A 107,166-nucleotide genomic window follows, 5' to 3' on the forward strand; every position below is an offset into this window, starting at 1 on the left:
CGAGGATCTCGGTGGCGTTGATGACCCACGCGTCGGTGCGTTCCTTGCCGTTCTGGTCCAGGGCCGGCTGCCAGTACTGTTTGTCGTTGATCCACCCGACCATGTGGGCTTTCAGCACCGGGACCGGGTAGGACACCGTGAACTGCACGCCCAGCGCTGCGAGGTGGTGCAGGAATTTTCGGGACGCCCCGGCACTGTCGGTCCGCACCAGCACTTTCTCCCCAATGAGCTCTCCGTGCTGGTCGTAGAAGTTCTCGGGGAGCTGTTCGATGGCCTGGGTGAAGACCTTGATGTGGTCCTCGGCGCTGTTGGCCCCGGCATTGCCCGGACGCATCACCGCGGTCAGGATCTCCCCGGTCCCGGTGCCCGCGCCGTAATCGACGCTGGCAATGAAAGGGGCGAAACCATACCCGCCCTTGTACGTGCCGACAGCCTGTTCCTTGTCACTGTGGGAGGTCACGAGGGTGGCGTCAAGATCGATGATGAGCGGATCCAAGGCGGTGGCCTTCAGTGCCGGGTTCCGGTCTCCGGATGCCTCCCATGCCCGTGAACGCAGCTCCCGTGTCAACGTGGCGAAGCCGTAGCCGAAGACGTCCGGGCGGGTCACTGTCCGCTCAAAGAACCGCGAGACCGTCGCGTTCGAGGCAACGTTTCCGAAGACACCGGCGCCGGTCCGCAGGATGTCCAGATCCGAGACGTGTTCCCCGCCGCCGGCGAGCATGACCGCCAAGGACCCCAGGATCGGGCCGGGCCGGTGCCGGGCCCCGGAGGGGACAAACTGTCCCAGGCGGTCCTCGCACAAGCCCCGGAACCCGAGCGCGTCAACAAACGACGTCACCACGTTCAGCCCTGCATGGGAGACCAGCGACTGGCCCGTCGTGGCGACAGGAAGGGACGGGAAAACTCCGGTAATCTTGGACATCAGAAAGGTGCTTCTTTCAGCCGGTGGAACAGTGCGTCAACAACACTATTTTCCCAGCTCAGAAGCACCTTTCGTTGCTTTAACACACCCGACCGGCCCCACCCTCATGAAAACCCCGGGCTAGGGGTGCCGACGTCTGGCCTCATGGACTGGAGGACTTTGGAGGCGGTGCGGGCTCTCTATAAAGCGGTCGACATAGTTCCTCCTGGCGGTTGGGGGAATGGCACCTACGTGAAACTTAGCGAGTTCGCTTCTTTGCCGCAGACAGCGGAAACTCCCGTGATGAGAACCATTGCACCCGTGGGTTCGCTGATGGAACCAGGTGCTTCATTTGCGGAGCTGAGTCTTGGCAGCAGCTTTGTGAGCGTGCGCGCAAGCGTTAGCGAAGCTGACCAAATTAGCGTAAATGGCAAGGCCTCGGTCCAAGTTGCAGGCGGTGCTGCTGAGGACGCCACAGTATCTTTCGTGGGACCCTTCCAGCCCAAAGCGACGGATGCTGGGCGACCGCCTGGCAAAGACATCCGGATCCAGATGTCTGAGGACACCCGGCTCTTACCAGGGCAGTTCGCATCCGTCCTCTTTGGCTCCGCAACGCAACCCTCGCCGGCAGTGCCCACATTGGCTATTCGGTCTGACTCAGTTGGAGAGTACGTTCTCCGTAAGGCGAAGGACGGACAGAGCGACCGAGTCGCGGTGCTTGTAGTGCGAAATGCCAATGGTTGGACCGCCATTGAGTCCGATGACCTGAAGACGGGAGACGAGGTGCTCGTCTCCCCATGACGATCACAACCCCCCAGCTATCCCTCCATCAAATCAGGCGAAGATACGGCGACCAAAGGCAATGGTTCGCGGTGCGAGAAGCTACGTTGGACATTCACAGCGGGGAGTTCCTTGCCATTGTTGGTCCTTCGGGATCGGGAAAGTCGACCCTTCTGAACGTTTTGGGCCTGCTCGATGGGGCGTGGGAGGGCGACTTCAAGATCAATGGGATGGATGTTGCCAAGCTCAGGCGTGCCGAGCGTGATCAGCTTCGATCGCAAATGTTTGGCTTCGTCTTTCAGTCCTCTTATGCAAATCCCTATGAAACAGCGGCGAGGAACGCTGCTCTCGGATTGGCAGTTCAGGGCGAAAGTCTGAAGCGCCAAAATGCTCGAGTGGGTCGTGCCTTGGAAACCGTCGGACTCTCTGAAAAATCTGAGTCGCTGGCGCGCAACCTATCCGGAGGTGAGCGTCAACGCCTGGCTTTAGCCAGGGCCTTAGTGACTGGGCCCAAGGTCATCCTGGCGGACGAGCCGACTGGAAATCTAGACAGTGCCGCGGCAACAAGAGTCATGAGTTTGCTAAAGCAACAGAACGAGCTAGGAACGACGATCATCGTCATTACCCACGACGCCGCAGTCGCCAGCTATGCCGACCGAGTAGTGGAAGTTAGGGACGGCATAGTCCTTGATCGTTCAGCGACCAGCCCTAACCGACTGGAGGACGCCACAGTTCAGACTGGTGGGCAGTCCCCGACGCCGTCACGCAGAGGACCACGTGCGCTAGTCAGCTCAGTACGACGATGGCCTGAACGATTCGTCAGGGCGGTCAACAACGTCTCATCGCGGCCCCTTCGGTCGGCAACTCTTGTGGCCGCGTTCACCATCGCGATCGCTGGTTTGATCACAGCGTCCGGAATTGGTGCGAGTGCCTCACAACAGATATCGGACAGACTAGCGGCCGCTGCACTTGACGAGGTCAGAGTCGAGGTCCCGCGCGGTCTAGAGCAAAACGAAAGGGACGCTCGCGCCGCCACAATCAAGGCGCTGCCAGGAGTTGTGAATGTCGGCGAGTTCGCTCCGCTCGATGCGTCAATTGCTCGAACCGCGAGGCTGGCACAATTCCTGAGCTTGGACGGTGTCGCGTTTCCCGGCACCACTGTTGCCGCTGATAAGGCATCGCTGACGATACTCGAAACGGTGACAAACCCCGCCGGCGCGCTGGATCTGTTTGGCAGAACTGACTCCGGGAAGGTCGCACTCGTCGGAGAAGGCGTTGCCGAGCGGCTTGGCATTGATCCGGGGAAAGCCGGTGCGGAGATTTGGGTTTCGGGAACTCCCTATTCGGTGATTGGCACAGTATCTGCTGCGGCGAGAGCCCCAAACCTTGTTACGAGTGTAGTAATTCCGGTTGGCGTCCTCGCCGACCCGCCGTCTCAGCTCGTTGTAAGGACCGAGACAGGTCTGTCGGCCAGCGTTGCTGAAGCAATTCCCCTGGCACTATCTCCTGCAGCGCCCGGCGAAGTTGCTGTTTCTACGACAGGGGATCTCCGCAACCTGCGTCTGGGAGTGTCCCAGGACCTTGATGGCTTGCTGTCATCCATCTCCCTAGCGCTCCTAGGCCTGGCCGTGTTGAGTGCGTCCTCGGCTATGTTCCTTTCGGTGCAAACCAGAATCCAGGAACTGGCGTTGAGCCGCGCAGTCGGGCTCAGCCAAGCAGGCGTAGCTGCTGTCTTCATCTGGGAAGGTGTCATCGTTGGCTTTGCCGGAGCTCTTGCAGGACTCTCGCTGGGGCTAGCGGTCTCGGTCAGTGTTGCGGCCGCCCAAGGATGGACTGCTGTCGTCCCTTGGTCTGCACTTGCAACGGCGCCGCTCATAGGCGTAGTCAGCGGAGCTGTTTCAGCGCTTCTTCCAGCTCTTAGAGCTGCACGTATCGACCCCGCGGAAGCGATCCGCTGAGCGGATCATGAGTGCCCCGCGCGTGGAAGCAGCCACACGACCAGCTATGTGACTTGACACCGTCCAGTGAAGCGCGATGTTCCACTCACGCACATGATGCGATGTCGTCGAGACGGATGTTTTCTCATGTCATCCACCGAGGCTGCGGGGACCATCTCCCGGACAGCCGGCGCCAAGCGTCCCCGGTCGCCGAACAGCAATGATCCTTAGCGCTACTTTTCCGCGGAATGGTCCTCGACCCCCGCTTTGGGGGGCTTAGGGCACCCGGTGCAGCCACTCCGGCGTGCCGAACTTGGCATCGACCCGGTGGTGCGCGGCGGCGAGCTCGGCCTCGGTGAGCTCCGAGGGTGTCGCGGCGTAGCGTTCAGCGAAGACCTCCATCATTGCTGCGACGATCGCGGTGCGGGCCAGGCCGGTCTGGCGCCGGAGCGGGTCCACCCGCTTCTTGGCGCTGCGGGTGCCCTTGTCGGAGAGCTTCTCCTTGCCGATCCGCAGGACTTCGACCATCTTGTCCGCGTCGATGTCATAACTCATCGTCACGTGGTGCAGCATGCCCCCGTTGGCGAGCCGTTTCTGCGCGGCGCCGCCGATCTTGCCGTGCTCGGTGGCGATGTCATTGAGCGGCACGTAGAAGGCGCTGATCCCCATCTTCTCCAGGGCTGCCATCACCCACGCGTCCAGGAAGCCGTAGGAGTCGGCGAAGCTGATGCCGTCCACGAGGGTCTGCGGCAGGTACAGCGAGTAGGTGATGCAGTTGCCGGCCTCCATGAACATCGCTCCGCCGCCGCTGATCCGGCGGACCACGCTGATGCCGTGGCGTTCGACGCCGGCGGGGTCCAGTTCGTTGCGGACGGACTGGAAGCTGCCGATCACCACGGAGGGTTCCTCCCAGTCCCAGAAGCGCAGGGTCGGGTTGCGGCGCCCGGCGCCGACCTCTTCGGCCAGGACCTCGTCCAGTGCGACATTGATGCGGGTGGGCAGCACCGACGGCGCGATGATGTTCCAGTGGTGATCCGCCCAGCCGGTGGCCTTCGCGAGGGCGCGGCGGACGGTGACGGCGACAGCGTCGGCGGAAAAGCCGAACAGCACGGCCCCGGCCGGCAGGGCCGCTGCCACCGCAGCGGAGATGTCAGCCGCCCCGGCATCCGCCGGGAGGCCGGTGAGCGCACGGTTGATCTCCGCCAGTGCCTCGTCCGGCTCCAGGAAGAAGTCCCCGCTGAGCGAGACGTTGGCGAGGGCACCGTCGACGACGTCGAAATCGGCCACGACGAGTTTGCCGCCGGGAACCTTGTACTCCCCGTGGCGGCGGGCACCGCCGTCAGTATTGCTGGAACTACTGATGGAGCCACTGCTGGACCCGGGAACGGGGGAAAGGGTTGTCATGCCGTTAATCCTGCCACGCGCGCCCGGGACAGACGCAAAGAGCCCGCACCGTCACCGGCGCGGGCTCTTCCAGAAGACCTGGGGGAGAAGAAGTTACTTCTTGCCGCCGAAGCCCTTGAAGCGAGCGTTGAAGCGCTCGACGCGGCCTGCAGAGTCCATGATGCGCTGCTTGCCCGTGTAGAACGGGTGGGACTCGGAGGAGATTTCGACGTCGATAACCGGGTAGGTGTTTCCGTCTTCCCACTCGATGGTCTTCTTGGAAGACACGGTGGACTTGGTCAGGAATTTGACGCCGGAAGCCAGGTCGTTGAAAACAACAGCTTCGTACTTCGGGTGGGTATTAGTCTTCATAATTGGACCTTTGTTCGCACAACTGGATTTTGCCAGTTGCCAGGTATGAGTGGGATGGCCGGCGGAATGCACCGGACGGCCAGCTATCAATGATAGCGGAAAGTCAGCGCCTTCGCCGCCTGACCAGCGGCGCTGTTCAGTGAAGCGGGTCAGTGATGCGGCCGCAACTCCCAGAAGGCGACGGCGGACGCAGCGGCGACGTTGAGCGAGTCAACGCCAGCGCGCATGGGGATCTTCACGGCGAGGTCGACGGCAGCGAGGGTGTCCGCGCTCATCCCGGCGCCCTCGGTGCCCAACACCAGCGCCAGTTTCTCCGGCCGGCACGCGGCCAGCGCATCGAGGTCAACGGCGTCGTCCGTGAGCTCCATGGCGGCCACGGTGAAGCCTTGGCCGCGGAGCACCTGAAGGTCCCCCGGCCAGTCCTCCAGCCGGGCCCAGGGCACCTGGAACACCGTCCCCATGCTCACCCGGACGCTGCGGCGGTACAGCGGATCCCCGCAGCGCGGCGAGACCAGAACGGCGTCGACGCCCAGGGCCGCGGCGGAGCGGAAGATCGCTCCAACGTTGGTGTGGTCCACGATGTCCTCCAGCACGGCCACCCGGCGGGCCCCGGCGAGAAGCTCGGGCAGGGGCACTGGTTGCGGGCGCTGCATGGCCGCCATCGCGCCGCGGTGCAGGTGGAAGCCGGTGATCTCCTCAAGGAGGGCCGCGGAACCGATGTACACGGGGACGTCCGGGTACTGCGCAAAGATGTCCGAGAGGTCCTCGACCCATTTCTCGGCGAGGAAGAAGGACCGTGGTGTGTGCCCCGCCCCGAGGGCCCGGCGGAGCACCCGGGAGGACTCGGCGATGTACATGCCTTCGGCCGGTTCCCGGAGCTTGCGCAGGTGCACGTCCGTCAGCTGCGTGTAGTCGGAGACCCGGGGGTCAGCGGCGGATTCAAGGCGGTGGAAGGTCACAGGCGGGTCGTTTCAGCGGGAGCTTGTACGGTCACGGGACCGGGTCACTTGAACAGGTTGGCGATCATGAACCCCAGCGCGATCAGGCCCAGGACGAAGATGACACCGCGCAGGACCACCGGGGACAGCCGGCGGCCGACCTTGGAGCCGATCACGCCGCCGATCAGTGAGCTCACGGCGATCAGGCCGACGACGGTCCAGTCGATCCGGTCGAAGGCGAACAGCAGGTAGGAGGCCGCCGCCACCACGTTGACGGCCAGGACCAGGATGTTCTTCATGGCATTGGCGTTCTGAATGGTCCCGGTCATGAAGATGCCCAGGATCCCGACCAGCAGGATCCCCTGCGCCGCCACGAAGTAGCCGCCATACACACCCGCGAGGTACACGAGGACCACGAGGAGGACCCCGTGGCGGCGGTCCCGGATGGCGTGTTCGGGGTTTTGTTCGCGGTTCCGGACCCACTGCTGCAGCCGGGGCTGGTAGGCCACCATCAGCAGCGCTAGCACGATCAGGGCGGGGGCGGCGTAATAGAAGACCTTCTCGGGCAGGTGCAGCAGCAGGTAGGCGCCGGAGATGCCGCCCAGCACTGAGGCGGGCAGCAGCCTGAGCAGCTGCTTGCCGCGTCCCGCCAGTTCCTTGCGGTAGCCCCAGGCTCCGGCGGCGTTCCCGGCCACCAGGCCCGTCGCGTTGCTGATGGACGCCGTGATCGGCGCGTAGCCGAGGGCGATCAGCACCGGGAAGGTCACCAGGGTGCCGGAACCGACCACACTGTTGATGGTGCCGGCCCAGAGCCCGGCGAAGAAAATGAGAACACTATTGAGGAACTCCACGCGCGGTCAGCGGCCCGGTCAGCGGCGCGCGGTGGCCGTGTAGCGGCCGGCTGAGACGCTGACGTCCAGCGGCAGCCCGAACGTCTCGCTCAGGTTCCCGGCCGTGAGGACGCCTTCGATCGGGCCCTGGGCAACCACGCCGCCGCCGCGCAGCAGCATGGCGTGGGTGAAGCCCGGCGGGACCTCTTCGAGGTGGTGCGTGACCAGGACGATGGCCGGAGAGGCCTCGTCGCGGGCGAGTTCACTGAGCCGGTGCACGAGATCCTCGCGGCCGGCCAGGTCGAGTCCGGCAGCAGGTTCGTCGAGGAGCAGGAGCTCGGGATCCGTCATCAGGGCCCGGGCGATCTGGACGCGCTTGCGCTCCCCCTCGGAGAGCGAAGCGAAGGGCCGGTTGAGCAGCGGCCCCATGCCCCACTCGTTCAGCAGGGCGAAGGCGCGGCGTTCGTCGTCCTTCTCATAGCCCTCGCGCCACCGCCCGGTAACACCGTAGGCGGCCGTCACGACGACGTTGAGGACCTTTTCATGCTCCGGGATCTGGTTGGCCAGCGCGGCCGAGGACAGGCCGATCCGCGGCCGGAGTTCAAAGACGTCAACGGCGCCAAGGATTTCCTCCAGGATGCCGGCCATGCCGGACGTGGGATGGATCCGCGCGGCCGCGAGCTGAAGCAGAGTGGTCTTGCCGGCGCCGTTGGGGCCCAGAATCACCCAGCGCTCGCCTTCCTTGACCTGCCAGTCGACCTTGTCCAGCAGGGTCTTTGCCCCACGCACAACGCTGACGGCGGCCATTTCAAGAACATCACTCATAGGAGTAGACACTAGGACAAAACAGCGGACGACTGATAACCGGTGCCCAGGGCCGGTGCCGGGCACCGGCTGCCCCGGGCCGGCTCCCAGGGGGCCGCGGCGTCACTGGTGCGCAACGGATTCGGGCCGGCATCGGCGTGATCGCTAGGATTGCAGCCATGAACCTGTTTGTGACCGCCGTGAGCTACGCCCCGAAACTGACCCATTCCGAGGTGCAGCGGCTCCGTTCGCTGCTCGCAACGGCGGGAGTGACGCTGGACGCCGAAACCCGCACCGGAGACGACCGCTTCGAGGTCTACGCGGCGGACGGGAGCATTGACCTGGCCCCCGGCCCGGACCACGGGGTGACGGCGCTGGCGGAACTGCGCCGGGCAGCGGCAGAACACGGCCCCGCCGGAGTGGACACGGCGATCGTCCCCGCCGCCCTCCGGGGTGCGCAGCGGAAGTTCCTCATCATGGATGTGGATTCCACGCTGATCCAGCAGGAAGTGATCGAACTCCTCGCCGCCTACGCCGGCAAACGCGAGGAAGTCACGGCGGTCACCGAGGCCGCCATGCGCGGCGAACTCGACTTCGCGCAAAGCCTGCATGCGAGGGTGGCGGTGCTCGCCGGGCTGCCGGCCGACGTCGTTGATGCCGTCCGTGCCGAGGTGAAACTGAGCCTCGGCGCGGCGGAGCTCGTGGCCGCCTTCCACGCCGCGGGCCATGTGGTGGCGGTGGTCTCCGGTGGCTTCAACCAGATCCTGCAGCCGATCGCGGAGGGCCTTGGACTGGATTACTGGGTTGCCAACGAACTTGAAATCGTCGACGGCGCGTTGACCGGAAAGGTCATCGGTGAGGTGATCGACCGGGCGGCGAAGGAAAAGTACCTGCGTGCCTGGGCCGCCAGGGAAGGCATCCCCATGGAGCACACGGTTGCCGTGGGCGACGGCGCCAACGACCTGGACATGCTGGGCGCGGCGGGGATCGGCGTGGCGTTCAACGCCAAACCGGCTGTCCGCGCGGTCGCGGATGCCGCCGTGAACATGCCCTATCTCGACGCCGTGCGGCACATCGCCGGCGTCTGAGGCCGGACCGGCCGCCGGGAAAAGCAGCAGAAGAAGAAGAAGGCCGGGGCAGTCGCCCCGGCCTTCTTCACTGCGCTGTTACTGCCTTGCTAGCACCGCGTTCCGCGGCTGGCGCGGCTGGCACGTCCGGCGCGGAAGCCTGTCAGTTGCTGCTCTTGTCGAAGTAGTCGGATCCACCGACGTACTCGGTGTGGCCGGACTCGACGTCGGCGGTGACCATCCTGGCGACCTCGGCGGCGAACTCCGTGACCGAATACAGCTTCCCGGCCTCGGCGCGGCGGGCCTCGATGGCGCCGGGGTTGGAGCGGTCCAGCAGGGTGGCGGTGACGGTGCCCTCGATCATGTCGCCGGAGACGACAACGAGGGAGATGCCCTTCTCGGCCAGGTTCGGAATGAGTTCGCGCAGTGCGTCCTCGCCGGCACGCTTGCTGCGTGCCACGGCCTCGTAGTTCTCCATGGTGGGCACGGTGTTGATGAAGTGCGCCTGGTGGCTCGTTACGAAGACCACCCGTGACCCCTCGGGCATCAGCGGCACGGCAGCATTGAGCATGTTCACCTGCGCGTTCCGGTTGAGCTTGAACGCGTAGCCCTCCTCCATGCCGGATTCCATCCCGCCGGAAGCGTTGAGGACCAGGACATTAAGCGAGCCGAAGTTCTCCATCGCGGCGCTGGCCAGGGCCTGGACGCCTTCCTGGGTGGTGAGGTCGGCGCCGACGGCGGCGGCACGGCCGCCGGCCGCCTCGATCTCCGCGACAACCTTGTTGGCGCGGGGCGCCTTCTGGCGGTAGTTCACGACGACGGCGGCACCCTCGGCGGCGAGGATCTTGGCGACTTCAGCGCCGATGCCCCGCGACGAACCGGTCACGATTGCGGTCTTGTTCTCCAGCAGTCCCATACGAGCTCCTTTGTTCCAAACGTCCAAAAACGGTGGGTCTGCAGTCCATCATGCCAGCGGTGCAGGCCTTTTCCGTTGTCCGGGTTCCACAAAGAAGCTGCAGCGGACTAGTTCCGGCCCGGCCCGCGGGCGTGTCTCCTTATCGGCGTCGCCACGCTTGGAAGCTCGCTGAGCAAGGCGGGAGGGCGTCACCTCGCTGCGCACGATGGCGCTGACGATCTGATAGCCCTCAAGTTCCTCCAGGGTTGTCTCGATGCGTCGGCTGCCGCCAGATCGGCATCGGCGACCGACGCGCTGCTGACCGATGCCGCGAGAGCAGCTTCATCATTTTGTGCCACACTGGGCGACCCCAGAGCTTTCTTGAGGCGCTCGTTGACCTGGTCGTTCAGGAACTGCTTCATCGCCTTGGTCACCAATGTGGTGAATGGTTCCCGCACCATTTGTGTACGCCCCGGAGTACACTCGGGCCGTCAGAAACTTGATCCACTACATAGTTGGATCGAACGTCCGGCGTTTTTACGACTCATCGTTGATGGCAACTCCATCTTCACCACAATCACCGAAAACACAGCCCTCAAAGTGGCATCCCTGATGCTCCGGTGCTGCACACGGCATCGCCAGGCCGAAAACCCTGAGGCGCAGTTCAGAGGCGGAAGACCCTGCTCCTCCGGACACCGGCGCAACCGCGCTACCCCGTCGTGGCCCCCCCGGACCGGCCGGGTCTTACTGCGCTGCGTTGTCGAACGTCTCCTGCCACTGGGCGTGCTCGCGGCCGGCATCCAGCCGGCGGCTGGCAGTCCATCTGGGCAGGTAGTCGGGCGCAGTCAGCTCGCGGACGGGCTCCGGTATCTTGGGCTCAGGCCGGGTCTGGACAGATCTGAGCTCAGGCCGGGTCTGGTCAGGTCTGGCCACAGGCCGGGTCTGGTCAGGTCTGGCCACAGGCCGGGTCCGGACCGGCTTTCGGTCGTGGCCCGGACTCGGCCTCGCCACCGCAAAGGCCGCGATCCCCCACCTGATGCAGCCCACAAGCGCCCAAAGCACGAGCCCGGCCAGGATGACTTGCCAAAGAGCGACCACTACCCCGATGGCGAGCAGCACGACGATCCACATGGCGACACAGTTACATACTCGACGTGCCCCGAGATAGGGTCTTTTTCCCCTAGCGCCCGCTCTGGCCTTAGGTCAGCATGACCATGCTGACAGCAGAATATTCCACCGGCATGTGTTGATCCGGTGGCTTCTGGTTACTATCCGAATTTGTCCCAGACCTGGCTCCACAGGAGCGCCAGTGTCGGGCCGGCGACCGCCAGAAGTACCGCGACTAAAACGGCCGAAATCAGTGTGATGACCACCCACATCTTCACGTTGCCCCCTTCTCCCGTGCCGTTTAGCACCTAACGGCCCATGCACAGCCCGTGCCTCGCATCCTCGTCCATCGTGCTGTGGTTTTCCTTGGGCGCATGGCCCAGACTTGCGACAAAGTGCGAGGATCTGTTCTGCCTCGCTGTCGGGCGGTCCCGGGGCGGGCTGAGCACGACGATCCACCGAGCCTGCGAATGGAAAGGCAGGCCCCTGGCGTTCCCCATCGGACCTTGCCAGGGCTCGGACTCACGGATGGTCCCGCGCGTCCTTGACGCCATCAACGTCCCCCGCCCCGGCACTGTACGGGCAAGGACCCGCCCCGACACGGTACGGGCACGGACCCGCTCCGGCACGGTACGGGCACGGACCCGCCCCGACGCCGTGATGGGTGACAAGGCCTGCTCCTCCCTTGCCCACCGTTCACTCCTGCGGGCCCGATAAATCAAGGCAGTCATTCCCGAACCCAGGGACCAGATCGCCACCCGATACGACAAGCTCGCCATCACCTGCCGCTCCGGGGCAGCCCTCCACGCAGTCCTGATCCGGCTCGCCACTAAGGGGACACGCGCTGGTTCCGGCCAGGCCCGCGGGCGTACGATCGCGGTTATGGAACGTCCGCGCGGTGGCTGCCATAAGGCTGGACACGGGGCTGCAGATCAAGGGACCCGGTGCCGCGGGGCGTGAGTGGGGACTCCACCCCGGAGCAGGTTTTCAGCGGCTCCCCCCGGGGCCTGGATCTGTTCCATGCCGTGGAAGGGTTGCTGGCCGCGCCAGCCCCGCCGGCGGGCCGCGCCACGAAAAGCCAAGTGGCCTTCCGGGAGAAGCGCGGTTTCGCGTACCTCTGGTGGCCGGGGCGCTACGTTGATTCCGTGGTGCCCGCCGTGCTCTCGATCTCGCTCCCGCGGCGCATCGATTCCGCCAGGTTCAAGGAGATCGTCAGCCCCGCACCCGGGGTGTGGATGCATCACCTGGAGTTGCACAACGAGGAGGAGCTCGACGCCGAGGCAGCCGGCTGGCTGCACGGGGCCCGTGCGTCGGCGGGCTGAGGCCGGCGCAGGGCGGGTGGAGGCAGAACGGGGCGGGCAGACCGGGATGGTCCGCCCGCCCGCCCGGCCGCGTCGCCTGTTACATGTGGTCGATCCTGATCTTCTTGGACGTCGATTCCGGCGCGGCCACGGGGGCAGGAGCCCGCACCTCAAGCACGCCGTCCTTGTAGGTGGCGGTGACGTCCTCTTCCTTGGCACCCGGCGGCAGCGCCACACTGCGCGAGAAGGAGCCATAGCGGAACTCCGAGCGGTAGCCGTCCTTGCTCTTGTGCTCGATTTTCTCCTCACGCTCCGCCTTGATGTGCAGCATGCCCTCGCTCACGGAGACGTCGACGTCCCTGTCGGGATCAATCCCCGGAACCTCAGCCCGCACCACCAGGGTGGTGCCGTCCACAAACTGTTCGACCTTGATGGACGGTGTCATGGTCATGTCACCGTCGAGGAAACGCTTGATCGGCTCCAGCACGTCCGACGGGACCCACTTGTTCACTTCAGCCACGATTGTCCTCCTGATTTTTTGCCCCTGCCGTGGTGTGGTCAGGGGCGGTAGCCCCATTACACACCCCGGCAGCGCCCGGCGCTACAGGCTGAAAGCCCTACTGCGGCTGACCCGGCGCGTGCCGCCGGGCGGACAGCACCGGCGGCCCCCGCCGTCGTCGTACGCTTCCGGAACCTGCCCTAGTGGCCCATGCCCAGGCCGCCGTCGACCGGGATGACGGCGCCGGAGATGTAGGCGGCCTCGTCGCTGGCGATCCAGCGGACCACGTTGGCGACCTCGGAGGCCTCGGCGAACCGGCCGGCGGGAACCTTGGAGAGGTAGTCCTTCTGCGTTGCCTCGGCCAGTTCCGCCGTCATGTCCGTGTTGATGAAACCGGGTGCCACGACGTTCGCGGTGATGCCGCGGGCGCCCAACTCGCGGGTCAGCGAGCGGGCGATGCCGACGAGGCCGGCCTTGGAAGCCGAGTAGTTGATCTGGCCGGGCGCGCCGTAGAGGCCCGAGACGGAGGAAATCAGGACCACACGGCCCTTGCGTGCCCGGATCATGCCCCTGGAGGCGCGCTTGATCACGCGGAAGGCGCCGGTGAGGTTGGTGTCGATGACCGAGGTGAAATCGTCCTCGCTCATGCGCATCAGGAGGGTGTCCTTGGTGATGCCGGCGTTGGCCACCAGCACCTCGACGGGGCCATGGGCGGCTTCCACTTCGGTGAACGCGGCGTCCACCGAGGCCTCGTCCGTGACGTCGGCCCTGACGCCGAGGATCCCGGCCGGGAGAGAGGATTCGCTGCGGTAGGTGACGGCCACCTTGTCGCCGTTGGCGTGGAAGGCTTCGGCGATGGCGAGGCCGATTCCGCGGTTGCCGCCGGTGATCAGGACGCTGCGGCCGGTGGTTGCTGTTTCAGACATGGTGGGGCTCCGGAATTCTGCGGCGGGACGGCGCCGCGCTGGGGGCGGGATTTTCCTGCCTTCGATCTTAGCGCCCGGTGCCGCCCGCGTTTGGGCGGCTCCCCCGTTGGTGAGAGAATTGCAGTAAGCCTTGGGAGCGTGATCTGTCAGCCGTGACACTCAAAGACCGACCCGGTGCCCCTGTGCCCGGAAACCCGGACGAACCGTCCGGTTATTCCGAGGTACACAGCATCACAGACGCCGCCGCTGCGCACTCGGAAGAGATGCGCCAGCGGATGATCAAGTACGCAGTGGCGATGGGCATCCGCATGGTGTGCCTGATCCTGATTTTTGTGGTGGACGGCTGGCTGAGGATCCTCCCGATCATCGGGGCTGTATTCCTGCCCTGGTTTGCCGTCATTATCGCCAACGGAAGCGACACGGCGGAAGTCCACTCTGACTCGCTGCTGGACAACGCTCCGCTGGACCAGCTCGAGGCGCCGGCCGCCGCCCCGGCCGGCCAGGGGGACACGGTGCCGGACGATCCGTCGATGACGCTGCTGCAGGGCGAACTCGTCGATGATGATGACTCCCCGAAGGATGGACACGGGACGCCGGGTGTCCCCGGCGTTCCCGGCGGGCACGCCGATGATGGCGGCGGCAGCGAACGGGCCGCGTCATGAACCTTTTTGACCTCACCGGGAACGGCGGGGCTGCCGGTCCGGCGGAAGCCGTCTGCGCCCGCAAAGCGTGCCGGAGCGGCGCCGAATGGCAGCTGCTCTGGAACAACCCGAAGATCCACACCCCCGAGCGGCGCAAGATCTGGCTGGCCTGCGGAGAGCACCGGGCCTGGCTCGAGGACTATCTGCAGACCCGCGGGCTCTGGAAGGACACCGTGGCACTGAACCCGGCAGGCAGGGCAAGCTGAATGTACCGTTTTCTCTTCTCCAGCAAGTGGCTGGGGTATCTGTTGCTGGCCGCGATTTTTGCGGCGGCATGCGTCGGACTGGGCCGCTGGCAGATGGACCGCCGCGCCGAGACGCTCGCCGAGATCGACCGGGTCACCTCGAACTATTCCGCCACGCCCGTCCCGTTCGCGGAGGTCAAGGACCAGTTCAGCGCGCTGGCGGCGGAACGCGAGTGGACCCAGGTGGAGCTGAAGGGCAGTTACGACGTCGCCGGTCAGCGCATCGTCCGCAACCGCCCGCTCAACGGCCAGCCCGGCTACGAAGTCGTTGTCCCCTTTAGGGTGGATTCCGGCGAGACTGTCGTGATTGACCGCGGCTGGCTGCCGATCGGCAACAACAATCCGGGCAGCCCCGACGCGGTTCCAGCACCCCCGCAGGGGACCGTGACCGTCGTCGCCCGGCTCAAACCTGCCGAGCCCGCGCTCCAGCGCGGCGCCCCGGACGGGCAGCTGGCCTCGATCGATCTCGCCGCCTACTCCGCGGAGCTGGGCTACCCCCTGCTGACGGGCGCGTATGGCCAGCTGGCGTCGGAGAGCCCGGCGGCGGCGGACATGCCCTTCCCGTTCCCCAAGCCCTCCACCGAAGAGGGCACCCACCTGTCCTACTCGCTGCAGTGGTTCGCCTTCGGCGTGCTGATGTTCATCGGCTTCGGGTACGCGGCCCGTCAGCAGGCTCGCAATGCCGCCATTGATGCGGAGGACGCCGCATCCCAGTCGGCAGACACCGACGGCGTCCTGATGCACTCCAGCGGCCCGGTGGCCCGCCGCAGCCCTGTCGCCCGCAGGCGGAAGAACGCGACCGCGGAGCAAGAGGAAGACGCCATCCTGGACGCCCAGGGGTTCTGAGCAGTGGCCGTCCTGTTCCCGGAGCCCGTGGCCCGGGTGAAGCACGCGCTGAACGTGCTGGGCGCCGAGAATACCGTCACGGTGTTCAAGTCGACAGTCCCGACGGCGGCCGCGGCGGCTGCGGCGCTGGGCTGCGAGGTCGCGGCCATCACCAACAGCCTCGTGTTCGACCTTGAGGGCGCCCCGCTGCTGATCCTGGCCAGCGGCGCCGCCAGGGTCGATGTCCGGAAGGTCGCCGCGCAGCTGGGCACGGGACGAATCCGGCGGGCCTCCCCCGGATTCGTCCTGGACCACACCGGCCAGGAAGTGGGCGGCGTCGCCCCGGTCGGGCATCCGGAGAAAATCAGGACGCTGCTGGACGAGTCCCTTGCGGCCCACCCCGTGCTCTGGGCCGGCGCGGGGGACCATCACTCGATGTTCTCCATCACCTACGAACAGCTGCGCAGGATCACCGAAGCTAAAGAGATGCCCGTCCGCTGAGCAAGGATCCCGGAGCAGGCTACGCCAGCGTGATCAGGTCCAGGTAGTCTTCGTTCCAGTGGTCCTCGATGCCGTCGGGCAGCAGCACAACGCGCTCCGGATTCAGCGCCTCCACGGCACCTTCATCGTGGCTCACCAGCACCACGGCGCCGGTGTAGTTGCTGAGGGCGCCGAGGATTTCGGCGCGGCTGGCCGGGTCCAGGTTGTTGGTGGGCTCATCGAGGAGCAGCACGTTCGCACTGGAGGCGACGATGGTGGCCAGGGCCAGGCGGGTCTTCTCGCCGCCGGACAGCACACCGGCAGGCTTGTCGACGTCGTCGCCGGAGAACAGGAACGAGCCCAGGATGTTGCGTACTTCCGCGTCATTCATGTCGGGGGCGGAGGAGCGCATGTTCTGCAGCACGGTCCGGTCAACGTCGAGCGTCTCGTGCTCCTGGGCGTAGTAGCCCACCTTCAGGCCGTGGCCCGCAACGACTTTTCCGGTGTCCGGCTTGTCGACGCCGGCGAGCATGCGCAGCAGGGTGGTCTTGCCGGCGCCGTTGAGGCCCAGGATGACCACTTTGGAGCCGCGGTCGATCGCGAGGTCGACGTCGGTGAAGATTTCCAGCGAGCCGAAGGACTTGCTAAGGCCGTCCGCGGTGAGCGGGGTCTTGCCGCACGGCGACGGATCCGGGAAGCGCAGGGCTGCCACGCGGTCGGTCGCGCGCACGGCTTCGAGGCCGCCCAGCAGGCGCTCGGCACGCTTGGCCATGTTCTGCGCGGCGACGGCCTTGGTGGCCTTGGCGCGCATCTTGTTGGCCTGGTCGAAGAGGACCTGGGCCTTCTTCTCCGCGTTGGCGCGCTCCCGCTTGCGGGCGCGCTCGTCGGTTTCGCGCTGCTGGAGGTAGCGCTTCCAGTCCATGTTGTAGAAGTCGATCTGCGCGCGGTTGGGATCCAGCAGGAAGACCTTGTTCACGGTGGCCTCGAGCAGTTCCGTGTCGTGGCTGATCACGATCAGGCCGCCCTGGTGGTTCTTCAGGAACTCGCGCAGCCAGGTGATGGAGTCGGCGTCGAGGTGGTTCGTGGGCTCATCGAGGAGCATCGTTTCGGCGTCCGAATACAGGATGCGGGCGAGCTCCACACGGCGGCGCTGGCCGCCGGAAAGGGTCTTGAGCGGCTGGTTCAGCAGCCGGTCCGGGAGGGCGAGGTTGGAACAGATCGCGGCGGCCTCGGCCTCGGCAGCGTAGCCGCCGGCAGCCAGGAACTCGGATTCGAGCCGGTCGTAACGGTTCATTGCCTTGCGCTGGACCTCGGCGTCGTCGCTGGCCATGTCCTCGTGGCACTGCCGGAGTTTGCCGACGGCGACGTCCAGGCCGCGGGCGGACAGGATCCGGTCGCGGGCCAGCTGCTCCATGTCCGGGGTCCGGGGATCCTGCGGCAGGTAGCCGATCTCACCGCTGCGCGTGACCTTTCCGCCAGCGGGCTGGCCTTCGCCCGCGAGCACCCGGGTCAGCGTGGTCTTGCCTGCACCGTTACGGCCCACAAGGCCGATCTTGTCTCCCTTGTCGATCCGGAAGCTCACCTGGTCCATAAGGAGGCGGGCGCCGGCGCGCAGTTCGAGATCCTGGACGGTAATCAATGCAGCTAAGGCCTTTCACAACAGGGAACGCCGCGGCACAACGGTGGAATCTGGAGGGGGCCGGGGCAGTGTGGCCGAGAGAACGGCCTCTCTCAGTCTACCGGCCCAGCCTCCGCCCGTTGACAAGTGCCCCGCCGGTAGCCGGAAACCCCGGACGGCGGCGGTGGCGGCCGTGCACTCCCGGGCACCACCGGCCGCCATTGGTGCGGCCCTCCAGCTACCGGGCCCCCGGTTAGTGGAGCACCTACAAAAAACCCGGCCCGGCATGGTCGTAAAGTCAAAATCAGTAGCAGAACCGATTCACTCGCGATAGGAACTCCCCGTGACGCAGACCCAAGGCACCACAGCCGCCACCCCCGCCCGGCAGCGGAACCGCTGGAACGCCACCGACCTCGGACTGATCGCAGTCTTCGCCGCGCTCGTGGCCGTCTCCGCCCTGATCGCCGCCATTCCGGTGGCCGGGATGGGCGTTCCCGTCACGGTGCAGACGCTCGCGGTGATGCTCACCGGCCTTGCCCTGGGCCCCGGCAGGGCGTTCGCCGCCGTCGGGCTCTACGTTCTGCTCGGTCTCGCCGGGCTGCCGATCTTCAGCGGCGGGCGCAGCGGGCTCGGGGTCCTGGCCGGCCCCTCGGCGGGCTACCTCATCGGCTTTGTCTGTGCCGCGACGGCGGCGGGCTGGCTGACCGTCGTCGTGCTGCGCCGCACGGCGGGCCGTCCCGGCAGGCTGCGCGCGGTCCTGCTTTTCGCGGCCGCGATGGTCAGCAGCATCATCTTCGTCCACGGCCTCGGCATCCTCGGCATGATGGCCAACGCGAAGCTGGACTTCCCGGAGGCGTTCCTCGCGGACCTGGTCTTCTACCCGGGAGATGTGGTCAAGAACGTGCTGGCCGTGACCATTGCCCTGGCCCTGCACAAGGCATTTCCGGATCTGCTGATCCGCCGGAGCCGGAGCGGCGGAACGGTTGCCCCGGCCGGCACGCCCGCTCCCCCCGCCACAGCGGGTCACCGGCCGTGAGCATCATCGCGCTGGACCGGGTTGCGGTGCGGGTGGCGGTTGACGGCCGCCCCGCGCCGAAAACCCTGCTGGCGGAGCTGACCCTTCGGCTCACCGAGCAGCGGATCGGCATCATCGGCGCCAACGGCTCCGGCAAGTCCACCCTGCTGCGGCTCCTCAACGGACTCGTGGCGCCAAGCAGCGGCACCGTGACGGTGGACACGTGGGACACGGTCCGCTCAGCACGGGAGGTTCGCCGGCGCGTCGGCTTCGTCTTCACCGACCCGCTGTCCCAGCTGGTCATGCCGACCGGGAGGGAGGACGTGGAGCTCTCACTCCGCCGCTCAGTCCGGAACGCCCGCGAACGCAGCCGTCAAGCGGAAGCAACCCTGGACCGCTTCGGGCTGCTGCCGCTGGCCGACCAGAGCATCTACGAACTCTCCGGCGGGGAGCGCCAGCTGCTGGCCCTCGCGGCGGTCCTCGCTGTGGACCCGGAGGTGCTGGTCCTGGACGAGCCGTCCACCCTGCTGGACCTGCGCAACCGGGAGCTGCTGCGCCGGACCCTGGCCGGACTGAGCCAGCAGGTCATCCTTTCCACCCACGATCTTGAGCTCGCGCTGGACCTCGACCGGGTCCTCGTCGTCGACGCCGGCGCGGTGGTGTTCGACGGCGGGGCGGCCGGCGCCGTCGCGCACTACCGTGCGCTGTGCGCGGCGGCACTCCCGGCTTACGGCGCGGTAGCGGACGCGGCACGCCCGGGGCGCCCGCCCCTGGCGCAGCGGCATCCGGAAAATCCGCACCTGGAAAATCCGCACCTGGCGAATCCGCCCCTGGCGCAGCGGCATCCGGGGCAGCTGTGAGCGGCCACGGGTTCCTGCTGGCCAACTATGTGCCGGGCAGCTCCCTGCTGCACCGTGCGCCGCTGTGGCTGAAGTTCCTGCTGGTCGTCGGCTGCGGCATGGCGTCCTTTCTGATTGTGGACTGGGCCGTTGCGGCCGCCGCCCTGGCCGTGATGTGCGCACTGTTCCTGCTCAGCGGGGCGGGTGTGGCGCGGCTGTTCCGTGCGGTCCGGCCCGTGCTGCCGGTCCTGGCGGCGATCGGGCTGTTCCAGTGGTGGCAGCTCGGCGGCCCGGCCGCGGCGCGGATTGTGCTCAACGTACTGGTCTGTATTGTGGCGGCGTCCATCCTCACGGCCACCACCCCGGTGCAGCGGCTGCTGGACGGCGTGGCTTCCCTGGCGAAGCCGTTCCAGCGCTTCGGCGCGGATCCCGAGCGCTTCGCCCTGACCATCGCCATCATGCTGCGCAGCATTCCGTTCATCGCCGGGGCCTTCAGCGACGTCCGCGATTCCGCGCGGGCCCGCGGGCTGGAGCGCAACCCCCGGGCCCTGATTCTCCCGGTCTTCATCACCACCGTGGCTTTCGCCCGGCAGACCGGCGATGCCCTCGCCGCCCGCGGCCTGGGTGAGGCCGAGACGCCGGGGCATGCACCGCCGGCCACCCCCGCCACGGGACATGCCCTCCCCTGACCCCGTCGGACCACTGGACATGCGCTCCCCTGCACGCGGCCACTGGACATAGGCCCACGATGTCCGCTGGCCGGGCCGAAAAATGGGCATGTCCCCCGGTGGCGTGATGCGGGTCCGAGCTCCAAAGCCGCGGGACCACTGGACATGCGCCCCCCTGAGCGCGGCCACTGGACATAGGCCCACGATGTCCGCTGGCCGGGCCCAAAAATGGGCATGTCCCCCGGTGGCGTGATGCGGGTCCGAGCTCCAAAGCCCCGGGACAACGGACATGCGCTCCCCTGAACGCGGCCACTGGACATAGGCCCACGATGTCCGCTGGCCGGGCCGAAAAATGGGCATGTCCCCCGGTGGCACGTGAACCAGCTAGGGCAAGGTCCGGTACTCCAGCAGCGCGGCGGTCCCCATGCCTCCGGCGATGCTGATCAGGGCCAGCGCCAGTTGCCCCTCGGCGGGGCTGCGGCGTACCTGGGCCAGCAGCCGCGTGACGAGCACGGCGCCGGACGCCCCGTACGCGTGTCCCAGGGCCAGGGTGCCGCCGCCGGCGTTGGCGCGTTCCGGGCGGATGCCGAGCTGGTCCAGGCACGCGATGGTCTGGGCTGCGAACGCCTCGTTGAACTCGATCAGACCCAGCTCCGCGGCCGTGACGCCGCTGCCGTCCAGCAGGTGTTCGGCCGCCCGGGCCGCTCCGATGCCCAGCAGTTGCGGGTCCACGCCCGCCGTGTGTGTGCCCCGCACGAGGAAGCAGCCGCTGGCGCCCAACCGGCGGGCGCGTTCCACCGAGGTGATCACGACGGCGGCCGCACCGTCCGCGTCGAAGCAGGAGTTCCCGGCGGTGACGGTGCCGCCGGCGGCGAACACCGGAGGGAACCGAGCCAGCACGGATGCGGTCAACCCGCGGCGCGGCCCGTCGTCGGCACTCACCGTGCGCGGGCCGTCCGGTCCGGGCACACCGGCCAGCGGGACGATCTCAGTGTCGAAGAAGCCCTCCGCGGCGGACGCCAGGGCACGCTGGTGGCTGCGCAGCGCCAGCGCGTCCTGCCGTTCCCGGCTGACCTCGAAACAGGCGGCCACATTTTCGGCCGCCACGCCCATGTCAGGATCGCCATGGCCCAGGGGTGCGAACTGCGCCCGCGCAAAGAATTCCGGAGCCCCGCCGGCGTCCCGGCGGGCCCGGAGCGGTGCCGTGCTGATGCTCTCCACTCCGCCGGCCAGGTACACGCCGCCCCCGCCGGCCGCCACGAGGCGGGAGGCCAGGGCAATCGCGTCGAGCCCGGACCCGCACTGCCGGTCCACCGTGAGCCCGGGGACGCTGACCGGCAGGCCTGCCTCGAGGGCCGCGAGCCGGGCCACGTTCCCGCCCCCGCCGACGGCGTTGCCGATCACCACATCAGCCACCGAGGCCGGGGCCACACCGGTGTCGCTGAGCAGGCGGCGGAGCACAGGGGCCAGCAGTTCGTGGGCGTGCAGGGTCTTCAGGGCTCCGTTGGCGCGGCAGATCGGAGTGCGCCGGGCGGCGATGATGACCGGCTGACGGTCGTCGGGAAGAATCCGCGAAGGGCTCTCAGCCAAGACGCTGGATCCGGGGGTCGCTGCGGGCAATCCAGTCGAGCAGCAGCTCCCGGCTGAGCTTGCCGCGGTCCGTCAGGGGAAGTTCGGCCAGGGCGAAGTATTCCAGCGGCCGCTTGGTCCGCGACAGTACGTCCTCGACGCCTGTCTTCAGCTGGGTGGCAGTCACCCCGCCGTGCGAAGGAACAACGCCGGCGATGACCTTCTGGCCGCGCAGCCCGTCCGCGAGGCCCGCGGCCACGGCAGCGGCCACGCCGGGAACCGAGGCCAGTGCCAGTTCGACCTCATGCGGGTAGACGTTGGTGCCGGCGGTGATGATCAGGTCCGAGCGGCGGCCCAGCATGTGCAGGATCCCGCCTTCGAGGTAGCCCTGGTCCCCCACCGTGTGCCAGCCGTCGAAGCTCTGCAGGGCCAGGCCGTCGTCGCCCCAGAGGTAGCCGTCGCTGACCATGCCGCTGCGGACGCAGATGTTGCCGTCAGTGCCGTCCGGCAGCTGGAGTCCGCCGGCGTCGAGAATGCGGATCTCGACGCCGGGAAACGGCGTGCCGATCCCGGTTCCGCGCTGTTCGGGCTGCTGCCCGGGCGGGAGTCCGGCGCCGGAGACGAAGCTGAGCTCCGAGGCGCCGTAGTACTCGAAGATGGTCGCGTTGGGTGCCCAGCGGCGGGCTGCTTCCAGGGTCCGCGCGTCCAGTTTTGACCCGGCGCAGATGATGCTCCGGATGCCTGAGGCGTCGACACCGCCGCTCAGTCCCCGTTCGCTGAGGATCCGGAGCATCGTGGGGACAAGGACCAGCCGGGTGATTCCGTCATGGCTGACGGCGGCATGGGCGTCGCCGACGTCGAACCGGGCAAGGGTGTGGAACTCCGAGCCGGCGTGCAGGCATTCGGCCAGGGCATAGAGGTTCAGGCTGGCCGCGAGGGGCCCGGGGGCCAGGGTCTTGTCGTCCGCGTGCAGGCCGAAGAATTCAACCGACGCGTCGAAGGACAGCTGCCAGGACCGGCGCGAGCGGCTGAAGGCCTTGGGGACAGACGTGGTACCGGAGGTCAGTCCAATCAGGAACGGCGTGTCCGGGAGCCCGTCAACAAGGTCCGCCCAGGGAGCCACATCCGACCCGGTCACGACTGTCGCGCGGATCCGGTCCCTGATGCTGTCGTGCAGCTGCTGCGGCCAGGCAGGGTCCAGCACGGCGCATTGCCGCTCCCCCGCAACGGCGGCCGCGAACGCTGCGGCAAAGTGCAGCGAGTTCCCCCCGGACAGCACGGTCACGGCGGACGTGCCCGGCACCAGGCCGGCGGCCGCGTCCCGCAGCTCTTCCCAGCTCAGGCGCTGCCCGGCGACGACGACGGCGGTCCCGTCGGGGCGGTCACCGGCCCAGCGCTGGAGTCTGTCGAGAAAAGGCATCAGGCCAACTTTACCGGGCCGGGGAAGCCCGAAAGCAGGCACACGATATTGTGACAGCATGAGTTTCAATGACAACGTCCAACTGGACCCCTCGCAGGTCCAGGACCGGCGCGGCATGGGCCGCGGCGGAAAAGTCGGGATCGGCCTCGGCGGCGGCATCATCCTGCTGATCGCCTCCCTGCTCGGCATCAATCCGGGACTGCTGGAGGGCCTCGCCGGCAGCACGCAGGATTCCGGTTCGCAGAGCCAGAGCACCGCCCCTGCCTGCGCCACCGGCGCCGACGCCGACGCCCGGCTCGACTGCCGCATCACCGGCACGGTCAACAGCCTGAACGCCTTCTGGCCCGCCTACCTGGCCCAATACGACCGGCAATACCCGCAGCCCGGCACGGTGATCTTCGAACGGGCCACCAACACCGGCTGCGGCGCCGCGACCTCGGCCGTGGGGCCGTTCTACTGCCCCGCCGACTCGACCGCGTACTTCGACCCGGGCTTCTTCCAGGAACTCGTGGACCGCTTCGGTTCCTCCGGCGGGCCGCTGGCGCAGGAGTATGTGGTGGCCCACGAATTCGGCCACCACATCCAGAACGTGCTCGGGAACCTGGACCAGGCCCAGCAGGACCCGCAGGGACCGGAATCCGGTGCCGTACGCGTGGAGCTGCAGGCTGACTGCTACGCCGGCCTGTGGGTCCGCCACGCCACGACCCAGGAGGACCCCCGGACCGGGCTGCCGTTCCTGGATCCGCTGACGGAACAGGACCTGCGCGATGCCCTCTCCGCCGCCTCGGCCGTCGGGGACGACCGGATCCAGCAGGCCGCAACCGGGACAGTGTCCCCGGAGGCCTGGACCCACGGCTCCAGCGCGCAGCGCCAAAAGTGGTTCTACCAGGGATACCGGACCGGCGACATCAACCAGTGCGACACCTTCGGCGCCGCCGCCCTCTGACCCCATCCGCTGCTCCGCACCTGCCGTTATGGGCTGCCGAGAGTGCGGTTGCGGCGCAATCAACGAACGACGACGGCGGGCCCACCTCCAAGAGGTGGGCCCGCCGTCGTTTTTGCCTCAGGGAGGGGGTGCGGATCAGATGTTGAAGCCGAGCGCACGCATCTGGTCGCGGCCGTCCTCGGTGATCCGTTCCGGACCCCACGGCGGCATCCATACCCAGTTGAGGCGCCATTCGTCGACGATCCCTTCCAGGGACTTCCCGACCTGCTCCTCGATTACATCGGTAAGCGGGCAGGCGGCCGTGGTGAGCGTCATGTCGATCAGCAGGGCGCCGTCGTCGTCCGAGTACTTCAGGCCGTACAGCAGCCCCAGGTCAACGATGTTCACGCCCAGTTCGGGGTCGATCACATCCATGAGGGCTTCTTCGACATCCTCGAGGCTCGTACGGGCCACATTGAGTTCGGTCATTGCCAAGTCCTAACTAGGCCTGTGCTGCAGCGGACGCGGCAGCAATGGTGGCTGCCCCGGCGCCGGTGGCGTAGCGGTCGTAGCCTTCTTCTTCCAGGCGGTCGGCGAGCTCCGGGCCGCCCTCTTCCACAACCTGGCCGTCAACGAACACATGCACGAAGTCGGGCTTGATGTAGCGCAGGATCCGGGTGTAGTGCGTGATGAGCAGGGTGCCCATGTTGCCTTCGGAGTGGGCGCGGTTGACGCCCTCGGAGACAACCTTGAGCGCGTCGACATCCAGGCCCGAGTCGGTCTCGTCCAGGATGGCGAACTTCGGCTTGAACAGCTCCAGCTGAAGGATCTCGACGCGCTTCTTCTCGCCGCCTGAGAAGCCCTCGTTGACGTTGCGCTGGGTGAAGTCGGCGTCGATGCGCAGCTGGGCCATGGCCGCCTTGACGTCCTTGGTCCAGGTCCGCAGCTTCGGTGCTTCGCCGTCGATGGCCGTCTTGGCGGTCCGCAGGAAGTTCGTCATGCTGACGCCGGGAACCTCGACGGGGTACTGCATGGCCAGGAACAGGCCGGCGCGGGCGCGCTCGTCCACGCTCATCGCCAGGACGTCCTCGCCGTCCAGCGTGATGGTGCCGGAGGTGACGTTGTAGCGCGGGTGTCCGGCGATGGTGGACGCCAGGGTGGACTTGCCGGAACCGTTCGGGCCCATGATGGCGTGGGTTTCGCCGGTCCGGATTCTCAGGCTGACGCCCTTCAGGATTTCCTTCGTGCCCTGCTCGGTGTCAATGCTGACGTGCAGGTCCTTGATCTCAAGAGTAGACATGTGCCTTGTTCTCCTTTGCACCATGCCCTCCGGCACGGTGCGGTTTCTTGTCGATAGGTTCTGTTGTGCGGGTTGCCGGCTGCGGGCAGCTAGCTGAAGTTCGGGGCCTCGGCGCCGTTCAGGACGTTGGTGAAGTCCACGTAGACCTCGTCGTCCAGGACGGTCACAGCAAAGACGGGCACAGGATCATAGGCCGGCAGCTGGAGCGGTTCGCCGCTGCGCAGGTCGAACTGGGAGCCGTGGCCCCAGCACTCGATCTTGCAGCCTTCCACCTCACCTTCGGAGAGGGAGATGTCCGCGTGCGAGCAGGTGTCACCGATGGCGTGGATCTCGCCCATCGAGTCCTTCACGATCGCGACAGGGTAGTCGTCGACCAGGATCCGCAGCGCCTGCTTGAGGTGGATCTCACTGGCGTTGCAAACGAGTTCGCCTCTTGGCTGTTCAGTCATGAAAAGTTTCCGTGTTCTCCAGTGCTGCGTTCTCCAGTGCTTCGCACTAGTTGTCCGTTGCCGCGAGTTCGCGCTCGACGGCGTCCGTGAGGCGCTCCTCGATGGCGGGAACCTTGATCTGCTGGATGATCTCGTTCAGGAAGCCGCGGACCACCAGACGGCGGGCCACCTCTTCCGGAATGCCGCGGGCCATCAGGTAGAACAGGTGCTGGTCGTCGAACCGTCCGGTGGCGCTGGCGTGGCCGGCGCCGGCGATCAGGCCGGTCTCGATTTCCAGGTTCGGCACGGAGTCGGCGCGGGCGCCGTCGCTGAGGACCAGGTTGCGGTTGGCCTCGTAGGTGTCGGTGCCTTCTGCTTCCTTGCGGATCAGGACGTCACCCACCCAGACGGTGTGCGCGTTGCGTCCCTGCAGTGCGCCCTTGTACAGGACGTTGGACTTGCAGTTCGCGACGGCGTGGTCCACGAAGAGCCGCTGCTCCAGGTGCTGGCCGGCGTCGGCGAAGTACAGGCCGAACAGTTCCACTTCGGCGCCCGGGGCGGTGAAGCGGGCCGACGGGGTGACACGCACAAGGTCGCCGCCGAGGCTGACAACGATGTGCTTGAACTTGGCGTCACGGCCGAGCTTCGCCTGCTGGGAGGACGCGTGCACGGCGTCGTCGTTCCATTCCTGGAGCGAAATGACGGTGAGCTGCGCGCCGTCCTCCACGAGGATCTCGATGTTCTCCGACACGACGGCGGTGCCCTGGTGGTCCAGGACCACGACGGCCTTGGAGAACTTCTCCGCGACAATCACCACGTGCTGGGCGGAGGCCTGGGTGCCCTGGCCGGTCAGCAGGAGGCTGACCTCGCCGTCGACCTGGACCTCGGCCGGAACCGTGATGACGGTGGCTTCGGTGAAGTTCTCCCAGGCGTTCGCGGAAACGCGGTCCTCGGGAATGGCTGCAGAGCCGATCCTGCGGTCGTTCCGGCCGACGGTTTCAACGGTGACGCTGTCCGGGGCGGTGACGCTCACGGACGGTGCGGCCCCGTTGAGGACCTCGGTGTGCAGACCGCGGAGTCGCTTGAGCGGGGTGAAGCGCCAGTCCTCCTCCATGCCGGTCAGCGGCTTGAAATCCGCCAGCTTGTAGGAGGTCAGGCGTCCGGCGCGTGAGCTGTCCGGAACGCCGGCGCCGCCGCCGTGCGAGTGCCGTTTGACGGCCTCGCCGGCGAGCGGGGACTTGGACTCCGCGGCGTTCAGCGGTGACAGGCTCTCGCCTTCCTCGGTGAAGCCGTTGATGAACGGCTTGGCTGAGGGCGCGCCAATGCGGGCCTTTTCAGTAGTGATGTCAGTCATTAACCGACCGATCCTTCCATCTGCAGTTCAATCAGGCGGTTCAGCTCGAGGGCGTATTCCATCGGCAGCTCACGGGCAATCGGCTCGATGAAGCCACGGACGATCATCGCCATGGCCTCGTCTTCACGCATGCCGCGGGACATCAGGTAGAACAGCTGCTCTTCGCTGACCCGCGAGACCGTGGCCTCGTGCCCCATCGTGACGTCATCCTCGCGGATGTCGATGTACGGGTACGTGTCCGAACGGCTGATGGTATCCACCAGGAGCGCGTCACAGCGGACCGTGTTGGCCGAGTGCTTGGCGCCTTCGCGGACCTGGACGAGGCCGCGGTAGGCGGCGCGGCCGCCGCCGCGGGCCACGGACTTGGAAACGATCGAGCTCTTGGTGTTCGGCGCGATGTGGACCATTTTGGACCCGGTGTCCTGGTGCTGGCCCTCGCCCGCGAACGCGATGGACAGGGTCTCGCCCTTGGCGCCCTCGCCGACGAGGTAGACGGCCGGGTACTTCATGGTGACCTTGGAGCCGATGTTCCCATCGATCCACTCCATCGTCGCGCCCTCTTCGCAGATGGCGCGCTTGGTGACCAGGTTGTACACGTTGGTCGACCAGTTCTGGATGGTGGTGTAGCGGACGCGGGCGCCCTTCTTCACGATGATTTCCACCACGGCGGAGTGCAGCGAATCCGAGGTGTAGATCGGCGCGGTGCAGCCTTCAATGTAGTGGACGTAGGAGTCCTCGTCCGCGATGATCAGCGTGCGCTCGAACTGGCCCATGTTTTCCGTGTTGATGCGGAAGTAGGCCTGCAGGGGAATGTCCACGTGGACGCCCTTGGGAACGTACACGAAGGAACCGCCCGACCAGACGGACGTGTTCAGCGAAGCGAACTTGTTGTCGCCCACCGGGATGATGGTGCCGAAGTACTCCCGGAAGATCTCCGGGTGCTCGCGCAGTGCGGTGTCCGTGTCCAGGAAGATGACGCCCTGCTGTTCCAGGTCCTCGCGGATCTGGTGGTAGACGACCTCGGACTCGTACTGGGCGGCGACACCGGAGACGAGGCGGCTGCGCTCGGCTTCCGGGATGCCCAGCTTCTCGTAGGTGTTCCGGATGTCCTCGGGGAGGTCTTCCCAGGTCTTGGCCTGCTTTTCCGTGGACCGCACGAAGTACTTGATGTTGTCGAAGTCGATGCCGGAGAGGTCTGCACCCCAGGTCGGCATGGGCTTGCGGTCGAAGTACTTCAGACCCTTGAGGCGCAGGTCCAGCATCCACTCCGGCTCATTCTTCTTGGCCGAAATGTCGCGGACGACGTCCTCGTTGATGCCGCGGCGGGCGTTGGCTCCGACGTCGTTCTTGTCGGACCAGCCGTACTCGTAGGTTCCGATTCCGTGGAGCTCGGGATTCTTTTCCAGAATCTCCGAAATCACAGTGGATTCAGCAACCTTTTTCTCTGATAGTTGGTCCGTCATCACGGCCTTTCTTGCAGATGGTTGGATACTTCGTCCAGGCTGCCCGGGGTGGTTGCGGGGCTGTGAGGCCCCCTGGCCGCCGGACGGCCTGTAGGTATGTGGGTGGTGCAGACGTGCCCGCCGCGTGCCAGTGTGGAGAGCCGGCGGACGTCGACGCCGACCAGCCGTGAGAACACGTCGGTCTCGACGTCGCAGAACACCGGGAACTGCGCGGCCAACTGCTGGATGGGGCAGTGTCCCTGGCAGAGCTGGACGCTGGAGAGCGCCGCCGGCAGCGGCGCCTTGGCTTCGATCGACGTCGTGGAGGCCACGAACCCGTCGCGGCTCAGCGCCTCGGACAACGCCTGGGCCCGGGCGGTGATGTCCGGGCCGGCGGCGTCAATTTCCGGCGCGTAGCGGCGTTCCATCTCGCCGAAGCGTTCGACGGCGAACTGCCGCACGGCGTCGGGCCCCGCCATTTCGCCGAGTCGCTGCAGGGCCAGGGTGGCGATGTCCAGGTAGTCGTTGCCCAGCGTGGACTGGCCCTGGGAACTGAAGACATAGCGGCGGGCGGGGCGCCCTGCCCCGGCACCGGCACGGGCTGCGCGCTTGACCTCAATCACGCCGCTGCGTGAGAGGTGGTCCAGATGCCGCCGGACAGCGGCGGGTGTGAACCCGAGCAGCTCGCCCAGTTCGGCGGCGCTGATGGGGCCCTGTTCCAGGACTGCGTTCAGCACGCGGTCCCGGGTACGCTCTTCGGCGTCGACCGCCGGCAGGGCGGTCGCGGCAGGAGTAGAGGGGCTCACGGAATACACAACACAATCATGTCGTAATTTAGTCCCGCAGGCCAGTAAGGCATGGCTATCCTCCGACCCCCGGCGGGAGTGTCAGCCCGGAGCCGCCGCCGCGTGCCGCCCCCCGGACCCCGGTCCGGCCGCGGGCCGGACCGGGACGTGCTACATCCCGTAGAATGCTGAGGTGCGATACCCCGAATCCCCCGTCCTGTCCATCAGCGGGCTAGTCAAGGATGTTGGGCCGCTGCCCACCCTCGACGGCAAAATGCTGCGCGTGGTCAGCGGTCTTTCCCTCGTCGCCGAACGCGGGCAGGTCACGGCCCTGCTGGGTGCCAACGGCGCGGGCAAGACCACCACCATCGAGTGCGCCCAGGGTCTGCAGAAACGCACGCACGGCAGCATCAGCCTCCTCGGTGAGGACCCGGACACCGCGGGGGCCGGGCTGCGGGCCCGCGTCGGGGTGATGCTGCAGGACGGCGGGCTGCCGCCGTCGGCCCGCCCCATTCCCCTGCTCAGGCATATTGCCGGGATGTACCAGGACCCGTGGCCGGTCGGGGAACTCATCGAACGCCTGGGGATCGACACATTCAGCCGGACGTCCGTGCGGCGGCTGTCCGGCGGGCAGAAGCAGCGGCTCGCGCTCGCGGCCGCGCTGGTGGGCAACCCCGAGGTGCTCTTCCTGGATGAGCCGAGCGCCGGCCTGGACCCGCAGTCGCGCCAGCTCGTGTTCGAGCTCATCTCCGAACTCCGGAACCGCGGGATGGGGATCGTCCTGACCACCCACCTCATGGATGACGCCCAGCGGCTCGCCGATTACGTCTACATCATCGACGCCGGCCGGAATGTCGCCGAGGGGACCGTCGCGCAACTCCTGCAGCACCGGCTCCCGCCGGAGGCCGGGGAGCAGCACATCCGCACGCTGCTGTTCGAGACCGACCCCGGACTGGATTTCACCGGGATACTGCCTGACGGCGTCAACGTCACCGAGGCGCGGGCCGGCAGCTACGCCGCCACCGGCGCGCTGACCGCCGCTGACCTCGCGGCGATCACCGCGCACTGGGCCGCGCGGGGAATCTTGCCCCGCTCGCTGAGCCTTGAAGCCCGCAGCCTTGAGGACGTTTTCCTCGACATTTCCGGAAGGGAAATCCGATGACCCGCGACAGTGCCGCACTGGGCAGCGCGCCGCCGGGCAGCGCCGCGCCGGCCCGCCCCCTCGGCAGCGCCCCGGCCCCGCTGTTGCGGCGCATCGTGCTGCAAGGCAAGTACGAGACGATCACCATGCTCCGGAACGGCGAACAGCTGATCCTGGCGGTCGTGCTGCCGCTGCTTGCCATGGTGGGCCTGACGGTCACTCCCCTGCTGGACGGGCTCGGCGCCAGCCGGATCAATGTTGCCGTGCCGGGGATCCTCGCGCTGTGCGCCATGTCCACCGCGTTCACCGGCCAGGGCATCTCCACCGGCTTTGACCGCCGCTACGGGGTCCTGAGGTTCCTCTCCACCACTCCGCTGGGGCGCACCGGGCTGATCGCCGGGAAGCTCCTCGCGGTCCTCGCGGTCCTGACGCTGCAGGTGCTGGTGGTCACGGCCGTGGCCCTGTTGCTGGGCTGGCAGCCGGATCCGCTGGGCTGGGCTCCGGGGCTGGCGCTGCTGGTGCTCGGTGCGGCGGCCTTTACCGCGCTGGGCCTGCTCGTCGCCGGGACTGTCCGGCCGGAGGCGACCCTCGCGATCACCAACCTGCTATGGATCCTGCTGGGCGCCCTCGGCGGGATCGTGATCCCGGCCGAACGGCTGCCGGCCCTGCTGCAGTCGATCGTGCAGTTCCTCCCCTCCGGCGCCCTGGGAGAGGCCATGAGGGAAGCGTTTCTGTCGGGCAGCGTCAGCCCTGTCCCGGTACTTGTCCTGCTGCTCTGGACGGCGATCGCCGGCGGCGCAGCTACCCGTTGGTTCAAATGGAATTGAGAAAACTGTGAGCACGGCCTCCCGCACTCCCCGGACCGCGTCCCGGAACATCCCCTGGCTGCCCGTCACCGTCAACAAGACGGTGAAGCGGCTGGCGGTGCTGTCCCTGATCGGCCAGACCGTCCTGATCGTCACCGGCGGCGCGGTCCGCCTCACCTCGTCGGGCCTGGGCTGCCCCACCTGGCCGCGCTGCACGGACGCCTCGCTCGTGAACACCCCCGAAATGGGCATCCACGGCATCATCGAATTCGGCAACCGCCTCCTCACCTTCGCGCTGGCCGCCGTCGCCGTCGCCATGCTGGTGTATCTCTGGAACCTCCGCAAGGAACGCCGCGACCTCTTCCTGCTGGCCCTGGGCCTGCTCGCCAGCATCCCGGCGCAGGCCGTCATCGGCGGCATCACCGTGCTGACCCAGCTGAACCCCTGGGTGGTTGGCCTGCACTTCCTGGTCTCAATGGCCCTCGTGGTCGTGGCCACCCTGCTGGTCAACCGTGCCTACGGGCGGACGGGACGCTTCCGGGTTGCTGACCTGCCGGTCCTGCCGGGTGTCGCGCGCCCGCTGATGACCGCCGTCGCGCTGTTCGCCGCCCTGGCCGTCTGCCTGGGCGTTGTGGTCACCGGCGCGGGCCCGCACGCGGGCGACGCCGATGCGCCGCGCAACAACCTGGACTGGGACCTGTTCTCGCACATTCACGCCGTGCCGGCCTACCTGGTGACCGCCGGGGCGCTGTTCGCGCTCTACCTCGTCATCCGGGACCGGATCCCCGGCCCGTTCCGCAGCGCCGTCGTGATGGTCCTGGGCGTCACGGTGCTGCAGGCCGCCATCGGCTTCACGCAGTACTACAACGGCGTACCGGCCCTCCTGGTAGCGGCGCACATGCTCGCCGCCGCCCTGCTGATGAGCGCGGCAACCAACGCCGCCGACCTGGCCCGCAGCAGCCCGGTGAAATAGGCGCGGTGAAATAGGCGCGGTGAAATAGGCGCGGTGAAATAGCCCGGCACACGTAACCGCACACAAAACAACGCGGGGTCACATACCGCCCATCCGGACGCCCGGAATGGGCCGTATGTGACCCCGCGTTGCTGTTGCGGAGGGGTGGGTGTGGGCGTGGGTGCTCCGTGCGTTGCCGGTCGGCCCGCTGCCCTGCTGGCTAGCCGCCCATGATGGGGGAGCCGACGAACGGGTCGACGGCGAGGGCGATGAAGAGCAGGGTCAGGTAGCTGATCGAGCCGTGGAAGACCTTCATGGCGCTTTTGTTGGACACGTCGCCGGCCTGCGCCCGGTTGTACAGGGCATGCGATTCGAAGAGGAACCAGGCACCGGCGAGCACCGCGGTGATGGTGTAAACCCAGCCGGCGTTGCCAACCGGGACCAGCAGCAGCGAGCAGGCCACCATGGCCCACGCGTACAGGACCACCTGGACCGAGACCACCTTGGCCCCGGCGATAGCGCCGAGCATCGGCACATTGGCGTTGCGGTAGTCCTCGCCGTAGCGCATGGACAAAGGCCAGTAGTGCGGCGGGGTCCACAGGAAAATGACCATAAAGAGCACAACGGCGGGCCACTCGACTGTGTTGGTCACGGCGGCCCAGGCAATGAGCACCGGGAAGCAGCCGGCCGCCCCGCCCCAAACGATGTTCTGGGCGGTGCGGCGCTTGAGGATCATGGTGTAGATGACCACATAGAAGACGATGGCCCCCAGCCCGAGCCAGGCAGCGAGCGGGTTGGCGCCGAACCAGAGGATCGCGATCGCGGCCGCGCCGAGGAGCCAGGAGAAGACCAGCGCCTCGCGCGGGGTCACCTCGCCCGTGACGAGCGGCCGGTTCTCCGTGCGGTGCATCAGCTTGTCGATGTCGCGGTCTAAGTAGCAGTTGAACGAGCCCGCGCTGCCGGCGGCAAAGGCGCCACCCACCAGGGTTGCCACAATAAGGCCGATCGACGGGAAGCCGCGCTCCGCGTAGATCATGGTCGGCAGGGTGCTGACCAGCAGGAGTTCGATGACGCGGGGTTTCGTGAGCGCCAGATAGGCCTTGGCTTTGCGGGCGAACCCGATTCTTCCGCGGATGGGAGAGGCGTTCAGCGGCGTATCTGTTGTGCTCACGGTGGCAGTCACTCTGTTCTGTCTGGCTGTTCAGTCCGGCTGGTTCCGCAACGCGGGTTGCATATCGAAGGGGTCCATGCGCAGCGCACAGGCGTAACCCCGCCCCCGTTGGTAGCCACGACCCATCATACCGTGCAGGCACGGCGGAACGGGTCCTTCCGGACACTGCCGGCGCAGACCCGTGATTCGGACCGATGAACGCCGGCTCACAGCCGCCGCGGACGCCGGTCATCCATATAAGCTACAAATCCGGTCCATTTGGTGAGATATGCCGCACCCGCCCAGTGGAATAAGGCTAAGCTGTCTGCAGATCAGCGCGCACGGGAACGGCCAAAAGGCCTGAGCCATTGCCTGACGTGTCTGCCTGCAGTTTCTGCAGGTGTGCACCGGCACACGCCGCTGAATGATCGATCAACGTTTCGATGGTGAACGGCTGGTACGTACCGCAGCGGGCACCGAACTGTGCCCCGGACGGGACTGGCCATACCACCCGCCATCAGCACAGAGAGGGGCCCGGTTTTCGTGCCACATTTGGAAGAGCAAGAACTGTCTTGGACCAGCCTGGACCAGCGCGCCGTGGACACCATTCGTGTCCTCGCCGCCGACGCGGTGGAGAAGGTCGGCAACGGCCACCCCGGTACCGCCATGAGCCTGGCACCGGCCGCCTATCTTCTCTTCCAGAAGTTGATGCGGCACGACCCGACCAACCCGGACTGGCTGGGACGCGACCGTTTCGTCCTCTCCCCCGGCCACACCTCCCTGACGCTGTACATCCAGCTCTTCCTGTCCGGCTACGGCCTGGAACTGAAGGACCTTGAGGCGCTGCGCACCTGGGGTTCGCTGACCCCCGGCCACCCGGAATACAAGCACACCGCCGGCGTCGAGATCACCACCGGCCCGCTGGGCCAGGGCCTGGCCTCCGCCGTCGGGTTCGCGTTCTCCCAGCGCCGCATGCGCGGCCTGTTCGACGCCGACGCCGCCGAAGGAACCAGCCCGTTCGACCACACCATCTGGGTCATCGCCTCCGACGGCGACCTCCAGGAAGGCGTCACGTCCGAGGCCTCCTCGCTCGCGGGACACCAGGAGCTCGGGAACCTCGTGGTGATTTACGACGAGAACCACATCTCCATCGAGGACGACACCGACATCGCCTTCACCGAGGATGTCCTGAAGCGCTACGAGGCCTACGGCTGGCACACCCAGCGCGTGGACTGGACCCGGACCGGGGAGTACAAGGAGGACGTGCAGGAACTGCACGCCGCGCTCCGCGCCGCCAAGGCAGAGACGGCCAAGCCCTCCATCATCTCGCTGCGCACCATCATCGGCTACCCGGCCCCCAAGAAGCAGAACACCGGCAAGATCCACGGTTCCGCCCTCGGTGCCGAGGAAGTCGCCGCGCTGAAGAAGGTCCTCGGCTTCGACCCGGAGCGTACGTTCCAGGTCGACGACGACGTCCTGGCGCACGCCCGGGAAGCCGCGGACCGCGGTGCGGCCGCACGGACCGCATGGCAGGAAGCATTTGACGCGTGGCAGTCCGGCAATCCGGAGGGCGCGGCCCTGCTGGAGCGCATTGAGGCCCGCAAGCTCCCGGCCGGGCTGGACTCCGCCCTTCCGGTCTTCGAAGCCGGCAAGGACGTCTCGACCCGCGCCGCGTCCGGCAAGGTCCTGAACGCGATCGGCCCGGTCATGCCGGAGCTGTGGGGCGGCTCTGCCGACCTCGCCGAGTCCAACAACACCACGATGGAGGGCTCGCCGTCGTTCATCCCCGTCTCCCGCTCCACGGACGCCTGGAAGGGCAACCCCTACGGACGGGTGCTGCACTTCGGCATCCGCGAGCACGCCGCCGCGTCGATCGTGAACGGCATCGCCCTGCATGGCCGCACCCGCGCGTTCTCGGGCACGTTCCTGATCTTCAGCGACTACCAGCGCCCGGCGATCCGGCTTGGCGCCCTTATGGGGGTCCCGTCCCTGTATGTCTGGACACACGACTCGATCGGCCTCGGCGAAGACGGACCGACCCACCAGCCGGTGGAGCAGCTCGCCTCGCTCCGGGCCATCCCGGGCCTGGACGTCGTCCGCCCGGGCGACGCGAACGAGGTCGCAGCGGCCTGGAAGGTCATGCTCGAGAACCACGGGAACCCCGCCGGCATCGTGCTGACCCGCCAGAACATTCCCACTTACGCCCGCGGAACGTCCGACGCCGACGGTGACACCTTCGGTTCCACCGCCGGTGTCGCCAAGGGTGGCTACGTCCTGGCGGAAGCCTCGGCCAGCGGCCGGACCGCTGCGGCGCAGGTCATCCTGATCGGCACCGGCTCGGAAGTCCAGCTGGCCGTGCACGCCCGCGAAGCGCTTCAGGCCGAAGGCATCCCCACCCGCGTGGTGTCGATGCCGTGCGTGGAGTGGTTCAACAAGCAGGACGCCGCCTACCGGGAAGCGGTGCTCCCGGCGGCCGTCAAGGCACGGGTATCCGTCGAAGCCGGACTCGCCCTGGGCTGGAAGGAATTCGTCGGCGACGCCGGCCGTTGCATCAGCCTCGAGCACTTCGGCGCCTCGGCGGATTACAAGCGCCTGTTCCAGGAATTCGGCATCACCGCGGAGGCCGTCGCCGCCGCTGCCAGGGAATCCCTCGCCGGCCTTCCGGCCTGATCCACAACTTCACGCTTCCCGGGCCGCCGCCCCTACTGACGGCGGCGGCCCCCGACTTCAGGAGTTACACATGAGCACCACCCCCAGCTCTACCCCCACGCAACAGCTGTCCGACGCCGGCGTCTCCATCTGGCTCGATGACCTCTCCCGCGGCCGCCTAGCCACCGGCACCCTGCGCAAGCTCATTGAAGAAAGGAACGTCGTCGGCGTCACGACGAACCCGTCGATCTTCCACGCGGCCATCACCACCGGCCACGACTACGACGACATCATCGCCGCCAAGGCCGCCGCCGGCGCCAGCGTCGAGGAGACCGTCTTCGCGATCACCACCTCCGACGTTGCAGACGCCTGCGATCTCTTCGCCCCGGTGGCCGCCGTCACGAAGGGCGTCGATGGCCGCGTCTCGATCGAGGTTGACCCCCGCCTCGCCTGGGACACCGCCGCCACCATCACCGAAGCCAGGGAACTCTCCGCCCAGGTCAACAAAGACAACGTCCTGATCAAGATACCGGCGACCCTCGAGGGCCTGGCAGCCATCACCGCCACCCTGGCCGCCGGCATCAGCGTCAATGTCACGCTGATCTTCTCGCTGGAGCGCTACCGCGCCGTCATCAACGCGTTCCAGTCCGGCCTGGAGCAGGCCAGGGACAACGGCCACGACCTCGCCAGGATCCACTCGGTCGCGTCCTTCTTCGTCTCACGCGTCGACGCCGAAATCGACAAGCGCCTCGACGCCATCGGCACCGACGAGGCCCGCGCCCTCAAGGGCAAAGCCGGCCTCGCCAACGCCCGCCTCGCCTACCAGGTCTACGAGGAGCTCTTCTCCACCGAGCGCTGGGCCCTGCTGGCCGACGCCGGAGCCCTCCCGCAGCGCCCGCTCTGGGCCTCCACCGGCGTCAAGGACCCGGCCTACCCGGACACCCTCTACGTCACGGAACTCGTCGCTCCCGGCGTCGTGAACACCATGCCGGAAAAGACCCTCGACGCGACCTTCGACCACGGCACCGTCACGGGCAACACGATCAGCCGCGGCTACGACGACGCCAATGCCACCCTGAACGCCCTCGACTCCCTCGGCATCTCCTACAACGAGGTCGTCGCGATGCTCGAGTCCGAAGGCCTCGACAAGTTCGTGGCAAGCTGGAAAGAACTGCTGGCCGACGTCGAGGCCGCCCTCGCCGCTGCACGGAAGGACGCATAGTCCCATGACCACTCTCAGCTATGACGCCACGGGCGCCGCCCGCCTGGCCCACGAACAGCACCTGCCCGCCCTGCTGGAAGACAAAGTCGCCACCCGGATCTTTGCCAAGGACCCCACCCTGTGGGGTCCTGACGCGGAGGCCGAGGCCTCCGTCCGGCTCGGCTGGGTCGAGGCGGCCACCGTCTCCCAGCGGCTGGTTGCGGACATCGGGGCCCTCCGGAACGCCCTGCGCGCCGAAGGCGTCAGCCGGATTGTCCTCTGCGGCATGGGCGGATCCTCGCTGGCCCCCGAGGTCATCGCCGGAACCGCCGGCGTCGAGCTGACCGTGCTGGACAGCACCGATCCGGAACAGGTCGCCGCCGCACTCGCGGACCGGCTGGCCGAAACCGCGATTGTGGTGTCCTCCAAGTCCGGATCCACCCTGGAGACGGATTCCCAGCGCCGGATCTTCGAGCACGCCTTCACCGGGGCCGGGCTGGACGCGAAGAGCCGGATCATCATCGTCACCGATCCGGGTTCGCCGCTGGACAAGGCCTCCCGCGAGGCCGGCTACCGCGCCGTCTTCAACGCGGACCCCACTGTCGGCGGACGCTATTCGGCGCTCACCGCGTTCGGGATGGTGCCGTGCGGACTGGCCGGAGTGGACATCCAGGCCTTCCTGGACGAGGCGGAGGAAGCCGCGGAGGTCCTCAACGAGGACGGCGAGGAAAACATCGGCCTCGCCCTCGGTGCGGCGCTGGGCGGCACGAATCCGCTGCGGGACAAGATCGTCATCGCCGAGGACGGCTCCGGGATCAAGGGCTTCGCGGACTGGGCCGAACAGCTCATCGCCGAATCCACCGGCAAGTCCGGCACCGGCGTGCTGCCGGTCGTCGCCGGGCCGGCCTCCCCGGAGGCCACCCTCGGCGCCCCCGACGTCCTGGTGGTCCGTCTCGTCGCGGCGGACGCCGACGTCGAACTCGGCGCAAACGAGGTCGCGATCGCCGGCGGCCTGCCCACCCAGATGATGACCTGGGAGTTCGCGACCGCGGTCGCCGGACGCCTCCTCGGGATCAACCCCTTTGACCAGCCCGACGTCGAGGCCGCCAAAATCGCCGCCCGCGGCCTGCTGGACGCCCAGCCGGAACCGACGCCGGCCAACTTCACCGACGGCGCCATTGAGGTCCGCGGCGGGGACTGGCTCGGCGGCGCAAGCACCGCGGCGGAGGCTGTCAGCGCACTGCTCGGCGAGCTGGGCCCGGACAGCTACCTGAGTGTCCAGGCCTACTTCGACCGGCTCGCCTACGCGCCCCTCGAGGGGGTCCGGGACCAGCTGGCAGCGCTCAGCGGCCGTCCCGTGACCTTCGGCTGGGGTCCGCGGTTCCTGCACTCCACCGGGCAGTTCCACAAGGGCGGACCCGCAATCGGCGTCTTCCTGCAGGTGACGGCCGCGGCCGCCACCGACCTCGCCATCCCGGACCGCCCCTTCACCTTCGGCGAGCTGATCTCCGCGCAGGCCGCCGGCGATGCCCAGGTGCTGTCCGACCACGGCCGCCCGGTCCTCCGCCTGCACCTCACGGACCGCGCCGCCGGCGTCCGCCAGCTGCAGGGCCTCGTCTCCACGCTGGCCGGCCAGGCAGTCCCCTCCACCGAAAGCTAAGGCACCAACGCAACCATGCCAGACAAACACAATGGCGGCCGCAGTTCCGCGACGCGTTCGGGAGGCTCTGCCCGCAACCCGCTCCGGGACCCGCGGGACCGCCGCCTGAACCGTATTGCCGGACCGTCGTCGCTGGTCCTGTTCGGGGTCACGGGGGACCTCGCCCGCAAGAAACTCATGCCGGCCGTCTACGACCTGGCCAACCGGGGGCTGCTCCCGCCCAGCTTCGCCCTGGTCGGCTTCGCCCGGCGGAACTGGGAGAACGAGGACTTCGCCGCCGAGGTGAAGTCCGCGGTCAAGGCCTACGCCCGCACCCCGTTTGATGAAACGGTGTGGACGCAGCTCTCCGAGGGCATCCGCTTCGTGCAGGGCGAGTTCGACGACGACGACGCCTTCAGGCGGCTCAGCGACACCATTGACGAACTCGATGAGCAGCGGGGAACCCGCGGCAACCACGCGTTCTACCTCTCCATTCCGCCGAACGCCTTCGAGCTGGTCTGCCGGCAGCTGTCCAAGCACGGCCTGGCCCAGGCCGAGGGTGACAAGTGGCGGCGCGTCGTGATCGAGAAGCCGTTCGGCCACAACCTCGAGTCGGCGCGCCAGCTCAACGACATCGTCGAGTCCGTGTTCCCGCCGGACGCGGTCTTCCGGATCGACCACTACCTGGGCAAGGAGACGGTGCAGAACATCCTGGCGCTGCGCTTCGCAAACCAGCTCTTCGAGCCGCTGTGGAACGCGAACTACGTGGACCACGTCCAGATCACCATGGCCGAGGACATTGGCACCGGCGGCCGTGCCGGCTATTACGACGGCGTCGGCGCGGCCCGCGACGTCATCCAGAACCACCTGCTCCAGCTCCTGGCGCTGACCGCGATGGAAGAACCGATTTCCTTCAACGCCGACGACCTCCGCGCTGAGAAGGAAAAGGTCCTCGCCGCCGTCCGGCTCCCCGAGGACCTCTCCACCCACTCGGCGCGCGGGCAGTTCACCGGCGGCTGGCAGGGCGGCGAAAAAGTGGTCGGCTACCTCGAGGAGGAGGGCATCCCCGCGGACTCCACCACCGAGACGTTCGCCGCGATCCGGGTCGACATCCACACCCGCCGCTGGTCCGGGGTGCCGTTCTATCTGCGCGCCGGCAAGCGGCTGGGCCGCCGGGTGACGGAGATCGCCGTTGTGCTTAAACGCGCCCCCAACCTGCTCTTCACCGATCACGGCGAGGATGACTTCGGCCAGAACGCCGTCGTGATCAGGGTCCAGCCCGACGAGGGCGCCACCATCCGCTTCGGGTCCAAGGTCCCGGGCACGCAGATGGAAGTCCGCGACGTCACCATGGACTTCGGCTACGGCCACTCCTTCACGGAATCCAGCCCGGAGGCCTACGAACGGCTCATCCTCGATGTGCTGCTCGGCGAGCCGCCGCTGTTCCCGCGCCACGCGGAAGTCGAACTGTCCTGGAAGATCCTCGACCCGTTCGAGGACTACTGGGCGTCCCTGGACGAGCAGCCCGAACCCTACGCCCCCGGAAGCTGGGGACCCCCCTCCGCCGACGAGCTCCTTGCCCGCGACGGACGAAGCTGGAGAAGGCCATGATCGTAGATCTTCCCGACACCACCACCTCCAAAATCTCCAAGAAGATCATGGCGCTGCGCGAGCAGGGCGGCGTGATCGCCTTGGGCCGGGTGCTGACCCTCGTGGTCATCACCAAGTCCGGGCTGGAAGAGGAGGCCATCGAGGCCGCCAACCAAGCCAGCCGGGAACACCCCTGCCGGATCATCGTCCTCACCGACGCCGGCGCCAAGGCCCCGACCAGGCTCGATGCGCAGATCCGGGTGGGCGGCGACGCCGGAGCCTCCGAGGTCATCCTGTTGCGCGGCTACGGTGAGCTCGCGGAGGAAAGCGAATCCCTCGTCGCGGCCCTGCTGCTGCCCGATGCTCCGATCGTGGCCTGGTGGCCGCACGGCGCGCCGAAGAACGCTTCCGAGACCTCCATCGGCCGGATCGCGCACCGCAGGATCATGGACTCGGCCAACGAGAACGACCCGCAGCGGGCACTGGAGAACATCCGCCGCACCTACAAGGCCGGTGACACGGATCTGGCCTGGACCCGGCTGACCAACTGGCGGATCCAGCTCGCCGCGGTCCTGGACCAGGTGAACGGCTCGCCGGTGACGGCGGTCGCCGTCGAAGGCGCTTCGGATTCCCCCAGCACGATCCTGCTCGCGGCCTGGCTCACGCTGGCCCTGGACGCGCCGGTCACGGTCGTCGCGGACCCGGCCGGCACCGGAATCCGGCGTGTGCGGCTCACCCGCACCGCCGGCGACGTGCAGCTGTTCCGGCCGGGCCTTACCGTGGCGGAACTGAGCCAGCCGGGGCAGCCGGTGCAGCGCATCTCGCTGCCGCGCCGCAGCCTCAAGGACTGCCTGGCCGAAGAACTGCGCCGCCTCGATCCGGACGAAGTCTTCGGTGAAGTGATTACTATTGGACTGCCACGTACCAATCGAAGGAGTGTCCGTCCCAGTGAGCGTTGAGCCCAGAGTGAGCATCCATCCCGACTCGTCCGTCCTGATGGCAGCCATCGCGGCCCGCCTGATCACCAAGCTGGTGGACATCCAGGACAAACACGGCGAGGCGACGGTGGTGCTGACCGGCGGGTCGATGGGCATCGGCTCCCTCAAGGCCGTGGCCGAGTCGCCGGCGTCCCCCGCCGTCGACTGGTCCAAGGTCAATTTCTGGTGGGGAGATGAGCGCTTCGTCGCCGCGGACGACCCTGAACGCAACACCCGCCAGGCCCACGAGGCGCTGCTCTCGCGCATCGATGCGGATCCGGCGCGGATCCACGTGCCCGGATCCGCCAGCGACTTCGACACTCCGGAGGAGGCGGCCGCGGACTATGCCCGCCAGCTCAGCGAGGCGGCCACCGCCGAACACGCCGCGGACATGTCCGATGACCGGCCGGAGCACCCCTCAGCGCTCCCCCGCTTCGACATCGTCCTCCTCGGCGTGGGTCCGGACGCACACGTCGCGTCGCTCTTCCCCGAACAGGCCGGCATCAGGGAGAAGGAACTCTCCGTGGTGGGCGTCCGCAACTCCCCCAAGCCGCCGCCTCAGCGGGTTTCCCTGACGCTGCCCGCCATCAACACGGCGTCGGACATCTGGATGGTCGTCGCCGGCGAGGACAAAGCCGGGGCCGTGGGGCTGGCCCTTGCGGGGGCCAACCCGGTGCAGGTGCCGGCGGCCGGCCCGCGCGGCAGGAACGAAACCCTCTGGCTGATCGACGAAAACGCGGCCTCCCGGGTTCCGGAGCAGCTGGTCAGGAAGAGTTAACCGGCTCTGTCCCCCCGTGCTATCCCTCCGTGCTATCCCCCCGTGCTATCCCCCGTGCTATCCCTCCGTGCTATCCCTCCGGGAGGGCCCGGCGGGCGCGCAGTCTCTCGAGCGCTCCAGCCAGCACGTCTTCGGCGTCCTGGCTGGAGCGCCGCTCTTTAACGTATTCCAGGTGGCTCTTGAAGCCTTCCACCGGAAGGTCATCGAGGGCAAACAGCGCCTCGTCCCGCGTGGCCGTTCCGCCGCAGCGGCGGCAGTCCCAGACCCCGGGGATCTGGTCATCGGGCAGCTGGGCGAAGACCAGCGGGCTCTCGTGGCCTTTGGCGCAGCGGTAGGTGACGCGGACCCGGGGTGTGCGGGCCGCGGTGCCGTCGAGCGGTTCGTGGCGGGGCGAGGCACCTTCGATGGCACCTACGCGGATGCCCCGGAAACCGGAGGCGGAATGCAGCATCGGGAACTCCTGGCTACTGGGGGTCGGATTGCGCGTGCAGTCAGCCATAGTGTAATTCGGAGTTCCCGATGCAGGGACGGGTACAAGGACCCCATATGGAGTTTTTCGGAAACGGCCTAGGAGTCGCCGCCGCCGTTGAACCGCATGATCAGGCCAAGGCCCACGATCACGAGGCCCCACGTGATACCGAGGATGACCGTGAAGCGGTTCAGGTTCCGCTCGGCCACGCCGGAGGAGCTGAGACCGGAGCTCATGCCGCCGCCGAACATGTCGGACAGACCGCCACCACGACCCTTGTGGAGCAGGATGAGCAAGGTCAGCAGGAGGCTGGTGATACCCAGGAGGACCTGCAGAATGACATGAAGAACGTCCACGACGGCCTTTCAGAAGATTTGGATTGCGGGGGCCACAACAGTGTCCGGACTAATCCGTCAGCAGGTGACTCTCGAACCTGACAATATTAGCAAACTCAGCGGCGTCCAGGCTGGCACCGCCGACCAGCAATCCGTCCACGTCGCGTTCCTTGAGGATCGAGGCGGCGTTGTTGGCCTTGACCGAGCCGCCGTAGAGCAGCCGGGTCTTGGCGGCGACGTCCGCGCCGAAGAGGGTGGCGAGTTCGGCACGGATGGCGGCGCACATTTCCTGGGCGTCCTCTGGCCCGGCAACTTCACCGGTGCCGATGGCCCAGACGGGCTCGTAGGCGACGACGAGCCCGGCGGCCTGCTCGGCGGTGAGGCCCTCGACGCCGGCGCGTAGCTGCGCAAGGGTGTGGTCGACGTGGGTTCCGGCCTGCCGGATTTCCAGGCCTTCACCGACGCAAAGCACCGGGGTGACGCCGTGCCGGAAGGCTGCCTTGGTCTTGGCGTTCAGCACCTCGTCCGGCTCGTGGTGGATGGTCCGGCGTTCGCTGTGGCCAACGAGGACGTAGCCGCAGCCGAGCTTGGCGAGGAACTGCCCCGAGATGTCGCCCGTGTAGGCGCCGGAGTCGGCCGGGGAAAGATCCTGGCCGCCGTAGACAATGTTGAGCTCGTCGCCCTGGACCAGCGTCTGGACGCCGCGGAGATCGGTGAACGGCGGGAAGACAGCGACCTCCACCCGGCTGTAGTCGTGCTTGGCGTCGGAGAGGGTCCAGGCCAGCTTCTGCAGGAGGGTAATGCCCTGGACGTGGTCCATGTTCATTTTCCAGTTGCCCGCGATGAAGGGCGTGCGGTCGAATGTGCCATTGGTTGAAGTAGTCACGAGGTCTCCCAAAAGTTCGTAGCAGTGGAACAGCCGGCAGGGCGCCCCGTCACGGGCGGGCGCCCTGCCGGCTGGAGGGTCTAGCGGTCCAGGACGCTCAGGCCGGGGAGTTCCTTGCCTTCAAGGTACTCGAGACTGGCGCCGCCGCCGGTGGAGATGTGCCCGAACTGGTCATCGGCGAATCCGAGGGTCCGGACCGCCGCGGCGGAATCGCCGCCACCGACCACAGTGAACGCCCCGGTCTCGGTCAGGGCCTGGGCGATGGCCCGGGTGCCCGCCGCGAAAGCCGCGAACTCAAACACGCCCATGGGGCCGTTCCAGAACACCGTCCTGGCGCCCTTGATCCGTTCGGCGAAGGCTGCCGCTGATTCCGGTCCGATGTCCAGTCCGATGCCCTGCGCGCCGAAGCTGCTGCCCTCAATCGCCTCCGCCCGCACCGTCTCGTGCTCGGCGTCGGCGGCGAACTTGCTGGCCACCACGACGTCGGTGGGAACCACGAACTCGGTGCCCGCGGCCGCGGCGCGCTTGAGGTACTCCTGCACGACCGGGATCTGGTCCTCTTCCAGCAGGCTGCCGGCCACCTTGTGGCCCGCGGCGGCGAGGAAGGTAAACAGCATGCCACCGCCGACCAGGATAGTGTCTGCCTTGCCGATGAGGTTCTCGATCACGGCGAGCTTGTCCGAGACCTTGGAACCGCCCAGCACCACGACATAGGGGCGCTGCGTGTCCGTGGTGAGCTTGCGCAGCACCTCGACTTCAGTGCGGACCAGGTCGCCCTGGTAGGACGGCAGCCGGGTGGCGACGTCGTACACGCTGGCATGCTTGCGGTGCACGGCACCGAAGGCATCGTCCACGAAGGCACCGTGGGAACCCGTGAGGGCCACCAGTTCCTCCGCGAACGCGCCGCGCTCGGCGTCGTCCTTGGACGTCTCGCGGGCGTCGAAGCGCACATTTTCGAGGATGAGGGCTTCACCGTCCTGCAGCGCCGCGGCGGATGCCCTGGCGGACTCCCCGACGGTGTCGTCCGTGAGGGAGACTTTGAAGGCGGCAAGCTCGGCCAGCCGCGCCGCGGCGGGCTTGAGCGAGTACTTGTCCTCGGGCGCGCCCTTGGGGCGGCCAAGGTGTGCTGTGACCAGCACGCGGGCACCGGCGTCCGTGAGCTTCTCCAGCACTGGCAGGGAGGCCTTGATGCGGCCGTCGTCAGTCACTGTTGAGCCGTCGAGCGGCACGTTCAGGTCACTTCTGACCAGTACGTACCGCCCGCGGACACCATCAGCGATCAGTTCGTTGAGGGTGTGGAATGTCATGGGTCTTACCCTAGCCCAGCTTGGCTGACACGAGCTCCGTGAGGTCCACGAGGCGGTTGGAGTAGCCCCATTCGTTGTCATACCAGGCAACAACCTTGACCTGGTTGCCGATCACCTTGGTCAGGCCGGAGTCGAAGATGGTGGACGCCGGGTCGCCCACGATGTCCGAGGAGACGATCGGCTCGTCGGTGTAGGTCAGCAGGCCCTTGAGCTCGGCCGATTCGGAGGCGGCCTTGAGGACCGCATTGACTTCCTCGACGGTGGTTTCGCGGGAGACCACGACGGTCAGGTCCGTTGCGGAGCCGGTGGGGACGGGGACGCGGATGGCGTAGCCGTCGAGCTTGCCCTTGAGTGCCGGCAGGACCAGGCCGATTGCCTTGGCGGCACCAGTGGAGGTGGGGACCATGTTGATGGCGGCGGCGCGGGCGCGGCGGAGGTCCCGGTGCGGGCCGTCCTGCAGGTTCTGGTCGGCAGTGTAGGCGTGGATGGTGGTCATCAGGCCGTGTTCGATGCCGAACGCGTCGTTGACAACCTTGACCAGCGGGCCGAGGCAGTTGGTGGTGCAGGAGGCGTTGGAGATGATGTGGTGCGCGGCGGGGTCGTACAGCCCTTCGTTGACGCCCAGCACGATCGTGATGTCCTCGCCCTTGGCGGGGGCGGAGATCAGGACCTTCTTGGCGCCGGCATCGATGTGCTTCTGCGCGTCGGCGGCCTTGGTGAAGAAACCGGTGGATTCGATCACGATGTCAACGCCGAGCTCGCCCCAGGGCAGCTTGGCCGGATCGCGCTCGGCGAGGACCTTGACGGTCTTGCCGTCGACGACGATGTTGCCGTCCTTGACCTCGATGCTCTCCTTCAGGCGTCCGCCCACGGAGTCGTACTTGAAGAGGTGGGCCAGTGCTTCCGGGCTGGTGAGATCGTTCACGGCCACGATCTCGAGGTCCGCCCCCTGGGCAAGTGCGGCGCGGAAGTAGTTGCGGCCAATACGGCCGAAGCCGTTGATACCAATACGGGTGGTCACGTTTTCAGTCTCCTTGGTGCTCTTGCAAGCACGATTAGTTGAGAAGGCGCTCAAGCCAACTAACAGATCCCGCACGCCATTGGGCAGAGATGATTACCAGATCGGAGGGCGACCAGCCACATTGCTGAAGGCTAACCGCCTTCCGTGACCCATCTTACGTTTAACTTGGTCTGCCCCCGCAAGTGCGGGGGCAGACCGTCCACGATTTGGGCCGGGCAGCCCGAATGGTGAACGTTGTTACAATCGCGTGAACGTGCGTTACACGGGCACGGCCAGGGTGGTCCTAGAGCGTGATCAGGCCGGTGGCGTTCTTGCGGGCGGCGTCAAAGCGCTTGGCGACGTCGGCCCAGTTCACGATGTTCCAGAAAGCCTTGACGTAGTCGGCCTTGACGTTGACGTAGTCCAGGTAGAAGGCGTGCTCCCACATGTCCAGCATCAGCAGCGGGGTGGTGCCGAGCGCGACGTTGCCCTGCTGATCGTAGAGCTGCTCGATGACGAGGTTGCCGCCGATGGGCTCGTAGGCCAGGAAACCCCAGCCTGATCCCTGCAGGCCCAGCGCCGCGGCGCTGAACTGGGCGCGGAACGCGTCGAAGGAGCCGAACGCGTCGTCGATGGCGGCTGCCAGCTCGCCTTCGGGCTTGTCGCCGCCGTCCGGGGACAGGTTGTTCCAGAACACCGAGTGGTTGATGTGCCCGCCGGTGTGGAACGCGAGGTCCTTGGAGAGGCGGTTGATGTTGGCGAAGTCGCCCTTCTCGCGTGCCTCGGCCAGCTGGGCGAGGGCGTTGTTGGCGCCGGCCACGTAGGCGGCGTGGTGCTTGCTGTGGTGCAGCTCCATGATCCGCGCGGAAATGTGGGGCTCCAGCGCTGCGTAGTCGTAGCTGAGTTCGGGCAGAACGTACTCGGTCACAAAATCCTCCAATGTCGTGGACTGGTTGTCCGTTGGGTAACTCTCGGATTGTGCATCCGGATGTTGTGGCACCCGGAAGTCTCTGGATCGGAATCCAGTGGGCATAGCCTCCGGTTCCCCTGAGGTATTCCCGCCGGCCCGATCCGATTCTGCAGAAGTTTCGTGCAGGGGCTACTCGTCCAGCATTTCCGGCGTCACATTGGCTTCCGTGCCGGGAATGCCGAGGTCCTGGGCGCGTTTGTCCGCCATGGCCAGCAGCCGGCGGATCCGCCCGGCGATCGCGTCCTTGGTCATGACGGGGTCCGCGAGGCGGCCGAGTTCGTCAAGGCTGGCCTGTTTGTGCGCCACACGGAGTTCACCGGCGTACTTGAGGTGGTCCGGGACGTCGTCGCCGAGGATCTCCAGCGCACGGTCCACGCGGGCGCCCGCAGCGACCGCAGCCTGCGCCGAACGCCGCAGATTGGCGTCGTCGAAGTTGGCCAGCCGGTTGGCGGTGGCCCGTACTTCCTTGCGCATCCGCCGCTCCTCCCACACCATGAGCGCATCATGGGCGCCCATCCGGGTCAGCAGGGCGGCGATCGTGTCGCCGTCGCGGATCACCACGCGGTCCACTCCCCTGACCTCGCGCGCCTTGGCCTGGATGCCGAGCCGGCGGGCCGCGCCCACCAGGGCCAGGGCCGACTCGGGGCCGGGGCAGGTGACCTCCATGGCGGAGGACCGGCCGGGCTCGGTGAGGGAACCGTGGGCCAGGAAGGCGCCACGCCACACGGCCTCGGCGTCGGCGGCGGATCCGTTCACCACCGCCGAGGGCAGGCCGCGGACTGGGCGGCCCCGGGCGTCCAGCAGGCCGGTCTGGCGGGCGAGGGCCTCGCCGTCGCGTACCACCCGGACGACGTAGCGGCTGCCGCGGCGCAGCCCGCCGCCGGACACAACGATGATTTCGCTCGGGTGCCCGTAGACCTCGGCGATGGCGGCGCGCAGCCGCCGCGCGGTCGAGGCAAGGTCGACTTCGGCCTCGATCACGATCCGGCCGGAGATGATGTGCAGTCCGCCGGCGAAGCGAAGCATGGCGGACACTTCAGCCTTGCGGACCGAGGACTTCTTGATGTCCAGCCGGGAAAGTTCTTCCTTGACTGATGCTGTCAGTGCCATGGCACCTTTCCTACCTGTTCCCGAAAATGTCGTGGTACGCCGTTGCCAGACGCAGCGGGTCGTGGATCGGCCGGCGGCTCGACGCACCCACTTTACCCAACACCACCTCGGCGCCGAGCATCCCGGCCGCCTGTTCGAAGTCGGCGCGGTCCGTCACGGAGGCCGGATCGGCCAGGACGACGTCGATCGTGAAGTCCGGGGCGTACTCCCGGAGCACCCGCAAATGGTCGGCGGCGGACATTCCGAGGGTTTCCTTGGTGTCCGTGGCGAGATTCATGGTGAGGCAGCGGCGGGCGGTGGTGTTGCAGAGCGCCTGGCGCATTTCCGGCAGCAGCAGGTGCGGGAGCACGGAGGTGTACCAGGAGCCGGGGCCCAGGACGACCCAGTCGGCCAGTTCGATCGCGGTGAGCGCCTCGGTGCAGGCGGGGGCATCCTCGGGCATCAGCCGGACGCGTTCCAGCGTGCCGGCGACGGCGCATTTAGCCTGTCCGGTCAGGGTCTGCAGCGCCTGGCTGCCGTCCGGTGCGGTGACCCGGACCTGGCCCTCGATGGTCAGCGGGACGCTGGACATCGGCAGGACTTCCCCGCGGGCACCCAGCAGCGCGCCGGCCCATTTGAGGCCCGCCACGGTGTCGCCCAGGAGCTCCCACAGGGTCACGATCAGCAGGTTGCCCATGGCGTGTTCGTCAAGGGAACCGCCACGGCCTTTGCCGGGCGCGAAGCGGTGCTGCATAACATCCCGCCAGGTGCGGCCCCAGTCGGTGTCGTCACAAAGCGCGGACAGTGCCATCCGGAGATCGCCGGGCGGCAGGACGCCGTACTCCTCGCGCAGCCTTCCTGAGGAGCCGCCGTCGTCCGCGACAGTGACGACGGCGGTCAGCTCGGACGTGAGCAGGCGCAGCGCGGACAGCGAGGCGGCGAGGCCGTGGCCGCCTCCGAGCGCCACAACGGAGGGACCCTTGTCCTGCTGGCTGGCGAAGGCGGCACTGGCCGGAGGGACGAGCGGCAATGAGCCGGTGAGCAGCGCCATTACTCGCGGCCCAGGTCCCGGTGGGTGGTGGTCACGGTGACCCGCGGGTACTGCGCGAGCCGGCGGGAGAGCTCGACGGCGACGGCCACGGAGCGGTGTTTGCCGCCGGTGCAGCCGACGGCGATGGTGGCATAGTGCTTGTTCTCCCGACGGTAGCCGTCGAGGACCGGTTCGAGGGCGAGCACATAGCGTTCCACGAAGTTACTGACTCCCTGCGCCGCCAGCACGTAGTCGCTGACGTCCTGGTCCAGCCCGGTGTGCGGGCGGAGCGCCGGCACCCAGTGCGGGTTGGGGATAAAGCGGGCGTCGGCGACGAAGTTGGCGTCGACGGGAAGTCCGTATTTGAACCCGAAGCTCATCACGTTCAGCCGGAGGGCCACGGGACCGGTTTCGCTGAACAGTTCGGTGATCGCGGTGGCGAGGCCGTGGACGTTCAGCGTGGAGGTGTCCAGCACGATGTCGGCGGAGGTGCGGAGTTCGTGCAGCAGTTCGCGTTCGGCGGCGATGCCCTCCAGGATCCTGCCGCCGCCCTGCAGCGGGTGGGGGCGCCGGCCCTGCTCGAAGCGGCGGACGAGGACGTCGTCGTTCGCGTCAAGGAACAGGACCCGGAAGCCGACGCCGCTGGCTTCCAGATTGCGCAGCGAAGTGCGGATGTCGGCGAACAGTTCCTTGCTGCGGACGTCCATCACGACCGCGAGCTTGGAAATGGAACCCGGCGCGTGGGACACGATTTCCGCGAGTGTGCCGAGCATCTGCGGCGGGAGGTTTTCCACGACGTACCAGCCGTGGTCCTCCAGGGCATCGGCCGCGGTGCTCCTGCCGGCTCCCGACATGCCGGTCACCACAAGCAGTTCGGCCTCGACTGGTTTGACCGGCCTCATGCCGTCCGGCTCCGTGCCGGATCCTGCCGTCGACTCTGCCATCAGTGAAGCCCCGTTCTGCTGTGCTGTCGTGTTCTGTCTTAGGAAGGGAAGCGGCCGCGCCGGGTTGAATCCGGTTGAATCTCCGCACGCACGCCGTTTCCCAAGTCCCTACCCTAGCCATGTTTGCCGGTGCTAGCTAAGTGTCCAGGATTTCGCCGGTGGTCATATTGACGGCGGGAACAGTGTCGGAGCCGCCGTCGTCGTCGGTGAAGTGCCTGACGATCGCCGCAGCCAGGGACGGGCCGATCCCCTTGGCGCCGGTGAGTTCCTCAACGTTCGCCGTCCTAATGCTCTTGACCGAGCCGAACTGGGCGAGCAGGGCCTTGCGCTTGGATTCGCCGAGGCCGGGCACGCCGTCGAGCGCTGAGACGGTCATCGCCTTGCCGCGCTTTTGCCGGTGGAAGGAGATTGCGAAGCGGTGGGCCTCATCGCGGATGCGCTGCAGCAGGTACAGCCCGGCCGAGGCCCGCGGCAGGATCACCGGGAAGTCGCTGTCCGGCAGCCAGACCTCCTCGAGCCGTTTAGCGAGCCCGACGACGTAGACATCCTCGATGCCCAGTTCGGCCAGTGCCCGGGCGGCCGCGTTGACCTGCGGCCTGCCGCCATCGACCACCACGAGGTTGGGCGGGTAGGCGAACCTGGTCCGCGGCGCGGGGGTCGTGGTGTCAGCGACGGCCACGGAAGAAGACGCCGCGACGGCGGCGTCGGCCGTGGCCTTGAGCATGGCCTGATGGCCCGGCTGCCGGGCGGCGTCGGCATGGACCGTCTTCTCCTGCAGGTAGTTGCGGAACCGCCGGGTCAGCACATCATGCATGGCCGCGGTGTCGTCCGTGGCGGCGGCGCCGGTGACGGAGAACTTCCGGTACTCGGACTTCTTCGGCAGCCCGTCCTCGACCACCACCATGGAACCAACCACATTGGTGCCCTGGACGTGTGAGATGTCATAGCATTCGATCCGCATCAGCGCGACCGGCAGCTCGAGGGCCTCCTGGAGTTCCTGCAGCGCCTGGGACCGCAGGGTCAGGTCGCCGGCGCGCCGGGATTTGTGGAGCTTGAGGGCGTGCTCGGCGTTATCCCGGACGGTGGAGAGCAGGGTGGCCTTGTCCCCGCGCTGCGGCACGCGGACATCGACCCGTGCCCCGCGCAGCCCGCTGAGCCATTGTGCCAGCTCCGTGGCGTTGCTGGGCTCTGCCGGGACGAGGACCTCGCGGGGCAGCCTGCCCTGGAGACCGGCTTCCTCGCCATAGACCTGCTGGAGCAGATGCTCGACGAGGTCCGGGGTGGTGGAGTCCTCGACTTTTTCAACGACCCAGCCGCGCTGGCCGCGGATCCGGCCGCCGCGGACGTGGAAGACCTGCACGGCGGCTTCGAGTTCGTCCTCGTGCAGGGCGAAAACATCGGCGTCGGTACCCTCGGCGAGGACGACAGCGTTGCGTTCGAAAACCTTCTTCAGCGCGACGATGTCGTCGCGGATCCGCGCCGCCTGCTCGTAGTCCAGTTCCGCCACGGCGGCGGCCATGTCCTTTTCCAGCCGCGTGACGAACGGCTTGGCCTCGCCGCCCATGAAGGTACAGAAGTCCTCCGCCAGGGCGCGGTGCTCCTCGGCGGAGATGCGGCCGACGCAGGGGGCGGCGCACTTGTCGATGTATCCGAGCAGGCAGGGCCTGCCGCTGGCTTCGGCCCGTTTCAGGACGCCCGTGCTGCAGCTCCGGACCGGGAAAACGCGCAGCAGGGTGTCCATGGTGTCGCGGATGGCACCGGCGGTGTACGGGCCGAAGTAGCGGGTGCCCTTGCGGCGTTCGCCGCGCAGGACCTGGACGCGGGGGTACCTATCCCCCATCGAGACGGCCAGGTACGGGTAGCTTTTGTCATCCCGGAACATCACGTTGAACCGGGGCTTGAATTCCTTGATCCAGGTGTATTCGAGCTGCAGCGATTCGAGTTCGCTGCCGACGACGGTCCACTCGACGCTGCTGGCCGTATGGACCATCGCATACGTTTTGGGGAGCAGCCCGGCCGGGTTGGCGAAGTAGGAGTTCAGCCGCGCACGGAGGTTCTTGGCCTTGCCGACATAGATGACCCGGCCGTGCGGGTCGCGGAAGCGGTACACGCCCGGATTGGTCGGAATCTCACCCGTCTGGGGTCGGTAACTCGCTGGATCTGCCACAGTCCAAGTCTACTGAGACTGCGGCGGCGCCCTGGACGGTGCGGACACCGCGGGCCCGGAAGGGCGCGGGCGGGTGGTCAGCATGGTTCAGGGTTCCGCTGGAGCCAGTGCATGCTGGCCCGGGCTGGTCCGCATTTCAGGCGCGGTTGTTTGACTCATGGAGCCAGACCATGGGCGTTGCCGGACGTCCGCGACCCCGAGCCTGGGGTCCGTCCGGACAGCCGGGGCCTCGAACAGCGGCCGCACGTGCGGCAGAGTTCTACCGCTGCGTTAGGCTCCGGTTATGCCACTCATAGGGAGTTCGCTTCATGCTGCGAATGAACGGGTGTCTCACAGCTGGTCTATGGCCGTGCCTGCGGACCACATGTGGTGGGGCCTCACCGACCCCGAGGCGTTGCCACGCTGGTTGGGGAAACTGACTTCCGGGGAATTCGTCGTCGGCAATTCCGTAACCATTGAGCATGCCGAAGGCTATTGCTGCACCAGCCGTATTCAGGAGTCTAAACCGGAACGACTTCTTGGCATGACATGGGAGTTCCCAGACGAACCACCCTCGCATGTCAGGATTGTGCTCACTCCAGCCGGCGAGTCAACACACTTGGTGCTGCAGCACGACGGGCTCGGAAACGCGGCCGTCGACTACCTGCCTGGTTGGCACACACACCTTCTGTACCTTGAAGCGCTGCTCCTGGGTCAGCCCCGGTCCATGGCCGACTTCTGGTCCACATATGACGGACTCACGGACTCCTAAGTCCGGATCGCGGTACTCGCCGCGGCCTATGAGGGGTGCGTTGGGCAGCCATGGACGCTGACCTGGTTCTCTGTCGGCGGCGTCGGGATGTTCGCCTTCTCCCCATTCCCGTAAGGGCTGATTTCAGGATGGACAGCACTTTGGCGTCTAGGCCCCGCAGCACGAAATCAGTATCAGTGGTGGCGTAGGACGTTGCGCCTTGCCAGTCCGACTTCACCGGCACTCCGTCGCCACACCAGAACGTGTTCCCGTCGTTCCCATCGACCTCCAAGACAATCTTTAGGGCCTCTCGCGGCCCCCAAGGTGTCTGGATGGTCTCGGTTCCATGGCGTACGAACGCTGCGGAGGCTGTCGCCGAGGGGTCGTCTTCGTGGAATTGGCGGAACTCTCGTCGCGGAGCGGTGGTTGCCAGAAAGTCCGTCAGGACCAGATGGGCGGCATAGCTGGGGATCGGGGTGTTGGCACTGTCTCGTCGTGGCGGGGGCTCCGCCGCTCGAACTTCGACATTGGAGGTTTGGGGATGATCGATATACCTGTATGCGCTCCAATCGAACACATTGGTGGCGAAGCGGGTTTCCTGGACGAGGTGGACGACGGGTCCGCCTTTGACCCTGAAGGCAAGCGTTGTCTGAAGCAAATCTTCTGAGCGGTGGCGGATCAGCGCGCCGACCTTAGCGCCAGCGTGGTGGAAGGACTCGATTTCCGTCGTTGTCATGTGTGCAAAGTAGCAGAACGCGTTACGCGGAGGGCCCGGGAAGCAGTGGTCGCGACGTGGCGAACCCGCGGACGGCAACTCAGTCCCGGAAGACGCGGCCAAAATTGGCTGGATGTCTCGGATGCGTCGACTAAGACAACACTCACGCCGTCTGCCAACTAGCGCTGCGAAAGGAGCGCCACTCAGCGAAGCGATCCACAAAAATATGTCAGGGCCAAGGAGTGCGCCCGTCCGCCTCTCGGGACGGTCTCAAGTCAAGCGGATCATACGTCCGATGCAACCCCGCAGAGTCCCCTTCTTTGTCGGTGCCTCGCAGTAATCTGGGTTTATGGAAAGCACGGACTGGAGTGCGGAGGGCAGGGAGGCCCTGGCAGCTGTCGCGGCGTTGGCTGCGGCGCTGGATTCCGTCACCGAGGCCGGCGCTGACCGCCTCGATGTGTCCGGCTCTGATACCGCTGGTCCGCCTGGCGCCGATCCGCTGTGGGACGATCCGCTGCGGGATTTGGCGGATGATTGCCTGGTCGGTCTGGCCTTGGTGGCCCGGTCGGAGGCCCGCCTTGCGGCGCTGAAGGTACGGGTGGCCGCGGCCTATGTGCAGGCCACCCTGGCTTTGGCGCCACCGGCCGCGTCCCCGCACGACGCAACAGGCCAGGAGATGGCGGTGAGGGCTGAGGTCGCGTGTGTTTTGACCGTGGGTGAACGGACCGCCGGGGCATTCCTGGACGACTGCCAGGCCCTGACGAAGGGTTTGCCGCTGACCCTGGCGGCCCTGCAGGCCGGGACGATCTCCTGGGCCCACGCCCGGATCATCGTGGACGAAACCGCCGGCCTGGATCCGGCCGGGGCGGCCGGACTCGAAGCGCACTTCCTGGACCCCGGCGCGCCCGACCCGGCCCGCGGGTGCCCGGCCGGGGACCTCGTCCCGGGACGGTTCCGCACCAAGGCACGCACCTGGCGCGAACGCCACCACCCGGTCAGCATCGAGAAACGCCACACCAAGTGTGCCGCGGACCGGCGGATCGAGTACGTCCCGGACCGGGACGGCATGGCCTGGCTCAACACCTACCTCCCGGCCGGCACCGCCGCGGGGATCTGGGAACGGACCACCGCCGCCGCCCGCGCCCTCCAGGGCCCGGACGAGGCCCGGACCCTCACCCAGCTCCGCGCGGATGTGGCCGCCACCTGGCTCCTCACCAGTGGGACCGGCACTGATGGAGAGGGCGTGTGCGGGGGTGTGCCGTCGCCGCGGGCGCAGGTCCTGATCACCGTCCCGGTCCTGTCCCTGCTGGGCGCCGGGGAGGAACCGGCGGTCCTGGACGGGCACGGGCCGATCCCGCCGTCCATGGCCCGCCGACTGGTCGCCGGCGGCGCCGGGTCCTTCTACCGGGTCCTGACAGACCCCCGCGACGGGGCCCCGCTGGAAATCGGCCGGACCAGCTACCGCCTCACCAAGGCTATGCGCCAGTGGCTGCACCTGCGCGACGGCCGATGTCCCTTCCCGGGCTGCAGCAACCACTCGTTGGACAACGACGCAGACCACCTCCTGGCCTGGGCCGACGGAGGCACCACCGGGATCTCCAACCTCGGACAGCCGTGCCCCAAACACCACCGGCTCAAACACGGCTCGGCCTGGACACCGGCCGGGGCCAGCAAAGACAAACCGCCCGGGTGGACCTCCCCGTCCGGGCGGCACTATCCCAGCGAACAGCAGGACTGGGAACCACCCGACTGGCCGCACATCCTGGCGACGGAGACAGACACCGCCGACCTTGTCTTCTATGAACACCTCGACGAATCGGCCCTGGAAGTCTTCCTTGCCCAACACGCCTGACCGCGGATTGCGGGCGTTCGAGCGAGGTAATCCCCGGCAAGATTGTGGCAAACCGGCACCAGGGGTTTCTCCCGGGTGCTTCACGAACCGCAGTACCGCGGCAGAAGGGTGATATGCCGGCCCGCTCGAGGACTTAGGCGACGTGCCTACTCAATGGTCTTGCTCTGGTTATAGCTGGTGGAGCGCTCCTGGCCGCTGAGTTCCGCGATCGCGTCCATGATGCGGTCGGTGGCCTGGCGGCGGGCCGGCAGGGAGTGGTCCGGCCCGGTCTTGTTGAAGTACAGCGGTGCGCCGACTTTCATGGTGAAGTGCTGCGGCTTGACCGATTTGCTGTCCGCGGGCTGGAGGTGCTCGGTGCCGATCAGTCCGACCGGGATGACGGGGGCGCCCGTGGTCAGGGCAAGCCAGCCGACCCCGGTGCGGCCGCGGTAGAGGATGCCGTCGCGGGAACGCGTTCCCTCGGGGTAGATGCCGATGCCCTTGCCGGACTCAAGGATTTCCAGCAGGGTTTTGAGCGCCTGGACACTGGCGGCCTGTTCGCCGCGTTCCACCGGTATGGAGCCGACAGCCTCAAAGAAGGACTTCATCACCTTGCCCTTGACCCCGCCGCCGGTGAAGTATTCCGCTTTGGCGAAAAAGGCCACGGGGCGCGGCATCAGCGCCTGGACGATCACGCTGTCCAGGAAGGACAGGTGGTTGGGGGCCACGATGAACGGGCCCTCTGTGGGCACGTTTTCGAGTCCGATGACCGTGGGCCGGCAGGTTGAGGTCACCAGGCCCCGCGTGGTCCAGCGGATTGCATCAAACATTGCCATCGGTGTGCACCTCGTTTACGGCGTCGGTCATCGGGTCAGTGGTCACTGCGTGTGGTGTCACGGCGTTGGCCCTTCCCGGATCCCGCCGGGAAATGGTCTCGTGGAGGGCCGCGCTGCTGTGCACGATCTCCACCGCGCCGGCCGCGTCCAGTTCGCCGTCCGGAGCGAAGCCCCAGCCTACGCCGATGCAGTCGATTCCGTTGGCAGCCGCTCCGGCCACGTCCTGCACGCGGTCCCCCACCATCAGGGTGTGGAAGAGGGCGGCAATGCCGTGGTGCTCCAGGACGGTCCGGGCGATGCCTTCGGTTTTCTGGGTGGCGACGGCGATGTCCGTCAGGGAATGGCTGAGTTTGGGGCCGATCATGGCATCCAGCAGGGCTTGATCGGGAACGCCGAGTCCGGGTTCGGTGAGGGCCGCTGCGATTCCGTCCGCTATCCCCCCGGCCGGATCGACAAGAGTGCCGTCCAGGTCGAAGATTACGGGCACTGTTGTTTGCGTCACCGGCCTAGTTTCTCACGAGAGCGCGGAAGCCAGAAACTCGCATGCCCCAGTGGGAATGTATCTGCGGTGGGGGCCGGTGCCTCCGTGGAGGCACCGGCGCCGGGGCTGCCTCAGGCCAGGATTTCGGCGAGGAAGGCCGCCGTATGGCTTTCCGTGGACTTGGCCACGTTTTCCGGGGTTCCGGAGGCGACGATGCGGCCGCCGCCGGACCCGCCGTCGGGACCCAGGTCCACAATCCAGTCCGCGCTTTTGATGACGTCAAGGTTGTGCTCGATCGTGATGACCGTGTTGCCCTTGTCCACCAGGCCCTGGAGGACCAGAAGCAGCTTCCGGATGTCCTCGAAGTGCAGGCCCGTGGTGGGTTCGTCCAGCACGTAGATGCTGCGCCCGTTGGAGCGTTTCTGCAGCTCCGCGGCGAGCTTGACGCGCTGCGCCTCGCCGCCGGAGAGCGTCGTGGCGGGCTGGCCCAGCCGGACGTAGCCAAGCCCGACGTCGACGAGGGTCCTGAGGTGCCGGGCGATCGGCGAGAAGGCAGCGAAGAACTCCGCGCCTTCCTCGATCGGCATGTTCAGGACATCGGCGATCGTCTTGCCCTTGTAGTGGACTTCCAGGGTTTCGCGGTTGTACCGGGCACCGTGGCACACCTCGCAGGGCACGTAGACGTCCGGCAGGAAGTTCATTTCGATCTTCAGCGTGCCGTCGCCCGAGCACGCCTCGCAGCGGCCGCCCTTGACGTTGAAGGAGAACCGGCCCGGCAGGTAACCGCGGACCTTGGCCTCGGTGGTCTCGGCGAAGAGCTTTCGGATGTTGTCAAAGACACCCGTATAGGTGGCCGGGTTGGACCGTGGGGTCCGGCCGATCGGGCTCTGGTCGACGTGGACCACCTTGTCGAGGTGCTCGAGGCCCTGGATGGACTTGTGCCGCCCCGCCACCTGCTTGGCGCCGTTGAGCTTGTTGGCGAGGACCTTGTAAAGGATCTCGTTGACCAGGGTGGACTTGCCGGAGCCGCTGACGCCGGTGACCGCGGTGAACAGGCCCAGCGGGAAGGTCGCATCCACGTTCAGGAGGTTGTTCTCCTTGGCACCGATGACCTTGAGTTCGCGCTTCTTGTCGTATTTGCGGCGCTTCTTGGGGATCTCAATCTTTTTCCGGCCGGAGAGGTAGTCGCCGGTGAGCGATTCGGTGTTCTCGAGCAGCTCCTTGTAGGACCCGGAGTGCACCACCATGCCGCCGTGTTCGCCGGCTCCCGGTCCGATGTCCACCACCCAGTCGGCTTCCTGGATGGTGTCCTCGTCGTGTTCCACCACGATCAGGGTGTTGCCGAGGTCCCGCAGCCGGGTGAGGGTCTCGATCAGGCGGCGGTTGTCCCGCTGGTGCAGGCCGATGGACGGCTCGTCCAGGACGTAGAGCACGCCCACGAGGCCGGAGCCGATCTGGGTGGCCAGCCGGATGCGCTGGGCTTCGCCGCCGGACAGGGTGCCGGACGGGCGCTCCAGGTTCAGGTACTCCAGGCCGACGTCGAGCAGGAAGGTCAGGCGGGCCTGGATCTCTTTGAGGACCTGGTTCGCGATCTGTGCTTCGCGGCCGGTGAGCACGAGGTTGTCCAGGAAATGGGCGCAGTCGCGCATCGGCAGGGCGGCGACCTCGGCAATGGACTTGCCATTGATCAGCACGGACAGCGACGCCGGGTTCAGGCGCGCGCCTTTGCAGGCCGGGCACGGGATCTGCCGCATGTACTCCTCGTAGCGGTCGCGGGCCGAGTCCGAGTCCGTTTCGAGGTGTTTGCGGTGGACGTACTGGATAACGCCCTCGAAGCCGGTGCTGTATTTGCGTTCCCGGCCGAAGCGGTTGCGGTACTGCACCACGACTTTGTGGTCCTTGCCGTGCAGCACGGTCTGGCGGGTGTCCTCGGAGAGCTTGTCCCACGGGGTTGTCATCGAGAAGCCGAGTTCCTTGGCGAGACCGCCGAGCAGGCGGTTCCAGTACTCCGTTGTGGCGGTGCCGAGGGACCACGGCGCGATGGCTCCCTCCGAGAGGGACAGGTCACCGTTCGGAATGATGAGTTCCTCATCGACTTCCAGCTTCGTGCCGATGCCGCTGCAGGCCGAGCAGGCGCCGAAGGGGTTGTTGAAGGAGAAGGAGCGGGGTTCGATCTCGTCGATCGCGAGGGGGTGCTCGTTGGGGCAGGCGAGGTGCTCGGAGAACGCCCTGATCCGTTCCGGATCGTCATCATCAAGGTCGACGAATTCGGCGAGGATGCGCCCCTCGGCCAGGCCGAGTGCGGTTTCCACGGAGTCGGTGAGGCGCTGGCTGATGCCTTCCTTGACCACGAGGCGGTCCACGACCACTTCGATGGTGTGCTTGAACTGCTTGCCCAGCTTGGGGGGATCGCTCAGCTGGATCAGCTTGTCATCGACCCGTGCCCGCGAGTAGCCCTTCGCGGTGAGTTCCTTGAACAGCTCGACGAATTCGCCCTTGCGGCCGCGGACCACCGGTGCCAGGACCTGGAAGCGCGTGCCCTCCGGCAGTTCCAGGAGCTGGTCGACGATCTGCTGCGGGGTCTGCTTCGCTACGAGCTCCCCGCAGGTGGGGCAGTGCGGGCGGCCCACACGGGCCCACAGCAGGCGCATGTAGTCGTAGATCTCGGTGATGGTGCCCACGGTGGAGCGGGGGTTCTTGCTGGTGGACTTCTGGTCGATGGATACCGCGGGCGAGAGGCCCTCGATGAAGTCGACGTCGGGCTTGTCCACCTGGCCCAGAAACTGCCGGGCGTAGGCGGAGAGCGATTCGACGTACCGGCGCTGGCCTTCGGCGAAGATCGTGTCGAAGGCCAGGGACGACTTGCCCGAACCGGAGAGCCCGGTGAAGACGATGATGGAGTCGCGGGGCAGGTCCAGGTCCACGTTGCGCAGGTTGTGCTCGCGCGCTCCCTTGACAATGAGCCGGGACATGTCCGGACGTTTCACCGGGGGGCGGGATTCCTCCGCGCGGCCCGGTTTTACCGGACTCACCGGAACGGAGTCCATCAGAACTGGGCTCTCCTGAACTGCGGAGGGTGGGGAATCAACGGCTGGATCTTCAGCTACGGCTTTAGGCACGCTACCAATGCTAATCGAAAACTTCTTCGAATTTCCATTCCCGGCCGCGCCGCCGGCCCGGTGAGGCCGTCCGATGTGTTAAAGGTGCGCTACTCGCGGTCGTAGGCTGCGGCGAGCAGTTGCACGGCCTCGGCGAAGCTGGCGCCCTGGGCCCTGGCGGCGGCGGCGAACCCGGCGGCGGCAGCGGAAAGGGAGCTCCACGCCTCGTCCCGGGCGCAGACCACTGTCCCGTTCCGGCCTCTGGTCACCACGACGCCGGCCGCCTCCAGTTCCTTGTAGGCGCGGGCCACGGTATGCGGGGCGACGCCCAGTTCGCCGGCAAGGCTCCGGACGGCAGGAAGCTTGGTCCCGGGCGCAAGGGTGCCGTTGTCCGCCCGTTCAATGATGTTGAGCCGGAGCTGTTCGAACAGCGGGACGGAGCTGCCCGGATTGGGCCGCCAGGCACCGGGGAACGGGGTGATTGACGTCCCGGCGGGGGTCACTGTCCGGGCTCCGGGGTGTGCTTGCGGTGTTCGCGGCGGGCGAACTGCGCCTCGTACAGGTTCAGGTACAGCCCGCCCCTGGCCATGAGTTGCCGGTGGGTGCCCTGTTCAACGATCTGTCCTTGGTCCATGACGAGAATTAGATCAGCGTCCCGGACGGTGGACAAGCGGTGGGCAATCACGAAGCTCGTGTGTCCCTGCCGGAGCCGCCGCATGGCCTGCCGGATCTGCGCCTCGGTGCGGCTGTCCACCGAGCTGGTGGCCTCGTCGAGGACCAGGATGCTGCGTCCGGCCAGTTGTGCCCTGGCGATCGAGATGAGCTGGCGCTGGCCGAGGCTCAGCGAGTCGCCGTCGTTGCCGAGCATCGTGGCGTAGCCCCCGGGCAGGGCGCGGACGAACTGGTCCACGTGGCTGGCCTGCGCGGCAGCGACAATGTCGGCGTCGCCCGCGCCGGGACGGCCGTACTCGATGTTGTCCCGGATGGTGCCGGTGAACAGCCACGTGTCCTGCAGCACTGTGCCGAAATTGGCCCGCAGTTCATCCCGCGGGAGCCCAGCGATGTCCGCCCCGTCGACCGTGATCCGGCCGGAATCCAGTTCGTGGAAACGCATCAGGAGGTTCACCACGGTGGTCTTTCCGGCGCCGGTGTGCCCCACGACCGCCACGGTCTGTCCCGGCTCCACGACAAAGGACAGGTCCCGGACCACGGGCGTGCCGGGACGGTAGCCGAAGGTGACATGCTCAAACGTGACCCGGCCGGCGGCCGCGGACACCGGAACTCCGGTCCTTGCCTGCCCCGTCCCCGCCTGCCCGGTGGCGGAAGCCACAGCGGAGGTCCCCTCTGGTCCCGCCCCAGCACCCGCCGGTGGAGCCGGGGCAGGTTCCGGCGGGATCTCCGGTGCATCGAGAAGCTCGAAGACCCGCCCGGCCGACACGATGCAGGACTGCATGAGGGTCAGCATGCCGCCGATCTGCCCCATCGGCACGCTGAAGAGCCTGCTGAACTGGAAAAAGGCCTGGAGGCCGCCGAGGGTCAGGGCGCCGGACAGGACCTGGAGCGCGCCGACGACGGCGACCGCGATGTAGTTGAGGTTGGACACCAGGACCATGAGGGGCTGCACGACGCCGGACACGTACTGGGCACGGGCACTGGCCCGGCACAGCTTGTCGTTGCCGTCCTTGAAACTGGCCGCGGCCGCCTCCTGCCGTCCGAAGGCCTTGATGACCTCGTGGCCGGTGAAGAATTCCTCCAGCTGTGCGTGCAGCTCGCCCGTGCTGCCCCACTGCTCGGTGAAATGCGCCTGGGAGTTCCTGGCCACCAGGACAGTGATGAGGGTGGACACCGGAACGGAGACCAGCGCGATCACGGCCAGGACCGGGGAGAGCCACAGCATCATGGCCAGCGCCCCGGAGAGCATCAGCAGCGACAGGATCAGCTGGTTGAGCAGCTGGTTGAGGGCCTGGGCGATGTTGTCGACGTCGTTCGTGGCGCGGCTCAGCACGTCACCGCGGTGCTGGACGTCAAAATGGCTGGACGGCAGGACGTGCAGTTTCCCCTCCACCGAGGCCCGCAGCCCGTAGCCCAGCCGCTGCACCGCCACAGCCGTCAGGGCTCCCTGGATCCAGCTGAAGACGGAGGCCCCCAGATACATGACCGACACCGCCGCCAGCAGGGCGCCCAGCTTTTCCTGGTCGAAGGAACCGCCAACCACACTTTCGACGACGACGTCGGTGGCGTCGCCCAGGATTTTCGGCGCCGCCACATTGAGCACCACAAAGGCGCAGGTGGCGGCGACGGCGCCGACCATCCGCCACGTCGATGGCCGCAACAGCCCAAGCAGGCGTCCGGCCGTGCGCCAGCGGAACCGGCCGCCGTTCCCGGCGTCCCCGCCGGACACCACCCGGAGGGATCCGTTGCGGCCGCCGGAGGGCGGGTCCACCAGGGTCTGGTCCCGGGCGTCACGGGCGGTGGGTGCGTAGGTCCCGGCATCGGTTCCTGCGTCGAGTGCCGGTTCACGGGTCACAGGGTTTCCTCCAGCACCAGCTGGGACGCTGCGATCTCCTGGTAGCTCGGCGACGACTCCATCAGCTGGTGATGTGTTCCCTGCGCCACGACCCGGCCGCCTTCGAGGACCAGGATCAGGCCGGCGTCCACGATCGTGGCGACCCGTTCGGCGACGATCAGGACAGTGGCCGTTTTCAGCAGCGGCCCCATCGCTTCACGGAGCCGGTAGTCGGTGCCGTAGTCCAGCGCCGAAAAGCTGTCGTCGAACAGGTACACGGGAGCCTGCCGGAGCAGCGCGCGCGCAATGCACAACCGCTGCCGCTGACCCCCGGAAAAATTCGTGCCGCCCTGGCTCACCGGGGACTCCAGGCCCTGCGGCAGCTCCCGGACAAACTCGGCGGCCTGCGCGGCGTTCAGAACCTGCCAGAGATCCGCGTCCGTCGCCGCCGGCGCCGCCATCCTCAGGTTCCCGGCGAGCGTTCCGGAGAACAAATAGGACTGCTGGGGAACGACGGCGATCAGGCTCCGCAGCACCGCCAGGGGCAGGCCGCGCACATCGGATCCGCCGATGCTGATCTCCCCGCCGGTGGCTTCCAGGAACCTGGGCAGCAGGTTCAGCAGGGTGGTCTTGCCGCTGCCGGTGGCGCCGATGACCGCCGTCACAGTCCCGGGAGCGGCCGTGAAGCTGACGCCGTCGAGAACCGGGGCCTCAGCGCCCGGGTAGGCGAAGGACACGTGCCGGAACTCCACGGCATTGCCTTCTGGTGCCGCTCCGCCCGGGCCGTCCGTGACCTCCGGCGCCGTGTCCAGGACCGCCTGGATTCGTTCAGCGCAGGCAGCCGCGCGGGGTGCCGTCATCAAGACGTACATCGCCATCATGATCGCGATCAGGATCTGCAGGATGTAGGCGATGAACGCCGTGAGCGCCCCCAGCCGCATCTCGCCGGACTGGATCCGGTGCCCGCCGAACCAGACCACACCGACAGAGGACAGATTGACCACGAACATGATCAGCGGCATCATTCCCGCGACCAGCAGCGCGGAACGCAGGTTGTTCCGGGTCAGGTCCCTGTTGGCCCCGTCGAAGCGCCGCATCTCGTGCCCCTGGCGGGCGAAGCCCCGGATGACGTTGGCGCCGATGATCTGCTCACGCAGCACCCGGCTGATCCGGTCGATGAGTTCCTGGCCCTGCCGGTAGAGCGGGACCAGGCGGCGCACGATCAGGACCATGATGACCGCGAGCACCGGAATGACCGCGACGATGACGCCGGACAAGGCGATGTCCTGGTGCACGGCCAGCACGATGCCGCCGATGAAGATGGCGGGAGCCGCGACCAGCATCGTGAACACGAGGACCAGAAGGTTCTGGATCTGCGCGACGTCGGTCGTGGCCCTGGTGACCAGGCTGGCGGCGCCGAACGCGCCGACTTCCTGGGAGGACATGGACTGGACCGTGGCAAAGAGTTCTTCGCGCAGTTGACGGCCGAGCTCCATCGCCACGACGGCGCCGAGATACCCGGCGGCGATGGCCGCCGCCACTTGAACGCAGGCGACCGCGGCCATCCAGGAACCCAGGCTCAGGATCTCCGGGATGTTGCCGCCGACGATCCCGCGGTCAATGATGGCCGCGTTCAGGGTAGGGAGGAAGAGGTTCGCGGTCGTCTGCACGAGCTGCAGGACCACGATGGCCAGCACGGTCCCTTTGTGGGCGGCCAACAGCCGGCCCGTCAGACCAATAAGCACCGAACCTCCATCGCGACGTCAGGGCACGGGTGTCGATCAGGGCAGCCGCCCCCACGCTGCCTCGACATTGTAAGCACTTCCACACGGCCCTCGGTTGTCATACGCTGTCCGGCCTGTCCGGAACCCCGGCTGCGGATCAGGCCCGCTTCCGGGCCACGGCGAAGATCCGCCGGAACGGGAACACGGTGCCATGCGGCCCGGCCGGGTAGGCCTCCGCCAGCAACGCCGAGTATTCGGCTTCAAACGTCCGGGCGTCCGCGGCGGACAGTGCCGCGAGCACGGGCCGGAGTCCGGTGCCGCGGACCCAGTCCAGGACGGGGTCCGCGCCGGGGAGGAGCTGGAAGTACGTCGTCTCCCACGCATCCGCGTCGCAGCCGGCGTCGAGCATGATGGCCTGGTAGTCCTCCGGCCCGCCCACCACGTCATCGTGGCGCAGCACCCCGGCGAGCCGTCCCGACCACGCCGCGGACTCCGCCAGCCCGCGCATCAGCGTGTGCGAGGGCGAGGTGAAGTTCCCTGGGACCTGCAGCGCGAACCAGGCGCCGGGCCGGAGCGCTGCGAGCCAGCGGGCCAGCAGGTCCCGGTGGCCCGGCACCCACTGCAGGGCTGCGTTGGTGATGACGACGTCGGTGTCCCCGGCGGGCATCCAGCCGGTGATATCCGCCTCGCGGAAGGAGAGATTGGGCAGCCGCTCCGCATGGCCGGCAGACTGGGCCAGCATTTCCGCTGAGGAGTCCAGGCCGCTGACCCGGGCCCGGGGCCAGCGCTCAGCGAGGGTGGCCGTCAGGTTCCCGGGACCGCAGCCGAGGTCGACCACGGAACGGGGTGAGTCCGCATGGACCCGGGCCGTCAGGTCGAAATACGGCCTGTCCCGGTATTCCCCGAACTGCACGTACGTGGCGGGATCCCATTTCACTGCTTCCTCCGGTCACCGGCGAACGATGCGACGTCCTCAGCCTAACCCCGGCCGGAACGGCGGCCCGTGTGCGCGACCCTGCCGCGCCGGCCCTGGCGCGCCGCCGGGTACGGCGTCCCGGGCACAGCCCTGCGCCGCGGCTCCGGCCACTAAGCTGGTGAGCAATGAAACTTGTTGATCAGCTCCCCGCCCCGGCCGCCCGAGTCCCCGGCCGGGCCGGCCTGGACCCGGACGAGCTCTACACCCGCTTTGTCGAATGGACCGAAACCCGCGGGCTGGCCCTGTACACCGCCCAGGACGAGGCCGTTATGGAGCTTGCCGCCGGCGCCAATGTCATCCTGGCAACCCCCACCGGATCGGGGAAGTCCCTCGTCGCGATCGCGGTGCACTTCCAGGCCATGGCCCGCGGGCAGCGCAGCTACTACACCGCACCGATTAAGGCCCTCGTCTCGGAGAAGTTCTTCGCCCTGTGCGAGATCTTCGGCGCCGAGAACGTGGGCATGATCACCGGGGATTCCGGTGTCAACCAGGATGCCCCGATTATCTGCTGCACGGCGGAAATCCTGGCCAACATCGCCCTCCGTGAAGGCGACGCCGCCGAGCTCGGCGCCGTCGTCATGGACGAATTCCACTTCTACTCCGACCCGCAGCGCGGCTGGGCCTGGCAGGTCCCGCTGCTGGAACTCCCCCAGGCGCAGTTCCTGCTGATGTCCGCCACCCTCGGCGACGTGAGCCGCTTCGAGGCCGGCATCACCGAACTGACCGGCCGGCCGACGACGACCGTCAGTTCGGTGGAGCGGCCCATCCCGCTGCACTATTACTACGAGCAGACGCCCGTGCACGAGACGCTCGAGGAACTCCTCGCCACGAAGCAGGTCCCCGTCTACGTGGTGCACTTCAGCCAGGTGGAGGCGATCGACCGGGCCCAGAACCTGATGAGCGTCAACGTCTGCACCCGCGAGGAAAAGGACAAAATCGCCGAGCTGATCGCCGGTTTCCGTTTCGCGGCCGGTTTCGGCAAGACGCTCAACCGGCTGGTCCGGCACGGCATCGGCGTGCACCACGCCGGCATGCTGCCCAAATACCGCCGGCTCGTGGAGCAGCTCGCCCAGGCCGGGCTGCTGAAAGTCATCTGCGGCACCGACACCCTCGGTGTGGGCATCAACGTCCCCATCCGCACCGTGCTGCTCACGGCGCTGAGCAAGTACGACGGAGTCCGCACCCGGCTGCTGAACTCCCGGGAGTTCCACCAGATCGCCGGCCGCGCCGGCCGCGCCGGTTACGACACCGCCGGGACCGTCGTCGTGCAGGCCCCGGAACATGTCACGGAGAACGTCAAGGCGATGGCCAAGGCCACAGCGAAGTTCGGCGACGACCAGAAGAAGCTCCGCCAGGTGGTCAAGAAGAAGCCGCCGGAGGGCTTCGTGTCCTGGGGCGAACCGACCTACAAGCGCCTCGTGGAGTCGGTGCCGGATCCGCTGACGTCCAGCTTCAGCGTGACCCACGCGATGCTGATGAACCTGATGGAACGCCCGGGCGATCCGTTCAAGGCGGCCCGCCGCCTGTTGGCCGAGAACCATGAGCCGCGTTCTTCCCAGCTGCAGCTCATGAAGAAGGCCATTGGCATCTACCGGGAGCTCCTGGCCGCCGGTGTAGTGGAGCGGATCCCGCTCCAGGAGCAGGGCCCGGACGGCCGCACCGTCCGCCTGACGGTCCATCTGCAGGCCAACTTCGCCTTGAACCAGCCGCTGTCCCCCTTCGCCCTCGCAGCGCTGGAGCTGCTGGATCCGGAGTCGCCGTCGTACGCCCTCGACGTTGTGTCCGTGATCGAGTCCACGCTGGAGAAGCCCCGGCAGATCCTGTCCGCGCAGCTGAAGAAGGCGCGCGGCGAGGCGGTCGCCGCGATGAAGGCCGACGGCATCGACTACGACCAGCGGATGGCCATGCTGGACGAGGTCAGCTACCCGCAGCCGCTCGCGGAGCTCCTCGGCGAGGCGTTTGACGTCTACCGCCGGGCCGCGCCGTGGATCGGCGACTTCGAACTCGCGCCCAAGTCCATCGTCCGGGACATGTACGAACGGGCGATGAACTTCGGCGAGTTTGTGCAGTTCTACGGTCTGGCCCGTTCCGAGGGCATCGTGCTGCGCTACCTTGCCGACGGTTTCAAGGCGCTGCGCCAGACCGTCCCGCAGGACGCCCTCCGCGAGGACCTTGAGGACCTCATCGCGTGGCTCGGCGAGCTGGTCCGCCAGGTCGACTCCAGCCTCCTCGATGAGTGGGAGGAGCTGACCTCCGGCAAGGCGCCGACCCCGCACGACGCTCCCCCGCCCCCGCCGCCGTCGCTGACCTCCAACGTCCGGGCCTTCCGGGTGATGGTCCGCAATGAGATGTTCCGCCGGGTGGAGCTCTTCGCGGACGAGGACGCCACCGCCCTCGGCGAACTCGATGCCGGTTCCGGCTGGGACGCCGAACGGTGGGAGGACGTGCTGGATGACTACTTCGACGAACACGACGACATCGGTACCGGCCCGGACGCCCGCGGCCCGGGGCTGCTGATCATCACCGAAGAGCCGGGCCGGTGGAAGGTCCGGCAGATCTTCGAGGACCCGGCCGGCAACCATGACTGGGGCATCTCCGCGGAGGTGGACCTCGCGGCCTCGGATGAGACCGGGACCGCCGTCGTGCGCGTGACGGACGCGAACCGGCTTTAGCGGTCCGCGAACCCGGATCCAACGCCGGCCCGGTCCTAGTAAACTCAAGGAATGAGTGTAATCCGGCCCGCGACGGCGAACGATGTCCCCGATATCCTGCAGATGATCCACGACCTGGCCGTCTACGAGAAGGAGCCGGATGCCGTCCGGAACACCCCGGAGATGCTTACCGGGGTCCTGTTCGGCGAGAACCCGCGGGCGTTCGCGGCGATGGCCGAGAACGAGTCCGGCGAGGTCCGGGGCTTCGCCCTCTGGTTCCTGAACTACTCCACATGGGAAGGCGTCCACGGCATCCACCTCGAGGACCTGTACGTGCGCCCCGAGGCCCGCGGTGAAGGCCACGGAAAGGCGCTCCTCCAGCATCTCGCCGCGACCGCCGTCGACCGCGGCTACGCCCGCGTCGAGTGGAGCGTCCTGGACTGGAACGAGCCCTCCATCAATTTCTACAAGAAGCTTGGGGCCGACCTGATGGAGGAATGGTCCACTTTCCGGCTGAGCGGCGGCGCGCTGGAAGCTTTCGGGACGGCGCACAAAGCGCGGGCCCGTGGCTGAGGCGCCCGCCGCCGGCCTGCCCCTCGCTGGCCTGCCCCTGGCGGGGACCGCCTCCGCCGACCTGCTGGAGGCCGCGCCGCCGCCCGTCCCGCACACCATCAGGGCGCGGCACACATACCGCGGGATGCGCACTGCGGAGCACTATTTCGAAGTTCCCCTGGACCATTTCGGCGGTGGCGCACCGGCCGGCGAGACCATCACGGTCTTTGCCCGCGAGTACGTCTCCACGGACCACAGCGAGGCTGAGGCCGCCGAGCTCCCGTGGCTGCTGTACCTCCAGGGCGGGCCGGGCGGACGCGGCAACCGGCTCCCGGCGCTCGGCGGGTGGAGCAAGGCCGCAGCCAGGGACTTCCGCATCCTGATGCTGGACCAGCGCGGCACCGGCCTGTCCTCCGCGGTCGACCGCAATACCCTGCCGCTGCGCGGAAACGATGCCGATCAGGCGGACTACCTCGCCCACTTCCGGGCCGACTCGATCGTCGCCGACGCCGAAGCCATCCGGCTGGCGCTGGGCTCCGGGCCGTGGACGATCTACGGGCAGAGCTACGGCGGTTTCTGTGCCCTCAGCTATCTCTCCTTCGCCCCGGAGGGCCTGCGGGAAGCCGTCATCACCGGCGGGCTCGCGCCCCTCTCAGGGCCCGCGGACCGGGTCTACCAGGCCACCTTCGGGCGGGTGGCGGCCCGCAACGCCGAGTACTTCGGACGGTACCCCGAGGACCGCGCAGCAGTCACACGGATCGCCCGGCACCTGCGGGACACGGAGGAATTCCTGCCGGACGGCGAACGGCTCACCGTGGAACGCTTCCAGATGGCGGGTTCCTTCCTGGGCGGCAACACCCGGGTGGATGCCCTGCACCACCTGCTGGAGGATGCCTTCGTCGGCACACCCGGCGGTGACCGGCTCTCGGACGCGTTCCTCGACCAGGTCCGCGGGATCGTGTCCCGGGCCGCCAACCCCTTGTACGCGCTGATGCACGAGTCCATCTACGGCCAGGGCGAGTCCACGGACTGGGCCGCCTGGCGCGTGCTGCAGGAGTTCCCGGAGTTCTCCCCGGACGCCCCCGAGCCGCTGCTCACCGGGGAAATGGTCTACCCCTGGTACTTCGAGCAGGATCCCGCCCTCCGGCCGCTGCGGGACGTTGCCCGGCGCCTCGCCGAAAAGAACGACTGGCCGCCGCTCTACGATCCGGAACGGCTCGCCCTCAACACCGTGCCGGTGGCCGCTGCCGTCTACACCGACGACATCTACGTCGACCGGGGACTGTCGCTCGAGACGGCCGCGGCCGTCCGCGGCCTGCAGGTCTGGGAGTCAGCGGACTTCCACCATGACGGCATAGCGGACGACGGCGAGGGCATCTTCGCCCGGCTCCTTCGCCTGACCCGGTCCGTCCGGGACTAACCCGGGACTGAACCCGGCTGCCACTCCGGTGCCCGGGACCCGCATGCACGCTGCGGTCCTGGCCGGCTGGGCGGAGTGCGACGGCGAACACGAAGCGGCCGCCGGAACCCCGAGTCCCCGAGCACCGGAGGGACGACCATGGCGCGCACCGGATCGAGAAGGAGCACCTGCCGGAAGAGCACCAGGTGGAAGGACCTCACTCCGGGCGGAGCTCGGAATAACGATTCGGCACGGTCCGGAGAACACTGAGCGATCGCATACGAACGGCTCTAAACTGGTCCCACCAGCAGTTTCGTCCGGTCGGCGGGAGCCGATCGGCGTCCCACCGCCGTCCGGCGATCCGGACAGAGTTCTCCGCTCTTCGGAACCTGGAGGTTCCACCATGAAACGCTCACCGACGGCCCGGCTGCTCACCGGGCTCTCCGCGGCGGCGCTGGCCACCACCGGCATCGCCCTCGCCGGACCGGCCCACGCCGTGTCCGCCCAGGGGTTCCTCTCCTACGTCGACGGCTGGCGGGTCGACCGGCACGTGCGCGAGCTCGCCGACGTCAACGGGGACGGCCGCGCCGACGTCGTGGCCTTCGGCGACCCCGGTGTCTTCGTCGCCCACGGCCAGGCCAACGGCACCTTCGCCGCGCCGGTGCTGAAGGTCCGCGACTTCGGCACCGCGCAGGGCTGGCGCACCGACCGGCACCCACGGAAGGTCTCCGACGTCGACGGCGACGGCCGCTCCGATCTCGTCGGCTTCGGCGACGCCGGCGTGATCGTCTCCTACGCGCAGCCCGACGGCAGCTTCACCGCGCCGCAGCTCAAGGTCCGCGAATTCGGCTGGAACCAGGGCTGGCGGGTCGACCAGCACGTCCGCGAGCTGGCCGACCTCTCCGGGAACGGAACGGCAGACATCGTCGGCTTCGGGTACTCCGGCGTGACCATCTCCCACGGCCGGGCGGACCGCACCTTCGACGGCACCGGCAAGCGGATCGACAACTACGGCTGGGACCGCGGCTGGCGGGTCGACAAGAACCCGCGGATGCTCGCCGACATGGACGGCAACGGGACGGCCGACATCGTCGGCTTCGGCGACGCCGGCACGTACGTCTCCTACTTCTCGGCGCTCGGGGACACGTTCACCCAGCCAGCGCTGGAGATCCGCGATTTCGGGTACGCCCAGGGGTGGCGCGTCGACCAGCACCCCCGGGAGCTCGCGGACATCAACGGCGACGGGATCCCGGACGTCGTCGGCTTCGGCTACCGCGGAGTCCTCGCCGCCTACGCCCGGCCCTTCGCCCCGGGCGAGCCGAAGTACCTCCCGGTCACCCTCGAGCTCGCCGACTTCGGTGTCGCGCAGGGCTGGCGCACCGACCGGCACCCCCGGGAGCTCGCGGACATCAACGGCGACGGGATCCTGGACGTGGTCGGCTTCGGCGACGCGGGCGTGCTCGTGGCCTACGGGGACGACAACTTCCTGGTCGGGCCCGAGCTGAAGTCCACCTCCTTCGGCTGGGCGGCCGGCTGGGACCCGGCACGGTTCCCGCGCCTGCTCGGGGACGTCAACGGAGACGGCCGCGACGACGTCGTCGGCTTCGGATACTCGGCCACCTACGTCGGGCTGTCCTGAGCACGGGGCAGGGGCGGCCGTCGGACCGTCCCGGACCGGCTCACGTCCCTGCGGAGTCCGCGCACCGCCGATCGTGGTGCCGTGACATCCAACAGGCCAGGACGAGACGTTGATCCGAGGTGAGGTGCAGAGTCACGTCCTCCTCGGGCAAGGAGTAGTGCATGCGGCAGGGGATCTTCATCAGTTCCCCATCGACGTGGATCTCCGGGTAGTCGGCCACGTGCCAGTTAGTGTCTTGAATCAAGCCCGCAGAGGTGGAGATCTCCGGTCGATCCAGGACCCGCATCTCTCTTGAGCTGCCCCACGGGCTCCCGGTGGAACCGCACGCAGCAGGAGTGGGTCTTTGAACCAGGACGCCTTCATCGGCTCCTTCAATCATCTCTGCAACATTCGCTTGCTTTCGATTCAGTGGGCCAGCCCGGGCCTCACGTTAGTGCCCTCTCGTGAGGAGTGTCCGGCCGCTGAAATCGTCCCTCTGGCGGAACGTCCACCGGGACAGATTCGCCGCAGCGGGATTGTCCCTCTTGAGGATCCTTCACCGGCAGCTCAGTTGAAACGCGAACCGAAGGCTATGGCATCCAGATCATGGGCAGTTACCGTGGCCCCATGAGGGACAGGAGGCTGCCTATCATGTGCGGGACGACAGAGTTCAATCGCCCTCGACCACTACGAGACGGAAGGCTGGCGCCGTGCGGAAACTGATCTACGGCATGAATCTGACCCTGGACGGCTACATCGCCGCGGCCGGCGACGACATCGGTTGGAGCGGGCCGAGCGACGAACTGTTCCAGTGGTGGCTCGACCAGGAGCGGGCCAGCAGCCTGTCACTTTACGGGCGCAAGCTCTGGGAGACCATGAGCTCCTACTGGCCGACCGGCGACCAGCAGCCCAACGCCACCCCGGCGGAGATCGAGTTCGCGCGGAACTGGCGGGACACACCAAAGGTGGTGTTCTCCTCGACGATCGACAAGGTCGACTGGAACACCCGCCTGGTCACCGGCGACGCGATCGCCGAGATCACCCGGCTCAAGGCCGGGGACGGCGGTCCGATGAGCATCGGCGGCGCAACGCTCGCCGGAGCGGCCATGCGGGCCGGGCTGATCGACGAATACGCGCTGGCCACCCATCCGGTCCTGGTGGGCGGCGGCACTCCGTTCTTCACCTCGCTGGACAACTGGATGAACCTGAACCTGGTGGAGACGCGGACGTTTCCCGGCGGCGTGGTCCTGACCAGATACGAGACGAGACGCTGAGCGCGATTCCTCCGCACGGTCGGGAAAGTACATCCACCATCAGCGGGCCCAGCCCACGTCGACGGCGTGCGAATCACGGCCACCAACTGAACCCGTTGATACCTTGATGGAAGTCATCGTCGTGGTTGCCATCGCCACCCTCAGCCGGGCAGCAATCAAGGCGCGGCAACGGGGCCGCGGCCACCCCTGACTGCGACCAAGTGTCCAGTTTGGCCGGTGCGGCGAATAGTTGGCCGGCGCGGGAGGACCACAGGCAGCCCCGTTCCCGCTACTCGACGATGGACATCGGCAAACCGCCCCCATGCGTTGAAGGCGTGATGCTGTCGAGCTGCCAGGCGTCCGCGGATGCCCGGAACATGTTCCTCGGTCAATTCCTTGAAAGTGACGCTCGCTTCCGAGCCGGACACCTCCACGGATTCCACCGTGATCGTCGTCGAAAAGTCCGTGTACCCGAAGCCCCTCGACTTGAAGCCGGCCTTTGACCGGGCCACCACCGGAAGGTCCCTCGCGCGCTTGGCCCGGTAGACCAGACGGGAAGTTCAGGCACTAGGGTACCTTTCGCAGGGTGTGACTGTGCGGTGCAAGTCTCTCCGACTGGCCCGCTTGGTATTTAGCACCTGGTACTGCCTGGCTGCCCGCTACGCCCGGCAGGGCATCTGTGCCATACGTGTTGACGATCGTAGCGCTTGGGATACTCCCCAACGTCAGGCCATCATTACCCTAGGCGTGCCCGGCGGCCTGCATCTGGCGCAGCTCCTTCTTGAGCTCCCCCACCTCGTCGCGGAGCCGTGCGGCGAGCTCGAACTTCAGCTCCCCGGCGGCGGCGTGCATCTGTTCGGTGAGCTGCTCAATCAACCCCACCAGGTCCTCGGCCGGTGCGGCCGCGAGGCCGTCCGCGCGGATCTTCGCCGCGCCCTTGCCCTTGCCGCGGGCCTTGCCCGCGTTGGCGAGGAGTTCGCGGGTGTCGGCGTCCTCCTTGGCGATCTGGTCCGTGATGTCGGCGATCTTCTTCCGCAGCGGCTGCGGGTCGATGCCTCTTTCGGTGTTGTACGCGACCTGGATCGCGCGGCGGCGGTTGGTCTCGTCGATGGCGTGCGCCATGGAATCGGTGATCCGGTCCGCGTACATGTGCACCTCGCCGGAAACGTTGCGGGCGGCACGGCCGATGGTCTGGATCAGCGAGGTGGACGAGCGCAGGAACCCTTCCTTGTCCGCGTCCAGAATACTCACCAGCGACACCTCGGGCAGGTCCAGGCCCTCCCGGAGCAGGTTGATGCCGACCAGCACATCGAAGACCCCCATGCGGAGCTCACGGAGCAGCTCGACGCGGCGGAGCGTATCCACGTCCGAGTGCAGGTACTCGACCTTCACCCCATGGCCCACCAGGTAGTCGGTGAGGTCCTCGGACATCCGCTTCGTCAGCGTGGTGACGAGGACGCGCTCATTCTTCGCCGTGCGGGTCCTGATTTCACCGAGCAGGTCATCGATCTGGCCCTTGGTCGGCTTGACGACGATTTCTGGGTCGATCAGTCCGGTGGGCCGGATGATCTGCTGGACGTAGCCGTCAGCCTTCCCGAGTTCGTACTTGCCCGGCGTCGCGGAGAGGTAGACCGTCTGGCCGACACGGTCCTGGAACTCGTCCCACTTCAGCGGCCGGTTGTCCATCGCGGAGGGCAGCCGGAACCCGTGGTCCACGAGGTTCCGCTTGCGGGACATGTCGCCCTCGTACATCGCGCCGATCTGCGGCACGGTGACATGGGACTCGTCGATGACCAGGAGGAAGTCGTCCGGGAAGTAGTCGATGAGGCAGTGCGGGGCAGTCCCGCGGGCACGGCCGTCGATGTGTGAGGAGTAGTTCTCGATGCCGTTGCAGAAGCCCATCTGCTGCATCATTTCCAGGTCGTAGGTGGTGCGCATCCGCAGGCGCTGCGCCTCGACGAGCTTGTTCTGGCTCTCCAGGACCTGCAGCCGCTCGGCCAGCTCGTCTTCAATCCGCTTGATGGCCCGGCCCATGCGTTCCGGGCCGGCGACGTAGTGCGAGGCCGGGAAGACATACATCTCGGTCTCATCCCGGATGATCTCCCCGGTGAGCGGGTGCAGGGTGTAGATGTTCTCGACCTCGTCGCCGAAGAACTCGATCCGGATCGCCAGCTCCTCGTACATGGGGATGATCTCCACGGTGTCGCCGCGGACCCGGAACGTGCCGCGGTGGAAGTCCATGTCGTTGCGGGCGTACTGCATGGAGACGAATTTCCGGAGCAGGTCGTCGCGGTTCATCTGGGCGCCCTTGCGGAGCGTCACCATGCCGGCGATGTACTCTTCCGGGGTGCCCAGGCCGTAGATGCAGGACACCGTGGCGACCACAATCACGTCGCGGCGGGTCAGCAGCGCGTTGGTGGCGGAGTGCCGGAGCCGTTCGACTTCCTCGTTAACGGAGGAGTCCTTCTCGATGAAGGTGTCCGTCTGCGCCACGTAGGCTTCCGGCTGGTAGTAGTCGTAGTAGGAGACGAAGTACTCGACGGCGTTGTTGGGAAGCAGCTCGCGGAATTCGTTGACGAGCTGCGCGGCGAGGGTCTTGTTCTGCACCATCACGAGGGTGGGGCGCTGGACCTGCTCGATCAGCCAGGCCGTCGTCGCGCTCTTACCGGTACCGGTGGCGCCGAGCAGCACCACGTCCTTTTCGCCATTCTTGATGCGCTCGGTCAGTTCAGCGATCGCGGCCGGCTGGTCACCCGCCGGCTGGAACTCGCTGATGACCTCGAAGGGCGCCACGACACGGTTGATCTGCTGCGCAAGACTCATGCATCTAATCTACCGCCGACCCCCGACACGGTGTCCGGATTCAGCTTTGGGCGGTACGGTCCGGTTCCGCATCCGGCCGCGTCCCGGGCCCGGGGGCGACGTCCGACGGCGGCTGCCAGCCGGTGCGCTGCACCCACGCCTCCATCCGGGGGGCCGCGTGCCCGGCGAACCAGGCTTCTTTGTCGGCGGCATAGCGTGCGGTGGATTTGTCGACGTCGTGCAGTTTGGCGACCCTGCGCTTCTCGGCGAGGTAGTCGGCCCGCGCGGCCGCGTCGTCGCGCAGCCAGTCCCGGAAGCAGAGGGCAAACCGCCAGCCCGGGGACCCCACGGCGCGGACGTGAAGGTTGACCGCGCGGCCGGGGTCCGCGTTGCCGTGCATCCGCTTCGGCCAGTCCGACGCGTCCGGGTGGGAGGGCTTGGGGTTGTCGGAGATGATGCCGGGCCAGGCGGGGAAGCCGGCGGCCGCCAGCAGCGGCGCGATCCGGTCCGCGGCGGCCATGTCCTCGACGCCGAGCTGGAGGTCCACGATGTCCTTCGCGGGGAGTCCGGGGACGGCCGTGGAACCGACGTGATCCAGCGTCAGGATGTCGTCGGCGGCCGCCCGCAGGCGCGTTATGAGCCGGGAGGCCTGCGCTGGCCAGTCCGGGTTGGCGGGCGCCAGAACCGGCCCGCCGGTCCGCGGCGCGAGGCGGCGCCTGCCGAGGTTCGCGGCGAACGGTGCCAGCCGGAACTTCCAGAGCCGGTCCACCGCGTCCCGCAATTCCTCTTTGGAGCCGGAGTTCTCCAGCACGGCGTCGGCCGCTGCCAGCCGGTCCGCCCGTAGCGCCTGGGCGGCCATCCGGGCACGGGCGTCCGCGGCGGTCATGTGCCGGTGTTGCACCATGCGCTGCACCCGGACGTCGTCCGGGGCGTCCACCACCACCACCAGATGGAAGTTGGCACCCTGCCCGGTCTCCACGAGGAGCGGGATGTCCTGGACCACGACGGCATCCCTCGGAGCGGCGGCCGCCAGCGCGGCGGCGCGCTCCCTGACGAGGGGATGGATGATGCCGTTGAGCACGGCGAGGCGTTCCGGGTTGCCGAAGACGAGGGCGCCAAGCTTCGGCCGGTCCAGGCCGCCGTCGGGAGCCACGATGGCCTTGCTGAAGGCATCCACGACCCGGGCCAGTCCCGGCGTTCCGGGTTCCACGACCTCACGGGCCAGGGCATCGGCGTCTATCACCACGGCCCCGAGTTCACGCAGGCGCGCGGCAGCCACTGACTTCCCTGAGGCGATGCCGCCCGTCAACCCGATTTTCAGCACCCCTCCAGACTAAACTGATCCGGTGGCCGAAGATGCGGATTTCCCCGAAAGCAGGGCCACCGTTTACACCACGCTGGCGGCAGGGCCGGAGTTCCGCCACGAGATTGAGGTAAAACGCTCCCGCTTCATCACCGTGCTGCACCGCACCGGGGATGAGGAGAGCGCCCGCGCCGTCGTCGCCGGGCTGCGCAAGGAATTCCACGATGCGCGGCACCACTGCTCCGCGTTCGTGCTCGGTCCCGACCGCGCCGTGCAGCGCTCCAACGACGACGGCGAACCGTCCGGCACCGCGGGCACCCCGATGCTCGACGCGCTGCTGAAACGCGAAACCGCGCCGGGTGTGACGGACCTCAGTGACGTCACCGCCGTCGTCGTCCGGTATTTCGGCGGGATCCTGCTCGGCGCCGGCGGACTGGTCCGGGCCTACTCCGCATCCGTGTCCGCGGCCCTGGACCGGGTGCCGCTCGCGCAGCGCCGCCGGCTGCGGATCTGCGCGGTGATTGTCCCGCACACGGCGGCCGGCCGGCTGGAGAATGAGCTGCGAGCCGCGGGCTATGTGATGGCCGAAACGAGTTATGAGGCGCAGACTACTGTCCTGAGGCTTGCCCTGCCGGATGATCCGGTGGGTCTGGCCCGGGCGGGGGAACGGGTCGCCGCCCTGTCCGCTGGAACCGCCGACTTGCTGCCTGGAGAAACGGAATGGATCGATGTCCCCCTTGGCTAAGCCTTCCCCTGCCGCTGTCCGGCTCGTCGACGTCTCCGAGCCGGTCCTGGACCAGCTCCTGACCGTCGCGATCCAGGACGCCGATCCGGACGAGGTGACCCCTCCCCTGGGCAGCGCCTCCGGCTGGAACTCGGAGCGGATCAGCTGGTTCCGCGAGTACCACCACGCCGCTGCAGGACTCGACGGGCCCGCGCAGCAGAAAAGCTGGGCGATCAGCTCCGACGGGGAGCTGGCAGGATCCATCCGGCTCAGGCGGACCGGAGCGGACTCGCTGGAAACGGGGATCTGGCTGGGCCGCAGCTTCCGTGGCCACGGCGTCGCACGGGAGGCCCTGCGCCTCGTGATTGCCCGGGCCGCCGCGTCCGGGGCTGCCGTCCTGGAGGCCGACACAACAGCGGGCAATGCCGCGGCGCTGGTCCTCCTGCGCTCGGCCGGGGCCGAGTTCGAGCAAGGCGAAGCCTCCGCTACCACCACAGTTTCGGTCAAGGCCAGGATCCCGCTGCGCTGAGGGCCGCCGCTGGACATGCCCCCACGTAACCACACGCCCGGCTGGACATGCCCCCGCGTAACCTCACTCCCGGCTGGACATGCCCCACCTTGGCCGCAGCCGCTGGACATAATCCCATTGTGCCCATCCGCCCGGCCCACGAGGGGGCATGCCCAGTCCCGGATCCCGGTGTTCATGCCGGAAACAAGGTCAAGATCCAGCCGCAACCTGCTCCTCTGCGGAGGCGCCAGGCGTCCTCACAGCGGGAGGCCGGTAGGGCTTCAGCCCGCAACGTTCGAGAACGAACTGCTCCAGCCCGCGGTATCCGAAATCCTTGTGACTGCATCCGGGCCAGCGTTCACGCAGCAGGGCACCCAACCGCGAGCCGTGGACCAGTTCCCCAATCAGCACGTCAGGGTGGTCACGCACGAGGGCATGAACACTGTCCCGGTATTCCTCAACTCTGGGAACGCGTGAGGCCATCACCGGAACGGTCGGCGCTTTGGGCTGTCCTGCCTTAGCCGCCACCGGTTTCGTTGCCGTCCGGGCCTCCGGCGCCGCGGTACTTCGTGCTTTCAATTTTCTTTGGGGTTCCGGCACGTGAACCACGTGGAAATGGTCGGCTGTCGCCTGGAGAAACCTGCTTCCTGCACCGGCGGCAAAATGTGAGGTCGTCACCACGATGGCGTACTTCCCCAAGGTATGGAGGCGTCGGATGAGTGGGACGAAGCCTCCGTCGCCGCTGACGATGACGAAGACGTCTACCCAGGGGGACTCGGTGGCCACCTCCAGAACATCAACGACCATTTCAATGTCGGCGGCGTTTTTCACGTCCTGATTGAACGAGAAAATCTGAACTGGCTCGACCCCGTTGGCAAAAAGTTCCCGGCGGTAGCCCGCCATGTCCGCGCGGCCCCAGTTGGCGTAGGCACGGACGAGCGCCGTCAGAGACCCGACACCCAGATCCCGGACGAGGCGCTCAACGTCGGCCACAATCGTGCCGATAGGCACTGAGGCCACGTCACCTTTAGCGCCGCCGAACAGGTTTTCCATGTCGATGAAGACCGCCACGTTGCGGGCCGGAGGGGTTCCCTTGAGGCGTTCCGGCGTCATCCCGGCCGCCCCGACGCTATTCTGCAATTTCCCAGATGTGGCCGCCTGGATCTCGGAAACTGGCCGTTCGGATCCCCCATGGCCGGTCCACCGGCCCGTTGAGGAGCCCGACGCCGCGGCTCGCGAGTTCGGCGCACAGGGCGTCGACGTCGTCCACCTCGAGGGTGAACTGCACCCGGGATCCCGCCTCGGGGGAAGCCACCCTGGCGGGGCCGATGAGCTCCGGAGCCTCGGACGATATCAACAGGTTGATCATGGTGTTCCCGAACCTGAAGACAGCCGAGGCATCATCCTCAAACGCTACCGGCAGGCCGAACACTTCCTGGTAGTAGAGTTTGGTTCCGGGCAGATCCTCCACGAACAAAGTGATGGCGCCGATCCCCCGTGCCCAGTTGCCGGTATGCGCTGATTCCGTAGGCCGAGGACTCCCCGACGTCTTACCCATGAACCGCTCCCCCTCCGATGTTCCGTGCACTTAACCTGCCCAGTTTGAACGCGAAGTTGCGGCGGCGTCAAGGATTCCGGCGCTGACCCGCCGGAATCGCAGCGAACGGGCGGTGTCACTCCTGCGTCGAGTCGGGCATCAGCGTGCAGGGACCTGACGCGATCCGCGAAGGAACCCTTCCATCAGGTATCCACCGCTCCCCTCCAGCACCCTGGCCGCGATCTGGATAAGCTGCCCCGGGCTGTGGTCCGGGGAAGCAGCCCAGTCCCTTAGCTCCGCTGCACACTCATCACCCGGGAGCTGGTCCAGCCGGCGGATCGCCCATCTGCCCTTGCCCAGCCACTTTCCGTGCTGCAGGAGCAGAAGCTCAACCGACTGCCGAAAGACTTCTGCGGCGACTGCGAACGATTCAGCCGCAACTGTCGATCCCCGCAGGTCGTCGAGGGAACTGCTCAGCTCGTACCGGCGCAGGCCGCGGTCCTTGCAGTCAGCGGCTCCGGCCCGCGATCCATGTACAACTGCGCCTCACGTTGCCATGCTTCCCCCGGGCCGCGGTCGATAAGCAGCATTCCCTGGGCACACAGGTCGCCGAGGACGGCACAACGGGCGGCACGCTCCCGTGCGTACCAGCTCGACAGGCTGGACGGGGTGTGGATAAATGCTTCAACAAGCCACCCCTCATAGCGCGTGGTTTCGGCATAGTTCTCCGCGCCGTCCCGATAAAGGACCACGATGTCCAGATCCGAGGTGGGAGTGCTCCGGGCTTGGGCCTTACTGCCGCCAATGATGGCCGCAAGGGCATCGGGGTGTCTTTCCGTCACGAAGGCGCAGGCTGCACTGACTGGATCCATCAGGCCATCTTGCCGGAGCCTGCCCGACGCGGCCGGCAACCACACGCCCGTAGCCCCCAGTCCGGGAGCCAGGGGCATGCCCCGCGCACGGACCCAGGGCTGGACATAGTGCCCCTATGTCCACACCACTGCCGGGAGAGTGCGCATGTTCAGCAGGCGCTCCGCAGACGCGTGCTGGCGCATGCCCTGCGCGCAGGGCCGGGACTGGACATAGTACCCATATGTCCAGTGACCGCGGCCAGGACTGGGCATGTCCCCGAGGCAAATCGGGCACCATTGGGCATGTCCACCCGGGCAAGCACCCGAGGGGCATGTCCCCAACGAGGGCATGTCCTTAACGAAAGGTGGCCGCCCCCGCAGGGACGGCCACCTTCACGGTGTTACTTCAAGCTACCAACTGCCAAGCCTCAGGAAGCGGACTCCCTGAGGACCCGGGGCAATTAGTTGCCGGTCAGCTTCTCGCGCAGTGCTGCAAGAGCCTCGTCGGAAGCGAGCGTGCCGCCACCGGTGTTGGACTCGGCTGCAGCCGGCTCGGAGGAGTAGCTGGTGGTGCCGGAGTCGCTCTCACCGGACGTTGCGGCTGCAGCGTCGTCGGCAGCGTGCTGGATAACCTGCTTCTTGTGGGCTTCCCAGCGGGTCTGGGCGTCAGCGTACTGCTGCTCCCAGGCGGCGCGCTGCGTCTCGTAGCCTTCAAGCCACTCGTTGGACTCCGGATCGAAGCCCTCCGGGTACTTGTAGTTGCCCTCTTCGTCGTACTCAGCGGCCATGCCGTAGAGAGCCGGATCGAATTCGGTGGACTCGGCGTCGACGCCCTCGTTGGCCTGCTTGAGGGACAGCGAGATGCGGCGGCGTTCGAGGTCGATGTCGATGACCTTGACGAACAGCTCATCCCCAACGGAGACAACCTGCTCGGCCAGCTCTACGTGGCGCACGGCGAGCTCGGAGATGTGGACCAGGCCTTCGATGCCGTCTTCAACGCGGACGAACGCGCCGAACGGAACCAGCTTGGTGACCTTACCCGGAACAACCTGCCCGAGGGCGTGGGTGCGGGCGAAGGTCTGCCACGGATCTTCCTGCGTAGCCTTGAGCGACAGGGAAACACGCTCGCGGTCCAGGTCGACCTCGAGAACCTCGACGGTGACTTCCTGGCCAACTTCGACAACCTCGGACGGGTGGTCGATGTGCTTCCAGGACAGCTCGGAAACGTGAACCAGGCCGTCTACGCCGCCCAGGTCCACGAAGGCACCGAAGTTGACGATGGAGGAAACGACGCCGGGACGAACCTGGCCCTTTTCCAGCTTGTTGAGGAACGTGGAGCGGACCTCGGACTGGGTCTGCTCGAGCCAGGCACGGCGGGACAGCACAACGTTGTTGCGGTTCTTGTCCAGCTCGATGATCTTGGCTTCGATCTTCTGACCGATGTACGGAGCAAGGTCGCGCACACGGCGCATCTCGACGAGGGATGCGGGCAGGAAGCCGCGCAGACCGATGTCGAGGATAAGACCACCCTTGACAACCTCGATGACGGTACCGGTGACGACACCGTCTTCTTCCTTGACCTTCTCGATGTCGCCCCAGGCACGCTCGTACTGAGCGCGCTTCTTGGAGAGGATCAGGCGGCCTTCTTTGTCTTCCTTGGTGAGCACCAGGGCTTCGACGAGATCGCCAACGGAGACGACGTCTCCGGGATCAACATCGTGCTTGATGGACAGCTCGCGGGAGGGAATGACACCTTCGGTCTTGTAACCGATGTCGAGCAGAACTTCGTCGCGGTCGACCTTGACGACGGTACCTTCGACGAGGTCTCCGTCGTTGAAGTACTTGATGGTGGCGTCGACTGCTGCGAGGAAGTCCTCAGCGGTACCGATGTCGTTGATTGCGACTACGGGTGTACCGGGCTTCTCGGTGGAGGTGATGGTCATGTAGTAGGGGCTCCGTTGTGGATAGTTAGTCGGTCAGGCAAACCGCTGCGCCCGCGTCGGCGACACGGGCACAGAACACGGCATATCGCCGGGTCATCCTGATTTGTGGATTGTAGCTGCGCGCACGTAGTACACGCCCGTTTAGTCTAGTCGTATACGGGAAGGCCGGTCAAAGCGCAAAGGGTCGGCCGGGACCCGCCTAGAAATGCGTCAGGCAGTGCGGTGCGCGCTCGACGGCGAACATGAGTCTCGCTGCCAGCGCCGCCCCGGGCACGTGCTCGGTGATCCGCCCGGCGGCGGCCAGGGTCACCGGGCAGACGGCGCCAAGATAGAGGGATCCGAGTTCCGCGACATCGAGGGACAGCTCCGGGTCGGCGCCGTCCGGGGCCGCCGCGACGCTTGCTTCGCCGGCACTCACGGTCAGGGTGAACACGCCTGCCGCGAAACCCAGGGTGTCGGTGACGCGCAGGACCAGGCTGCCGTCGGAGGAGTAGCGCCGCGCCCCCAGGGCCTTGACCGTGTCCAGAATCCGGAGCCAAAGCATGTCGGCGTTTTCGCTGGACTCGATGCAGCGCGGGTCATCCAGGGCCCACGCCAGCGGATCGTCCACGGGAGCTTCGGCCCAGGTGACCCGATCAATAAGGTCGAGGCTGCCGAGGAACTGCCACAGCTCCAGGTAGCCGGACTCGGTGGCCGCCACGAGGTCGATGACTTCCATGGCGGGCGGCTTGGTGTCCCACCCGGAGAACTTGTAGGCGACATAGCCGTCCACGGCGCCGGCGGCGTCGTAGTGCAGGGCGCACCTGATGGATTCGTCCTCCGCGCCGTCCCGGCCGAGAGTTCCTGAGCTGCGCTGCCGGTACGCGTCCTGACGCACGAGGGAGCCCGGGGTGGCCCGGTGGACGCGTTCGAACACGACCGGCGCCAGTTCCAGCAGGACCTTCCGGTCGGCGGTCTCCACTGAGCCGGTTGGGATGTGCCTGAGCCGGAACCGCGGGCCGGTGTCCACCTTGATGCTGCGCTCAAACGTTGCGACACCAAAGCCGAACCGGCCGTAGATGGAGGCTTCCGATGCCGTCAGGGCAGCCATCGCGACGCCGTCGGCCCTCGACGCGGCGAGGTCTTCGGTCATCATCCGGCGCAGGAGCCCCTGCCGGCGGTGGGTTCCGCGGACGGTCACGGCGGTGATCAGCTGCGCTTCGAGCTGCCGGCCGTAGCCGACGTTGAGGTGCTTGCGCAGGGTCCCGAAGGTTGCCACCGGGATATCGGCCGCCAGGGAATGCGCGGCAACGGGGCCGGTCTGGTAGACCCCGGTCATCTCCCGGTTGTCCGTCCGGTACGTGGCCATGACCTTGTCCACGAACTCGTCCTTGTGCCGCTCGTCGTAGAACCCGACCCCGACGCCGCGCAGCCACGCGACTCCCAGCTCGTAGTCCGGTTCACCCTTTTCGGCCGCCCGGAAGCGCCGGATTTCGTACTTTTCTGCCACGTGGTGCTCCCCCTGGGAATTCTGCGGTCCCGGGCGCCCCCCGGAGGGGACCCCGGCGCCGCGCTGGCTGGATGACTAGTGCCCGGCTTCGTACCAGCTGGAGCCAACGCCGATCTGGACGTCGAGCGGAACGGTCAGCCTGGCGGCCGAGCCCATCTGTTCAGTCACGAGCTTCTCCACGGCCTCCCGCTCGCCGTGGGCGACTTCGAGGACCAGTTCATCATGGACCTGCAGCAGCATCCGGGATTTCAGGCCCTGTTCGGCCAGGGCTCCGGAGACTCCCAGCATGGCCCGCTTGATGATGTCCGCGGCTGAGCCCTGGATGGGCGAGTTCAGCGCGACCCGTTCGGCGATTTCACGGAGCTGGCGGTCGGTGCTGGTCAGGTCCGGCAGGTACCGGCGCCGGCCTTCGATGGTGGCGGTGTAACCGTCGATCCGGGCCTGCTCCACAACGCCGCGGAGGTAGTCGCGGACGGCACCGAAACGCTCGAAGTACTCCTTCATGAGGGTCCTGGCTTCATCGACGGAGATCTCCAGCTGCTTGGACAGCCCGAAGGACGTCAGCCCGTATGCCAGGCCGTAGGACATGGCCTTGACCTTGGACCGCATCGCACTGGTGACCTCCGCCGGGGGCACGTGGAAGATATGCGAACCGACGTAGCGGTGCAGGTCCTCGCCTTCCTTGTAAGCCTGGATCAGCCCGGGATCCGCAGAAAGGTGGGCCATGATCCGCATTTCGATCTGTGAGTAGTCCGCGGAGAGGAGGCACTCGTAACCCTCGCTCACCACGAAGATGCTGCGCACGCGGCGGCCCTCCTCGCTGCGGACCGGGATGTTCTGCAGGTTCGGGTTGTTTGAGGAGATACGCCCGGTGGCGGCCACGTTCTGGGCATAGGTGGTGTGGATCCTGCCGTCCTCGGCAACGGATTTCTTCAGCGATTCGACCATTTGCCGCAGCTTCGCGGACTCCCGGTGCGCCATCAGCTGGACCAGGAATTCGTGGCCGGTCTTCTCCAGCAGGTTTTTCAGCGAGGCGGCGTCGGTGGTGAAGCCGGACTTGATCTTCTTGGTCGTGGGCAGCCCCAGCTCCTCGAAGAGCACGGTCTGCAGCTGCTTGGGCGACCCGAGGTTGACCTCGTGCCCGATCGCGGCGAAGGCAAGCTCCTGGGCGTTCTCGATCACCTTGGCCAGGTCCGCGAGCTGTTCGTTCATCCGGTCCATGGACACCGCGATGCCGTCGAGTTCCATTTGGGCGAGGACGCGGCTGACCGGAAGTTCCATGCTGGTCAGCAGCTCCTGGGCCTCGCGGACCTTCAGCTCCGTTTCAAAGTGGCGGCTCAGGGCGTGCACGACGGCGGCCCGCTGGACGAGCGCGCCGGCGGCGGCGCCGTCGTCGTCCTCTCCGCCGAAGGCAAGCTCCAGCTGCCCGGTCTTGGCGGCCTCCGTGGAGACCGTCATCTTCAGGTGGTGCTGCGCGAGTTCGGCGAGTTCGTAGCTTCGGCGGTCCGGCTGGATCAGGTAGCCGGAAATCGACGTGTCGTCGACGACGCCGTCCAGGCCGAGGCCGCGGGCGGTGAAGGCCTTCAGCGCCGACTTAAAGCCGTGCGTGACCTTGGCCGCCTCCGGGTCCAGCAGCCAGCCGGCGAGCACCGACTCGGCCGCCGCGTCCAGCGCCGTCAGGTCGATGTAAGCCGCCGCATCAGTGCGCAGCACGGCGATGGCGGGGGCGTCCTCGACGATGCGCCCGGGAGCGAAGTCGACGGCCAGGGCCGAACGGTGGCCCTTTCCGGCGTCGAAGAAGGCCTTGAGCTCCGCCGCGCCGCTGAGGGTGGAGAACTCCGGGACCTCGATGCTGTCCTGCTCCGCTTCGGCGGCTTCGTTGCCGTAGAGCGCGAACAGCCGGGTGCGGAGCGTTTTAAACTCCAGCCGGTCAAAGATCTCCTCGATCGCGTCGTGGTCCGGGCGGGGCTCCTCCAGTTCCTGGAGCGAGACCGGCAGTTCCAGGTCGGTCAGGAGCCGGTTCAGCCGGCGGTTCCGCTTGACGGAGTCAATGTGTTCCCGGAGGGCGCCGCCGACCTTGCCGCCGATCGAGTCCAGGTTCTCCAGGATGCCCTCAAGGCCGCCGTACTGGTTGATCCACTTCGCGGCGGTCTTGGGTCCGACGCCGGGCACGCCGGGAAGGTTGTCCGCCGACTCCCCGACGAGCGCGGCGAGGTCTGAATACTGCGGGGGCGTGACGAAATATTTGGTTTCGATGGCTTCGGCGTCCATCCGCGGAATGTTGCTCACGCCCGTCTTCGGGTAAAGGACAACGACATTGTCCGTGATGAGCTGGAAGGTGTCACGGTCCCCGGAGACCAGCAGGACCTCGAAACCGGCCGCATCCCCCTGGGCCGCGAGCGTGGCGAGAATGTCGTCCGCCTCGAAGCCGGGCATCTTGATGGTTTTGATGCCCCAGGCGGTCATGACCTTTTCGATGAGGTCAATCTGTCCGCTGAACTCGCGCGGCGTCTCGTTCCGGCCCGCCTTGTAGCCGTCGTATTCGGCTTTGCGGAACGTGGTGTCGTCGGAGACGTCAAAAGCGACGGCGACGTGCGTGGGCTTCTGCTCCTTGATCAGGTTGATCAGCATCGAGGTGAACCCGTGGACCGCGTTGGTGTGCTGGCCCGTCGAGGTGGCGAAGTTCTCGGCCGGCAGGGCGTAGAAGGCCCGGAAGGCCATGGAGTGGCCGTCGAGGACCAGCAGGCGGGGCTGGTCGGTGATGGGCACGACCGGCGCCTCGGTGGCGGAGACCTCCGCGACGGTGCGGCGGGTCTTCCTGGCAGGCTCGGCGACCAGCAGGGATGCGGTGCCGGCGGCGGGAGCCGGGTCTGTTGCGGTGTCTGCAGAAAGGGGGGAAGGGGCCGGTTTGGTAGTTTCGCTCACAGGTGCCAGCCTAGTTCCCATGAAGCACAATTTCACGCCGGGCCCGTTCGGGGCCGAACTGGCGGCTGCCGGGGTTCCCGAGGACATGCACGACTGGCTGGGGCAATACGGAGTGGGTGCCCTGGTCGTGAAGATGGGGATCCGTTTCCTGGAGATGAGTCCGGAGCGCACGGTCGCCACCATGCCGGTGGAAGGCAACACCCAGGTGGCCGGGATTCTGCACGGCGGCGCCCATGTGGTCCTGGCAGAGACGCTGGGGTCGTTCGCCGCCGGAATGCACGCCGGGCCGAACCGGCAGGCGCTGGGGGTTGACGTCAGCGCGACCCATCACCGGGCCATCACCACGGGAACCGTGACCGGCACGTGCACGGCCATCCACCTTGGCCGCACCCTGACCACGCACGAGATCGTCATGACGGACGGCCAGGGCCGGCGGCTGTCCACGGCGCGCATCACCAACCTGATCCGCGACATCGCCGGATAAGGCACGGCCCCGGGCAGGGGCTACGCGGGGGTGCGCCCGAACAGGTACCGCAGCTCCACGACGCCCCTGCCCATGGTGTGCGAGGACAGCAACTCCAGCGGCGCCGTCGGGCCCGTCATGGGAAGCACCGCTTTGCCGCTGCCAAGGACCACCGGAATGATCGAGATGATGATCTCGTCGAGCGCACCGGCGTCCGCGAACTGGGCCGCGAGAACCCCTCCGCCAACGATCCACACGTTCCGGCCTCCCGCTGCGCCTCTGAGGTCCTCAACGAATTCGGCCACGGGGCCGCGGACAAAGGTCACGTCCGCGCCGCTCGGGGCGGAGAACTCGTGATGGGTGAACACCCAGCAGGGCGTGGCGGGGTACGGCCAGTTGTGAGGTTCGTGTTTCCTCAGCCAGGCGTACGTGTCGCCCCCCATGACGATGCAGCCGACGTCGGACATAAAGGCGTCGTAGCTTTCCTTACCGCCGGCGAACCCGTCGAACTGGAGCAGCCAGTCCAGTTCGTCATCGGCGGTGGCGATAAACCCGTCCAGCGAGGACGCGACAAAATACTGGAATCCAGACATGGCCCCAGCCTAGCCACTCCCGGCCGGGGTGCCCATCCTCCGGGCCTTCCGCCCGTCACCCGGGTGCCGCGCCCGTCACCCGGGTGCCGCGCCCGGCAGGCCGGAGCCTGCCTGAACTGCGGAACCAGGCTGCTGGGTACCCACAACGATGAGCGCCAGGGTGATGATGCCCATGGTCTGCGGGCGTATTGCCGGGTCGTTCCGTCAGCCCTGGTGCACGTCGGGATTGCCGCCGGCGCCGATCATTCCGGCGATCTTCGCCTCAAGCGCGGCAAGCGTCGCGTCCGGCAGCACAATCAGTCCGTCCAGTTCGCGCCGCGCACGTTTGTAAGCGGTTTGCCGCTCCGCCGGTGTCGCGGCAGCGTCCGAAGCGATCCGCAGCAGTTTGCGGGCCGTGGCGAGGCAGTCCCGCACCGGCCCGGTGAAGTTGCTGTCCTTAATCCGCAGGGCTTCCCGCTCGGCCACGTCGAAGGCCGGCTCGAAGCTGTGGACGGCCTCGCGGTACTCTCCCAGCTGCGTGGCCGTCGCAATGTCCTTTGGGGCTCCCGGCCGCAGGCTGTCCGCCGCCCGTTTGGCCCGCAGGAACTCCACGGTCAATGGTTCGCGGACATCGGTCATGACCCGGAAGTCGATGAGTTTCCCCACGTCAAGCTCGTAGTCGAGCCACCGCCGGTTGACGGCGTCGTGGCTGTCCAGAGCTGCCGCACCTGGGTCCGGCTGACCTTTTCCAGCCCCGCCGCCCGGTTCCGGAGCTTATGGGGCTCCACCCGGCGCCGGTGCCGGCGTTCGCTGGCTTTGGACCAGGAGCGGGCCCAGCCGCCGAACAGTCCGCTCAGGGGAAGACGAGCCACCAGAAGTGACAGACGAAATCCAGGATGGGCTCCACGGCATTATCTTCCCATCCGTCCCGGGCGGGCTCAAGGGTCGTGCCGCAGGACAGCCCCCTCGCTTAAGGGGCTGTCCTGCGGAGGACGGATTGCTCCGCGGCTCAATCCTCGTGCTTGACCTTGTGCACCCGGGTAACGACGGTCGGGCACTGCAGATTCAGCAGGACGGCGTGGGCTGTGGACCCGAGCACCATCCGGGAGAAGCTGCCGCGTCCGCGGCTGCCGATCACGAGGAGCCGGGCGTTCTTGGCCGCGTCGACCAGGGCCTTGGCTGGTTCGGTGTCAGACTCAAGCTTCTGGTGGACGACGAGGTCCGGATATTTCTCGCCCAGCCCGGCCACGGATTCGGCCAGGACTACGCGGTCCTCTTCGATGATGGTCTCGGCGAGCCCGCTTTTCGGCAACTCGTTTTCGATCCAGCGGGCGGGCCTGCGGAAGGCGAGGACCACGGTCAACTCGTCACCGCCCCGGTCCGCTTCCGCCGCGGCGAAGTCCACTGCCTGCAGCGATTCTTCGGAGCCATCCACACCAACCACGACTCCGTGGTCACTGGGGCCGTGCTTCGACGGGATTACGGCCGTCGGGATTTCCGAGGCGGAGACGATCTGCAGGGCACGGTCCGTCAGCGGACCGCCGTCCATCCAGTGCTTGTCGTGCTCGCCGACGACCACCATGGATGCTTCCTTCGACACCTCGCGCAGGACCGATCCGCCGCCGCCATGACGCAGCTGGATGTCCACCTTCACGCCGGGCGCCTGCTCGGCGGCGCTGGCTTTCGCCTTCAGGAGCAGGTCCATTCCCGATTGCCTGATCATCTCGTGGTACTGGAAATCCGGAGACATCCAGCGGTCATCCACCGCGTGAATGATGATGACCGGAAGCTTGTGGCTGCCCGCCCGGTGAAGGGCCCACGTCAGCGCGGCGTCGCTTCCGGCTGATCCGTTGTAACCGACAACAATTGGTTTATTCATTCTGAATCCTGCTCTTTTCCATGGCGCGGTCAGTTCTGCACGGCGCGATCCGGGCGGCAGCCCAAGAGTCCGCCGGCACTTCAGTGTGCGCCGCACCCCGCCCCCCGGTTAGGGCCATAAGCCCCTCACTCCCCATGGGCCCCCTGCGTAGCGTCGGACCATGCAGCAGGACGCGTTGGATGCCGCCATCGCATGGTTGGCGGCATCCGGGGAACCTGCCGTCCGCCGCGCGGCGCATCTGGAATTCCTGGCCACCCCGTGGCGTGGTGGCTCCGTGAAAAACGGCAGGATCGTGTCTTCCCTAATGTCCGGCCAGCAACCCGACGGCAGCTTCGGCGTCCACCCGTACCGGAAATGGAGGGGCGCGCACTGGCGGCTCGTCTCTCTCGTCGACCTCGGCGTCACGGAAGCGGAAGCCCCGTCCCTGCTGGACGCCGCCGGCACAGTTCTCGATTGGCTGCACAGCGATCAGCACCGGAGCCAGATCCGCACCATCAACGGACTCACCCGCCGCTGCGCATCGCAGGAAGGGAACGCCCTGTACGTCTGCAGCCGGCTGGGAATGGCCACGGATCCCCGGGTGGCCCAGCTGGCCCACGACCTGATCCTGTGGCAATGGCCCGACGGCGGCTGGAATTGCGACGTCGACGCGGGCGGCCGCCGCTCCTCGTTCCACGAATCGCTGCCTGCCGCCAAGGGACTGCACGCGTACTGGAAAGCCGGCGGTGATCCCGCGGCCCGGGCCGCGGCGGTACGGACGGCGGAGCTGCTGCTGGCACACCGGCTCTTCAAGTCCTCCTCAACCGGACATCCGATCGACCCGCGCTGGGTCAAGCTGCGGTACCCGGAGTTCTGGCACTACGGCATCCTCCCGGCCCTGCTGCTGGTGTCCCGGATGGGACTGTCCGCAGACCCCCGGGCTCTGGAGGCCAGCGACGTGCTGCGGAGCAAGATGCTGCCGGACGGCCGGTGGCCGGTCGAGGGGGCCTGGTGGTACCCGCCGGGGTCAAAGGGCCAGACTGACGTTACTGACTGGGGCAGAACGGGGCCGAACGAATTCGTGACTCTCAGCGCTGTGCGGATCCTCGCCCCCGGCCTGGTGCTGCCGGCCGCCGTCCCGTCGAGGACAGCGGGTTAGAAGCCAGTCGGTTCCGTCTCGAATTCCGGTTCCCGTGGAGGTCCTTCATGGTGCACCGGCCGCAGCGCGTGGGTGTGCTCGAACCAGATCAGCGCGTCGTAGCGCTCGCCTATCCGGGTCGGTACGTAGTTCCCGAGTTCCCGTTCGGGATGGTAGACCACACCGATCGCCCGGTGGCCAAGCCACGTGGAGAGCCACGGGCCGGACCTGTCCTCACCGAACTCCAGCACCGACGGCACACCCAGGGCCTCGTGCAGGAAGTCTTCGTGGCTTCCCGGGCGGGCCGGCGGAACAGGCAGGATCCGTTCCGGGCTGCCCCAGGCGTCTGCGGCGATGACCTCGCCCCGGTGGGAGGCAAAGCCCACCAGCATGACGCCCTCCGCGGCGTGCCGTTCGCGCAGCAGCTGCCCCACGTTGACGAGTCCGTCCTGGGCCATGTCGGTGGCGCGGGCGTCCCCGACGTGGGTGTTGTGCTCCCAGATAAGGCCCTTCGAGCCGGGCCCCAGGTGCCTGCTGAGCCGGTCGATGGTGTCAGCCATGTGGTGGTCCCGGACGTTCCAGGACTGGCGGTCGCCGCGGACCATGATCCGGTAGTAGTGCTCCGCGTTCGCTGCCACTTCGGCATTTTGCACCGCGCCGAATGCGTCCTCGTCGTGCCCGCCCGTGGTGGGCACCCGGCTCCGGACCTCGGTGAGCAGGGCGATAACGTCAGCCTCACAGGACTGTGGCACCAGCCGCGTGCTCCAGGCGTACTTGTGCGGGTCCTCGCGGTGCGGCAGAAAACACTGCCAGGCGCGCAGGGCGGCCGGGACGGCGTCGGGAACGTTGTCCTGAAGCCAACCGATGATCTCCCGGAGCGAATCCCAGAGCGAGTACACGTCAAGTCCGTAGAAGCCGACGCGCTGGCTCATCGGGCGCCCGAGATTCCAGGTGCGCAGCCAATCCAGGAACGCGGCAACTTCCTCGTTGGCCCACATCCAGGTGGGCCAGCGTTCAAAGCCGGCGAGCAGGGCATGAACTCCCTGTTGCTGCCCCGTCTCGCCCCGCACCCAGCGGTTGATCCGCCAGCAATCGGGCCAGTCCCCCTCCACCCCGATCCAGTTGTAGCCCTCTTCTTCGATGAGGCGCCTGCTGAGGGTGTTACGCCAGGTATAGAACTCGTGCGTGCCGTGGGAGGCTTCCCCGATCGCGACGAAGCGGCAGTCCGCCGCGCGCCGGACCAGCCCGTCGAGGTCCCGGTCAGTCTTCAGCGGCCGGGCCAGGGAGTGAATTTCGGCCAGCACCGAGGATTTCGCGACGCCGGAAGTCATCGGGGCTCCTCGATGGAGATCTGTTCAAGGTGTTCGGGGACCCGCGTGCTCCGGCCGAGCTCACGTTTGATCCTGATGCGCAGGGCATCGGAGGCGTCCGGTTCGCCGTGGGTGATGTAGGTCATCCGGGGTTCCCTTTCCACGGCTTTCATCCACGCGATGATGCCGTCCGCGTCCGCATGAGCGGACAGGCTTTCCATCTGGATCACTTCAGCCCGGACCAAGACGTCCTCACCGTAGATCCGGAGTTTGCGCTCGCCCGCTGCCAGGGTGGCTCCACGCGTGCCGCCGGCCTGGTATCCGCTGAGGATCACCGCGTTTTTCGGATCCGGCCCGTAGGCCGCGAGATGGTGCAGGACCCTTCCGCCGGTGAGCATCCCGCTGGCGGAGATAATGATCATCGGGCCGCCGCGGAGGTTCAGCAGTTTGGATTCGTCGACCGAGCGGGTCAGCTTGGCGACCTTGTACATATTCATGTATTCCTGCTGCTTGATCCGGTGCTCCTCGGGGTGCCGCTGATACATCCCGGACGCATCGATGGCCATCGGACTGTTGAGGTACACCGGGATGTCCGGGATGAGGTTTTTGGTGCGGAGCCGGGACAGGTGCAGCATCAGGGTTTCCGCCCGGCCGACGGCGAACGCGGCGAACAGCACGACGCCGCCGCGCTTCGCCACCCGGTTGATGATGTCCCCGAGCTGCTGTTCAGGGTCCACGGTGGAGTGTTTCCGGTTCCCGTAGGTGGACTCCGTGACCAGCACGTCGCTCGCGACGAGCGGCCGGGGCGGGTACATCAGCGGGTCATCCGCCCGGCCCAGATCCCCGGTGAAGTGCACTGACCGTGAGCCGATCCGGACGTGGACCTGCGCCGCGCCGAGGATGTGGCCGGCGGGCAGGAACGTCAGTTCCATCCCCCCGCCAAGGTCGAGGGGATCGTCGAAATCCTGGATCTCGAAGCTGTTGAGGGACTTCACGGCGTCGGCCGCGGTGTAAAGCGGCAGGGCCGGACTGTGCAGCGACGATCCACGGTGGGCGGCATACCGGGCTTCCTCCTCCTGCAGGTAGCCGCTGTCGGGGAGGAGCAGCTTGCACAGGTCTGTGGTGCCGTCGGTGGCGATGACCGGTCCGGTGAACCCGTCCCGCACCAGCGCGGGCACGTAGCCGGTGTGGTCCAGGTGCGCATGGGTCAGGACCACGGCGTCGATCGAGGCCGGCCGGACCGGGAACGGCGTCCGGTTCCGTTCGCGGCTGCGTTTGTAGCCCTGGAAGAGGCCGCAATCCACCAGCACGCGTTTCCCGCCGGCCTCGAGCAGGTACCTGGAACCGGTGACGGTGTCGGTGGCTCCGAGGAAACGGAGGGTGGGCTGCTGGTGTTTCATGGTGCTCCCGATCCCGCCGGTCCTGCCTGGACTGACCTTCTTCGACACGAAACGGCACGGCTGGTCCGCGAGCGCGATGTACCCAGCTTCCGCCGGAGCCCGGCCTGCCCCTAGGGCCAAAAGTCACGAGCCGCGACGCCGCCGCACAGGGCCCACGGGCGCCCCGGTACAGCCGCGGCCCGGGCACCGGTAGGATTTTCCGGCGGGCCCATTTACTCGCGGACACCCGGCGGATCCCAGCGGCAAGGACTGATGATGAAGAAGAAATCCACGCGTACGGCACCCCACGGCAAGGGGCCGGCCGGCACCGGCCAGGCGCACGGGCAGCACGGGCAGCCCTGGAGTGACCGCCCGTGGACCGGTTCCTACGGGCCAGGCGTTCCGGCGGACCTGGTGCTCCCCAAGGGTTCGCTCGTGGACCTCCTGGAGAGCTCCGTGCGTCGCTACGGGTCGAAGACCGCCCTGGAATTCTTCGGCGCCCGCACCAGCTACCGCGAGCTCGGCACGCTGATCAGCCGGGCCGCCGCCGGGCTGGAGAAACTCGGCGTCAAGGCCGGCGACCGGGTTGCCCTGGTGATGCCGAACTGCCCGCAGCACATCGTTGCCTTCCATGCCGTGCTCCGCCTCGGCGCCGTCGTCGTGGAGCACAACCCCCTCTACACGGACCGGGAACTGCGCCACCAGTTCGAGGACCACGGGGCCGCCGTTGCGATCGTCTGGGACAAGGCGGTCGAGCGGGTCCGCCAGCTGCCGGCCGACGTCGGGCTCCGCAGCATCGTCTCGGTGGAACTCATCCCCGCGATGCCGCTGCTGCAGCGGCTGGCGCTGCGGCTTCCGGTTCCCGCGGCCCGCAGGGCCCGTGCTGCCCTCACCGCCGGCAAGGACCAGCCGACGGGCCGGACGGCTCCCGCCCCGCGGCCCGTGCTCCCCTGGCGGGAGCTTCTCGAAGCCGGAGAACTCAAGAGGAAACATCCGCGCCCCGCTGCCCAGGACCTCGCCGTCCTCCAATACACCTCCGGCACCACGGGGCTGCCCAAGGCCGCCATGCTCAGCCATGCCAATCTGCAGGCCAACGCCGCGCAGGGCCGGGCGTGGGTGCCGGGGCTCAAGGACGGCCGGGAGACCGTCTACGCGGTGCTGCCGATGTTCCACGCCTACGGTCTGACGCTGTGTATGACGTTCGCCCTGAGCATCGGCGCGAAGCTGGTCCTGTTCCCGAAGTTCGATGTCGACCTGGTGCTGAAGGCGCTCAAGAAGTCCCCGGCGACCTTCCTGCCTGCCGTGCCGCCGATCTATGACCGGATCGCCGCCGCGGCGGCGGAACGCGGCATCGGGCTGGAAAGCATCCGCTTCTCCATCTCCGGCGCCATGAACCTGCCTACGTCGACGGTGGAGACCTGGGAGAAAGCGACCGGCGGCTACCTGATCGAGGGATACGGCCTGACCGAAACGTCCCCGATCGCGATCGGCAACCCCTTCGGCCCCAGCCGCAAGCCGGGCACCGTCGGGGTGCCGTTCCCGCTGACCGACATCCGGGTGGTGGATCCCAGTAACGTCGCGCTGGACCGAGCCCCGGGCGAGGAAGGGGAACTCCTGATCCGCGGCCCCCAGGTGTTCTCCGGCTACTGGAACCGCCCGGAGGAGACCGAGGAGTCACTGCTCGACGGCGGCTGGTTCCGCACCGGCGACATCGTCTCCGTGGACAGCGACTACTTCGTGACGATCCGGGACCGGATCAAGGAGCTGATCATTACGGGAGGATTCAACGTCTCACCCAGCGAGGTGGAGGACGTTCTTGCCACGTTCCCCGGAATGTCGGAAGTCTCCGTGGTCGGGTTGCCACGTCCCGGAGGGGGCGAGGACGTGGTCGCCGCCGTGGTGCCGATCCCGGGAACCACCCTCGATCCTGATGCGCTCCTCGCTTTTGCCCGGAAGCACCTGACCGCCTACAAGGTGCCGCGCCGGGTAATCGTGCTCGACTCCCTGCCCCGGTCGCTCATCGGCAAGGTCCTCCGCCGGGAAATCCGGGACACCCTCGTGTCAGGGCACTGAGCGGAGGGATCGCTGGTGCCGGCCCGCCGGCCGGTCCGGGATTAAGCCGCGCGATTTCCGTGGACAAGACGGTGGCGACGCCGCACCACAGAGCGTAGGGGGCGAGGGACACTCCGGCGCCGCGGTGCAAGCGGTGCGTCCGCCGCACCAGGTCCACGCTGCTCGCCGTCAGCACGGCGCACTCCGCCGCGGCCAGCCACGGCCGGCGGGCACGCCAGAACAGCCAACTCCATGTCGCGTTAAGAACCAGGTTGGCAGCCAGGGCGCGCCGGTACGCGGCCAGCTCCTGCCGCCGGGACCCGCCGCCGGGGGTCGCGCCGGGATCCTCGCTGTCCAGGGCGACGGCGGAACTCACGGCCAGGTCCGCGTAGAGCGCTGTCCACACCACGGGAAACGCGATGGCGGGCGGCTGCCAGTCCGGTTTGCGCAGCCCCCGGTACCAGCGGCTGTCCGGATCCGTCGCCATTCCGCCGGCCGCTGCCGTTGCCGCGGTCGCCGCCGCCGTCCACACGACTGTCATCAGTTTCATTTCTGCTCCTCTGGTCCCGTCGCCGCTGTGTCCGGCCGCAGGCGCTCGCCGATAAACTCCATGGTCCGTTCCAGTGCCGCCTTCGTCGGGTGTCCCGGGGTGTCCACCAGGTCCACAGTCAGGACGCAGTGCGCGGACGGGGCGATGCCGAACGGATTGCCCGGCGACGAATCGACCTCAATGCCTTCGAAGCTCTCACCGAATTCCCGCCGCAGGGTGGCGAAGCGTTCCGCCGGACACCCCCGGTCGTTGCTGAACCGCAAACCGAGCAGCCGAAGTCCCTGGCTGGTCCGCGCCTTCACGCGCGCCAGTTCATCCTCATCCAGCCCGACGGCGGCCCGCCTCCGCGCGGTCAGGCCCGCCGGCAGCGCGGGCTGGCTCATGACCGGCGCCAGGACTGCCGGTTCCAGCGCCATCGCAAGGGCGAAGCTCCCCGTCATGCACATGCCGATCGCCCCGACGCCGGGACCGCCGCACTCCTGATGTGCCTTGACGGCGAGGGCGCGCAGCCAACTCGTCGCCGGGCTGCTCCGGTTCGCCAGCACAGCGAACTCCCGGGAAATGCACACCTTCGCGATGGACTTTACGATTCCCTCGCCCGCTTTACCCCCGGGCCGCCCGAACATTGAGGGGAGGTAGACGGTGAAGCCCCGGCCGATCAGCCGGCGGCCGAGGTCCAGCACCCCCGGGTGGATCCCGGGAACCTCGTGGATCAGGACCACAGCCGGGCCCGCCCCGGCCCGAAAGACCTGGTGGCGGATGCCGCCGTGGCTGAACGTCGATTCGGTGAAGCCCTCCAGCGCTTGCCGTTGCTCCGGTGTTTCCCCTTGCTCCGGCATGGACGGCCCCCTCGGTTCCGGGCCGGCACTGCTGGAGTCACTTCAGCCGCCCCGCGTACGGCACATGCTACGGAACTGTGGCGCCGCCGTCGACGGCAAATCCCTTGCGGCGCTCCGAAGCAGCTGATAGGCCTGTAACAGGCCAAAAGGTAGTCTGCATGGTAGTACCAACGAACCGGCCTGAACAGGCGGTGGTTGCAGAAGGGAAGTTCACGTGAACCGCAAGAATCCCCAGGTCGAGGAAAACGACGAAAAGGACCTCGTGGTCGGCGACGGTCCAAAGGACTGGGCCGCCGGCATCCCGGGGGTGCTTCACTCCATGAAGCCCGCGATCGAACACATGGGCCTGAACCGCACCCGTAAGACCGTGCTGGCGATGAACCAGAAGGACGGTTTCGACTGCCCCAGCTGCGCGTGGCCGGACCCTAACCACCGCAAGGCCTTTGAGTTCTGTGAAAACGGCGCGAAGGCCGTCACTTGGGAGGCGACGCCGGTGGTCATCGGCCGGGAGTTCTGGGTGGAACATTCCGTGACCGAACTGCGGACGCATTCCGAGTACTGGCTGGGGATGCAGGGCCGGCTCACCGAGCCGGTCCACAAGCCCGCCGGCGAGGACCACTACAAGCCGGTGACCTGGCCGGAGGCGATCCGGATCATCGCGGACAAACTCAAGGGCCTGGACTCACCGGACGAGGCCGCCTTCTACACCAGCGGCCGCACCTCCAATGAGGCTGCCTTCCTCTACCAGCTGATGGTCCGCGGCTTCGGCACCAACAACCTGCCGGACTGTTCCAATATGTGCCACGAGTCCTCGGGCTGGGCCATGGGCCAGACCATCGGCATCGGCAAAGCCACCGTCAGCTTTGATGATTTTGCCAAGGCTGACCTGATCATCGTCATGGGCCAGAATCCGGGCACCAACCACCCGCGTATGCTGACCGAGCTGGAAGCGTGCAAGGAAAACGGCGGCGAGATTGTCGCCGTCAATCCCCTGCCGGAGGCCGGCCTGCGACGGTACAAGAACCCGCAGAAGGTCAAGGGTGTCATCGGCCGCGGCACGGAGATCGCGGACCAGTTCCTGCACATCCGCATCGGCGGCGACATGGCGCTGCTGCAGGCCATCTCCAAACGTGTGTTCGACGCCGAGGCCCTGAACCCGGGCACCGTCCTGGACCACGCGTTCCTCGCCGAGCACTGCGAGGGGCTGGAGGACCTCAAGGAACACCTCAGCCTGCTGGACGAGGAAGCGGTCCGGCTGGCGACCGGCCTGCGCACCGAGGAAATCGATGAACTCGCGGCCCGCTATCTGAAGGCCGAGAAAGTCATCATCACCTGGGCCATGGGCATCACGCAGCAGAAAAAGGGCGTGGCCACCATCAAGGAGATCATCAACCTGCTCCTGCTGCGCGGCAACATCGGCAAGCCCGGGGCCGGGGCCTCGCCCATCCGCGGCCACAGCAACGTCCAGGGCGACCGCACCATGGGCATCTGGGAGCAGATGCCGCAGTCCTTCATGGACTCCCTCGGCGAGGAGTTCGGCTTCGAGCCGCCCCGGGACCACGGCGTGGACGCCGTGGAAACCATCAACAAGATGCGCGACGGCGGCATCAAGGCGTTCATAGCGCTCGGCGGAAACTTCGTCGGCGCCATTTCCGACACCAACGCCACCGAAGCGGCCATGGAGAACACCGAACTCTCGGTGCAGATTTCCACGAAACTCAACCGGTCCCACACCGTGACCGGCGCGGAAGCCCTGATCCTGCCCACGATGGGCCGCAGCGAGATCGACATTCAGGAGTCCGGCCCGCAGTTCGTCTCTGTGGAGGACACCGTCTGCGCCGTGCACCCCTCCTGGGGGAAAGTCGAACCGGTCTCGCACCATCTGCTCTCCGAGCCGGCGATTGTCAGCCGGCTCGGCAAAGCGCTGGTCGGGGACAGGATCAAAGCCGACTGGGACGGTTTCGAGAAGAACTACGACCTGATCCGGGACCACATCTCGCGGGTTGTCGGCGGCTGTGAGGACTACAACGAGCGGATCCGGCAGGAAGGCGGCTTCATCCTGGCGAACGGGCCACGGGACTCCCGCACCTTCCCCACCCCGACCGGCAAGGCGGTGCTGACCGTCAATGACCTGGAGCACGTGGAGAAGCCGGAAGGCACGCTGATCCTGCAGAGCATGCGCTCCCACGACCAGTTCAACACCACCATCTACGGCCACAACGACCGCTACCGGGGCATCAAGAAGGGGCGCCTCGTGGTGTTCGTGAACCCGGACGACATCACCGAACTGGGGCTGGCCGATGGCATGTTCGTGGATATCCGGGGCGAGTACCAGGACGGCGTGGAGCGTATGGTCCGCAAGTTCCGGGTGGTGTCCTACCCGACCGCCCGCGGCTGCGCGGCGGCGTACTATCCGGAAGCCAACGTGCTGGTGCCGCTGAACCACACGGCCGAAGGCAGCAACACCCCGGTATCCAAGGCAGTGATCGTGCGGCTCGAACCCAGCGAGGACCAGACTCCGGACGGTTCGGCGACCGTGGCATCGGGCGCAGCGACCCAGCCGCGGTAGCGCGGGCACGCTTCAGAGCTGGCCCCGCGGAACTGCCAGAGACACCACGGGACATGCCCACCCTTGGCCGCGGCCACCGGACATCATGCGAATATGTCCGTCCGCGGGCGAATAGGGAGGGCATGTCCCTCCAGGGCTGTTAGAGACACCACGGGACATGCCCACCCCTGGCCGCGGCCACTGGACATCATGCCAACATGTCCATCCGCGGGCGCACAGGGAGGGCATGTCCCGCGGAGGTGCCTGGATCCTGTGGCTACTGGGCGCGCTTGGCCCAGCCCTTTTCGTCGGGGCCGCCGGACTCGCCTTGCTCGCAGAGCTCGAGAACCTTGTTGGACGCGGCGACCACGGCTTCCTGCGTGCTCTTCCGGCCGTCCGTCGATGCGGTTCCCGCGGCGTATCCGACGATGAAAGCGCTGATGGCGTCCGCATGCGGTCCGACGGCTTTCAGCGACTCGTCCGCGACCTGGACGATTTTCTCGTGGTCCATTTCCAGATCAAGGATCTGCAGCGCCTGGATCAGGCGGGAGCTCCAGTGCCGCAGCGAACTGTCTTCATCCCGGGTCAAAGTCATTGTTTCTCCTCTTCGTAGCGGTGCGTCTGTCGTTCATCTTCCCCCACAAGGGGTAGCACCGACACCCGGGTTTCGCAACGCGACACAGGTATTTCCTGCTGGGGATATCCGGAACTGCCTCAGCTCCATAGAGCGACTTGGAACCTGAGCTCGGCGTTCAATTCCCCGGGGCACCCGCGACGCCATCAAGGCAGAACTGTCGCCGTCCGGCAAGGCCACCGCTGTGGGCAAGGGTGTGACTGATAGTTCAGTATGGCGGCTTTTTCACAGTTCGATTGGCAGCGGTGCTGCTTCGATGCCGTCGTCCGTGATTGTCGTGAGCTTCGTTGATCTTCACCCATACAAGGAACGCCACTTATGGCACGCGACACGCATTCTGCATCGGCACACCCAGGCAGGCGCTGATGGCCCGTATAGCAGTACCTGTGGTTGCGAGCCCTACGGCAGGGAACCACCACACGCTCGTGCTCTAGAGTGAAGACCAGCGGCCGCTACGGCCGAACATGGGGGACAAATCATGGTCGAAGCGCTCGTGCACATTAGGAGGTTAAGGATGGATTTCGGGTCCATCGCGTACATCAAAAGGGTGCCGCTGGAATCCGGCCTGACCGGCAGGGCCGGATAGGTGTCGATAGCGGAAGCTCAACGCGATGTGCGCCGAGTATACGCGGGTGGGTTCTACGGTCAGCTGGTCTCGGGGGCGGTGTGGCTGGTGGCTGCCGCGGCGGCCACATGGTTCTCTCCTCTGGCTGCTGTCGGAATACTTTTCTTCGGTGGGGTGCTGATCTTCCCACTGACGACGCTCGTCATGCGGCTTTCCGGACGACCTTCGTCGTTGCCGGCGGGGCACCCGATGGCGGGTTTGGCCATGCAGATAGCGTTCACGGTACCGGTCGGGTTTGTCGTGGTTGTAGCGATGCTCGGAGATCGAAGTGAACTGTTCTTTCCGGCGAGCATGGTCATCGTCGGGGCACACTACCTCCCTTTCGTCTTTCTCTATGGCATGCGACTGTTCGCTGTCCTGTCCGCAGCAATGGTCGTCACAGGCGTTCTTCTCCTGTACGGGATGCCCGTCCCGTCCTCCGTCGGCGGATGGCTTACCGGCGCCCTGCTCGTGGCCTTCTCCTTCCTGCTTCGCGCGTCCGCCCGTTCCTTGGAGAACAAAGCGTTGATCCGGGGACGCTGACGTGGCGACTCCGGCCCCTGTCCGGGTGCCGGCCGGCAGCTGCGCGCAGCGTCTAGCCGGTGGAACCGTCCACCGGCGCCGGTCGATGAGAAGTACGCACATATATGACCATGACGGCATCGCCGGCGAGTTTTCGGGCACCATTGTCCATACACTGAAACGGGCGTCCGCGTCGCGGTGTGGGTGGTTCGTCGCGGCGGTGTGGCTCGCCTCCGTGCACCCCGACCGCCCGTCGTTCGGGAACAAGGGATACCCGCAGCCGGCCGCGCACAGACGACTAACCTGAGATCGAACGGACTTCTAAGGAGACAAAGATGAGCGATCAGTCCAGGGTGCGGGACACCGTCAAATTGCCAACCAGCTACCTGCAGCACATGACGGTCGACCTCAGGAAAGACAGAAAGTTCGCCGTCGCAGTCCAGGGGATCTTCGTACTGGTCGTTCTCCTTGCCGCGGCAGCCGCGCTGCTGCTCGATGTGCCCCTGGCCACGTCCTGGGGTCCCGCCGTCACCATCCCTGTGATGCTGGCCGCTTGCCTTGTCTATATGGCGGTCCACGAAGCGACGCACGGGGTGGCCTTGCAGCTGTTGACCAAGGTGAAGCCTTAATACGCGGTGCGGTTCCCCTTCCTGACCACCGGAAACCATGCCTACCTCACCCGCCGGAGCACGGTCATCGTAGCCCTGGCCCCAGCGGTCATCTGGGGAATAGTGCTGGTCATAGCCCTTCTCACACTCCCGCCGGACTATCTGCTGAGCGCATACGTCCTCCTGACACTGAACTTCGCCGGGTCGGCCGGAGACTTGGTGGAGGTCTACGTCGTGTCACGGCAGCAGCAGGACGCCCTCGTCAAAGACGACGGAAATCAAATCCACGTGTTCGTGCCGGCAAGCTCCAGCGTGGCGAAGTAAAGCCCACCACAGTGGGGCGTCTATCACTTTCGATCCGCTGCTTCCGCCGGCAGAAGCTACAGCGGGACTGCAAGTTTTGTTGGTCTCCTCCGTAACTGTCATCTTCAACGTCTGCACGGAATGCCGGGGGCCGACTGCACTGTTGCTTCAATTGCTTCTCTAACCCTGGGAAGCATCATTGGCGGTGGAGCCGTAGACCCGAGCTGTTGACAAACGAACCACCGGGGGACAAAAAACCGTTGCTCTCATCAAGGCTTCCCCCTCCCGAGGGTCCTGACGCATTTGCACCATTCGGGCCGTTTCCGTGCGCACCAATCAGTGTGAGATCCATTCCGTTCACGTGCCGGCAGAGAAAGAAAATTCCGCCTGCCCCGGGGGTATCGAGGTCGCCGGACGTGCCAGGCATGAGGCGCCCGGGCCGCCGTCGGGCGTAAGCTCGTCCCATGGCGAGATACTTCGATGTTCACCCCGAAAATCCCCAGGCGCGCTCCATTAGCCAGGTCGTTGAAATTGTCCGTTCCGGCGGGCTGATCGCCTATCCCACCGACTCCTGCTACGCGCTCGGCGCGCAGCTGGGGAACAGGGAGGCACTGGACCGGATCAGGTCCATCCGACATCTTGATGCCAAGCACCACTTCACGCTGGTCTGCAAGGACTTCGCCCAGCTGGGCCAGTTCGTGCAGATCGACAACGATGTGTTCCGAAGCATCAAGGCCGTCACGCCGGGGAGCTATACCTTCATCCTGCCTGCCACGAAGGAAGTCCCCAAGCGGCTGCTGCACCCGAAGAAGAAGACGGTAGGTGTGCGCATCCCGGACCACCGGGTGGTCCAGGCGTTGCTGGCCGAACTGGGCGAGCCGCTGCTCTCCAGCACGCTGTTGCTGCCGGACGAGGAAGAGCCGCTGACCCAGGGCTGGGAAATCAAGGAACGGCTCGAGCATATGGTGGACGCCGTGATTGACTCCGGGGACTGCGGCGCGGAGCCGACTACCGTGATCGACTACTCCAGCGGCGTGGCGGACATCGTCCGGCGCGGCATGGGCGACCCGTCCCGGTTCGAGTAGGCGCTCTGGGGCCCTACTCTGTCTCGTCTGACATTGCGACGACTGACGCCCGGTTCCGCAACCAGCGACGTGACAGGTCCACCACCGCAAGCAGTCCCGCGAGGGGCGTGAGCACGGCCGCAGCATAGACGAACAGCAACCAGGCGAGTGTGGTCAGCAGCGTCTGGTGGTTGCTCAGCAGGGACAGCCCGCCGAAGAGACCGATGCCCCAGAACAGGACAACTCCGGCCAGCACCGCCGCCGAGGGAAAGTACTCGTTCGCGACGGTGATTTTCGCAGTGCTCTGCAAAATTCTCAAAGATTTCATGGACCCTCCTCATACCTGGCGGTGGGGAAAAGTCCGCCTGGGTCGTTCCAATTATGGGGGCCCGCCGCGCCGGAATTTTCGAGGAATGACCGCCACGTGACGAAGCTAACCCGGCGGCGGGAGATGGGGTCGGAAACTCCGTCGAAAGGTGACCACCGTCAGCGGGTTCCACCGCCGCTTTTTGTGTATGCGGTGGCGATGCTCCTTCAGACGGCCCGCGATGCGTTGCGGGATGTGAAGGAATGGCCGGCGCCCCGGGACCCGGACATTCTCCGCCTGTCCCTCACAGTGTTCTTCCCCGTGCCGACTGAATGACGGGGTGCACCATGGAGGCCGGTGGTGCCCGGCATTTGTCAACGCGAATGCTGCCTCGAGGTCAGACGTTTTCCGGGGCGCCCATTACGGGACGGTGAGCTTCGTAGTCCGGTGAATACGCCGGTCCCCTGTAGTGTCGTGGCAACGACAGTTTGGGGGTACTGGTAGATGTCACAGTTCACGTTGCGCGGCTACCGCCGATGGTGGATCTTCGCGGCAATCCTCATTGTTGCCGTGACAGCTGCGGTTCCCGTCGCCAGCATCGTCCGCCACATGTTTGACAACGCTGTTGGGCGGACAACAGAAGCCACAGGCGCCGACGGTACAGAACGCACCGTGTACTGGCGCGACTACCCAGGTGTCGCCGGGACCGATCCCCAGCAGGTTCTGGAAGGCCCCACGCCGCAGCAGGGCTACGACGCAGGGCAGACCATGATTGCCGAGATCAAGGCGGCTCTGTCGGAGGAATTCCAGCTCGAATGGGCCCCGGTGGCCGACACCGGAGGCAGCAGCCCGTTTCACAGGCCAATCGCGAACCACGACGGAGGCGAGTCGCTCCTCACGAATGTCAACGGTCCCGAAGCCCAGAGCACTACCGTGCCGCAAACGTGGGAAGAAAAGCAGCGGGCAATCAGCAGTATTGGCGAGGTGGCCCGCCGATACGGCTACGAGGCGCCGGCAATCGACGGCCTGGAAAACTGGTCTGCCGAAGACCGCATCCGAGACCTTGGCGGTCTCACTCCGGACAAGCAAGTTATTGTTTCCGGGGTCGCGCTGGGCCGGGCAGGACAGTGGCTATCCTTCAGGTTCCAGGATCTTTCCAAGGACACTAACGGCACCTTCGAGGAACGGCTCCGGCCGCCAGAAGGATCACAGTGGCAGATGAATACGCTGGCGTTGAGTTATGGGGCTAACGGTCTTTTGGCAGCGGACGACCGCAACGAATTCGAGTCCCGTATTGAGCCCTTTCGGGGGCTCATCCCGCCGGAGCCACTGGAGAGCTAATGTCTCAGGCCGAAAAATGCTACGCGGCTCATGACGGCGGTTCTCCAGACCGCAACTGAGCCGGATTCATCCGTCCCGTTCAGGGTTCCGCTTGCGGGGCAGCGGCCAGGGCCTGCTGCGACGGTTCAACTTACAGGACCGCCCTATTGTGCGGCATCCGTCGCTTGGAAGTGGTGTGATCACGGTTCGCCCACCTAGCCATCAGAAGCCCTGCTGTGACTGGTCCGCCGGCGTAGTTATACGGGGAGGACCAGGCCCCATCCGGAACAGGTTGAAACGCTGCGACAGCAACGACGGCCAGGGACAGCAGCACCTCTGCGGAGACCTGCAGACGGCGTGGGCGGTAGTCAGGGTAGGCCAGCCGTATCAGCGGGACCAATGGCATCAGGAAGGCCGCGGGGTTGAAGTAGAAGCTGGTCACAACAAAGATCACCGACGCTCCACCCAGGAGTGGAAGGAACAACAGCAACAGGTCAGCCGGTGGCACCGGCGCGGCTCCATCGGCCTGGGCCACGCAGGAATCCGGGCCGGGCCGGGCCGGAGCATGAAACCCGACATGCGGTCCCCCGGTACCCGACCCACTGGGCCGGGCTCCCGGTCGTCAAAGCCGGGCGCCCGCCAGAGCGGGCCGCCGGTACCAGGGCAGAGGCAGGGATCAGACGGCGGCGGCCAGCGCCTGTTGCAGGAAGGAGTCGAGCACCCGGCCGGCGTTCTCGTGCATGCGCCGGGATTCCTCTGCAGCAGGCTGCGTGCACTTGGGGCCGTGAAGCCGTTCTCCCAAATAGAGCAGGGCCGCCAGGACTTCCGAGAGCTCGGTGTTTCCTTCGGCGCGCTGCCGCAACAATCTCAAATGGGCAGCCTGCAGCGCCGGTCCCGGGGTGCACCCCAGGTCGCGGTCAAACAGCCGGCGGCAGCGTTCATAGGCGGACAGCCCCTCCACAGGGAGTCCCGCCTGTTCGTATCCCGCGACAAGGATGGTCCACGCCCGTTCGTTGAGCGGCTCAGACCGGATGGCAGTCTGCGCCATCGAGACGGCGAGCTCAGGTTTGTCGAGAAACGCTGCGGTCTCTGCCGCGAGAATCTGGGCGGCGACTTTCTCGGCAGCGTGGCGGGTCCGCGCCTCCTCTGCCCAGTCGGCCCCGAGTTCGAAGCCAAGCAGCGGCTCCGCGGCCAGCTCCAGGGCCCGCATCGAGAGCACGTGCGCTTCCTCCGGCGCGGACCGCCGGGCTGCACGGATCAGCTCATGAAACTCCGACAGGTCGAGTTCCACCAGCTGTGGATCAAGCACGTAGCCGCCGTTCGCGGTGCGGAGCGGACCCGATTTGGTGTTGCCTGGCTGGATCGCCCGGCGTATGCCGCTGACGTAGCTCTCCAGAGTGGCGACCGCACCGCCGCTTGCCTTGGGTCCCCACAGGAGCTCGACGAAGCGCGTCTTGGAAACCGGTGTCCCCAGATTAAGCAAGAGAATTTCCAGAATGTGCCGCGGTTTGCAGCCCCCCATGTCCGCCGCTCTGAGTACTGCGCCATTTCGTCGGACCTCGAATGTCCCGAATAGTCGAACCGAAATTGCCATGGAACCCCTCAAACCATCCACCACGATCTCCGATTTCCCAGGTATCACCTATTCGCATTTCAGAGAGCCGGAGGGAATTATAGGATCGATATGCTGGGACTTACTTCCTTCCGACTTTCTAGGAAAACCGTGACATGCAAAATGGGGCGCAACAAGGAATGAAGCTACCCGATCCTTTACCGCACAGAAAGTCGGGTACAGCGCAGAACGCCGCCAAGTATCCTCCAGACCCAATGTGAGTACTTGACTCTCGGGGCAAGTATCTGCTCGCCCAGGCGGTGGAGTGGCGTCGAGTAGCTGCCCCGGGGGCCCCGCCGGGACAGGAATGGCCGATAAGAACATGTCGCCGCAGGCCAGAAAGACCTCCCGCGACCCCCGAACCAGCCCCGGCGCGCTGTTCCCGGGTGCCGCCGCCCGCAGCAGGCCCGGCGTTTGTCGGCTCTTCAAGGTTCCCGGGGAAATAGGTTCGTGTTGTATCTAGCAGAGGACTCGTGGTCCTGCTGGGCTGAGTGTTACTACGCATTCAACCTGAACAGGAACCACGAGCCTTGTTAGAGCCTACTGTGGCTGGCCATGATGCTGCCAGCATGATCTTCAACCTGCCCGATTACCGTG

94 protein-coding genes are annotated in these 107,166 nt (G+C 67.0%); 39 read left to right on the forward strand and 55 right to left on the reverse strand.

The window, feature by feature from the left end:
* On the reverse strand, nucleotides 1-922 hold a 922-nt coding region (locus ACZYX4_RS13990), incomplete at its 3' end, for a transposase (RefSeq protein WP_463876874.1).
* A 776-nt stretch (nucleotides 923-1,698) separates the two neighbouring features.
* Between ACZYX4_RS13990 and ACZYX4_RS13995 the strand changes: the two genes are divergently transcribed.
* Complete coding sequence (locus tag ACZYX4_RS13995; protein WP_463876876.1) at nucleotides 1,699-3,639, forward strand: ABC transporter ATP-binding protein/permease; 1,941 nt, start codon at nucleotides 1,699-1,701, stop codon at nucleotides 3,637-3,639.
* Nucleotides 3,640-3,894: 255 nt separating this feature from the next.
* Here ACZYX4_RS13995 and ACZYX4_RS14000 read toward each other — a convergent pair whose 3' ends face one another.
* The 5 genes from ACZYX4_RS14000 to ACZYX4_RS14020 all read right to left on the reverse strand — a co-directional run bounded on the left by ACZYX4_RS14000 (nucleotide 3,895) and on the right by ACZYX4_RS14020 (nucleotide 7,966).
* The gene (locus ACZYX4_RS14000) at nucleotides 3,895-5,022 is read right to left on the reverse strand and encodes a lipoate--protein ligase family protein (RefSeq protein WP_463876878.1); all 1,128 of its coding nucleotides are present in this window, start codon (nucleotides 5,020-5,022) and stop codon (nucleotides 3,895-3,897) included.
* Nucleotides 5,023-5,115: 93 nt separating this feature from the next.
* Nucleotides 5,116-5,373 (reverse strand): type B 50S ribosomal protein L31, encoded by a 258-nt coding sequence (locus tag ACZYX4_RS14005; protein ID WP_282379259.1) that lies wholly within the window; start codon nucleotides 5,371-5,373, stop codon nucleotides 5,116-5,118.
* Nucleotides 5,374-5,522: 149 nt separating this feature from the next.
* Nucleotides 5,523-6,332 (reverse strand): TrmH family RNA methyltransferase, encoded by an 810-nt coding sequence (locus ACZYX4_RS14010; RefSeq protein WP_463876881.1) that lies wholly within the window; start codon nucleotides 6,330-6,332, stop codon nucleotides 5,523-5,525.
* 44 nt (nucleotides 6,333-6,376) lie between these two features.
* Nucleotides 6,377-7,162, reverse strand: a complete 786-nt coding sequence (locus ACZYX4_RS14015; RefSeq protein ID WP_463876883.1) for a sulfite exporter TauE/SafE family protein — start codon at nucleotides 7,160-7,162, stop codon at nucleotides 6,377-6,379.
* Between the two features lie 18 nt (nucleotides 7,163-7,180).
* On the reverse strand, nucleotides 7,181-7,966 hold the full coding sequence (locus tag ACZYX4_RS14020; RefSeq protein WP_463876885.1) for an ABC transporter ATP-binding protein: 786 nt from the start codon (nucleotides 7,964-7,966) through the stop codon (nucleotides 7,181-7,183).
* A gap of 158 nt (nucleotides 7,967-8,124) precedes the next feature.
* On the opposite strand from ACZYX4_RS14020, the gene serB reads away from it, so the two are divergent.
* On the forward strand, nucleotides 8,125-9,033 hold the full coding sequence (serB, locus tag ACZYX4_RS14025; protein WP_463876887.1) for a phosphoserine phosphatase SerB: 909 nt from the start codon (nucleotides 8,125-8,127) through the stop codon (nucleotides 9,031-9,033).
* A 142-nt stretch (nucleotides 9,034-9,175) separates the two neighbouring features.
* Here serB and ACZYX4_RS14030 read toward each other — a convergent pair whose 3' ends face one another.
* Together ACZYX4_RS14030 and ACZYX4_RS14035 are read right to left on the reverse strand one after the other, a co-directional pair.
* Nucleotides 9,176-9,928, reverse strand: a complete 753-nt coding sequence (locus tag ACZYX4_RS14030) for an SDR family oxidoreductase (RefSeq protein ID WP_463876889.1) — start codon at nucleotides 9,926-9,928, stop codon at nucleotides 9,176-9,178.
* A 723-nt stretch (nucleotides 9,929-10,651) separates the two neighbouring features.
* Nucleotides 10,652-11,038, reverse strand: a complete 387-nt coding sequence (locus tag ACZYX4_RS14035) for a hypothetical protein (protein ID WP_463876890.1) — start codon at nucleotides 11,036-11,038, stop codon at nucleotides 10,652-10,654.
* 932 nt (nucleotides 11,039-11,970) lie between these two features.
* Between ACZYX4_RS14035 and ACZYX4_RS14040 the strand changes: the two genes are divergently transcribed.
* Complete coding sequence (locus tag ACZYX4_RS14040) at nucleotides 11,971-12,336, forward strand: DUF5655 domain-containing protein (RefSeq protein WP_463876892.1); 366 nt, start codon at nucleotides 11,971-11,973, stop codon at nucleotides 12,334-12,336.
* Nucleotides 12,337-12,415: 79 nt separating this feature from the next.
* Here the strand turns inward: ACZYX4_RS14040 and ACZYX4_RS14045 are convergent, their stop codons facing one another.
* On the reverse strand, nucleotides 12,416-12,835 hold the full coding sequence (locus ACZYX4_RS14045; protein ID WP_463876894.1) for an Hsp20/alpha crystallin family protein: 420 nt from the start codon (nucleotides 12,833-12,835) through the stop codon (nucleotides 12,416-12,418).
* 179 nt (nucleotides 12,836-13,014) lie between these two features.
* A complete protein-coding gene (locus ACZYX4_RS14050) occupies nucleotides 13,015-13,740 on the reverse strand; it encodes a beta-ketoacyl-ACP reductase (protein ID WP_463876896.1) in 726 nt (241 codons plus the stop codon).
* Nucleotides 13,741-13,892: 152 nt separating this feature from the next.
* Between ACZYX4_RS14050 and ACZYX4_RS14055 the strand changes: the two genes are divergently transcribed.
* Genes ACZYX4_RS14055 through ACZYX4_RS14070 form a run of 4 tightly spaced genes read left to right on the forward strand, consistent with a single transcriptional unit; the run spans nucleotide 13,893 to nucleotide 16,012 of the window.
* A complete protein-coding gene (locus tag ACZYX4_RS14055) occupies nucleotides 13,893-14,402 on the forward strand; it encodes a DUF3099 domain-containing protein (RefSeq protein WP_463876898.1) in 510 nt (169 codons plus the stop codon).
* Entirely contained in the window at nucleotides 14,399-14,647 is a 249-nt protein-coding gene (locus ACZYX4_RS14060) for a hypothetical protein (protein WP_463876900.1), read from the forward strand. Before ACZYX4_RS14055 ends, ACZYX4_RS14060 begins: the two co-directional genes overlap by 4 nt.
* Nucleotides 14,648-15,532, forward strand: coding sequence for an SURF1 family cytochrome oxidase biogenesis protein (locus ACZYX4_RS14065; RefSeq protein ID WP_463876901.1), 885 nt, complete (start codon nucleotides 14,648-14,650; stop codon nucleotides 15,530-15,532).
* A gap of 3 nt (nucleotides 15,533-15,535) precedes the next feature.
* Nucleotides 15,536-16,012 carry a YbaK/EbsC family protein gene (locus ACZYX4_RS14070; protein ID WP_463876903.1) on the forward strand — a complete coding sequence of 159 codons (477 nt, stop codon included), beginning with the start codon at nucleotides 15,536-15,538 and terminating at the stop codon, nucleotides 16,010-16,012.
* Between the two features lie 19 nt (nucleotides 16,013-16,031).
* Here the strand turns inward: ACZYX4_RS14070 and ACZYX4_RS14075 are convergent, their stop codons facing one another.
* Complete coding sequence (locus ACZYX4_RS14075; RefSeq protein WP_463876905.1) at nucleotides 16,032-17,630, reverse strand: ABC-F family ATP-binding cassette domain-containing protein; 1,599 nt, start codon at nucleotides 17,628-17,630, stop codon at nucleotides 16,032-16,034.
* A 322-nt stretch (nucleotides 17,631-17,952) separates the two neighbouring features.
* Between ACZYX4_RS14075 and ACZYX4_RS14080 the strand changes: the two genes are divergently transcribed.
* From ACZYX4_RS14080 to ACZYX4_RS14090, 3 genes are read left to right on the forward strand one after another with little or no spacing between them, the layout of a single operon-like run.
* Nucleotides 17,953-18,645 (forward strand): biotin transporter BioY, encoded by a 693-nt coding sequence (locus ACZYX4_RS14080; RefSeq protein WP_463876907.1) that lies wholly within the window; start codon nucleotides 17,953-17,955, stop codon nucleotides 18,643-18,645.
* Nucleotides 18,642-19,484 carry an energy-coupling factor ABC transporter ATP-binding protein gene (locus ACZYX4_RS14085; RefSeq protein WP_463876909.1) on the forward strand — a complete coding sequence of 281 codons (843 nt, stop codon included), beginning with the start codon at nucleotides 18,642-18,644 and terminating at the stop codon, nucleotides 19,482-19,484. The genes ACZYX4_RS14080 and ACZYX4_RS14085 overlap by 4 nt, the downstream gene beginning before the upstream one ends.
* On the forward strand, nucleotides 19,481-20,152 hold the full coding sequence (locus ACZYX4_RS14090; protein WP_463876911.1) for an energy-coupling factor transporter transmembrane component T family protein: 672 nt from the start codon (nucleotides 19,481-19,483) through the stop codon (nucleotides 20,150-20,152). The genes ACZYX4_RS14085 and ACZYX4_RS14090 overlap by 4 nt, the downstream gene beginning before the upstream one ends.
* Nucleotides 20,153-20,515: 363 nt before the next feature.
* On the opposite strand, the gene ACZYX4_RS14095 is transcribed toward ACZYX4_RS14090, so the two are convergent.
* Nucleotides 20,516-21,721 (reverse strand): thiolase family protein, encoded by a 1,206-nt coding sequence (locus tag ACZYX4_RS14095; RefSeq protein WP_463876913.1) that lies wholly within the window; start codon nucleotides 21,719-21,721, stop codon nucleotides 20,516-20,518.
* Nucleotides 21,714-23,120, reverse strand: a complete 1,407-nt coding sequence (locus ACZYX4_RS14100; protein WP_463876915.1) for a class I adenylate-forming enzyme family protein — start codon at nucleotides 23,118-23,120, stop codon at nucleotides 21,714-21,716. Before ACZYX4_RS14100 ends, ACZYX4_RS14095 begins: the two co-directional genes overlap by 8 nt.
* A 58-nt stretch (nucleotides 23,121-23,178) precedes the next feature.
* On the opposite strand from ACZYX4_RS14100, the gene ypfJ reads away from it, so the two are divergent.
* Nucleotides 23,179-24,066: a KPN_02809 family neutral zinc metallopeptidase gene (gene ypfJ / locus ACZYX4_RS14105; RefSeq protein ID WP_463876917.1), complete on the forward strand. Its 888-nt coding sequence runs from the start codon at nucleotides 23,179-23,181 to the stop codon at nucleotides 24,064-24,066.
* Nucleotides 24,067-24,201: 135 nt separating this feature from the next.
* Here ypfJ and ACZYX4_RS14110 read toward each other — a convergent pair whose 3' ends face one another.
* The 6 genes from ACZYX4_RS14110 to ACZYX4_RS14135 all read right to left on the reverse strand — a co-directional run bounded on the left by ACZYX4_RS14110 (nucleotide 24,202) and on the right by ACZYX4_RS14135 (nucleotide 29,375).
* Nucleotides 24,202-24,534, reverse strand: coding sequence for a metal-sulfur cluster assembly factor (locus ACZYX4_RS14110; RefSeq protein WP_463876919.1), 333 nt, complete (start codon nucleotides 24,532-24,534; stop codon nucleotides 24,202-24,204).
* A 13-nt stretch (nucleotides 24,535-24,547) separates the two neighbouring features.
* Nucleotides 24,548-25,345: a Fe-S cluster assembly ATPase SufC gene (sufC, locus tag ACZYX4_RS14115; protein ID WP_463876921.1), complete on the reverse strand. Its 798-nt coding sequence runs from the start codon at nucleotides 25,343-25,345 to the stop codon at nucleotides 24,548-24,550.
* An 89-nt stretch (nucleotides 25,346-25,434) separates the two neighbouring features.
* Nucleotides 25,435-25,794: a non-heme iron oxygenase ferredoxin subunit gene (locus tag ACZYX4_RS14120; RefSeq protein WP_463876923.1), complete on the reverse strand. Its 360-nt coding sequence runs from the start codon at nucleotides 25,792-25,794 to the stop codon at nucleotides 25,435-25,437.
* Between the two features lie 46 nt (nucleotides 25,795-25,840).
* Complete coding sequence (gene sufD / locus ACZYX4_RS14125) at nucleotides 25,841-27,127, reverse strand: Fe-S cluster assembly protein SufD (protein ID WP_463876925.1); 1,287 nt, start codon at nucleotides 27,125-27,127, stop codon at nucleotides 25,841-25,843.
* Complete coding sequence (sufB, locus tag ACZYX4_RS14130; protein WP_463876926.1) at nucleotides 27,127-28,590, reverse strand: Fe-S cluster assembly protein SufB; 1,464 nt, start codon at nucleotides 28,588-28,590, stop codon at nucleotides 27,127-27,129. Before sufB ends, sufD begins: the two co-directional genes overlap by 1 nt.
* Nucleotides 28,590-29,375, reverse strand: coding sequence for a helix-turn-helix transcriptional regulator (locus tag ACZYX4_RS14135; RefSeq protein WP_463876927.1), 786 nt, complete (start codon nucleotides 29,373-29,375; stop codon nucleotides 28,590-28,592). Before ACZYX4_RS14135 ends, sufB begins: the two co-directional genes overlap by 1 nt.
* 172 nt (nucleotides 29,376-29,547) lie before the next feature.
* On the opposite strand from ACZYX4_RS14135, the gene ACZYX4_RS14140 reads away from it, so the two are divergent.
* From ACZYX4_RS14140 to ACZYX4_RS14150, 3 genes are read left to right on the forward strand one after another with little or no spacing between them, the layout of a single operon-like run.
* Nucleotides 29,548-30,516, forward strand: coding sequence for an ABC transporter ATP-binding protein (locus ACZYX4_RS14140; protein ID WP_463876929.1), 969 nt, complete (start codon nucleotides 29,548-29,550; stop codon nucleotides 30,514-30,516).
* Nucleotides 30,513-31,322 carry an ABC transporter permease gene (locus tag ACZYX4_RS14145; RefSeq protein ID WP_463876931.1) on the forward strand — a complete coding sequence of 270 codons (810 nt, stop codon included), beginning with the start codon at nucleotides 30,513-30,515 and terminating at the stop codon, nucleotides 31,320-31,322. The genes ACZYX4_RS14140 and ACZYX4_RS14145 overlap by 4 nt, the downstream gene beginning before the upstream one ends.
* 7 nt (nucleotides 31,323-31,329) lie before the next feature.
* The gene (locus ACZYX4_RS14150) at nucleotides 31,330-32,274 is read left to right on the forward strand and encodes a COX15/CtaA family protein (protein WP_463876933.1); all 945 of its coding nucleotides are present in this window, start codon (nucleotides 31,330-31,332) and stop codon (nucleotides 32,272-32,274) included.
* Between the two features lie 199 nt (nucleotides 32,275-32,473).
* Here the strand turns inward: ACZYX4_RS14150 and ACZYX4_RS14155 are convergent, their stop codons facing one another.
* Nucleotides 32,474-33,436 carry a heme o synthase gene (locus tag ACZYX4_RS14155; RefSeq protein ID WP_463876935.1) on the reverse strand — a complete coding sequence of 321 codons (963 nt, stop codon included), beginning with the start codon at nucleotides 33,434-33,436 and terminating at the stop codon, nucleotides 32,474-32,476.
* Between the two features lie 519 nt (nucleotides 33,437-33,955).
* Here ACZYX4_RS14155 and tkt point away from each other — a divergent pair.
* The 6 genes from tkt (at nucleotide 33,956) to pgl (ending at nucleotide 42,237) form a co-directional block, all read left to right on the forward strand.
* Nucleotides 33,956-36,073 carry a transketolase gene (tkt, locus tag ACZYX4_RS14160; RefSeq protein ID WP_463876936.1) on the forward strand — a complete coding sequence of 706 codons (2,118 nt, stop codon included), beginning with the start codon at nucleotides 33,956-33,958 and terminating at the stop codon, nucleotides 36,071-36,073.
* A 70-nt stretch (nucleotides 36,074-36,143) separates the two neighbouring features.
* Nucleotides 36,144-37,274 (forward strand): transaldolase, encoded by a 1,131-nt coding sequence (gene tal / locus ACZYX4_RS14165; protein WP_463876938.1) that lies wholly within the window; start codon nucleotides 36,144-36,146, stop codon nucleotides 37,272-37,274.
* Between the two features lie 4 nt (nucleotides 37,275-37,278).
* The gene (locus ACZYX4_RS14170) at nucleotides 37,279-38,913 is read left to right on the forward strand and encodes a glucose-6-phosphate isomerase (RefSeq protein ID WP_463876940.1); all 1,635 of its coding nucleotides are present in this window, start codon (nucleotides 37,279-37,281) and stop codon (nucleotides 38,911-38,913) included.
* A 15-nt stretch (nucleotides 38,914-38,928) separates the two neighbouring features.
* Nucleotides 38,929-40,503, forward strand: coding sequence for a glucose-6-phosphate dehydrogenase (gene zwf / locus ACZYX4_RS14175; protein ID WP_463876942.1), 1,575 nt, complete (start codon nucleotides 38,929-38,931; stop codon nucleotides 40,501-40,503).
* The gene (locus tag ACZYX4_RS14180) at nucleotides 40,500-41,441 is read left to right on the forward strand and encodes a glucose-6-phosphate dehydrogenase assembly protein OpcA (protein ID WP_463876944.1); all 942 of its coding nucleotides are present in this window, start codon (nucleotides 40,500-40,502) and stop codon (nucleotides 41,439-41,441) included. Before zwf ends, ACZYX4_RS14180 begins: the two co-directional genes overlap by 4 nt.
* Complete coding sequence (gene pgl / locus ACZYX4_RS14185; protein WP_463876945.1) at nucleotides 41,431-42,237, forward strand: 6-phosphogluconolactonase; 807 nt, start codon at nucleotides 41,431-41,433, stop codon at nucleotides 42,235-42,237. Before ACZYX4_RS14180 ends, pgl begins: the two co-directional genes overlap by 11 nt.
* A 70-nt stretch (nucleotides 42,238-42,307) precedes the next feature.
* On the opposite strand, the gene ACZYX4_RS14190 is transcribed toward pgl, so the two are convergent.
* The 10 genes from ACZYX4_RS14190 to uvrC all read right to left on the reverse strand — a co-directional run bounded on the left by ACZYX4_RS14190 (nucleotide 42,308) and on the right by uvrC (nucleotide 52,434).
* Entirely contained in the window at nucleotides 42,308-42,688 is a 381-nt protein-coding gene (locus ACZYX4_RS14190; RefSeq protein ID WP_463876947.1) for an RNA polymerase-binding protein RbpA, read from the reverse strand.
* A 116-nt stretch (nucleotides 42,689-42,804) separates the two neighbouring features.
* A complete protein-coding gene (gene secG, locus ACZYX4_RS14195; RefSeq protein WP_463876949.1) occupies nucleotides 42,805-43,062 on the reverse strand; it encodes a preprotein translocase subunit SecG in 258 nt (85 codons plus the stop codon).
* A gap of 49 nt (nucleotides 43,063-43,111) precedes the next feature.
* Nucleotides 43,112-43,927 carry a triose-phosphate isomerase gene (gene tpiA / locus ACZYX4_RS14200; RefSeq protein ID WP_463876950.1) on the reverse strand — a complete coding sequence of 272 codons (816 nt, stop codon included), beginning with the start codon at nucleotides 43,925-43,927 and terminating at the stop codon, nucleotides 43,112-43,114.
* Between the two features lie 80 nt (nucleotides 43,928-44,007).
* Entirely contained in the window at nucleotides 44,008-45,234 is a 1,227-nt protein-coding gene (locus ACZYX4_RS14205) for a phosphoglycerate kinase (RefSeq protein WP_463876952.1), read from the reverse strand.
* A 10-nt stretch (nucleotides 45,235-45,244) separates the two neighbouring features.
* Nucleotides 45,245-46,255 carry a type I glyceraldehyde-3-phosphate dehydrogenase gene (gene gap / locus ACZYX4_RS14210; protein ID WP_463876954.1) on the reverse strand — a complete coding sequence of 337 codons (1,011 nt, stop codon included), beginning with the start codon at nucleotides 46,253-46,255 and terminating at the stop codon, nucleotides 45,245-45,247.
* Nucleotides 46,256-46,538: 283 nt separating this feature from the next.
* Nucleotides 46,539-47,162 carry a superoxide dismutase gene (locus tag ACZYX4_RS14215; RefSeq protein WP_354186470.1) on the reverse strand — a complete coding sequence of 208 codons (624 nt, stop codon included), beginning with the start codon at nucleotides 47,160-47,162 and terminating at the stop codon, nucleotides 46,539-46,541.
* A 171-nt stretch (nucleotides 47,163-47,333) separates the two neighbouring features.
* The gene (whiA, locus tag ACZYX4_RS14220) at nucleotides 47,334-48,314 is read right to left on the reverse strand and encodes a DNA-binding protein WhiA (RefSeq protein ID WP_463876956.1); all 981 of its coding nucleotides are present in this window, start codon (nucleotides 48,312-48,314) and stop codon (nucleotides 47,334-47,336) included.
* 10 nt (nucleotides 48,315-48,324) lie between these two features.
* On the reverse strand, nucleotides 48,325-49,344 hold the full coding sequence (locus ACZYX4_RS14225) for a gluconeogenesis factor YvcK family protein (RefSeq protein WP_463876958.1): 1,020 nt from the start codon (nucleotides 49,342-49,344) through the stop codon (nucleotides 48,325-48,327).
* On the reverse strand, nucleotides 49,344-50,267 hold the full coding sequence (gene rapZ, locus ACZYX4_RS14230; protein WP_463876960.1) for an RNase adapter RapZ: 924 nt from the start codon (nucleotides 50,265-50,267) through the stop codon (nucleotides 49,344-49,346). The genes ACZYX4_RS14225 and rapZ overlap by 1 nt, the downstream gene beginning before the upstream one ends.
* 136 nt (nucleotides 50,268-50,403) lie before the next feature.
* On the reverse strand, nucleotides 50,404-52,434 hold the full coding sequence (uvrC, locus tag ACZYX4_RS14235) for an excinuclease ABC subunit UvrC (protein ID WP_463876962.1): 2,031 nt from the start codon (nucleotides 52,432-52,434) through the stop codon (nucleotides 50,404-50,406).
* 343 nt (nucleotides 52,435-52,777) lie between these two features.
* Here uvrC and ACZYX4_RS14240 point away from each other — a divergent pair, with 343 nt between their 5' ends.
* Together ACZYX4_RS14240 and ACZYX4_RS14245 are read left to right on the forward strand one after the other, a co-directional pair.
* Nucleotides 52,778-53,185, forward strand: coding sequence for an SRPBCC domain-containing protein (locus tag ACZYX4_RS14240; protein ID WP_463876964.1), 408 nt, complete (start codon nucleotides 52,778-52,780; stop codon nucleotides 53,183-53,185).
* Nucleotides 53,186-54,228: 1,043 nt separating this feature from the next.
* Nucleotides 54,229-55,731 (forward strand): HNH endonuclease signature motif containing protein, encoded by a 1,503-nt coding sequence (locus tag ACZYX4_RS14245; protein WP_463876966.1) that lies wholly within the window; start codon nucleotides 54,229-54,231, stop codon nucleotides 55,729-55,731.
* Between the two features lie 146 nt (nucleotides 55,732-55,877).
* On the opposite strand, the gene ACZYX4_RS14250 is transcribed toward ACZYX4_RS14245, so the two are convergent.
* The 7 genes from ACZYX4_RS14250 to ACZYX4_RS14280 all read right to left on the reverse strand — a co-directional run bounded on the left by ACZYX4_RS14250 (nucleotide 55,878) and on the right by ACZYX4_RS14280 (nucleotide 65,292).
* The gene (locus tag ACZYX4_RS14250; RefSeq protein WP_463876968.1) at nucleotides 55,878-56,546 is read right to left on the reverse strand and encodes a lysophospholipid acyltransferase family protein; all 669 of its coding nucleotides are present in this window, start codon (nucleotides 56,544-56,546) and stop codon (nucleotides 55,878-55,880) included.
* Nucleotides 56,533-57,048 carry an HAD hydrolase-like protein gene (locus ACZYX4_RS14255; protein ID WP_463876970.1) on the reverse strand — a complete coding sequence of 172 codons (516 nt, stop codon included), beginning with the start codon at nucleotides 57,046-57,048 and terminating at the stop codon, nucleotides 56,533-56,535. Before ACZYX4_RS14255 ends, ACZYX4_RS14250 begins: the two co-directional genes overlap by 14 nt.
* A gap of 110 nt (nucleotides 57,049-57,158) precedes the next feature.
* Entirely contained in the window at nucleotides 57,159-60,146 is a 2,988-nt protein-coding gene (uvrA, locus tag ACZYX4_RS14260; protein WP_463876972.1) for an excinuclease ABC subunit UvrA, read from the reverse strand.
* A gap of 89 nt (nucleotides 60,147-60,235) precedes the next feature.
* Nucleotides 60,236-60,628, reverse strand: a complete 393-nt coding sequence (locus ACZYX4_RS14265; RefSeq protein WP_463876974.1) for a GntR family transcriptional regulator — start codon at nucleotides 60,626-60,628, stop codon at nucleotides 60,236-60,238.
* Entirely contained in the window at nucleotides 60,625-62,436 is a 1,812-nt protein-coding gene (locus ACZYX4_RS14270) for an ABC transporter ATP-binding protein (protein ID WP_463877044.1), read from the reverse strand. Before ACZYX4_RS14270 ends, ACZYX4_RS14265 begins: the two co-directional genes overlap by 4 nt.
* 212 nt (nucleotides 62,437-62,648) lie before the next feature.
* Nucleotides 62,649-64,376: an ABC transporter ATP-binding protein gene (locus ACZYX4_RS14275; protein WP_463876976.1), complete on the reverse strand. Its 1,728-nt coding sequence runs from the start codon at nucleotides 64,374-64,376 to the stop codon at nucleotides 62,649-62,651.
* A gap of 136 nt (nucleotides 64,377-64,512) precedes the next feature.
* On the reverse strand, nucleotides 64,513-65,292 hold the full coding sequence (locus ACZYX4_RS14280; RefSeq protein ID WP_463876978.1) for a trans-aconitate 2-methyltransferase: 780 nt from the start codon (nucleotides 65,290-65,292) through the stop codon (nucleotides 64,513-64,515).
* Between the two features lie 164 nt (nucleotides 65,293-65,456).
* Here ACZYX4_RS14280 and ACZYX4_RS14285 point away from each other — a divergent pair, with 164 nt between their 5' ends.
* The 6 genes from ACZYX4_RS14285 to ACZYX4_RS14310 all read left to right on the forward strand — a co-directional run bounded on the left by ACZYX4_RS14285 (nucleotide 65,457) and on the right by ACZYX4_RS14310 (nucleotide 73,350).
* A complete protein-coding gene (locus ACZYX4_RS14285) occupies nucleotides 65,457-68,003 on the forward strand; it encodes a DEAD/DEAH box helicase (protein ID WP_463876980.1) in 2,547 nt (848 codons plus the stop codon).
* Nucleotides 68,004-68,054: 51 nt separating this feature from the next.
* Entirely contained in the window at nucleotides 68,055-68,555 is a 501-nt protein-coding gene (locus ACZYX4_RS14290) for an N-acetyltransferase family protein (protein ID WP_463876982.1), read from the forward strand.
* Between the two features lie 124 nt (nucleotides 68,556-68,679).
* Nucleotides 68,680-69,954, forward strand: coding sequence for an alpha/beta fold hydrolase (locus ACZYX4_RS14295; RefSeq protein ID WP_463877046.1), 1,275 nt, complete (start codon nucleotides 68,680-68,682; stop codon nucleotides 69,952-69,954).
* A gap of 382 nt (nucleotides 69,955-70,336) precedes the next feature.
* Nucleotides 70,337-71,572 (forward strand): FG-GAP repeat domain-containing protein, encoded by a 1,236-nt coding sequence (locus ACZYX4_RS14300; protein ID WP_463876984.1) that lies wholly within the window; start codon nucleotides 70,337-70,339, stop codon nucleotides 71,570-71,572.
* Between the two features lie 689 nt (nucleotides 71,573-72,261).
* A complete protein-coding gene (locus tag ACZYX4_RS14305; protein WP_463876986.1) occupies nucleotides 72,262-72,825 on the forward strand; it encodes a dihydrofolate reductase family protein in 564 nt (187 codons plus the stop codon).
* A 381-nt stretch (nucleotides 72,826-73,206) separates the two neighbouring features.
* Entirely contained in the window at nucleotides 73,207-73,350 is a 144-nt protein-coding gene (locus tag ACZYX4_RS14310; RefSeq protein WP_463876988.1) for a hypothetical protein, read from the forward strand.
* A 195-nt stretch (nucleotides 73,351-73,545) separates the two neighbouring features.
* On the opposite strand, the gene uvrB is transcribed toward ACZYX4_RS14310, so the two are convergent.
* Together uvrB and coaE are read right to left on the reverse strand one after the other, a co-directional pair.
* Nucleotides 73,546-75,627 carry an excinuclease ABC subunit UvrB gene (gene uvrB / locus ACZYX4_RS14315; protein ID WP_463876990.1) on the reverse strand — a complete coding sequence of 694 codons (2,082 nt, stop codon included), beginning with the start codon at nucleotides 75,625-75,627 and terminating at the stop codon, nucleotides 73,546-73,548.
* A gap of 40 nt (nucleotides 75,628-75,667) precedes the next feature.
* Nucleotides 75,668-76,930, reverse strand: a complete 1,263-nt coding sequence (coaE, locus tag ACZYX4_RS14320) for a dephospho-CoA kinase (RefSeq protein ID WP_463876991.1) — start codon at nucleotides 76,928-76,930, stop codon at nucleotides 75,668-75,670.
* 22 nt (nucleotides 76,931-76,952) lie between these two features.
* Here coaE and ACZYX4_RS14325 point away from each other — a divergent pair, with 22 nt between their 5' ends.
* Both ACZYX4_RS14325 and ACZYX4_RS14330 read left to right on the forward strand, forming a co-directional pair.
* Entirely contained in the window at nucleotides 76,953-77,654 is a 702-nt protein-coding gene (locus ACZYX4_RS14325) for an IMPACT family protein (protein WP_463876993.1), read from the forward strand.
* Complete coding sequence (locus ACZYX4_RS14330; RefSeq protein WP_463876995.1) at nucleotides 77,638-78,162, forward strand: GNAT family N-acetyltransferase; 525 nt, start codon at nucleotides 77,638-77,640, stop codon at nucleotides 78,160-78,162. The genes ACZYX4_RS14325 and ACZYX4_RS14330 overlap by 17 nt, the downstream gene beginning before the upstream one ends.
* Before the next feature lie 189 nt (nucleotides 78,163-78,351).
* Here ACZYX4_RS14330 and ACZYX4_RS14335 read toward each other — a convergent pair whose 3' ends face one another.
* The 6 genes from ACZYX4_RS14335 to polA form a co-directional block, all read right to left on the reverse strand.
* Entirely contained in the window at nucleotides 78,352-79,254 is a 903-nt protein-coding gene (locus ACZYX4_RS14335; RefSeq protein WP_463876997.1) for an NYN domain-containing protein, read from the reverse strand.
* 16 nt (nucleotides 79,255-79,270) lie between these two features.
* Nucleotides 79,271-79,699 (reverse strand): VOC family protein, encoded by a 429-nt coding sequence (locus ACZYX4_RS14340; protein WP_463876999.1) that lies wholly within the window; start codon nucleotides 79,697-79,699, stop codon nucleotides 79,271-79,273.
* 452 nt (nucleotides 79,700-80,151) lie between these two features.
* Nucleotides 80,152-80,550 carry a nucleotidyltransferase domain-containing protein gene (locus tag ACZYX4_RS14345; protein ID WP_463877001.1) on the reverse strand — a complete coding sequence of 133 codons (399 nt, stop codon included), beginning with the start codon at nucleotides 80,548-80,550 and terminating at the stop codon, nucleotides 80,152-80,154.
* Nucleotides 80,551-80,990: 440 nt separating this feature from the next.
* A complete protein-coding gene (gene rpsA, locus ACZYX4_RS14350; protein WP_463877003.1) occupies nucleotides 80,991-82,472 on the reverse strand; it encodes a 30S ribosomal protein S1 in 1,482 nt (493 codons plus the stop codon).
* A gap of 199 nt (nucleotides 82,473-82,671) precedes the next feature.
* A complete protein-coding gene (locus ACZYX4_RS14355; protein WP_463877005.1) occupies nucleotides 82,672-83,961 on the reverse strand; it encodes a GNAT family N-acetyltransferase in 1,290 nt (429 codons plus the stop codon).
* A 75-nt stretch (nucleotides 83,962-84,036) separates the two neighbouring features.
* Nucleotides 84,037-86,682, reverse strand: a complete 2,646-nt coding sequence (gene polA / locus ACZYX4_RS14360; protein ID WP_463877048.1) for a DNA polymerase I — start codon at nucleotides 86,680-86,682, stop codon at nucleotides 84,037-84,039.
* Between the two features lie 223 nt (nucleotides 86,683-86,905).
* Between polA and ACZYX4_RS14365 the strand changes: the two genes are divergently transcribed.
* Nucleotides 86,906-87,370, forward strand: a complete 465-nt coding sequence (locus tag ACZYX4_RS14365) for a hotdog fold thioesterase (RefSeq protein WP_463877006.1) — start codon at nucleotides 86,906-86,908, stop codon at nucleotides 87,368-87,370.
* Between the two features lie 20 nt (nucleotides 87,371-87,390).
* Here the strand turns inward: ACZYX4_RS14365 and ACZYX4_RS14370 are convergent, their stop codons facing one another.
* The 3 genes from ACZYX4_RS14370 to ACZYX4_RS14380 all read right to left on the reverse strand — a co-directional run bounded on the left by ACZYX4_RS14370 (nucleotide 87,391) and on the right by ACZYX4_RS14380 (nucleotide 89,800).
* Entirely contained in the window at nucleotides 87,391-87,942 is a 552-nt protein-coding gene (locus tag ACZYX4_RS14370; RefSeq protein WP_463877008.1) for a dihydrofolate reductase family protein, read from the reverse strand.
* 204 nt (nucleotides 87,943-88,146) lie between these two features.
* Nucleotides 88,147-88,587, reverse strand: a complete 441-nt coding sequence (locus tag ACZYX4_RS14375) for a hypothetical protein (RefSeq protein WP_463877010.1) — start codon at nucleotides 88,585-88,587, stop codon at nucleotides 88,147-88,149.
* A gap of 343 nt (nucleotides 88,588-88,930) precedes the next feature.
* The gene (locus tag ACZYX4_RS14380) at nucleotides 88,931-89,800 is read right to left on the reverse strand and encodes a universal stress protein (RefSeq protein WP_463877012.1); all 870 of its coding nucleotides are present in this window, start codon (nucleotides 89,798-89,800) and stop codon (nucleotides 88,931-88,933) included.
* Nucleotides 89,801-89,960: 160 nt separating this feature from the next.
* On the opposite strand from ACZYX4_RS14380, the gene ACZYX4_RS14385 reads away from it, so the two are divergent.
* Complete coding sequence (locus tag ACZYX4_RS14385) at nucleotides 89,961-90,938, forward strand: hypothetical protein (protein WP_463877014.1); 978 nt, start codon at nucleotides 89,961-89,963, stop codon at nucleotides 90,936-90,938.
* Here ACZYX4_RS14385 and ACZYX4_RS14390 read toward each other — a convergent pair.
* Both ACZYX4_RS14390 and ACZYX4_RS14395 read right to left on the reverse strand, forming a co-directional pair.
* Nucleotides 90,935-92,248, reverse strand: coding sequence for an erythromycin esterase family protein (locus tag ACZYX4_RS14390; RefSeq protein ID WP_463877016.1), 1,314 nt, complete (start codon nucleotides 92,246-92,248; stop codon nucleotides 90,935-90,937). The genes ACZYX4_RS14385 and ACZYX4_RS14390 overlap by 4 nt on opposite strands.
* The gene (locus tag ACZYX4_RS14395; protein WP_463877018.1) at nucleotides 92,245-93,627 is read right to left on the reverse strand and encodes an MBL fold metallo-hydrolase; all 1,383 of its coding nucleotides are present in this window, start codon (nucleotides 93,625-93,627) and stop codon (nucleotides 92,245-92,247) included. Before ACZYX4_RS14395 ends, ACZYX4_RS14390 begins: the two co-directional genes overlap by 4 nt.
* 252 nt (nucleotides 93,628-93,879) lie before the next feature.
* On the opposite strand from ACZYX4_RS14395, the gene ACZYX4_RS14400 reads away from it, so the two are divergent.
* Nucleotides 93,880-95,679, forward strand: coding sequence for a long-chain-fatty-acid--CoA ligase (locus tag ACZYX4_RS14400; protein ID WP_463877020.1), 1,800 nt, complete (start codon nucleotides 93,880-93,882; stop codon nucleotides 95,677-95,679).
* Here the strand turns inward: ACZYX4_RS14400 and ACZYX4_RS14405 are convergent.
* Both ACZYX4_RS14405 and ACZYX4_RS14410 read right to left on the reverse strand, forming a co-directional pair.
* A complete protein-coding gene (locus ACZYX4_RS14405; protein ID WP_463877022.1) occupies nucleotides 95,624-96,208 on the reverse strand; it encodes a TspO/MBR family protein in 585 nt (194 codons plus the stop codon). The two genes, ACZYX4_RS14400 and ACZYX4_RS14405, sit on opposite strands and share 56 nt — an antisense overlap.
* Nucleotides 96,205-97,047, reverse strand: a complete 843-nt coding sequence (locus ACZYX4_RS14410; RefSeq protein ID WP_463877024.1) for a dienelactone hydrolase family protein — start codon at nucleotides 97,045-97,047, stop codon at nucleotides 96,205-96,207. The genes ACZYX4_RS14405 and ACZYX4_RS14410 overlap by 4 nt, the downstream gene beginning before the upstream one ends.
* A gap of 214 nt (nucleotides 97,048-97,261) precedes the next feature.
* Here ACZYX4_RS14410 and ACZYX4_RS14415 point away from each other — a divergent pair, with 214 nt between their 5' ends.
* Nucleotides 97,262-99,616 (forward strand): FdhF/YdeP family oxidoreductase, encoded by a 2,355-nt coding sequence (locus ACZYX4_RS14415; protein WP_463877026.1) that lies wholly within the window; start codon nucleotides 97,262-97,264, stop codon nucleotides 99,614-99,616.
* A 256-nt stretch (nucleotides 99,617-99,872) separates the two neighbouring features.
* Here the strand turns inward: ACZYX4_RS14415 and ACZYX4_RS14420 are convergent, their stop codons facing one another.
* On the reverse strand, nucleotides 99,873-100,190 hold the full coding sequence (locus ACZYX4_RS14420) for a DUF6457 domain-containing protein (RefSeq protein WP_463877028.1): 318 nt from the start codon (nucleotides 100,188-100,190) through the stop codon (nucleotides 99,873-99,875).
* 625 nt (nucleotides 100,191-100,815) lie between these two features.
* Here ACZYX4_RS14420 and ACZYX4_RS14425 point away from each other — a divergent pair.
* From ACZYX4_RS14425 to ACZYX4_RS14440, 4 genes are all read left to right on the forward strand, one after another.
* Nucleotides 100,816-101,376: a DUF7010 family protein gene (locus ACZYX4_RS14425; protein ID WP_463877030.1), complete on the forward strand. Its 561-nt coding sequence runs from the start codon at nucleotides 100,816-100,818 to the stop codon at nucleotides 101,374-101,376.
* 314 nt (nucleotides 101,377-101,690) lie between these two features.
* Nucleotides 101,691-101,984, forward strand: a complete 294-nt coding sequence (locus ACZYX4_RS14430; RefSeq protein WP_463877032.1) for a hypothetical protein — start codon at nucleotides 101,691-101,693, stop codon at nucleotides 101,982-101,984.
* 6 nt (nucleotides 101,985-101,990) lie between these two features.
* Nucleotides 101,991-102,287, forward strand: coding sequence for a DUF3267 domain-containing protein (locus ACZYX4_RS14435; protein ID WP_463877034.1), 297 nt, complete (start codon nucleotides 101,991-101,993; stop codon nucleotides 102,285-102,287).
* Nucleotides 102,288-102,730: 443 nt separating this feature from the next.
* Nucleotides 102,731-103,351 carry an L-threonylcarbamoyladenylate synthase gene (locus ACZYX4_RS14440; RefSeq protein WP_463877036.1) on the forward strand — a complete coding sequence of 207 codons (621 nt, stop codon included), beginning with the start codon at nucleotides 102,731-102,733 and terminating at the stop codon, nucleotides 103,349-103,351.
* Nucleotides 103,352-103,364: 13 nt separating this feature from the next.
* On the opposite strand, the gene ACZYX4_RS14445 is transcribed toward ACZYX4_RS14440, so the two are convergent.
* On the reverse strand, nucleotides 103,365-103,658 hold the full coding sequence (locus ACZYX4_RS14445; RefSeq protein WP_463877038.1) for a hypothetical protein: 294 nt from the start codon (nucleotides 103,656-103,658) through the stop codon (nucleotides 103,365-103,367).
* A 483-nt stretch (nucleotides 103,659-104,141) separates the two neighbouring features.
* Between ACZYX4_RS14445 and ACZYX4_RS14450 the strand changes: the two genes are divergently transcribed.
* Nucleotides 104,142-104,978 (forward strand): hypothetical protein, encoded by an 837-nt coding sequence (locus ACZYX4_RS14450; protein ID WP_463877040.1) that lies wholly within the window; start codon nucleotides 104,142-104,144, stop codon nucleotides 104,976-104,978.
* Nucleotides 104,979-105,633: 655 nt separating this feature from the next.
* Here ACZYX4_RS14450 and ACZYX4_RS14455 read toward each other — a convergent pair.
* Nucleotides 105,634-106,440, reverse strand: a complete 807-nt coding sequence (locus tag ACZYX4_RS14455; protein WP_463877042.1) for an AfsR/SARP family transcriptional regulator — start codon at nucleotides 106,438-106,440, stop codon at nucleotides 105,634-105,636.
* Between the last annotated feature and the right edge of the window lie 726 nt (nucleotides 106,441-107,166).

It is taken from the genome of Pseudarthrobacter leeuwenhoeki (genome assembly GCF_055412885.1).

Bases quoted from the DNA above. Each gene is read 5' to 3' on its own strand.
- ACZYX4_RS14100 (WP_463876915.1), bottom strand. From the start codon at position 23,120: ATGCCTTTTCTCGACAGACTCCAGCGCTGGGCCGGTGACCGCCCCGAC.
- ACZYX4_RS14420 (WP_463877028.1), bottom strand. From the start codon at position 100,190: ATGACTTTGACCCGGGATGAAGACAGTTCGCTGCGGCACTGGAGCTCC.
- whiA (WP_463876956.1), bottom strand. From the start codon at position 48,314: ATGGCACTGACAGCATCAGTCAAGGAAGAACTTTCCCGGCTGGACATC.
- ACZYX4_RS14295 (WP_463877046.1), top strand. From the start codon at position 68,680: ATGCGCACTGCGGAGCACTATTTCGAAGTTCCCCTGGACCATTTCGGC.
- ACZYX4_RS14180 (WP_463876944.1), top strand. From the start codon at position 40,500: ATGATCGTAGATCTTCCCGACACCACCACCTCCAAAATCTCCAAGAAG.
- ACZYX4_RS13995 (WP_463876876.1), top strand. From the start codon at position 1,699: ATGACGATCACAACCCCCCAGCTATCCCTCCATCAAATCAGGCGAAGA.
- ACZYX4_RS14050 (WP_463876896.1), bottom strand. From the start codon at position 13,740: ATGTCTGAAACAGCAACCACCGGCCGCAGCGTCCTGATCACCGGCGGC.
- ACZYX4_RS14370 (WP_463877008.1), bottom strand. From the start codon at position 87,942: ATGTCTGGATTCCAGTATTTTGTCGCGTCCTCGCTGGACGGGTTTATC.
- ACZYX4_RS14170 (WP_463876940.1), top strand. From the start codon at position 37,279: ATGACCACTCTCAGCTATGACGCCACGGGCGCCGCCCGCCTGGCCCAC.
- ACZYX4_RS14430 (WP_463877032.1), top strand. From the start codon at position 101,691: ATGAGCGATCAGTCCAGGGTGCGGGACACCGTCAAATTGCCAACCAGC.
- tal (WP_463876938.1), top strand. From the start codon at position 36,144: ATGAGCACCACCCCCAGCTCTACCCCCACGCAACAGCTGTCCGACGCC.
- ACZYX4_RS14145 (WP_463876931.1), top strand. From the start codon at position 30,513: ATGACCCGCGACAGTGCCGCACTGGGCAGCGCGCCGCCGGGCAGCGCC.
- ACZYX4_RS14110 (WP_463876919.1), bottom strand. From the start codon at position 24,534: ATGACCGAACTCAATGTGGCCCGTACGAGCCTCGAGGATGTCGAAGAA.
- ACZYX4_RS14285 (WP_463876980.1), top strand. From the start codon at position 65,457: ATGAAACTTGTTGATCAGCTCCCCGCCCCGGCCGCCCGAGTCCCCGGC.
- sufC (WP_463876921.1), bottom strand. From the start codon at position 25,345: ATGTCTACTCTTGAGATCAAGGACCTGCACGTCAGCATTGACACCGAG.
- ACZYX4_RS14020 (WP_463876885.1), bottom strand. From the start codon at position 7,966: ATGAGTGATGTTCTTGAAATGGCCGCCGTCAGCGTTGTGCGTGGGGCA.
- ACZYX4_RS14405 (WP_463877022.1), bottom strand. From the start codon at position 96,208: ATGAAACTGATGACAGTCGTGTGGACGGCGGCGGCGACCGCGGCAACG.
- rpsA (WP_463877003.1), bottom strand. From the start codon at position 82,472: ATGACCATCACCTCCACCGAGAAGCCCGGTACACCCGTAGTCGCAATC.
- ACZYX4_RS14300 (WP_463876984.1), top strand. From the start codon at position 70,337: ATGAAACGCTCACCGACGGCCCGGCTGCTCACCGGGCTCTCCGCGGCG.
- ACZYX4_RS14340 (WP_463876999.1), bottom strand. From the start codon at position 79,699: ATGGGTAAGACGTCGGGGAGTCCTCGGCCTACGGAATCAGCGCATACC.
- ACZYX4_RS14385 (WP_463877014.1), top strand. From the start codon at position 89,961: ATGCAGCAGGACGCGTTGGATGCCGCCATCGCATGGTTGGCGGCATCC.
- ACZYX4_RS14225 (WP_463876958.1), bottom strand. From the start codon at position 49,344: ATGGCGCTGCTCACCGGCTCATTGCCGCTCGTCCCTCCGGCCAGTGCC.
- ACZYX4_RS14035 (WP_463876890.1), bottom strand. From the start codon at position 11,038: ATGTGGATCGTCGTGCTGCTCGCCATCGGGGTAGTGGTCGCTCTTTGG.
- ACZYX4_RS14335 (WP_463876997.1), bottom strand. From the start codon at position 79,254: ATGACGCCGGAACGCCTCAAGGGAACCCCTCCGGCCCGCAACGTGGCG.
- ACZYX4_RS14330 (WP_463876995.1), top strand. From the start codon at position 77,638: ATGTCCCCCTTGGCTAAGCCTTCCCCTGCCGCTGTCCGGCTCGTCGAC.
- ACZYX4_RS14005 (WP_282379259.1), bottom strand. From the start codon at position 5,373: ATGAAGACTAATACCCACCCGAAGTACGAAGCTGTTGTTTTCAACGAC.
- ACZYX4_RS14030 (WP_463876889.1), bottom strand. From the start codon at position 9,928: ATGGGACTGCTGGAGAACAAGACCGCAATCGTGACCGGTTCGTCGCGG.
- ACZYX4_RS14190 (WP_463876947.1), bottom strand. From the start codon at position 42,688: ATGCTGCATTCCGCCTCCGGTTTCCGGGGCATCCGCGTAGGTGCCATC.
- ACZYX4_RS14390 (WP_463877016.1), bottom strand. From the start codon at position 92,248: ATGACTTCCGGCGTCGCGAAATCCTCGGTGCTGGCCGAAATTCACTCC.
- ypfJ (WP_463876917.1), top strand. From the start codon at position 23,179: ATGAGTTTCAATGACAACGTCCAACTGGACCCCTCGCAGGTCCAGGAC.
- ACZYX4_RS14365 (WP_463877006.1), top strand. From the start codon at position 86,906: ATGAAGCACAATTTCACGCCGGGCCCGTTCGGGGCCGAACTGGCGGCT.
- ACZYX4_RS14060 (WP_463876900.1), top strand. From the start codon at position 14,399: ATGAACCTTTTTGACCTCACCGGGAACGGCGGGGCTGCCGGTCCGGCG.
- ACZYX4_RS14000 (WP_463876878.1), bottom strand. From the start codon at position 5,022: ATGACAACCCTTTCCCCCGTTCCCGGGTCCAGCAGTGGCTCCATCAGT.
- ACZYX4_RS14290 (WP_463876982.1), top strand. From the start codon at position 68,055: ATGAGTGTAATCCGGCCCGCGACGGCGAACGATGTCCCCGATATCCTG.
- zwf (WP_463876942.1), top strand. From the start codon at position 38,929: ATGCCAGACAAACACAATGGCGGCCGCAGTTCCGCGACGCGTTCGGGA.
- ACZYX4_RS14250 (WP_463876968.1), bottom strand. From the start codon at position 56,546: ATGGCAATGTTTGATGCAATCCGCTGGACCACGCGGGGCCTGGTGACC.
- sufD (WP_463876925.1), bottom strand. From the start codon at position 27,127: ATGACTGACATCACTACTGAAAAGGCCCGCATTGGCGCGCCCTCAGCC.
- serB (WP_463876887.1), top strand. From the start codon at position 8,125: ATGAACCTGTTTGTGACCGCCGTGAGCTACGCCCCGAAACTGACCCAT.
- ACZYX4_RS14380 (WP_463877012.1), bottom strand. From the start codon at position 89,800: ATGAATAAACCAATTGTTGTCGGTTACAACGGATCAGCCGGAAGCGAC.
- ACZYX4_RS14065 (WP_463876901.1), top strand. From the start codon at position 14,648: ATGTACCGTTTTCTCTTCTCCAGCAAGTGGCTGGGGTATCTGTTGCTG.
- polA (WP_463877048.1), bottom strand. From the start codon at position 86,682: ATGGCCTTCCGGGCCTTCTACGCCCTGCCGGCCGAGAACTTCGCCACC.
- ACZYX4_RS14400 (WP_463877020.1), top strand. From the start codon at position 93,880: ATGATGAAGAAGAAATCCACGCGTACGGCACCCCACGGCAAGGGGCCG.
- ACZYX4_RS14410 (WP_463877024.1), bottom strand. From the start codon at position 97,047: ATGCCGGAGCAAGGGGAAACACCGGAGCAACGGCAAGCGCTGGAGGGC.
- ACZYX4_RS14205 (WP_463876952.1), bottom strand. From the start codon at position 45,234: ATGACATTCCACACCCTCAACGAACTGATCGCTGATGGTGTCCGCGGG.
- ACZYX4_RS14395 (WP_463877018.1), bottom strand. From the start codon at position 93,627: ATGAAACACCAGCAGCCCACCCTCCGTTTCCTCGGAGCCACCGACACC.
- uvrB (WP_463876990.1), bottom strand. From the start codon at position 75,627: ATGAGTCTTGCGCAGCAGATCAACCGTGTCGTGGCGCCCTTCGAGGTC.
- sufB (WP_463876926.1), bottom strand. From the start codon at position 28,590: ATGACGGACCAACTATCAGAGAAAAAGGTTGCTGAATCCACTGTGATT.
- ACZYX4_RS14445 (WP_463877038.1), bottom strand. From the start codon at position 103,658: ATGAAATCTTTGAGAATTTTGCAGAGCACTGCGAAAATCACCGTCGCG.
- ACZYX4_RS14240 (WP_463876964.1), top strand. From the start codon at position 52,778: ATGGCCGTGCCTGCGGACCACATGTGGTGGGGCCTCACCGACCCCGAG.
- ACZYX4_RS14345 (WP_463877001.1), bottom strand. From the start codon at position 80,550: ATGGATCCAGTCAGTGCAGCCTGCGCCTTCGTGACGGAAAGACACCCC.
- rapZ (WP_463876960.1), bottom strand. From the start codon at position 50,267: ATGGCAGAGTCGACGGCAGGATCCGGCACGGAGCCGGACGGCATGAGG.
- ACZYX4_RS14440 (WP_463877036.1), top strand. From the start codon at position 102,731: ATGGCGAGATACTTCGATGTTCACCCCGAAAATCCCCAGGCGCGCTCC.
- ACZYX4_RS14450 (WP_463877040.1), top strand. From the start codon at position 104,142: ATGTCACAGTTCACGTTGCGCGGCTACCGCCGATGGTGGATCTTCGCG.
- ACZYX4_RS14120 (WP_463876923.1), bottom strand. From the start codon at position 25,794: ATGACTGAACAGCCAAGAGGCGAACTCGTTTGCAACGCCAGTGAGATC.
- ACZYX4_RS14245 (WP_463876966.1), top strand. From the start codon at position 54,229: ATGGAAAGCACGGACTGGAGTGCGGAGGGCAGGGAGGCCCTGGCAGCT.
- ACZYX4_RS14270 (WP_463877044.1), bottom strand. From the start codon at position 62,436: ATGGTCGGCGCCGTCGCCGCCACCTGCGCCTTTGTGGTGCTCAATGTG.